This is a genomic window from Ancylobacter oerskovii, from assembly GCF_018390555.1.
Lineage (GTDB): Bacteria > Pseudomonadota > Alphaproteobacteria > Rhizobiales > Xanthobacteraceae > Ancylobacter > Ancylobacter oerskovii.
In genome coordinates, this window is record NZ_JAHBGB010000037.1 from 56,205 (window position 1) to 168,992 (window position 112,788).

General features: G+C 69.0%; 103 protein-coding genes and 1 tRNA gene (2 of these 104 running past the window's edge). 46 read left to right on the top strand and 58 right to left on the bottom strand.

Annotated features, from left to right (window positions below):
• Positions 1–42, bottom strand: the start of a protein-coding gene (locus KHC19_RS16835) for a LysR substrate-binding domain-containing protein (RefSeq protein WP_213353540.1). 915 nt of this gene lie to the left of the window's left edge; 42 of the gene's 957 nt are visible here — the first part of the coding sequence; the start codon lies at positions 40–42; its stop codon lies off the left edge, out of view.
• 207 nt (positions 43–249) lie between these two features.
• Positions 250–1,149, bottom strand: coding sequence for a LysR family transcriptional regulator ArgP (locus KHC19_RS16840; protein ID WP_213353541.1), 900 nt, complete (start codon positions 1,147–1,149; stop codon positions 250–252).
• Between the two features lie 99 nt (positions 1,150–1,248).
• Between KHC19_RS16840 and KHC19_RS16845 the strand changes: the two genes are divergently transcribed.
• Positions 1,249–1,857 carry a LysE/ArgO family amino acid transporter gene (locus tag KHC19_RS16845; protein ID WP_213353542.1) on the top strand — a complete coding sequence of 203 codons (609 nt, stop codon included), beginning with the start codon at positions 1,249–1,251 and terminating at the stop codon, positions 1,855–1,857.
• 18 nt (positions 1,858–1,875) lie between these two features.
• Here the strand turns inward: KHC19_RS16845 and KHC19_RS16850 are convergent, their stop codons facing one another.
• Positions 1,876–2,787 (bottom strand): LysR family transcriptional regulator, encoded by a 912-nt coding sequence (locus KHC19_RS16850; protein WP_213353543.1) that lies wholly within the window; start codon positions 2,785–2,787, stop codon positions 1,876–1,878.
• Between the two features lie 235 nt (positions 2,788–3,022).
• Between KHC19_RS16850 and KHC19_RS16855 the strand changes: the two genes are divergently transcribed.
• The 7 genes from KHC19_RS16855 to KHC19_RS16885 all read left to right on the top strand — a co-directional run bounded on the left by KHC19_RS16855 (position 3,023) and on the right by KHC19_RS16885 (position 11,926).
• Entirely contained in the window at positions 3,023–4,438 is a 1,416-nt protein-coding gene (locus KHC19_RS16855) for an NAD(P)H-dependent oxidoreductase (protein WP_213353545.1), read from the top strand.
• Between the two features lie 58 nt (positions 4,439–4,496).
• Positions 4,497–5,879 (top strand): CitMHS family transporter, encoded by a 1,383-nt coding sequence (locus KHC19_RS16860; RefSeq protein WP_213353547.1) that lies wholly within the window; start codon positions 4,497–4,499, stop codon positions 5,877–5,879.
• 98 nt (positions 5,880–5,977) lie between these two features.
• Positions 5,978–6,649, top strand: coding sequence for an aspartate/glutamate racemase family protein (locus KHC19_RS16865; RefSeq protein WP_213353549.1), 672 nt, complete (start codon positions 5,978–5,980; stop codon positions 6,647–6,649).
• Positions 6,650–6,652: 3 nt separating this feature from the next.
• Entirely contained in the window at positions 6,653–7,921 is a 1,269-nt protein-coding gene (gene otnK, locus KHC19_RS16870) for a 3-oxo-tetronate kinase (protein WP_213353551.1), read from the top strand.
• 22 nt (positions 7,922–7,943) lie between these two features.
• Positions 7,944–8,597: a 3-oxo-tetronate 4-phosphate decarboxylase gene (otnC, locus tag KHC19_RS16875; protein ID WP_213353552.1), complete on the top strand. Its 654-nt coding sequence runs from the start codon at positions 7,944–7,946 to the stop codon at positions 8,595–8,597.
• A gap of 738 nt (positions 8,598–9,335) precedes the next feature.
• Positions 9,336–11,636: an FdhF/YdeP family oxidoreductase gene (locus KHC19_RS16880; RefSeq protein ID WP_213353554.1), complete on the top strand. Its 2,301-nt coding sequence runs from the start codon at positions 9,336–9,338 to the stop codon at positions 11,634–11,636.
• Positions 11,633–11,926: a hypothetical protein gene (locus tag KHC19_RS16885; RefSeq protein WP_246549050.1), complete on the top strand. Its 294-nt coding sequence runs from the start codon at positions 11,633–11,635 to the stop codon at positions 11,924–11,926. The genes KHC19_RS16880 and KHC19_RS16885 overlap by 4 nt, the downstream gene beginning before the upstream one ends.
• 113 nt (positions 11,927–12,039) lie before the next feature.
• Here the strand turns inward: KHC19_RS16885 and KHC19_RS16890 are convergent, their stop codons facing one another.
• From KHC19_RS16890 to KHC19_RS16920, 7 genes are all read right to left on the bottom strand, one after another.
• On the bottom strand, positions 12,040–13,035 hold the full coding sequence (locus KHC19_RS16890; protein WP_213353556.1) for a Gfo/Idh/MocA family protein: 996 nt from the start codon (positions 13,033–13,035) through the stop codon (positions 12,040–12,042).
• Positions 13,032–13,913, bottom strand: a complete 882-nt coding sequence (locus KHC19_RS16895) for a sugar phosphate isomerase/epimerase family protein (RefSeq protein ID WP_213353558.1) — start codon at positions 13,911–13,913, stop codon at positions 13,032–13,034. Before KHC19_RS16895 ends, KHC19_RS16890 begins: the two co-directional genes overlap by 4 nt.
• A 56-nt stretch (positions 13,914–13,969) precedes the next feature.
• A complete protein-coding gene (locus KHC19_RS16900) occupies positions 13,970–14,803 on the bottom strand; it encodes a carbohydrate ABC transporter permease (RefSeq protein WP_213353560.1) in 834 nt (277 codons plus the stop codon).
• Positions 14,800–15,723 carry a carbohydrate ABC transporter permease gene (locus KHC19_RS16905; RefSeq protein ID WP_213353562.1) on the bottom strand — a complete coding sequence of 308 codons (924 nt, stop codon included), beginning with the start codon at positions 15,721–15,723 and terminating at the stop codon, positions 14,800–14,802. The genes KHC19_RS16900 and KHC19_RS16905 overlap by 4 nt, the downstream gene beginning before the upstream one ends.
• Before the next feature lie 96 nt (positions 15,724–15,819).
• Entirely contained in the window at positions 15,820–17,031 is a 1,212-nt protein-coding gene (locus KHC19_RS16910) for an ABC transporter substrate-binding protein (protein WP_213353564.1), read from the bottom strand.
• A gap of 20 nt (positions 17,032–17,051) precedes the next feature.
• The gene (locus tag KHC19_RS16915; RefSeq protein WP_213353566.1) at positions 17,052–18,026 is read right to left on the bottom strand and encodes an alpha/beta hydrolase; all 975 of its coding nucleotides are present in this window, start codon (positions 18,024–18,026) and stop codon (positions 17,052–17,054) included.
• On the bottom strand, positions 18,023–18,736 hold the full coding sequence (locus tag KHC19_RS16920) for a GntR family transcriptional regulator (protein ID WP_246549051.1): 714 nt from the start codon (positions 18,734–18,736) through the stop codon (positions 18,023–18,025). The genes KHC19_RS16915 and KHC19_RS16920 overlap by 4 nt, the downstream gene beginning before the upstream one ends.
• A gap of 74 nt (positions 18,737–18,810) precedes the next feature.
• Here KHC19_RS16920 and KHC19_RS16925 point away from each other — a divergent pair, with 74 nt between their 5' ends.
• Positions 18,811–19,887, top strand: a complete 1,077-nt coding sequence (locus tag KHC19_RS16925) for an ABC transporter ATP-binding protein (protein ID WP_213353568.1) — start codon at positions 18,811–18,813, stop codon at positions 19,885–19,887.
• A gap of 134 nt (positions 19,888–20,021) precedes the next feature.
• Here the strand turns inward: KHC19_RS16925 and rpmG are convergent, their stop codons facing one another.
• The 5 genes from rpmG to rnr all read right to left on the bottom strand — a co-directional run bounded on the left by rpmG (position 20,022) and on the right by rnr (position 25,126).
• Positions 20,022–20,189 carry a 50S ribosomal protein L33 gene (gene rpmG, locus KHC19_RS16930; protein ID WP_013166321.1) on the bottom strand — a complete coding sequence of 56 codons (168 nt, stop codon included), beginning with the start codon at positions 20,187–20,189 and terminating at the stop codon, positions 20,022–20,024.
• 123 nt (positions 20,190–20,312) lie between these two features.
• Complete coding sequence (locus KHC19_RS16935; RefSeq protein WP_213353570.1) at positions 20,313–21,500, bottom strand: MFS transporter; 1,188 nt, start codon at positions 21,498–21,500, stop codon at positions 20,313–20,315.
• 99 nt (positions 21,501–21,599) lie between these two features.
• Complete coding sequence (locus KHC19_RS16940; RefSeq protein ID WP_213353572.1) at positions 21,600–22,340, bottom strand: NUDIX hydrolase; 741 nt, start codon at positions 22,338–22,340, stop codon at positions 21,600–21,602.
• Positions 22,337–22,771, bottom strand: a complete 435-nt coding sequence (locus tag KHC19_RS16945; RefSeq protein ID WP_213353573.1) for a DUF983 domain-containing protein — start codon at positions 22,769–22,771, stop codon at positions 22,337–22,339. The genes KHC19_RS16940 and KHC19_RS16945 overlap by 4 nt, the downstream gene beginning before the upstream one ends.
• 18 nt (positions 22,772–22,789) lie before the next feature.
• Positions 22,790–25,126: a ribonuclease R gene (gene rnr / locus KHC19_RS16950; protein WP_213353575.1), complete on the bottom strand. Its 2,337-nt coding sequence runs from the start codon at positions 25,124–25,126 to the stop codon at positions 22,790–22,792.
• Between the two features lie 202 nt (positions 25,127–25,328).
• Between rnr and KHC19_RS16955 the strand changes: the two genes are divergently transcribed.
• Entirely contained in the window at positions 25,329–26,804 is a 1,476-nt protein-coding gene (locus KHC19_RS16955) for an MDR family MFS transporter (protein ID WP_213353577.1), read from the top strand.
• 21 nt (positions 26,805–26,825) lie between these two features.
• Here the strand turns inward: KHC19_RS16955 and topA are convergent, their stop codons facing one another.
• Positions 26,826–29,495 (bottom strand): type I DNA topoisomerase, encoded by a 2,670-nt coding sequence (topA, locus tag KHC19_RS16960; RefSeq protein WP_213353578.1) that lies wholly within the window; start codon positions 29,493–29,495, stop codon positions 26,826–26,828.
• 235 nt (positions 29,496–29,730) lie between these two features.
• Here topA and KHC19_RS16965 point away from each other — a divergent pair, with 235 nt between their 5' ends.
• The gene (locus tag KHC19_RS16965) at positions 29,731–29,925 is read left to right on the top strand and encodes a hypothetical protein (RefSeq protein ID WP_213353580.1); all 195 of its coding nucleotides are present in this window, start codon (positions 29,731–29,733) and stop codon (positions 29,923–29,925) included.
• On the opposite strand, the gene dprA is transcribed toward KHC19_RS16965, so the two are convergent.
• The 6 genes from dprA to ruvX all read right to left on the bottom strand — a co-directional run bounded on the left by dprA (position 29,918) and on the right by ruvX (position 35,574).
• Entirely contained in the window at positions 29,918–31,042 is a 1,125-nt protein-coding gene (gene dprA, locus KHC19_RS16970) for a DNA-processing protein DprA (RefSeq protein WP_246549052.1), read from the bottom strand. The genes KHC19_RS16965 and dprA overlap by 8 nt on opposite strands.
• Before the next feature lie 3 nt (positions 31,043–31,045).
• On the bottom strand, positions 31,046–31,651 hold the full coding sequence (plsY, locus tag KHC19_RS16975; protein WP_213353582.1) for a glycerol-3-phosphate 1-O-acyltransferase PlsY: 606 nt from the start codon (positions 31,649–31,651) through the stop codon (positions 31,046–31,048).
• Positions 31,652–31,715: 64 nt separating this feature from the next.
• Entirely contained in the window at positions 31,716–33,014 is a 1,299-nt protein-coding gene (locus KHC19_RS16980; protein ID WP_213353584.1) for a dihydroorotase, read from the bottom strand.
• Complete coding sequence (locus tag KHC19_RS16985; RefSeq protein ID WP_213353586.1) at positions 33,007–33,960, bottom strand: aspartate carbamoyltransferase catalytic subunit; 954 nt, start codon at positions 33,958–33,960, stop codon at positions 33,007–33,009. The genes KHC19_RS16980 and KHC19_RS16985 overlap by 8 nt, the downstream gene beginning before the upstream one ends.
• Before the next feature lie 193 nt (positions 33,961–34,153).
• Positions 34,154–35,092: an AEC family transporter gene (locus tag KHC19_RS16990; RefSeq protein ID WP_213353588.1), complete on the bottom strand. Its 939-nt coding sequence runs from the start codon at positions 35,090–35,092 to the stop codon at positions 34,154–34,156.
• 2 nt (positions 35,093–35,094) lie between these two features.
• Positions 35,095–35,574, bottom strand: coding sequence for a Holliday junction resolvase RuvX (ruvX, locus tag KHC19_RS16995; RefSeq protein WP_213353590.1), 480 nt, complete (start codon positions 35,572–35,574; stop codon positions 35,095–35,097).
• 174 nt (positions 35,575–35,748) lie between these two features.
• On the opposite strand from ruvX, the gene KHC19_RS17000 reads away from it, so the two are divergent.
• Positions 35,749–36,453: a metal-dependent hydrolase gene (locus KHC19_RS17000; RefSeq protein WP_213353591.1), complete on the top strand. Its 705-nt coding sequence runs from the start codon at positions 35,749–35,751 to the stop codon at positions 36,451–36,453.
• A 54-nt stretch (positions 36,454–36,507) separates the two neighbouring features.
• Here KHC19_RS17000 and KHC19_RS17005 read toward each other — a convergent pair whose 3' ends face one another.
• Positions 36,508–37,356 (bottom strand): hypothetical protein, encoded by an 849-nt coding sequence (locus KHC19_RS17005; protein ID WP_213353593.1) that lies wholly within the window; start codon positions 37,354–37,356, stop codon positions 36,508–36,510.
• 265 nt (positions 37,357–37,621) lie between these two features.
• On the opposite strand from KHC19_RS17005, the gene KHC19_RS17010 reads away from it, so the two are divergent.
• The 7 genes from KHC19_RS17010 to KHC19_RS17040 all read left to right on the top strand — a co-directional run bounded on the left by KHC19_RS17010 (position 37,622) and on the right by KHC19_RS17040 (position 42,877).
• Positions 37,622–37,873, top strand: a complete 252-nt coding sequence (locus KHC19_RS17010) for a hypothetical protein (protein ID WP_246549100.1) — start codon at positions 37,622–37,624, stop codon at positions 37,871–37,873.
• Between the two features lie 31 nt (positions 37,874–37,904).
• The gene (locus KHC19_RS17015; protein ID WP_246549053.1) at positions 37,905–38,225 is read left to right on the top strand and encodes a hypothetical protein; all 321 of its coding nucleotides are present in this window, start codon (positions 37,905–37,907) and stop codon (positions 38,223–38,225) included.
• A gap of 328 nt (positions 38,226–38,553) precedes the next feature.
• Positions 38,554–38,841 (top strand): Asp-tRNA(Asn)/Glu-tRNA(Gln) amidotransferase subunit GatC, encoded by a 288-nt coding sequence (gene gatC / locus KHC19_RS17020; protein ID WP_213353597.1) that lies wholly within the window; start codon positions 38,554–38,556, stop codon positions 38,839–38,841.
• Between the two features lie 5 nt (positions 38,842–38,846).
• Positions 38,847–40,328: an Asp-tRNA(Asn)/Glu-tRNA(Gln) amidotransferase subunit GatA gene (gatA, locus tag KHC19_RS17025; RefSeq protein ID WP_213353599.1), complete on the top strand. Its 1,482-nt coding sequence runs from the start codon at positions 38,847–38,849 to the stop codon at positions 40,326–40,328.
• Positions 40,328–40,624, top strand: coding sequence for a chorismate mutase (locus tag KHC19_RS17030; protein ID WP_213353601.1), 297 nt, complete (start codon positions 40,328–40,330; stop codon positions 40,622–40,624). The genes gatA and KHC19_RS17030 overlap by 1 nt, the downstream gene beginning before the upstream one ends.
• A 639-nt stretch (positions 40,625–41,263) precedes the next feature.
• Positions 41,264–42,184, top strand: a complete 921-nt coding sequence (locus tag KHC19_RS17035; RefSeq protein ID WP_213353603.1) for a DMT family transporter — start codon at positions 41,264–41,266, stop codon at positions 42,182–42,184.
• 126 nt (positions 42,185–42,310) lie between these two features.
• Positions 42,311–42,877 carry a cytochrome b family protein gene (locus KHC19_RS17040; protein ID WP_213353605.1) on the top strand — a complete coding sequence of 189 codons (567 nt, stop codon included), beginning with the start codon at positions 42,311–42,313 and terminating at the stop codon, positions 42,875–42,877.
• A 51-nt stretch (positions 42,878–42,928) separates the two neighbouring features.
• Here KHC19_RS17040 and KHC19_RS17045 read toward each other — a convergent pair whose 3' ends face one another.
• The 3 genes from KHC19_RS17045 to KHC19_RS17055 form a co-directional block, all read right to left on the bottom strand.
• Positions 42,929–43,501, bottom strand: coding sequence for a glyoxalase superfamily protein (locus tag KHC19_RS17045; protein WP_246549055.1), 573 nt, complete (start codon positions 43,499–43,501; stop codon positions 42,929–42,931).
• Between the two features lie 213 nt (positions 43,502–43,714).
• On the bottom strand, positions 43,715–44,122 hold the full coding sequence (locus KHC19_RS17050; RefSeq protein ID WP_246549057.1) for a GFA family protein: 408 nt from the start codon (positions 44,120–44,122) through the stop codon (positions 43,715–43,717).
• A 154-nt stretch (positions 44,123–44,276) separates the two neighbouring features.
• A complete protein-coding gene (locus KHC19_RS17055; protein WP_213353607.1) occupies positions 44,277–44,834 on the bottom strand; it encodes a Uma2 family endonuclease in 558 nt (185 codons plus the stop codon).
• A 105-nt stretch (positions 44,835–44,939) separates the two neighbouring features.
• Here KHC19_RS17055 and gatB point away from each other — a divergent pair, with 105 nt between their 5' ends.
• The 5 genes from gatB to ppk2 all read left to right on the top strand — a co-directional run bounded on the left by gatB (position 44,940) and on the right by ppk2 (position 50,041).
• Positions 44,940–46,433 (top strand): Asp-tRNA(Asn)/Glu-tRNA(Gln) amidotransferase subunit GatB, encoded by a 1,494-nt coding sequence (gene gatB / locus KHC19_RS17060; protein ID WP_213353608.1) that lies wholly within the window; start codon positions 44,940–44,942, stop codon positions 46,431–46,433.
• Positions 46,434–46,704: 271 nt separating this feature from the next.
• Positions 46,705–47,415 carry a glutathione S-transferase family protein gene (locus KHC19_RS17065; protein WP_213353610.1) on the top strand — a complete coding sequence of 237 codons (711 nt, stop codon included), beginning with the start codon at positions 46,705–46,707 and terminating at the stop codon, positions 47,413–47,415.
• A 101-nt stretch (positions 47,416–47,516) separates the two neighbouring features.
• The gene (locus KHC19_RS17070; protein WP_213353612.1) at positions 47,517–48,224 is read left to right on the top strand and encodes a hypothetical protein; all 708 of its coding nucleotides are present in this window, start codon (positions 47,517–47,519) and stop codon (positions 48,222–48,224) included.
• 254 nt (positions 48,225–48,478) lie between these two features.
• Positions 48,479–48,570 (top strand) — tRNA-Ser (locus KHC19_RS17075).
• Positions 48,571–49,126: 556 nt separating this feature from the next.
• Positions 49,127–50,041, top strand: a complete 915-nt coding sequence (gene ppk2 / locus KHC19_RS17080; protein ID WP_213353614.1) for a polyphosphate kinase 2 — start codon at positions 49,127–49,129, stop codon at positions 50,039–50,041.
• A gap of 147 nt (positions 50,042–50,188) precedes the next feature.
• Here the strand turns inward: ppk2 and KHC19_RS17085 are convergent, their stop codons facing one another.
• The 6 genes from KHC19_RS17085 to KHC19_RS17110 all read right to left on the bottom strand — a co-directional run bounded on the left by KHC19_RS17085 (position 50,189) and on the right by KHC19_RS17110 (position 58,839).
• Positions 50,189–51,112: an SRPBCC family protein gene (locus KHC19_RS17085; RefSeq protein WP_213353616.1), complete on the bottom strand. Its 924-nt coding sequence runs from the start codon at positions 51,110–51,112 to the stop codon at positions 50,189–50,191.
• Positions 51,109–51,450 (bottom strand): ArsR/SmtB family transcription factor, encoded by a 342-nt coding sequence (locus KHC19_RS17090; RefSeq protein WP_213353618.1) that lies wholly within the window; start codon positions 51,448–51,450, stop codon positions 51,109–51,111. Before KHC19_RS17090 ends, KHC19_RS17085 begins: the two co-directional genes overlap by 4 nt.
• 185 nt (positions 51,451–51,635) lie before the next feature.
• Positions 51,636–53,288 carry an OFA family MFS transporter gene (locus KHC19_RS17095; RefSeq protein WP_213353620.1) on the bottom strand — a complete coding sequence of 551 codons (1,653 nt, stop codon included), beginning with the start codon at positions 53,286–53,288 and terminating at the stop codon, positions 51,636–51,638.
• 252 nt (positions 53,289–53,540) lie between these two features.
• Positions 53,541–55,577, bottom strand: coding sequence for a sensor histidine kinase (locus KHC19_RS17100; RefSeq protein WP_213353622.1), 2,037 nt, complete (start codon positions 55,575–55,577; stop codon positions 53,541–53,543).
• Complete coding sequence (locus tag KHC19_RS17105) at positions 55,561–56,949, bottom strand: sigma-54-dependent transcriptional regulator (protein WP_343207745.1); 1,389 nt, start codon at positions 56,947–56,949, stop codon at positions 55,561–55,563. The genes KHC19_RS17100 and KHC19_RS17105 overlap by 17 nt, the downstream gene beginning before the upstream one ends.
• A gap of 102 nt (positions 56,950–57,051) precedes the next feature.
• Complete coding sequence (locus KHC19_RS17110; RefSeq protein ID WP_246549059.1) at positions 57,052–58,839, bottom strand: chloride channel protein; 1,788 nt, start codon at positions 58,837–58,839, stop codon at positions 57,052–57,054.
• An 88-nt stretch (positions 58,840–58,927) separates the two neighbouring features.
• On the opposite strand from KHC19_RS17110, the gene KHC19_RS17115 reads away from it, so the two are divergent.
• From KHC19_RS17115 to KHC19_RS17125, 3 genes are all read left to right on the top strand, one after another.
• Entirely contained in the window at positions 58,928–59,386 is a 459-nt protein-coding gene (locus KHC19_RS17115) for a MarR family winged helix-turn-helix transcriptional regulator (protein ID WP_213353623.1), read from the top strand.
• Positions 59,387–59,517: 131 nt separating this feature from the next.
• Positions 59,518–59,871, top strand: a complete 354-nt coding sequence (locus KHC19_RS17120; RefSeq protein ID WP_213353625.1) for a PepSY domain-containing protein — start codon at positions 59,518–59,520, stop codon at positions 59,869–59,871.
• Positions 59,872–59,899: 28 nt separating this feature from the next.
• A complete protein-coding gene (locus KHC19_RS17125; protein ID WP_213353627.1) occupies positions 59,900–60,511 on the top strand; it encodes a hypothetical protein in 612 nt (203 codons plus the stop codon).
• A 73-nt stretch (positions 60,512–60,584) separates the two neighbouring features.
• On the opposite strand, the gene KHC19_RS17130 is transcribed toward KHC19_RS17125, so the two are convergent.
• From KHC19_RS17130 to KHC19_RS17140, 3 genes are read right to left on the bottom strand one after another with little or no spacing between them, the layout of a single operon-like run.
• Positions 60,585–61,697, bottom strand: a complete 1,113-nt coding sequence (locus tag KHC19_RS17130) for an ABC transporter permease (RefSeq protein WP_213353634.1) — start codon at positions 61,695–61,697, stop codon at positions 60,585–60,587.
• A gap of 3 nt (positions 61,698–61,700) precedes the next feature.
• A complete protein-coding gene (gene rbbA, locus KHC19_RS17135; RefSeq protein ID WP_213353636.1) occupies positions 61,701–64,529 on the bottom strand; it encodes a ribosome-associated ATPase/putative transporter RbbA in 2,829 nt (942 codons plus the stop codon).
• On the bottom strand, positions 64,526–65,593 hold the full coding sequence (locus KHC19_RS17140; RefSeq protein WP_213353638.1) for an HlyD family secretion protein: 1,068 nt from the start codon (positions 65,591–65,593) through the stop codon (positions 64,526–64,528). The genes rbbA and KHC19_RS17140 overlap by 4 nt, the downstream gene beginning before the upstream one ends.
• 485 nt (positions 65,594–66,078) lie before the next feature.
• Here KHC19_RS17140 and rnk point away from each other — a divergent pair, with 485 nt between their 5' ends.
• Positions 66,079–66,480 (top strand): nucleoside diphosphate kinase regulator, encoded by a 402-nt coding sequence (rnk, locus tag KHC19_RS17145; RefSeq protein ID WP_213353640.1) that lies wholly within the window; start codon positions 66,079–66,081, stop codon positions 66,478–66,480.
• A gap of 128 nt (positions 66,481–66,608) precedes the next feature.
• Here rnk and KHC19_RS17150 read toward each other — a convergent pair whose 3' ends face one another.
• The 4 genes from KHC19_RS17150 to KHC19_RS17165 all read right to left on the bottom strand — a co-directional run bounded on the left by KHC19_RS17150 (position 66,609) and on the right by KHC19_RS17165 (position 70,536).
• Positions 66,609–67,214, bottom strand: a complete 606-nt coding sequence (locus KHC19_RS17150; protein WP_378297129.1) for a UbiX family flavin prenyltransferase — start codon at positions 67,212–67,214, stop codon at positions 66,609–66,611.
• A gap of 22 nt (positions 67,215–67,236) precedes the next feature.
• Positions 67,237–68,874 carry a UbiD family decarboxylase gene (locus KHC19_RS17155; protein ID WP_213353644.1) on the bottom strand — a complete coding sequence of 546 codons (1,638 nt, stop codon included), beginning with the start codon at positions 68,872–68,874 and terminating at the stop codon, positions 67,237–67,239.
• Positions 68,875–68,911: 37 nt separating this feature from the next.
• Positions 68,912–69,340 carry an SRPBCC family protein gene (locus KHC19_RS17160; RefSeq protein WP_213353646.1) on the bottom strand — a complete coding sequence of 143 codons (429 nt, stop codon included), beginning with the start codon at positions 69,338–69,340 and terminating at the stop codon, positions 68,912–68,914.
• Between the two features lie 155 nt (positions 69,341–69,495).
• Positions 69,496–70,536: an FUSC family protein gene (locus tag KHC19_RS17165; RefSeq protein ID WP_213353647.1), complete on the bottom strand. Its 1,041-nt coding sequence runs from the start codon at positions 70,534–70,536 to the stop codon at positions 69,496–69,498.
• 36 nt (positions 70,537–70,572) lie between these two features.
• On the opposite strand from KHC19_RS17165, the gene KHC19_RS17170 reads away from it, so the two are divergent.
• The 3 genes from KHC19_RS17170 to KHC19_RS17180 all read left to right on the top strand — a co-directional run bounded on the left by KHC19_RS17170 (position 70,573) and on the right by KHC19_RS17180 (position 72,837).
• Positions 70,573–71,928, top strand: a complete 1,356-nt coding sequence (locus KHC19_RS17170; protein WP_213353649.1) for a UbiD family decarboxylase — start codon at positions 70,573–70,575, stop codon at positions 71,926–71,928.
• Positions 71,929–71,969: 41 nt separating this feature from the next.
• A complete protein-coding gene (locus KHC19_RS17175) occupies positions 71,970–72,344 on the top strand; it encodes a hypothetical protein (RefSeq protein WP_246549060.1) in 375 nt (124 codons plus the stop codon).
• A gap of 100 nt (positions 72,345–72,444) precedes the next feature.
• Positions 72,445–72,837, top strand: coding sequence for a GFA family protein (locus KHC19_RS17180; protein WP_213353651.1), 393 nt, complete (start codon positions 72,445–72,447; stop codon positions 72,835–72,837).
• Between the two features lie 61 nt (positions 72,838–72,898).
• On the opposite strand, the gene KHC19_RS17185 is transcribed toward KHC19_RS17180, so the two are convergent.
• The 5 genes from KHC19_RS17185 to KHC19_RS17205 form a co-directional block, all read right to left on the bottom strand.
• Positions 72,899–73,948 carry an aldo/keto reductase gene (locus KHC19_RS17185; protein WP_213354213.1) on the bottom strand — a complete coding sequence of 350 codons (1,050 nt, stop codon included), beginning with the start codon at positions 73,946–73,948 and terminating at the stop codon, positions 72,899–72,901.
• Between the two features lie 117 nt (positions 73,949–74,065).
• The gene (locus KHC19_RS17190) at positions 74,066–75,292 is read right to left on the bottom strand and encodes an acyl-CoA dehydrogenase family protein (RefSeq protein ID WP_213353653.1); all 1,227 of its coding nucleotides are present in this window, start codon (positions 75,290–75,292) and stop codon (positions 74,066–74,068) included.
• A 196-nt stretch (positions 75,293–75,488) separates the two neighbouring features.
• On the bottom strand, positions 75,489–77,357 hold the full coding sequence (locus KHC19_RS17195; protein WP_213353656.1) for a CopD family protein: 1,869 nt from the start codon (positions 77,355–77,357) through the stop codon (positions 75,489–75,491).
• Positions 77,358–77,366: 9 nt separating this feature from the next.
• A complete protein-coding gene (locus KHC19_RS17200; protein WP_213353658.1) occupies positions 77,367–77,801 on the bottom strand; it encodes a copper resistance protein CopC in 435 nt (144 codons plus the stop codon).
• Entirely contained in the window at positions 77,795–78,760 is a 966-nt protein-coding gene (locus tag KHC19_RS17205; RefSeq protein ID WP_213354215.1) for an ABC transporter permease, read from the bottom strand. The genes KHC19_RS17200 and KHC19_RS17205 overlap by 7 nt, the downstream gene beginning before the upstream one ends.
• A 361-nt stretch (positions 78,761–79,121) precedes the next feature.
• On the opposite strand from KHC19_RS17205, the gene KHC19_RS17210 reads away from it, so the two are divergent.
• The 6 genes from KHC19_RS17210 (at position 79,122) to KHC19_RS17235 (ending at position 86,485) form a co-directional block, all read left to right on the top strand.
• Positions 79,122–80,468 (top strand): LLM class flavin-dependent oxidoreductase, encoded by a 1,347-nt coding sequence (locus KHC19_RS17210; RefSeq protein WP_213353660.1) that lies wholly within the window; start codon positions 79,122–79,124, stop codon positions 80,466–80,468.
• A 2-nt stretch (positions 80,469–80,470) separates the two neighbouring features.
• Complete coding sequence (locus KHC19_RS17215) at positions 80,471–81,499, top strand: ABC transporter permease (protein ID WP_213353662.1); 1,029 nt, start codon at positions 80,471–80,473, stop codon at positions 81,497–81,499.
• On the top strand, positions 81,493–82,290 hold the full coding sequence (locus tag KHC19_RS17220; protein WP_213353664.1) for an ABC transporter ATP-binding protein: 798 nt from the start codon (positions 81,493–81,495) through the stop codon (positions 82,288–82,290). The genes KHC19_RS17215 and KHC19_RS17220 overlap by 7 nt, the downstream gene beginning before the upstream one ends.
• A 46-nt stretch (positions 82,291–82,336) precedes the next feature.
• Positions 82,337–83,362 carry an ABC transporter substrate-binding protein gene (locus KHC19_RS17225; RefSeq protein WP_213353666.1) on the top strand — a complete coding sequence of 342 codons (1,026 nt, stop codon included), beginning with the start codon at positions 82,337–82,339 and terminating at the stop codon, positions 83,360–83,362.
• Between the two features lie 28 nt (positions 83,363–83,390).
• On the top strand, positions 83,391–84,830 hold the full coding sequence (locus KHC19_RS17230) for an NAD(P)-binding domain-containing protein (RefSeq protein WP_213353668.1): 1,440 nt from the start codon (positions 83,391–83,393) through the stop codon (positions 84,828–84,830).
• An 80-nt stretch (positions 84,831–84,910) separates the two neighbouring features.
• A complete protein-coding gene (locus tag KHC19_RS17235; RefSeq protein WP_213353670.1) occupies positions 84,911–86,485 on the top strand; it encodes an ABC transporter substrate-binding protein in 1,575 nt (524 codons plus the stop codon).
• 114 nt (positions 86,486–86,599) lie between these two features.
• On the opposite strand, the gene KHC19_RS17240 is transcribed toward KHC19_RS17235, so the two are convergent.
• Positions 86,600–87,784 carry an LLM class flavin-dependent oxidoreductase gene (locus KHC19_RS17240; protein WP_213353672.1) on the bottom strand — a complete coding sequence of 395 codons (1,185 nt, stop codon included), beginning with the start codon at positions 87,782–87,784 and terminating at the stop codon, positions 86,600–86,602.
• 27 nt (positions 87,785–87,811) lie between these two features.
• Entirely contained in the window at positions 87,812–89,401 is a 1,590-nt protein-coding gene (locus KHC19_RS17245) for an ABC transporter substrate-binding protein (RefSeq protein ID WP_213353674.1), read from the bottom strand.
• A gap of 459 nt (positions 89,402–89,860) precedes the next feature.
• Here KHC19_RS17245 and KHC19_RS17250 point away from each other — a divergent pair, with 459 nt between their 5' ends.
• The gene (locus tag KHC19_RS17250; RefSeq protein WP_213353676.1) at positions 89,861–90,886 is read left to right on the top strand and encodes an aldo/keto reductase; all 1,026 of its coding nucleotides are present in this window, start codon (positions 89,861–89,863) and stop codon (positions 90,884–90,886) included.
• Between the two features lie 1,207 nt (positions 90,887–92,093).
• Here KHC19_RS17250 and KHC19_RS17255 read toward each other — a convergent pair.
• The 10 genes from KHC19_RS17255 to KHC19_RS17300 form a co-directional block, all read right to left on the bottom strand.
• On the bottom strand, positions 92,094–93,173 hold the full coding sequence (locus KHC19_RS17255; protein WP_213353678.1) for an aldo/keto reductase: 1,080 nt from the start codon (positions 93,171–93,173) through the stop codon (positions 92,094–92,096).
• Positions 93,174–93,207: 34 nt separating this feature from the next.
• Positions 93,208–94,146, bottom strand: a complete 939-nt coding sequence (locus KHC19_RS17260; protein ID WP_213353680.1) for an ABC transporter ATP-binding protein — start codon at positions 94,144–94,146, stop codon at positions 93,208–93,210.
• Positions 94,124–95,122: an ABC transporter ATP-binding protein gene (locus tag KHC19_RS17265; RefSeq protein ID WP_213353682.1), complete on the bottom strand. Its 999-nt coding sequence runs from the start codon at positions 95,120–95,122 to the stop codon at positions 94,124–94,126. Before KHC19_RS17265 ends, KHC19_RS17260 begins: the two co-directional genes overlap by 23 nt.
• Before the next feature lie 3 nt (positions 95,123–95,125).
• Positions 95,126–96,160, bottom strand: a complete 1,035-nt coding sequence (locus KHC19_RS17270) for an ABC transporter permease (protein ID WP_213353684.1) — start codon at positions 96,158–96,160, stop codon at positions 95,126–95,128.
• Positions 96,157–97,146 (bottom strand): ABC transporter permease, encoded by a 990-nt coding sequence (locus tag KHC19_RS17275; protein WP_213353686.1) that lies wholly within the window; start codon positions 97,144–97,146, stop codon positions 96,157–96,159. The genes KHC19_RS17270 and KHC19_RS17275 overlap by 4 nt, the downstream gene beginning before the upstream one ends.
• Positions 97,147–97,656: 510 nt before the next feature.
• Positions 97,657–98,994: an LLM class flavin-dependent oxidoreductase gene (locus KHC19_RS17280; protein WP_213353688.1), complete on the bottom strand. Its 1,338-nt coding sequence runs from the start codon at positions 98,992–98,994 to the stop codon at positions 97,657–97,659.
• A 210-nt stretch (positions 98,995–99,204) separates the two neighbouring features.
• A complete protein-coding gene (locus KHC19_RS17285; RefSeq protein WP_213353690.1) occupies positions 99,205–100,161 on the bottom strand; it encodes a sulfonate ABC transporter substrate-binding protein in 957 nt (318 codons plus the stop codon).
• Between the two features lie 26 nt (positions 100,162–100,187).
• Complete coding sequence (locus KHC19_RS17290; protein ID WP_213353692.1) at positions 100,188–100,961, bottom strand: ATP-binding cassette domain-containing protein; 774 nt, start codon at positions 100,959–100,961, stop codon at positions 100,188–100,190.
• Positions 100,962–100,965: 4 nt separating this feature from the next.
• Positions 100,966–101,820, bottom strand: coding sequence for an ABC transporter permease subunit (locus KHC19_RS17295; RefSeq protein WP_213353694.1), 855 nt, complete (start codon positions 101,818–101,820; stop codon positions 100,966–100,968).
• 1 nt (position 101,821) lies between these two features.
• Positions 101,822–102,403, bottom strand: coding sequence for an NAD(P)H-dependent oxidoreductase (locus KHC19_RS17300; protein ID WP_213353696.1), 582 nt, complete (start codon positions 102,401–102,403; stop codon positions 101,822–101,824).
• A gap of 142 nt (positions 102,404–102,545) precedes the next feature.
• Here KHC19_RS17300 and KHC19_RS17305 point away from each other — a divergent pair, with 142 nt between their 5' ends.
• The 4 genes from KHC19_RS17305 to KHC19_RS17320 all read left to right on the top strand — a co-directional run bounded on the left by KHC19_RS17305 (position 102,546) and on the right by KHC19_RS17320 (position 106,655).
• Complete coding sequence (locus KHC19_RS17305; RefSeq protein ID WP_213353698.1) at positions 102,546–103,520, top strand: aliphatic sulfonate ABC transporter substrate-binding protein; 975 nt, start codon at positions 102,546–102,548, stop codon at positions 103,518–103,520.
• 1 nt (position 103,521) lies between these two features.
• Positions 103,522–104,385 carry an ABC transporter permease gene (locus tag KHC19_RS17310; RefSeq protein ID WP_213353700.1) on the top strand — a complete coding sequence of 288 codons (864 nt, stop codon included), beginning with the start codon at positions 103,522–103,524 and terminating at the stop codon, positions 104,383–104,385.
• A gap of 3 nt (positions 104,386–104,388) precedes the next feature.
• Positions 104,389–105,141: an ABC transporter ATP-binding protein gene (locus KHC19_RS17315; RefSeq protein WP_213353702.1), complete on the top strand. Its 753-nt coding sequence runs from the start codon at positions 104,389–104,391 to the stop codon at positions 105,139–105,141.
• A gap of 74 nt (positions 105,142–105,215) precedes the next feature.
• Positions 105,216–106,655: an FAD/NAD(P)-binding protein gene (locus KHC19_RS17320; protein ID WP_213353704.1), complete on the top strand. Its 1,440-nt coding sequence runs from the start codon at positions 105,216–105,218 to the stop codon at positions 106,653–106,655.
• Positions 106,656–106,674: 19 nt separating this feature from the next.
• Here the strand turns inward: KHC19_RS17320 and KHC19_RS17325 are convergent, their stop codons facing one another.
• Entirely contained in the window at positions 106,675–107,745 is a 1,071-nt protein-coding gene (locus KHC19_RS17325) for an LLM class flavin-dependent oxidoreductase (protein WP_213353706.1), read from the bottom strand.
• A gap of 87 nt (positions 107,746–107,832) precedes the next feature.
• Entirely contained in the window at positions 107,833–109,227 is a 1,395-nt protein-coding gene (locus tag KHC19_RS17330; protein ID WP_213353707.1) for an LLM class flavin-dependent oxidoreductase, read from the bottom strand.
• Between the two features lie 75 nt (positions 109,228–109,302).
• Between KHC19_RS17330 and KHC19_RS17335 the strand changes: the two genes are divergently transcribed.
• The 4 genes in view from KHC19_RS17335 to KHC19_RS17350 are tightly spaced (at most 36 nt apart) and all read left to right on the top strand, a layout consistent with a single transcriptional unit that may run on beyond the window.
• Complete coding sequence (locus KHC19_RS17335; protein ID WP_213353709.1) at positions 109,303–110,199, top strand: ABC transporter ATP-binding protein; 897 nt, start codon at positions 109,303–109,305, stop codon at positions 110,197–110,199.
• An 11-nt stretch (positions 110,200–110,210) separates the two neighbouring features.
• Entirely contained in the window at positions 110,211–111,254 is a 1,044-nt protein-coding gene (locus KHC19_RS17340) for an ABC transporter substrate-binding protein (RefSeq protein ID WP_213353711.1), read from the top strand.
• A 36-nt stretch (positions 111,255–111,290) separates the two neighbouring features.
• On the top strand, positions 111,291–112,133 hold the full coding sequence (locus KHC19_RS17345) for an ABC transporter permease (RefSeq protein ID WP_213353713.1): 843 nt from the start codon (positions 111,291–111,293) through the stop codon (positions 112,131–112,133).
• Positions 112,134–112,168: 35 nt separating this feature from the next.
• On the top strand, positions 112,169–112,788 hold the start of the coding sequence (locus tag KHC19_RS17350) for an LLM class flavin-dependent oxidoreductase (RefSeq protein ID WP_213353715.1). 721 nt of this gene lie beyond the right edge of the window; only the first 620 of its 1,341 coding nucleotides appear in the window; it begins with the start codon at positions 112,169–112,171; the stop codon falls past the right edge of the window.

Consider the following 112,788-nt stretch of genomic DNA (forward strand, 5'->3'; position numbering starts at 1 on the left):
GACGGTGCGGAACACGAAGATGGCGCGGATCGGCAGCTGCATCGCTTCCTCGCTTTCGGTCGCGGGCCGGGCGGGCGTCCGGGAGAGGGGACCCAACCACCCGGCGGGGCGGGGAGGCCGCCGGCCACGCCTGCCCAACGCCTGCCCAACGCCGGCCCCGTCCCGCCCATTCATATCGCCGGGCGGCGGCGATGGCGAGGCCGCGACGAGCGGGAGCGCGCCACAGGTCGGTGCGCGGCCCGCCCCGCCTCAGCGCCGCAGGTGCCGGCGGGCCGCCTGCATCACGTCGCGCGTCAGTTCGGCGATCCGGTCGGCGGCGAGGCGGTTCACCTGCCAGTACAGCGGTACGTCGAGCGGCGTGTCCGGGATCAGCTCCACGAGCCGCCCCGCCTCGATATGCGGCCGGACCAGCAGGGCAGGGTTCATGCCCCAGCCCATGCCGGCGATGCAGGCCTCCACGAAGCCGTGCGTCGAGGGCAGCCAGTGGGTGGGATGAACCACCTCCTGCCCGATCGCCTGGCGCAGCCAGCGGTCCTGCAGCCGGTCCTTCTGGCTGAAGGTCAGCGCCGGCGCCGCGGCGAGGGCGTCCGGGGTGACGCCGGCCGGGAAGTGGCGGTCCATGAAATCCGGGCTTGCCGTCGCGTGGTAGCGCAGCGCGCCGAGCGACAGCCGGCGGCACCCCGCGACGGGCTTTTCGGTGCTGGTGACGGCGGCGATCACCCGTCCCTGCCGCAGCCAGTCCGCGGTGTGCTCCTCGTCGTCGACGGCGATGTTCAGGAGATGCGGGGAGCGGCGGGCGAACGCCGATATCCCGGCCATGAACCAGGTGCCGAGGCTGTCGGCATTCGCCGCGACATGCAGCGTCACCTTCTGCGCCGGCCCGGCGGGCGCCGCGAGCGCGGGCAGGTGCTCCAGCAGGTCGCCTTCGAGCATGCTGACATTTTCCATGTGCCGGCACAGCCATTCGCCGGTCAGCGTCGCCGTGCAAGGGGCGCCGCGCGCGATCAGCACCGTGCCGAGGCGCTCCTCCAACTGCTTCACCCGTTGCGAGACGGCGGAGGGCGTCACATGCAGCAGGCGGGCGGCCTTCTCGAAGCTGCCGGTCTGAACCACCGTGGAAACCGCGCGCAAGGCAGCGTAGTCGAGCATGGATTTAGTTTTGCTTCATCGAGATTAGCTTCATTAACTAGCCTAAATCCGGCCGCCGCGGTAGCGCAGGCCATCCTTCCCGGCGGCGTGGCATCTGCAATGGATCTTCCGGTTTTCGCGACGGGCCTGACCATGGGCCTCAGCCTCATCGTGGCGATCGGCGCCCAGAATGCCTTCGTGCTGCGGCAGGGCCTGCGCAACGAGCACATCTTCGCCGTCTGCCTCACCTGCGCCGTGTCCGATGCGCTGCTCATCATGCTCGGCGTCACCGCCTTCCGGCAGATCGCCACGCTGCTACCCTGGCTGGATCCGGCGATGCGCTATGGCGGCGCCGCCTTCCTGTTCTGGTATGGCGCGAGGAACATGCGTTCCGCCCTGGCCGGCTCGGGCGCGCTGGCGGCGGCGGAAGCCGGGCGGGCGAGCCTGTGGCAATGCCTCGCCCTGTGCCTGGCGCTCACCTGGCTCAATCCGCACGTCTATCTCGATACGGTGGTGCTGCTCGGCACCATCTCCACCCGCTTCCCGGGCCGCGAGATGTCCTTCGCCGCCGGCGCCATGACCGGCTCCTTCCTGTTCTTCTTCTCGCTGGGCTATGGCGCGACGCGGTTGCGCCCGATCTTCGCGAACCCGATGGCCTGGCGCCTCATGGAAGCGCTCATCGCCCTCACCATGTGGCTGATCGCCTTCCGGCTGGCGAGCGGGGCGTGATCGCCCGCCATTGCCGCGTCAGTGACCGTCGAAAACGTCGAGGTTGTTTCTGACGAAGTCGATGAAGCGGCCGATGAGCGCGATCTGAGTGAATTCGCTGCGCCAGACCATCCAGGCATTGCGGGCGAAGGGGGAGCCGTTGGCATAGTCGAGCGGCGTCGAATACAGCCGGTGCGACCGGCCGGTGAATTTCGGCGACAGGAAGATGCCGTAGCCGAGCCCGTTGGCGATCATCTCCAGGCAGGTGTCGCCATGGTTGGCGCGCATGCCGATCAGCATCGGCGCGGTGAAGTGGCTGTGCCACCAGTCGTTGAGCAGCCGCTTGGCGAACGGGTCGCTGAGATAGGAGATCTGCGGCGTCGTCGGCAGCTCGGCGAGGTCGAGCGGCTCGCGATTGACGAGGCAGGCCTGCTCCTGGCCGATCAGCATGCGCTCGAACGGGCCGTCGAAGTCGCCATAGATGAAGCCGACATGCACCCGGCCATCCTCGATCAGCTTCACGATCTCCGAGCTGACGCCGGTGGAGATGTCGAAGGAAACGTCGGGGCAGTCCGCCTGATAGCGCTTCAGCCCGGCGGGCAGCGTGTAGCGGGCGAAGGAATTGGTCACGCCCAGCCGCAGGGTGCCCGAGCGGTCGCCGAAGCTCATGAGCTGGGTGCGGATCTCGCCGAAATGCGCCAGCACCTTCCCGGCCTCGCGGGCGAGGTATTCACCTTCCGGCGTAAAGGCGACGCCCTTGGGCGTGCGCACCACCAGCCGCACCCCGAAGTCGCGCTCGATCGCCTGCAGGCGCTTGGAAAGCGCCGGCTGGGTCATGGCGAGCCGGTCGGCCGCGCGGGTGATGTTCGCGGTGCGGTGCAGCTCCAGGATGATCTTGCAGGTGCTCTCGTCCATGTCGCGAAGGCGGCGCCGTTGGGTCAGGCATTCCATTTTGGAATGGCAATCCATGAGAGATCGCAATTTTACAGGCGCGTCAACCTCGCTTAGGACTGATCAGAATAACAAGAGGCATCGGCGCCGCGCGCGACCGGCCCAGGGAATGCCGCTCAGGCATTCGCCGACGGGAGAAGGCAAGCTCGCCAGTATCCGTTCTGTGTGTGGAGAGACACGCCGCGCCCGCAAGGCGCGGATGGATCCCTATTGTTTGGAAAGAGCCGGCGTCGTCATGATCTATCATCATCTCTATTCCAAGTTCGCCAAGAAGGACGAGGTGCGCGTCGGCGTGATCGGTGCCGGAAACTACGGCACAGCCATCGTCACCCAGGATCCCTACACGCCGCGCATGACCGTCGTCGCGGTGGCGGACCTTTCGGTGGAAGCCGCCCGCGGGGCCTATGAGAAGGCCGGGTTCGCGGCCGAGACGCTGGTCTATTGCGCCACCGCGGCCGAGGCCGAGGCGGCCATTGCCGCCGGCAAGCGCGTCTATACCGACCAGCCGGCGCTGGTGGGCGACATTCCGGCGGTGGACATCGTCTGCGAGAGCACCGGCGTGCCGGAAGCCAGCGCCACCTATGCGCTGCAGGCCATCGGCAACGGCAAGCACGTCGCCATGATCACCAAGGATTGCGACGTCACCGTCGGGCCGATGCTGAAGAAGCTGGCGACCGAGGCGGGCGTCGTCTACACGCCGGTCGACGGCGACCAGCACGGCCTGCTCATCCAGTTCTACGAATGGGCGAAGTCGATCGGCCTCACCGTGCTCAGCGGCGGCAAGGCCACCGATGGCGAGTTCGTCTATGACGATGTCGCCGACACGGTGACGATCAAGACTGACAAGAAGATCCACGCACCCTATGTCGAGACCATCGAGGTCGCGCCCGAGGACCGCAAATATCTCGGCATGATCCCGGCCGGAAAGGCGGCGGAATATATCGAGAAGCGCGTCGAGATCCTGTCGAAGCTGCCGCAGCCGGGCGCCTATGATTTGTGCGAGACCACGGTGGCGGCGAACTATACCGGCCTCGCCCCGGCGGTGGACACGCTCTATCATGCCCCGCTGCGCATCACCGAGATCCCCGTCGCCTATTGCGAGCGCGAGAATGGCGGCATCTTCGAGGGCGCCGGCGTCATCGATCTCGCCACCTGCCTGCGCGATCCCGTCGAATCCGGCCTCGGCGGCGGCGTGTTCCTGGTCGTGCGCTGCGACAACGCCTATTCCAACCATGTGCTGACCACCAAGGGCCAGATCGCCAATGCCGACAACAGCGCGGCGGTGATCTACCGGCCCTATCACCTGTGCGGGGTGGAGACCTCCAGCACCATCCTGGTCGCCGGCCTGCTTGGCCTCGACACCGGCTCGGACGACTACCGGCCGCGCTTCGACCTGATCAAGGTCGCCAATCGCGACATTGCGGTCGGCGAGGTCTTCGGCAACGACCACAGCCCGCAGCTCACCGCCCGCATCGTGCCCGCTTTGCCGGTTGCGCCCGGCAATGCCGCCGCGGCGCATCTGATCACCGGCAACCGCGCCAGGGTCGATATCGCGAAGGGCACCACCATCACCTACGACATGGTCGAGGAGCCGGCCGGCTCGCTATTGTGGCAGCTGCGCCGGCAGCAGGACGCCGCCTTCCTGGCCTGACCCGACAAATCAACCTCATCGATCACCTGACTGCACAAGAAAAGACGGGAGGAAGAGCATGCTGCTGACCCTGCTTGCCTGGGGAACGGTCATCGTCTTCATGACGCTGATCCTCACCAAGAAGATGCACCCCTTCACCGCTATCGTATTGATTCCAGTGCTGTTTGCCCTTGTCGGCGCGCTGTTCGGGCTGTACGAGGCGCCTACCGCCAAGACCCTGAAGATCCCCGTCGAGAGCGTCACGATGTGGGATCAGGTCTTCGTGCTCGGCGACTGGGTCAAACAGGGGCTGACCAAGACGTCGGGAACGGCGTTCATGCTGTTCTTCGCGATATTCTTCTTCTCTCTGATGTTGAATGTCGGCCTGTTCGACCCTCTTACCAAGAAGGTCGTGCAGCTCGCCAAGGGAGATCCTCTGAAAGTACTTGTGGCGACCAGCGTACTGGCCACCGTCGTCTCGCTTTCCGGCGACGGAACGACCACGACGCTGATCTGCTGCACGGCGCTGATCCCGGTCTACCAGAAGCTCAACCTCAAGATGATGCATCTGGGCGTGCTGCTGATCCTGCAGAACACCATTCTCAACCTCCTGCCGTGGAGCGGCCCCACCGCCCGAGTCATTGCAGTTATTGAGGGAATCGACGTGCAGGCGCTGTTGATGGCGCTGCTGCCGGGCATGGTGCTGGGCAGCCTGTTCGTCACCGCCGGCGCCTATTGGCTCGGTTTGCAGGAGCGGCGGCGCCTCGGCGTGCAGCATCTCAGCGACGCCGACATCGAGGCGATCTTCGCGATACACACCAGCGACGAGGATGCGCTGAAGCGCCCGCAATTCGCGCTGGTGAACGGCATCCTGACCGTCGCGGTGCTGGCCTCACTGATCTCCGGCGTGTTCGATCCCGTCTTCACCTTCCTCGTCGGCACGGTGGTGGCGCTCGTCATCAACTACGAGACGCTGACGCAGCAGAAGGACCGCATCTACGCCAATTCCGGCGAGGTGTTGCAGACGGTGATCATGGTCATCGGCGCCGGCGTGTTCATGGGCCTGTTCACCAATTCGGGCATGTCCGATGCGCTGGCCTCCAGCCTCGTCCACATCGTGCCGCCGGCACTGGGCGATTTCTGGGGCCTGATCGTGGTGCTGATCTCGGCGCCGGGTGGCTTCTTCCTCTCGAACGATGCCTTCTTCTACGGCGTGCTGCCGCCGCTGGTGGAAGCCGGCAAGGTCTATGGCTTCACGCCTTTCCAGATCGGCTTCGCTTCGTTGCTCGGTCAGGCCTTCCACATGCTGAGCCCGCTCACCGCCTTCATCTACCTGCTGCTCAGCATGACCGGGCTGGACATGGGCGAATGGCAGAAGGCCTGCTTCCCCTGGTGTCTGGCGCTGTTCGGCATCTTCATCGCCTGCGCCGTGCTGCTTGGGGTGGTGCCGCTCTATCGCTGACGCGGCGATGCTGACACGCCTGATCACCGATGCCGGCGGCATGTCCGCCGGCATCGCCTTCTTCGGATCCAATTCCGCATCGAACCGCCGAGGTTTTCATGACGGCACGCCCTCGTATCGTCCTCCTCCACGCCACTCCTGTGGCGATGGAGCCGGTGCAGCAGGCTTTTTCGGCCGGCTGGCCGGAGGCGGAGACTGTGAACCTGCTCGACGACGCGCTGAGCGCCGATCGTGCCCGGACCGCTGACATCACCGAGGAGATGACCCAGCGCTTCCTCGCCCTCGGCCGCTATGCCGCCCGCATCGGCGCCGATGGCGTGCTCGTCACCTGCTCGGCGTTCGGCCCGGCGATCGAGCGCCTTGCGGAGGAAATGCCGGTGCCGGTTCTGAAGCCGAACGAGGCGATGTTCCGTGCCGCCATTGCCAGCGGCCGGCGCATCGGCATGCTCGCCACCTTCGCCCCCGCCGTCGCGACCATGACCGCGGAGTTCGAGACCTTCGTCGCCGAGACCGACGCCACTGCGCGCCTCGACACCCTCGTCGTTGCCGACGCCATCGACCGGCTGCGCGCCGGCGATGCGGCGGCCCATAATGCGCTGGTGGCCGCCCGCGCTCCCGAACTGGCCGGCCATGACGCAATCATGCTGGCGCATTTTTCCACCTCGCGTGCCGCCGAGGCGGTGCGCCGGGCGGTCGACGTACCGGTGTTCACCGCGCCCGATGCCGCGGTCGAATGCCTGCGTCAGCTGATCGAACACGCGGGGAACTGAACGATGTTGCTCGGGGTCATTGCCGACGATTTCACCGGTGCCGGCGACATCGCCAACACGCTGGCCAAGGGGCTGCCCCCTCAGGGCGGGCTTGCGGTGACGCAATATCTCGGCGTGCCAACGCGTCCGGCCGCGCCGGAGGTGGAGGCGGGCGTCATCTCGCTGAAGACCCGCTCCATTCCCGCTGCCGACGCGGTTGCGCAGTCGCTGGCCGCCCTTGCCTGGCTGAGGGAGCAGGGCTGCCGCCAGATCGTCTTCAAATATTGCTCGACCTTCGATTCGACGCCGGAGGGCAATATCGGCCCGGTCGGCGAGGCGCTGGCCGACGCGTTCGGCGCCAGCGGCGTCATCGCCTGTCCGGCCTTCCCGACCGTCGGGCGCAGCGTGCATCAGGGCCATCTGTTCGTGCATGACCGGCTGCTCAGCGAGAGCGGCATGCAGAACCATCCGCTCACGCCGATGACCGATCCCGACATCCGCCGCTGGCTGCGCCGGCAGACGCGCGACGCCGTAGGCCTCGTCGCCTCCCCGACGGTGCGCGCGGGCGCCGCTGCGGTTCGACAGGCGCTCGCGGCCTGTGCCGCACGCGGCGAGACGCTGGTGATCTGCGATGCGGCGACCGACGCAGATCTCGTGACGTTGGGCGAAGCGGCCGCCGAGGCACTGCTCGTCACCGGCGGCTCGGGTATCGCCATCGGCCTGCCGGCCAATTTCATCACGCGCGGGCAGGCCAAGGGCGTGGCGACCGCCTTTGCCGGGGTGGACGGTCCCGAGGCCATTCTCGCCGGCAGTTGTTCCGGTGCCACGCGCGGGCAGATCGCGATCCATGCCGCGGCGCATCCGGCGATGGCGCTCGATGTCGATGCCGTCATGGCCGGCAAGATCGGCGTCGGCGATCTCGCCGAGTTCATTGCCGCGCATCGCGGGCAGGCGCCGCTGATCTATTCTTCCGACGACCCGGCCGAGGTTGCCGCACTGCAGAAGCGCTATGGGCGCGAAGCGGTGGCCGGCAGACTGGAGGCGCTGTTCGCCGACACGGCCCGCGCGCTGATCGCGGGAGGCGTGCGCCGCCTCGTCGTCGCCGGCGGCGAAACCTCCGGCGCGGTGGCGCAGGCCCTGGGGCTGGAGGCGCTGGAGATCGGGCCGGAGATCGATCCCGGCGTGCCGATCCTCGCCGCGCCCGATGGTCGGGTCGCGCTGGCGCTCAAGTCGGGTAATTTCGGTGCGCCGGATTTCTTCGCCAAGGCACTGGCGGCGCTTGCCGGCAAATGAACCGTACGCGCAGGGGGCACGCATGAGCAGGACTGGCGACATCAACGAGGCCGCGTTGCGCGCTGAAATCGTGCGCACCGGCGCCCTGCTCTATGCGCGCGGCCTCGCCCATGGCAGCGCCGGCAACCTCTCGGTGCGGCTGGACGACGGCAGCATCCTGGTGACGCCGACAAACTCGTCGCTCGGTTCCCTGACCCCGGAGCGGCTTTCCCGTGTGTCCGTCGACGGCCGGCATCTGGACGGCGATCCGCCCTCCAAGGAGGCGTTCTTCCACCTCGCCGTCTATGAGGAGCGGCCGGCGGCCCGGGCGGTGGTGCATCTGCATTCCACCCATGCGGTGGCGGTGTCCTGTCTCTGCCACGCCGACAGCTCCAACGTGCTGCCGCCGCTGACCGCCTATCACGTCATGCGGGTGGGCAGGTTGCCGCTGGTGCCGTATTTCCGGCCGGGCGACCGGGCGTTGGCCGAGGCGGTGCGTGGCTTCGCGCGCGGGCACAAGGCCATGCTGCTTGCCAATCACGGGCCCATCGTCGCCGGCGCCACGCTGCAGGAGGCCGTGCAGGCCTATGAGGAACTGGAGGAAACCGCCAAGCTGTTCTTCCTCATCGGTAATCGCCCCGCTGCCCCGCTGACCTGCGAGGCGGTCGAGGATCTGCAACGGCATTTTCCCAGCTGATCCGGGTTCGATCCTGCAGTTTCCGTTCCCCGCCCGAACGCGGGCGGGCGGGCCATGTCGTTCACTCCTCCGACATGTGATCGCGGCCTCGGCCAGGTGCCGGGATGATCCCCTCGCGGTTTGGGCCGCGATCTCGGTAAAATCGCGTTGTTCGGGCTGCGACCGACGTCGGCGGCAACGCCAAGAACGCCTCGTCGCTGGCAGCAGGCCGTCAGCCTCTCTGTGACGGCGGGACGGTTTGTCGGCCGCAGGGCGCCGTCCCCATCATGATCTTTGATAAAGGCCCCAGCGATCCTCGGTGGGGGCGCCGCGGCTCTGTGTCGTACGGCAGCTTCGAGCACGGATTTCCGCCGGTCGTCGCATCGCGGTGCCGAGCGCCGGGCCGCCGACCCCCATCCACGTATTTCGCAAGAACGGACTTCGCCCCTCGAAGGGGAGGGTGCCAAGCGGTGGCTCTGGTGATCGATATGTTGCGTCGCAATAATTCGGCGCGGTGGTACGAAAGTCTCCCGAAAGTTTGCAAAATTCATGATTGATAAAATCTATCATACGAGTGAGGCGGCTTGTCGCAGCCCCGCCGCTTGTCCCAATGGTGTTGTCGGGAATGATTCCATTTTCAAACTGCGGCAGATCAAAAAATTCCCATTGAAAAATATGGGATTCGTGCCTAGTTCTATCAGCGATCGCCGCAGATCGTCGGCGTCTTGGCTGTTCTGGCATTTTGTATAATGATTGAAAATGTCGATTAACGATACGTCATCCACGCTCAAGAAGTCGCATGCGGCCGGCGGATGGGGTGCCCTTCGCAGCTGCGGAAAGCATTTGCTGGCCAGCGGTTCGGCGCTGACCGGCGCGAAGACCATGCTGAAGGCAAATCAGCCGGACGGCTTCGATTGTCCGGGCTGTGCCTGGGGCGATCCCGAGCATGGTTCGTCCTTCGAATTCTGCGAGAACGGCGTGAAGGCCGTGGCGTGGGAGGCGACCGAGCGGCGGGCGACGCCGGCTTTCTTCGCCGCCCATACGGTGAGCGAGCTGCGGGGCTGGAGCGACTACGAGCTGGAAAACCAGGGCCGCCTCACAGAGCCCATGGTTTATGACCGCGCTACCGACCGCTACCGGCCGGTGTCGTGGGAGGAAGCGTTCGCCGGCATCGCCGCCGAGCTGAACGCGCTCGCCGATCCCAATGAGGCGGAGTTCTACACCTCCGGCCGCGCCAGCAACGAGGCGGCGTTCCTCTATCAGCTGTTCGTGCGCATGTTCGGCACCAACAACTTCCCGGACTGCTCCAACATGTGCCACGAGGCCAGCGGCCTCGGCCTGATGCAGTCGCTCGGCGTCGGCAAGGGCACCGTGCTGCTCGAGGATTTCGAGCACGCCGACGCCATCATCGTCATCGGCCAGAACCCCGGCACCAACCACCCGCGCATGCTGGGCGACCTGCGCCGTGCCGCCATGCGCGGCGCGCGTGTCGCGGTGCTCAATCCGGTGCGCGAGCGCGGCTTGGAACGCTTCGCCGACCCGCAGGACAAGATAGAGATGCTGCGCGGCGGCTCGACCTCGATCGCCAGCCATTACTTCCAACCCAAGCTCGGCGGTGACATGGCGGCGATCCGCGGCGTCGCCAAGGTGGTGTTCGCCCGTGATGCCGAGCGCCTGGCCGGCGGGCATGCCAGCCTGCTCGACCTCGACTTCATCGCCCACCACACCACCGGCATCGAGGCGTGGCGGGCCGAGGTCGAGGCGACCTCCTGGGATGCGATAGAGGACCAGTCGGGTCTCGTCCGCGCGGATATGGAAAGCCTGGCCGACGTCTATCTCGGCGCCGAGCGGGTGATTGCCACCTGGGCGATGGGCGTCACCCAGCATCTTCATTCGGTGGCGACGGTGCGCGAGATCGCCAACCTTCTGCTGCTGCGCGGCCATGTGGGGCGGCCGGGCGCCGGCCTGTGCCCGGTGCGCGGCCATTCCAACGTGCAGGGCGACCGCACCGTCGGCATCAACGAGAACGCGCCGGAGTGGTTCATCGCCGCCCTGGAGCGCGAGTTCGACCTCGCCCTGCCGCGCGCGCCCGGCCACAATGTGCTGCACGCCATCCACGCCATGGTGGAAGGGCGTTCCAAGGCGTTCATCGGGCTCGGCGGCAATTTCGTGCGGGCGACGCCGGACACCGACATCGTCCACGCGGCGCTGTCGCGGTGCCGGCTCACGGTGCAGATCGCCACCAAGCCGAACCACAGCCATCTCGCGCCCGGTGAGGTCGCCTATCTGCTGCCCTGTCTCGGCCGCACCGAGATCGACCGCAATTCCAGGAAGCGGCCGCAGATCGTCACCGTCGAGGATTCGATGAGCATGGTGCACGGCTCCGGCGGCATCAATCGCCCGGCGGCGCCGACCCTGCGCTCGGAGATTCAGATCATCGCCGGCATCGCCGCGGCGACGGTAGGGTCGGACAAGGTGCGCTGGCTGGCGATGGCGGATGACTACGATCTCATCCGCGACCACATCTCCCGCGTGATCCCCGGCTTCGAGGATTTCAACATCCGCGTGCGCAAGCCGCGCGGCTTCCATCTGCGCAACGCCGCGGCCGAGCGCGAGTGGAACACCGCTTCCGGCCGGGCGGAGTTTTCCGCCGCGCCGCTGCCGCGTGAGGTGGAGCACCAGCAGGCACGTCGCCAGCCCGGCACCTATGTGCTGCAGACCTTCCGCAGCCACGACCAGTACAACACCACGGTGTACGGCCTCGACGACCGCTATCGCGGCGTCTATGGCGAGCGCCGGGTGGTGTTCGCCAACCCCGAAGACATCGCCGCGCTCGGCGCGGTGCCCAATGCGCGGGTCGATGTCATCGGTTCCGACGAGGACGGGCGCACGCGGGTGGCGGAGGATTTCCGCCTCGTCGCCTACGACCTGCCGCGCGGCTGCGTCGCCGGCTATTATCCCGAGCTCAATGCCGTGGTGCCGTCCACCAAGGCCGGCGAGGGCAGCGACACGCCGCTGTCCAAATCGGTGATGGTGACCTTCCGCGCGAGGGCGGCATGAGCGCGGTGTCCGCCGATCACTTCATGCAGGACGTGACCGCCCTGATGGCCGGCCAGCCCGAGCTGTCGCCGCTCGATGCCGGGGTGCTGGTCGCACTGGAGCAGGGGGTGGCCAGCGATACGCGCAGTTTCGCCCGGCTGTTCGGCATCGCCCACGCGCTGGTCTTGCGCGCTGCGAGCGAGTTGGAGGATCGTTTCGGGCTGGTTGCTGCCGAGGAGCATCGCTCGCGGTCGCAGCGGCGGCGCCTTGTGCTGACCGAGGCCGGGCAATTGGCGGTCGCGGCCAAATAGGAGCGCATTTCCGGCTCCGCCGCGGCTTCTCGCCGGCACAACGCCTCGGAAAACGGACGATAGGCTCGGCCGGGCCGGATCCGAGGCGGTGTGCGGGCCGCCTCGAATCAGTCTCAGAGCGTGAGTTCGCGGCGCAGCGTCTCCAGTCGCTCCATCGCGATCACGCCGTCGGCGATGGTCGGCGCGGGCGTCTCGGCCCCGGCCAGCGCGGGAACCACGTCGGCGAGCAATGAATGGTACCCCTTCGGGTCCTCGTTCGCCGCGGCCGTGAAGTTCGGCTTCCAGGTCAGCGAATCCACGTCGTCGGCAAGGGTGGCGGCGGGATCGGCGATCTTGAAGGGCGGGTTGCGGTGCCAGCGGATTTCGATGACGTCCTCGACCTCGATGCGCTGATGGTCGCCCATCAGCTCGATCCGCTCTACCGGCGTGCCGCGCGACTGGATGGTGCCCATGGCGATGTTGCCGATGGCGCCGCATTCGAATTCGAAGCCGACATGGAACAGCACCCGGCCCGGGGTCTTCTCCACCTTGCGCGCCGAGATGGTCTTCACCGGCGAGACCAGGAACGACACCAGGTCCATGTAGTGCACGCAGTGGTGCAGGAAGAAGCCGGTGTAATCGACATTGCCGACGAAATAGCCGGGTGCCGTCATATAGTAGCCGGTGAGGCCGAGCACGTCGCCGAAACGGCCGGAGCGCACGATATTGGCGGCCATCTTGTTGCCGACCGAGTAGCGCTTCATGAAGCCGACCAGCAGCGGCTTCTTCGCCTTCTCCGAAGCGGCGAGCAACTCGCGCGCACCGGCGGCGGTGCCTGACGGCGGCTTCTCCATGAATACGCCGAGCCCGCGCTCCAGCGCCTTCTTGCCGAAGGCGAGGTGCTGGTCAGGGCCGACCGCCATGCCGACGGCATCGAGGCCGGGGGTGGCGAGCAGCGTCTCCACATCGCTGGTGAGGTTCGAGACGCCGAACTGCCGCCCGGCATCGGCGAGGCGAGCCCCGTCGATGTCGCACAATGCGGTGAGCTTCACGTCGTGGCGGACGAGTTGCGGCAGCAGCATCTGGGTTGCGTGGACGCCGCAGCCGATCCAACCGATATTGAGGGTCATCGACGGTATTCCGTAAGGGTGATGTGGGACTTCATGAAGGCGACGCTGGCCGAGAGGCGGTCGCTCTCGTCCTCATGCGGCGCCCGCCACTGGGCGAAGGGCACGCCGAAGCGGTCGTCGCGGCGGCGGAACGGCTCCAGCGAGATCGGGCCGGCATAGCCGATCTCGTGCAGCGCGCGGCACACCGCTACCCAGTCGGTGGCGCCGGTGCCGGGGAAGCCGCGATGGTTCTCGTTGGCCTGGAAATGCACGACGCGGCCGGCGGCGAGGCGGATCGCCTCCGGGATAGAGCTCTCCTCCATGTGCATGTGGAAGGTGTCGAGCATCAGCTGGATGGCGGGATGATCGACGGCGTCCAGCAGTTCGATCGCCTGCTGGGTGGTGCACAGCACGTCGCTCTCGAAGCGGTTCAGCGGCTCGACAGCGAGCAGGATGCCGTGCTTGGCCGCATAGTCGCCGGCCTCGCGCAGGCCATCGACGCAACGCTGCTTGCGGGCGAGACGCTCCTCTTCGGCCACCGGCTGCGGCGGCCGGCCGGCGAATACCAGCGGATTGCCGGTGAGGGGGCCGCCGACGATCTTCGCTCCGAGTGCCACCGCCTGATCGACCGTGTACTTCAGATAGTCGATGCCAGCGCGATGGGCGTCCGCTTCGGCAGAGGAAAGGTTGCGCTGGAGATTGACGCGGGCGGCCAGCACCACATCGAGCCCGGCTTCGTCCAGTGCCTTGCGCGCGGCTTTGGCGTCGATCTCGCCGACTTCCGGCACCAGAAGCTCGACGAAATCATAGCCGTGCCCGCGCATACGCGCGAAGAGCGGGAAATGCTCGGCCGTGAAGGGCCGGGCATATTGCATGGAGATCAACCCTATCGGGTTCATGGACACGTCCTCGGTGGAGGCCCGCGCCGCGTGATTGCGGCGGCGGGCATGTTGGTTCAGCCCTTCACGGCGCCTTGGGTGAGGCCACCGATGAGGCGACGCTGGACGAACAGGAAGAGCAAGGTGGCGGGGAGGGCGCCGACCACCGCGCCGGCGGCGAGCAGGCCCCATTCGATCTGGTATTCGCCGACCAGCGTCTGGATCGCGACCGTGACGGGGCGCACGTTCCGCCCACCCAGCGTCAGCGCGTAGAGATATTCGTTCCAGGCGGTGATGAAGATGTAGATGCCGGTGGAGATGATGCCCGGCACCATGAGCGGCAGCACGATCCGCCGCAGCGTGGTGAGCCGCGAGCAGCCATCGGTCATCGCCGCTTCGTCGAGGCTCTTGGGGATGGCCCCGACATAGCTGGTGAGCATCCACACCGCGAAGGGGATCGCCACGGTCGAATTGGCGAGGATCAGCGCGAAATGGGTGTCGAGCAGGCCGAAGCGGCGCATCAGCACGAAGAGCGGCAGGATGAGCAGCACCACCGGGAACATGTTGATGAGCAGGAACTGCAGCATCAGCAGCCGCCGGCCGGGGAAACGGAAGCGCGAGAAGGCATAGGCCGCCGTCACCGCCACCACGAGGCCGAGTATCATGGTGCCGGTGGCGATGATGAGGCTGTGGACCATGTTCATCAGGAACGAGGTCTGCTGGATCAGCCGCCAGTAATTGTCGAGGCTCCAGCCGGCCGGCGACAGCGAGACGCCGCTGGAGGTGATCTGCGCCGAAGGGGTCAGCGAGGTCAGGATCATCCAGGCGAAGGGCGCCATGGTGAACAGCACGATCAGCGCTACCGGCAGGTCGGTGGTCAGGATGCGGCGCAGCGTCGAGGGCTTGTTCATTTCTCCACCTCGCGCATGGTGCGGACGAGATACACGGCGACGAAGCTGCCGAGCAGGATGGTGAAGGTCACGGCGATGGCGGTGCCGTAGCCGAAGTCGAGGTTCTGCCGCGCCTTGATGAAGGCGTAGAGCGGCAGGGTATGGGTGGCGTAGCCGGGCCCGCCGCCGGTCATCACGAAGATGACGTCCATCGAGTTCGCCACCCAGATCACCCGGAGCAGGCCGGCGGTGGCGAGCACCGGCATGATGCCGGGCAGGGTGATGTGCCGGAACTGCCGCCAGGGCGAGGCGCCGTCGAGTGCTGCGGCTTCATACTGGCTTTTCGGAATGCCCTGCAGGCCGGCGAGGATCATCACCGCGAAGAAGGGAAAACCCTGCCAGGTGAGCGTGGCGATCACCGCGTAGAGCGCGAGATGCGGATCGGCCAGCCACGGCACGGCGCCCTGCACCACCGAGAGATAGATCAGCAGGTCGTTGAGCACGCCGGTATTGGGATCGTAGATCCAGCGCCACATCAGCGCGATCACCACGCTGGGCAGCGCCCAGGGAATGATGATCAGCGCGCGGGCGAGGCCGCGCCAGGGGAATTCGCGGTTGAGCAGGATGGCGGTGACGAGGCCGAGCCCCATCTGCAGCGGGACGGTGAGGCCGATCCAGATGATGGTGTTCCACAGCGCGGTCCAGAACACCGGATCGTTGAACAGCTTGATGTAGTTGCCGAAACCCACGAAACGGCTGGCGTTCGGCCGGAACAGGATCAGGTCGTAGAAGCTGGTGACGACGGCCTGTGCCATCGGCAGGAAGACGATGACGGCAGTCACCACCACGGCCGGCGCCAGCAGCCAATAGGGGGTGAGATGCGCCCGGCGCCAGAAGGGGCCGGGGCTTTCGGCGGCGCGTGTGGGGGTGACGATCGACATGCTGCATTCCGTGGCTGTCGCGCAGGGGGAGGGGTTCCGGCCGCGGCCGGAACCCGATGGCGTCGCGGGCGGCCGGCGCGAGGCCGGCCGAGGCGGTCACTGCGCGACGAGCGCGTTCAGTTCGTCCATCATCTGCTGAGAGGTGATCTGACCGGTCAGCGCCCGCTGCATCGCGGTCTGCCAGGCGGTGTTCACGAACTCCGAGGTGGCGGCGTTCTGCGGCAGCACATGGGCGAAGGGCAGGGATTCGACGGTGGCGTCGACGAAGCGGCGCTCGTGCAGTTTCCAGTCCTTGGCGCCGCTCTTGGTGACGGTCATCTGGCCGGTGGCGCTGTTGAAGGCGACGTTGTTCTGCCCTTCCGCGAGGAAGGAGATCCACTTCCACGCCGCGTCCTTGTTCGGGGACGAGGAGAAAATCGCAAGGGATTCATCGCCATAGGAGGTCCAGCGACCATCGCCGCACTTCGGCACCGGCACTGCCGACACCTTGTCGCCGAGCGCCGCCACCAGGTCCTTGGACGAGCCGATGTGGTGTATGGTCATTGCAGTCTTGCCGGCCTTGAAGGCGCCGATGATCTCCTGGAAGCCGTCATTGGGCGCCGAGGGCGGGATCACCTTGTCCTTGCGGAACAGGTCGATCACCCACTGGTTGGCGGCGACTGCCTGCGGGTTGGTGAGCCCGCCCGGCTTCAGCGCGCCGCCCTGGGAGAAGACGAAGGCGCCCCACTGGTCCCAGCCGCCCTTGCCGCCGCGCAGGCCGAAGCCATAGGTCTCCGGCGCCTTGGTCAGCTTGATCGCCGCGTCGCGGAACTCCTCGCAGGTCGTCGGCGGCTTGAGGCCGGCGGCGGCGAAGAGGTCGGGGCGGTAATAGAGATAGAGCACGACGTACTGGATCGGCAGGTAATACTGCTTGCCGTCCGGCCCCTTGTTGAGCTCGAGCAGGTTGTCGAGCAGGTCCGCCTTGCCGGACCAGGCGTCGATGCGCTCGCCGAGCGGCTCCAGCGCGCCCATCTCCACGAGGCGCGGCTGCGCGAACAGCTTCACCATCGCCGCATCCGGCGCGTTGCCGCCGATGAGCGAGGTGTAGAGATTGTCGTAATAGCTGTTCCAGGGGACGTTTTCGGCCTCGATCTTGATCCCGGGATTGGCCTTCTCGAACTTCGCCACCAGCTCCGACATCGGGTTGGCCGGATTGTCGAAGTGGTACCAGAAGCGGACCGTCTCAGCGTGTGCCGAGCCGGCCGCCATCGAGGCGGCGAAGGTGGCGGCGACGGCGAGGCCGGCCGCAAATTTCCTGAAAAGTCCCATGACGCGCTTCCTCCATTGGTTCAGGCTTTTGTTTGGCTCTTGATGGTTCTTGCGACCGCACCCGCCGTCTTCAGCGCGTCGCGCGCCGCGGCGAGTTCGTTCGTGTTCTGCAGAAATCCGTGGGTGACGCCCGGCACCACGTCGAAGCAGTCAGCACGGCCCAGCGCCTTCAGCCGGCCCGCCAGCGTCACCGTGTCGGAGAACAGCGGGTCGACGCCCGCCGCCATCAGATAGAGCGGCGGCAGCGCGGCCAGCGCGGCGTCGGAGGCGGCGAGCGGGCAGGCGAGGGGATCGCCCACGAGCTCGCGCCCCGCGACATACCAGGCCCAGTAGCGGCCCATGCGCGCGGTGGTGAGCCCCGGCCCGTTCTCGAAGCGCCGATAGGACGGGCCGGTGAGATCGGTGGTGTAATTGCCGTAGAACAGCAGGGCGCCATCCGGCAGCCACCGGCCGAGCGCCTGCTCGTGCAGCATGGCGGCAAGGGCGAGGTTCGCGCCGGCGGAATCGCCGGAGACCAGGACCGGGCCTTCCAGCCCCTCCACCATGCCGGCGAGCACCGCCCGCAGTGCCGCCACGGTGTCGAGGAGGCCAGCGGGATAAGGGTCTTCCGGCGCGAGGCGATAATCGGGCAGCGCGACGCGCATGCGGGCCTCGTTCGCCAGCACCCGCGCGCAGCGCTCATGCGTCTCCGGCGAGCAGAAGGCGAAGCCGCCGCCATGCACGAACAGGATGGTGCCGCTCTCGGCCGCGTGGGGAGTGAGGATGCGCAGGCGGACATCGGCGGAGCCGAGCGCCGCGTCGGCCGGGATGGTCACTTGCCGATCATCCGCCATGTCCGGCAAATCGACGTTCCAGCGCCGGTTGTTCTGCGCGGCGAGGGCGCGGCCCTCGGCGGGCGGCAGCAGCGTCGCATCGGGCTGCGGCCCGGTCTCGGCGGCGACCTTTTCGAGCAGCGCCCGCATATCGGCGGAGAGGATGCCGGGATCGACGGTCATTGCGGCGTCTCCGGGAAGACGTCGGGCCCGAAATCCACGATGGTCGCGATGTGGCGGCGCATGGCGGCGGAGGCGCGGGCGATGTCGCCGCTGGCAATGGCGTCGATCAGGCTGCGATGGCGCTGGGCCGTCGCCTGCAGGTCGCGCACGCCGCGGCTGCGGGAAATCTTGAAGCGATGATTGTGCACGAGGCAGCGGTGCAGGATCGGATCGAGCGCCGGCAGCCGGGCGTCCTGAAGGATGCGGCGGTGGAAGTCGCGGTCGATGGAGGCCAGCAGCAGCTCGTCATCGGCATCGGCCGCCTGCTGCATCTGCGCCATCATGGCGTTGAGATCGTCGATCAGCGACGCGCTCGGCGCGCGCATGACGCGCGGCAGGCCGGCGCATTCGATGTGGTCGCGCAGCCGGAACATCTCGACCGCCTCGTCCTCGGTGCAATCCGAGACCTGGGTGCCGCGATGCCCCTGGCGACGCACCAACCCCTCCTCCTGCAATTGCAGGAGAGCCTCGCGCACCGTTCCCTGGCTGCACTGGAAGTGCGCGGCGAGTTCCAGCTCGGTCAGGCCGGTGCCGGCCGGCAGCGTGCCGAGCATGATGTCGCGCTTCAGCGCGTTGAAGGCGGTGCTCGCCTTGGGCGGCTTGCCGGTGGTTCGGCTCGGGGTCTTGGCGGAAAAATACACCATCGGCGTGCCGGTTCCGTGTTGCCTCATTGGCAGATTATCATTATCGATAATGATAACGATAATTCAGTCAAGCCCGAAACGGCAAGTCGAGGAGGAAAACGATGTCGGCGATAGCCCTGAAGGGTGTGCGCAAGTCCTATGGCGACGTGCAGGTGATCCGCAGCATCGACATCGAGATCGAGAGCGGCGAGTTCCTGGTGCTGGTGGGGCCGTCCGGCTGCGGCAAGTCCACCCTGCTGCGCATGATCGCCGGGCTGGAAGAGATCACCGGCGGCGATCTCGTGATCGCCGGCACGCGGGTGAACGCGCTGCCGCCGGCCCAGCGGGACATCGCCATGGTGTTTCAGGACTATGCGCTCTATCCGCACATGAGCGTGGAGGACAACATGTCCTTCGGCCTCAAGATGCGCGGCGCCAACGCGAACGAGGTCGGACGTCGCGTCGAGCAGGCGGCCGACATACTGAAGCTGAAGGACTATCTCACGCGGCGTCCGTCACAGCTTTCCGGCGGCCAGCGCCAGCGCGTCGCCATGGGCCGCGCCATCGTGCGCGAGCCGGCCGCCTTCCTGTTCGACGAGCCGCTCTCCAATCTAGATGCCGCCCTGCGCGTGGAGATGCGGCTGGAGATCGCCAAGCTGCACAGCCGCATGAAGGCGACCACCGTCTATGTCACCCACGACCAGGTGGAGGCGATGACGCTCGCCGACCGCATCGTGGTGATGAATGCCGGCCATGTGGAGCAGATCGGCGCGCCGCTCGAACTCTATCACCGGCCGGCGACGCTGTTCGTCGCCCGCTTCATCGGCAGCCCGACGATGAACACGCTGCCGGGCGCGGCGGCGGTCTCGGCGGGCGGCACGGCGCTGAAGGTGCTGCAGGGCACGATCCCGCTGCAGCAGGAGGCATCGATTCGCGACGGGCAGGCGATCGTGCTCGGCGTGCGGCCGGAAGACCTTTCCCTGTGCGGGGAGGGCGAGGCCTGGTTCGCCGGCGAGATCGCCGTCGCCGAGCGGCTGGGCAGCCAGACCTATGCCTATGTCGATATCGGCCACACCCGCATGCTGACCATCGAATGCCCGCGCGACGCCGAGATCCATGTCGGCGACAAGGTACATGTGCGCGGCAATCCCGCCAAGCTGCACATCTTCGACGAGGCGAGCGGCCAGCGACTCAACTGAACCGCGGATCCGGCTCGCCACACAGGCGGGTCGGGTCTTCGTTCCCCATGCGAGGAAATGGGGGCAACATTCTGGACTGAAAAAGAAAAGGGCGCCTCGCGGCGCCCTTTGTCATTTCCGCCGAAGCGGCAGGATCACTTGATCTTGCCTTCGCGGAACTCGACATGCTTCTTCGCGACCGGATCGTACTTCTTCACGACCAGCTTGTCGGTCATCGTGCGGGAATTCTTCTTCGTCACATAGAAGAAGCCGGTGTCGGCGCTCGACACGAGCTTGATCTTGATGGTCGTCGCCTTGGCCATGACCGGTCTCCTGGAAAGTGGCTCGCGACCCTTTTCTGCAGGATCGCGTCGAAATCATCGGGTTCGCGCGGCAGCGATGCCGCCGCTCGTTGGGCGTCCGTATCCTTGATCGGCGCCCGATTGTCAAGGAATGCTTGCGGCGGAGCGGTCGCGGACGAGCTGGATGGCGACCACCAGCACGTAGAAGGCCAGCATCGCCGCGAGGGTGAAGGCGAAGCCGTCCGGCCCCATGACCCCCATGCCGGCACCGACGGTAACGGGGCCGGCGATGAGGCCTATGGAATAGAGCATGACGAAGGCCGCATTGGCGGTGGCCAGGGCGGCGCCGTGGAAACGGGCGCCCAGCAGAGCGAGGCCGACCGTGTACATGCCGCAGACGATGCCGGTCATGGTGAACATCGTCGCCGCCATGGCGAAGCTGTCGATGGCGAGGAAGGGAATCAGCGCGGCACCGCCGAATCCCACCAGTGCGCAGACGAGCAGCAGCTTGCGCCGGTCCACACGGTCGCTGACGAGGCCGAGCGGGATCTGGAAGGCGACATTGCCGAGCTCGGCGATGGTGAGCAGCAACGCCGCCTCGCCGTCGCCAAGGCCGCGCCGCAGCCCGTAGAGGGGGAGGAAGTTGACGAGGCCGGTCTCCACCGCGCCGAACACGAAGGCCGCCAGCGTGGCGGCGGGGGCGAGGCGCATCAGGCTCACTATGCCGCGCGAGCCTTCCTTCTCGATCACCGGCGCCTGCGAGGCGCCGATCATCACCGGGATCGAGGCGAGGCCGAAAAAGGCGGCGCCGATGAGGTAGGGCGCCCAGCCGCTGGTGCCGACCAGCGAGAGCACCGCCGGGCCGCCGGCGAAGCCGAGCGACAGGGTGGTCGCGTAGACGCCGATGACGAGGCCGCGCCGGCCGGCCGGCGCCGCGGCGTTGATCCAGAACTCGCTGACCACGAACAGCACGCAGAGCGCGGCGCCGAACAGGAAGCGCAGCGGGAACCACAGGATGAAGGCGTCGGTCACCTTGAAGGCGAGCAGGCTGGCGGCGCCGAGCACCACCGCGCCCATCATCATCGGCCCGGCGCCGAAGCGGCGGACCAGATCCGGCAGGAACGGCGCGCACAGGATGGTGGCGATGCCGCCGACGGCGGTGTTCAGGCCGATCCAACTGCTGGAGATGCCGCGCGTATCCAGCTCGAAGGCGAGCAGCGGGATCGACAGGGCAAGGCCGAGGCCCACCACCGAGATGGCGGCGATCGCCGCCGCCAGCGAGGCGACGTTGAGGCGCGGGGCAGGCAGGGCGGCGGACGGATCGGCGGTCATGGACGCGACGGCTCACGGAAGGGACGGGCCGTCGGCTTTAGAACATGTCCGGCGAAAACTGAATGACCATGTGATCACATTTGCGGCCGGGGCGGGGGATCACTCCAGTGTCTCGCGCATCATGCGACCGTGGCGGGAGGCGTAGAGCGGCACCGGCAGCCAGGGTTTGTTGCCGGCGGCGAGGCGCGCCTCCACCTCCTCGAGGATAGCGAGGGTGATGGCCGGCACCTCCGCCTTCTTCGCCTCGGCGAAGCTCAGCCAGGCGAGCTCGACGAACTCCGAATCCGGTCCCACCACCTCGGCCGCGCGATGGGCGACGCGCGAGGTGTCGGCCATGAAAAAGCGGGTGTCGAAGCGGCGCGACAGCCGCGGCGGCGTGATGGCGCGGGCGACGAAGGAGAGCGCTTCCAGATCGGGAAACACGCCGGCCTGCGCGAAGGCCTCCCAGCCGGTGGGCATCGCCTCGGGCGGGCCCGCCTCGCGGGTGCCGATGACGAGGCCGGTTTCCTCGCAGGTCTCGCGGATGGCCGCCAGCGCCAGTGCCCGGGCGCGGGCGAGGCTCGGGCGTACCATGCGCGCCTGCAGCCGGCGTTCGGACAGCGCGTCGAGCGTGCCGTAGACCGGCACGCCGCGGTCCTGCGGATCGACGCGCCCGCCGGGGAACACCAGCCGGCCCGGCATGAACTTCAGCGCCGGGTTGCGCCGGCCCAGCAGCACGCGCGGGGTGCGGCCCGCGCGATCGACGAGGATCAGCGTGGCGGCATCGACGGGGCGGCGGTTGGGATGGAGGATGTCGGGGCGGGCGGCGGCGAAGCGGGCGGAAACGTCGGTGGCGGTCATGTCGGGCGCGCAAGTCCTGGGGGGCGGCGGCTGGGGGGCACGGGGTCGTGCTCTTCGCTGGTGGGATCGAAACCGTGCATGCGCAACGCCCACTGGTAGCCGACCAGCGCTCCCTTCACCGGCGGCAGCAGGACAAGGCTGAGAATGAGCGTGAGCGGCAGCCATACCGCCATGTGTACCCATTGCGAGGGGTGCCAGGCGATCTCGACCGCCAGCACCGCCGGCACGATGATATGGCCGACGATGGTGATGACCATGTAGGGTGGGGCGTCGTCGGCACGGTGGTGCCAAAGCTCCTCGCCGCAGGCGGCGCAGTGCTCGTTGACCTTCAGATAGCCGCTGAACAGCGGGCCTTCCCCGCATTTCGGGCAGCGCAGGCGGAAGCCGTTCTTCATCGCCGGGCCGACCGGCCGGTGAGGCTGAAGGTTCATGCGATCGACGCTCCTCGACTAGCGGCGCTTGCCGCCCTTGGGCGGGCCGCGCCGCGCCCGGCCGGCCTCGCGCCGGATGCCGCGCGGTCCCTTGCGCGGCGGCGCGCCCTTGCCGGCCTTTACATAGTCGCCCTCGCTCAGAAGCTCAAACCGCAGGGCGCCGGCGACCGGTGCCGCCTCGACCAGCTTCACCTCCACCCGGTCGCCGAGGCGGTGCATCTCGCCGGTGCGCTCGCCGATCAAGGCGTGGCGGCTCTCGTCGTACCAGTAATAATCCTGGCCGAGCGTTGCCGCCGGGATGAAACCGTCGGCGCCGGTATCGTCGAGCGCGACGAAAAGCCCCGCCTTGGTGACGCCGGCGATGCGCCCCTTGAAGGTGGCGCCGATCTGCTCGGCCATGTGATGGGCGATCAGCCGGTCGATGGTCTCGCGCTCGGCGGTCATGGCGCGGCGCTCGCTGGCCGAGATGCGGGCGGCGATCTCGGCCAGCTGTTCCGGCGTCACGCTTTCCGGCAGCCCGTCCGCCCCGAGGCCGAGGGCGCGGATCAGCGCCCGGTGGACGATGAGGTCGGCATAGCGGCGGATCGGCGAGGTGAAATGCGCGTAACGGCGCAGGTGCAGGCCGAAATGGCCGTAATTCTCGTTGGCATATTCCGCCTGCGCCTGGCTGCGCAGGATCACCTGGTTGACCAGCGGCGCCAGCTCGGTGCCATCCACGCGGGCGAGGATGTCGTTGAAATGCGCCGGGCGTACCGTCTCGGTCTTGGGCAACGCGATGTCGAGTGTCTTCAGGAACTCGCGCAGCGCCGACACCTTCTCCAGCGAGGGCTGGTCGTGCACCCGGTAGACGAGGGGGATGCGCTTCTCCTCCAGCGTCTCGGCGGCGGCGACGTTGGCGAGGATCATGAATTCCTCGATCAGCCGGTGCGCGTCGAGCCGTTCCGGCACCACCACCTTGTCGACGGTGCCGTCGGGCTTCAGCAGGATCTTGCGCTCGGGCAGGTCGAGCTCGAGCGGATTGCGGGCGTCGCGCGCCTTCTTCACCAGCGCATAGGCGGCATAGAGCGGCTTGAGGATGGGCTCGACGATCGGATCGGTGAGGTTGTCGGTGCGGCCCTCGATCGCCGCCTGCGCCTGCGCATAGGCGAGCTTGGCTGCCGAGCGCATCATCACCCGATGGAAGCTGTGGGTCTTCTTGCGGCCATTGGCGGCGATGACCAGCCGCACCGCTATGGCCGGCCGGTCTTCCAGCGGCCGCAGCGAGCACAAATCGTTGGAGATGCGCTCGGGCAGCATCGGCACCACGCGGTCGGGGAAATACACCGAATTGCCGCGCGCCAGCGCTTCCTTGTCGAGCCCGCTGCCGGGATGGACGTAATGCGCGACGTCGGCGATGGCGACGGTGACGATGTAGCCGCCTTCATTGGCCGGGTCCTCGTCCGGCGCGGCGTGGACGGCGTCGTCATGGTCCTTGGCGTCGGGCGGGTCGATGGTGACGAGCGGCAGCTCGCGCCAATCCTCGCGGCCGCGCAGGGTCGCCGGGCGCGCCTTTTCCGCCTCGGCCAGCGCCTCGCGGCGGAACACGTTGGGAATGCCATGCGCGTGGATGGCGATGAGGCTGATCGCCTTCTCGGTCGAGATCGAGCCGAGCCGCTCCCTCACCTTGGCGGTCGGCAGGCCATAGGCGTGGTGGCGGGTGATGTCCACCGCGACGAGATCGCCGTCCTCCGCCTCGCCCTCGGCGCCGGGCGGTACCGCGAGCTCGCGGCCCATGTTGCGCTTGTCGACCGGGATGATGCGCCCGCCGGCGTCCGGCCGGCTCTTGTCGGCGCGGTAGATGCCGAGCACCTGCGCGCGGGCCTTCTCGATGAGCTTCAGCACCCGGCCGGTGTGGCGGATGCGCCCGTCCGCCTCGGGGATCTCCTCGGTCTTGAGCAGCACCCGGTCGCCGATGGCGGGAGCCGGGCCGGCGAGGCGGCCGCGCCGGGCGAGCTTCACGAGGATGCGCGGGGCCTCGCCATGCTCCTCCGCATCCCAGTCGATCGGTTCGGCGATGAGCTCGCCGTCCTCGTCGCGCTCCACCACCTCGGCCATCACCACCGCGGGCAGGGCGCCGGCCAGATGCAGCTTGTTGCGCTTGCGGCCGACGAGCCCCTCATCGGCGAGCTCGCGCAGCATCGCCTTCAGCGCGATGCGATCGCTGCCGTCCAGCCCGAAGGCACGGGAAATCTCCCGCTTGCCGACCTCGCCGCCATGGGAGGCGATGAAGGCGGTGAGGTCCTCCTTGCTCGGCAGGCCCCGCGGCAGGCGGGGGGCGGCAGGCTTGCGGACTTTCGGCTTGATGGGCTTGCGCACGATTCTCGCATTCCTCGAACAGGTGCGCCGACGCTAAACGTTACGCACCGCCGCGTCGACCTTTGCGCAGGATGCGCTATTTATCGCTCGACCGCTTTTTCCGCTTCGTGATCGCGCCGAAGGCGGCCGAACCCTTGCCAAGCGACGGCGGGGGAGCCAATTTGCGCCGCCATCACCGGGGGGCCGGGAAGGAACTTTTGAAATGGATGCCCGCTCGACCGCTTCGGAGCCGGGTCAGCTCTCCCATGCCGAAATAAGGAGTATCCTGATCGGCGTGATGCTGGCCATGTTCCTCAGCGCGTTGGAACAGACCATCGTCGCCTCGGCCCTGCCGACCATCGGCCTTGCCTTTGGCGACATGGAAAACGTGCCCTGGATCGTCACCTCCTATCTGCTGACCGGCACCGCGGTGACCCCGCTGGTGGGCAAGCTGGCCGACATTCACGGGCCGCGGCCGATCCTGCTCGGCAGCATCGGCCTCTTCGTCGGCGGCTCGATCCTGTGCGCGCTGGCGCCGAGCATGCTCTGGCTGGTGCTCGGCCGCGCGGCCCAGGGCTTCGGTGGCGGCGGGCTGATCGCGCTCGCCCAGACCATCATCGGCCTGATCGTGGCGCCCAAGGAGCGCGGCCGCTACCAGGCCTTCTTCGCCGTCGTGTTCATCACCTCCAGCGTCGCCGGCCCGGTGCTTGGCGGCTTCTTCGCCGAGCACCTGCACTGGTCGCTGATCTTCTGGATCAACGTGCCGCTCGGCCTTGCCGCCGCCTATATGAGCGACAGCGTGCTGCACCGGCTGCCGGCGCACCACCATCCGCACCGCCTCGACCTCATCGGCGCCCTGCTGCTCTGCGCGGCCGCGATGGCGCTGATGCTGGCGCTGAGCTGGGGCGGCCAGGTCTATGCCTGGAACTCCCGGCAGGTGCTGGGGCTGCTGGCCGGCTCGGTACTGCTGTGGTGCCTGCTCGGCCTCAGGCTCGCCACGGCGCGCGAGCCGCTGATTCCGCTCTCCATCCTGTTCAATCGCGTGGTCGGGCCGGGCGTGCTGGCGGCGGCGATGGCGATCGGCACCATGATCGGGCTGTCGGTCGAGCTGCCCTTCTATTTCGAGGGCGTGCTGGGCTTCACCGCCAGCCAGTCGGGCTCGGCGCTCATTCCGCTGCTGGCCGGCGTGGTGGTGGGGGCGACCGGCACCGGGCGGATGATGGGCCGCGTCCAGCACTACAAGCGGGTGCCGGTGGCGGGCGTGGCGAGCTCGGTTGCCGCGCTGGCGATCCTCGCCCTGTTTCCGCGCGACGTGAGCTTCGCCGGCCTCGCCATGCTGATGGCCGTCACCGGGATCGGGCTCGGCACGGTGCTGCCGGTGGTGACGGTCAGCGTGCAGAACGCCGTGCCGCTGCCGCAGATCGGCACCGCCACCGGGGTGCAGAACTTCTTCCGTTCGCTCGGCGGCGTGGTGCTCGCCGCGGTGTTCGGGGCGATCGTGCTCGGCGCCTCCGGGCTGACGGGGCATCAGCTGCTGGAGGGATTCCGGCAGGGGACGGTCGATGCCGGCGCGCTGACGGACGCCTTCCGCTTCGTCTTCGCGGCGGCGGCGCTGGCGCTGGCCACCGGCCTGGTCGGCCTGATCTTCATGGAAGAGCGGCCGCTGCGCAGCCATAGCGGCCCGGCGCCGATCGAGTGACCGGCGCCGCAGGCAGTGGCGTCAATCGGCCTTGGCGGCGGCCTTGCGCTTGGCTGGGGCCTTCGAGGCGGCCTTCGCCTTGGCCGGCGCCTTGCGCGCGGTGGCCTTCTTGGGGGCGGTCTCCGTGCCGGCTGCCGATTTGGCCGCGGTGCGCCGCGCCGGCTTGGCCGGGGTCGCCTCCGCCTTGGCGGCGATGAGCTCGACGGCCTGCTCCATCGTCACGGCGGCGGGATCGAGGCTCTTCGGCAGGGTGGCATTGACCTTGCCGTGGTTCACGTAAGGCCCGAAGCGGCCCGGGCGCACCGTCACCGGCCCGCCGAGGGTGGGATGCTCGCCGAGCTCGCGCCCGCCCGCCGCCGCGCCACCGCGCCGAGGGCCCTTGTTCTGCTTGTCGGCGATCAGCGCCACCGCCCGGTTGAGGCCGATGGCGAGCACGTCGTCGCCGGCATCGAGATTGGCGTAGGTCTTGCCGTGCTGCACATAGGGACCGAAGCGGCCGATGCCGGCGAGGATCGGCTGGCCGTCATCGGGATGCACGCCGATCTCCCGCGGCAGCGACAGCAGGCCGAGCGCGGTCTCGAGGTCGACATCGGCCGGGGCGAGGCCCTTGGGCAGGCTGGAGCGCTTGGGCTTCTCGCCGTCCTTGCCCTCGCCGAGCTGCAGATAGACGCCGAAGCGGCCGTCGCGGATCGTCACCTCCAGCCCGGTCACCGGGTCGGTGCCCAGCGTGCGGGTGCCGTTGGCCTCGGCCTCGCCATTCTCGCCATTCTGGGCGGCGAGGGGGCGGGTATACTTGCATTCGGGATAGTTCGAGCAGCCGATGAAGGCGCCGAACTTGCCCATCTTCAGCGACAGCCGCCCGGTGCCGCAGGTGGGGCAGACGCGCGGGTCGCTGCCGTCCTCCTTGGGCGGGAAGACGTGGGCGGTCAGCATCTCGTCGAGGGCGGAGAGCACCTCGGAAACCCGCAGATCCTTGATCTCGCCCACCGCGGCGGCGAAATCGCGCCAGAAATCGCGCAGCACCTGCTTCCAGTCGAGGTCGCCGGCGGAGATCTGGTCCAGCTTCTCCTCGAGGTCGGCGGTGAAGTCGTACTCGACATAGCGGTCGAAGAAGCTCTCCAGGAACGCCGTGACCAGACGGCCCTTGTCCTCCGGCACCAGCCGGCGCTTGTCGAGCTTCACATATTCGCGGTCGCGCAGCACGGCGAGCACCGAGGCATAGGTGGACGGCCGGCCGATGCCGAGCTCTTCCATGCGCTTGACCAGCGAGGCTTCCGAATAGCGCGGCGGCGGCTCGGTGAAGTGCTGGTCGGTGGCGATGCCCTTGTTGGCGAGCTTCTCATGCGCCGACATGGCGGGGAGGCGACGGTTCTCGTCGTCCTCCTCCTCGTCGTCGCGGCCCTCGCGATAGAGGGTGAGGAAGCCGTCGAACTTCACCACCTGGCCGGTGGCGCGCATCTCGATGTTGCGGCCGGCGGCGGTCGCGTCGATGTCGACGGTGGTGCGCTCCAGCTCGGCCGATTCCATCTGGCTGGCGATGGTGCGCAGCCAGATCAGCTCATAGAGCTTCGCCTGATCGCCCTCGAGATAGCGGATGACGTCCTTGGGCCGACGGGAGAGGTCGGTGGGACGCACGGCCTCGTGCGCCTCCTGGGCGTTCTTGGCCTTGGCGGTGTATTTGCGCGGCGCGGACGGCACGTAGCGGTCGCCATAGTCCTGGCCGATCACCGAGCGGGCGGCGGAGACCGCTTCGGGCGCCATGTCGACGCCGTCGGTACGCATATAGGTGATGAGACCGACGGTCTCGCCGCCGATGTCGACGCCTTCATACAACCGTTGCGCGATGCGCATGGTGATGGCCGGGGCCAGGCCCAGCTTGCGGCTCGCCTCCTGCTGCAGCGTCGAGGTGGTGAAGGGCGGGTAGGGGTGGCGGCGGGCGGGCTTCGCCTCGACCGAGCGCACCACGAAATCGGCTTTCTCCAGCGCTGAGCGGAAGGCGGCGGCCTCCTCGGCGGTGCCGACGTCGAGCCGGCCGATCTTCTTGCCGTCGGCGCCGACGAGGCGCGCGTCGAACACCTCGTTGCGCGGCGTCGCCAGCTTGGCGGCGATCGACCAGTACTCGCGCTTGACGAAGGTCTCGATCTCGCGCTCGCGGTCGCAGACGAGGCGCAGCGCCACCGACTGGACGCGGCCGGCCGAGCGGGCGCCGGGCAGCTTGCGCCACAGCACCGGCGACAGGGTGAAGCCGACCAGATAGTCCAGGGCACGGCGGGCGAGATAGGCGTCGACCAGGGCGGCGTCGATCATGCGCGGGTTGCGCATGGCGTCGAGCACCGCCTGCTTGGTGATGGCGTTGAAGACCACGCGCGAGATCGGCTGGTCCTTGAGCGCCCGCTTTTCCTTGAGGATTTCAAGGACGTGCCAGGAAATCGCCTCGCCTTCGCGATCCGGGTCGGTGGCGAGGATCAGGCCGTCGGACCCCTTCACCGCCCGGGCGATGTCGGACAGGCGCTTCTGCGCCTTGGGGTCGACGTCCCACAGCATGCGGAAATCGTGTTCCGGGTCGACCGAGCCATCCTTGGCGGGCAGATCGCGGACATGGCCGTAGGAGGCGATCACCTCATATCCCGGTCCGAGATATTTGTTGATCGTCTTCGCCTTGGCAGGGGATTCGACGATGACGACCTGCATGCGTCCGTAACGTCCTTCGGTTCGGTTCCAGCCCAGAAAACGGCCGGGAAAATGGGGGAGGCACACCACGCTGTCAAATGGGTGATGCACAAAACCGCCGAGTCCGGTGCGCATGACCTTCCGGCGATGTGACGTATGTGCATCCTTAGATTGTATTATATCGATAAATCAATCGGGGATGGAAATACCTCCGCTATCGATGTTAGGCTGTCGTCTCACAGCGCATGAGAAGACCGTGACCGACAAAGATCGCAACGAAACCGACGGGTCGACCGAGGCGGCCGTCTATATCGAAGCACTTGCCGCCGAACTGGCCAGGATCGCCGCGGCAAACCGGCTGTACACGCTGCAGCATATCCTCGACATGGCCCGCGAGGAGGCGGCTTCCATCGCCCGGCCGGATAGGGGCGGCGATCCTTCGTTCAGATGAGCGAGACCGCATTGCCGGCATGGCGTTCCAGCCGTCCGGCGAGTTCGAGTTCGAGCAGCACCACCTGCACCTCGCCCGCCGGGCGGCCCGACAGCACCACCAGATCATCTATGCCGACGGGCGAGGGGCCGAGCAGCGTAAGGATCCGGCCGCGTGCATCGTCCGCCGGCTCGGCATAATCCGATCCCTCGCTCCCTTCCTGCGGGCCGGCAGGCGGTTCCAGCCGTCCGATCAGCGGGCGCAGCACGTCGATGATGTCAGCCACGTCCGTGACCAGCGCCGCGCCCTGCTTGATGAGCGCATTGGTACCGCCCGCCCGCGGATCGAGCGGCGAGCCCGGCACGGCGAACACCTCGCGCCCCTGCTCGCCGGCGAGGCGGGCGGTGATGAGCGAGCCGGAGCGCTCCGCCGCCTCCACCACCACCACGCCGAGCGAGAGACCCGAGACCAGCCGGTTGCGGCGCGGGAAATCGCGGGCACGCGCCTCCCAGCCCATCGGCATTTCCGACAGCACCGCGCCCTGCTCGGCGATGCGCGCCTGCAGCGCCTCGTTCTCCCGCGGATAGGGGCGGTCATGCGCGCCGGCGATGACGGCGATGGTGCCGGTGGACAGGCTCGCCTCATGCGCGGTGGTGTCGATGCCGCGGGCGAGGCCGGAGGCGACCACCCAGCCGGCGTCGCCGAGGCCGCGGACGAGCCGCGCCGTCATGGTACGTCCGGCGCCGGAGGCGTTGCGCGAGCCCACCACGGCCACCGTCGGCTCGGTCAGCAGTTCCGCCCGGCCGCGGAGCGCGATGAGGGGCGGGGGATCGTCGATGGCACGCAGCGGCGGTGGGTAATCCGGCTCGCCAATGGCGATGAAGCGCCCGTTCAGGCGGGCGAGGGCGGCGATCTCGTCCTCCGCTTCGGCCGGCGAGGGGATGCGCGGGGGGATCAGGCTGCCGCCGCGCCGGGCGAGGCCCGGCAGGGCCTCAAGGGCCGCGCGGGCGCCGCCGAAGCGGTTCACGAGGTTGCGGAAGGCGCGGGGGCCGACATTCTCGGTGCGAATGAGGCGAAGCCAGTCGCGACGCTGCTCGTCGTCGAGGCGCATGCCGGAGCCCGCCTTCTGCCCGGCCATGGATCAGCCTTTCGCGCCGATGCGGCTTTCCGTACCGGCCAGCAACCGGCGGATGTTCTCGCGGTGCATGAACCACAGCATCACCGTCAGCAGCGCCAGCAGCAGGGCGAGGGCGGAACTGGCCAGCACCAGCGCGGCGAGGACGGTGGCGGCGGTGGCGCAGAGCGCGGCGAGCGAGGAGTAGCGGAACAGCCGGGCGACGCCGAGCCAGACGATCGCGAACACCACCGCCAGCGGCCAGTAGAGGCCCAGCGTCACGCCGAGAAAGGTGGCGACGCCCTTGCCGCCCCGGAAGCCCAGCCACACCGGGAACAGATGGCCGAGAAAGGCTCCGAGCGCCGCCACGAGCGAAGCCTCGAAGCCGAACAGCCGCGCGGCGAGCAGCACCGCCACCGTGCCTTTCAGCGCGTCGCCCAGCAGGGTGGCGGCGGCCAGGCCCTTGCGCCCGGTGCGCAGCACATTGGTGGCGCCGATATTGCCGGAGCCGATGGAGCGGATGTCCTGGGTGCCGGCGAGACGGGTGAGGACGAGGCCGAACGGGATCGAACCCAGCAGATAGCCGAGCGCCAGGGCGAGCAGGCCGGCAAGGGGAGGCAGCGACCACGTCATGGGTTGACCTTAAAGGCGGGCGAGCGTCATGGCGATGAGGGGCGCGGCGTCCACCATCGGCAATTCACACGTATTCGTAGACGGTGCGGCCGCCGACCAGCGTGCGCACCACCCGTCCCTCGAAGCGCGATTCGTCGAAGGGGGTGTTGAGGCAGCGCGACTTCAGTGCCGCCGCCTCCAGGATCCACGCCTCGTCGGGAGCGATGACGGCGATATCGGCAGGGCGGCCCGGGCGCAGCGTGCCGGCCTCGAGGCCGAGCAGTTCCGCCGGGCGCGTGGACAGGGAGCGGATGAGCGCCGCCAGCCCCACAGTGCCGTCATTCACCAGCCTGAGGCCGGCGGCGAGCATGGTCTCCAGCCCGATGGCGCCGAAGGCGGCCTCGGAGAAGGGCAGGCGCTTGACCTCGACGTCCTGCGGGTTGTGGTCGGAGACCACGACGTCGATCAGCCCCTCGTCCAGCGCGGCCGCCAGCGCGAGGCGATCCTCTTCCGAGCGCAGCGGTGGCGCCAGCTTGAAGAAGGTCCGGTAGCCGACGACGTCGCGCTCGTTGAGCGTCAGATGGTTGATCGAGGCCGAGGCGGTGACGTTCAGGCCGGCGTCCTTGGCCCGGCGCAGCACGTCCAGCGATTCGACGCAGGTGAGTGAGGCGGCGTGGTAGCGCCCGCCGGTCATGTCGGCGAGGCGCACGTCGCGCTCCAGCACGATCGCCTCCGCCGCCTTGGGGGTGCCGGCGAGGCCGAGGCGAGCGGCGAGCTCGCCCTCGTTCATCACCCCTTCGCCGGTCAGGTCGGCGTCCTCGGTGTGGTGGACGATCAGCGCGTCGAACATGCGGGCATAGGTGAGGGCGCGGCGCAGCACCTGGGCCGAGCGCACCGAGCGGGCGCCATCGGTGAAGGCGACGGCGCCGGCGGCCTGCAACAGGCCGATCTCGGTCATCTCGCGGCCTTCGAGGCCCTTGGTGAGCGCCGCCATCGGGTGCACGCGCACGATGGCGGTGTCGCGGGCGCGGCGCTGCAGGAAGTCGACGATGGCCGGCTCGTCGATGGCGGGGTCGGTATCGGGCTGACAGATGATGGTGGTGACACCGCCCGCCGCCGCCGCCTGGCTCGCCGAGGCCAGAGTCTCGCGGTGTTCGGCGCCCGGCTCGCCGATGAAGGCGCGCATGTCGACCAGGCCGGGAACGACGAGCCTGCCGCGGCAATCCACCACCTCGGTGCCGTCGGGCAGGCCGGTCGCGGCGAGGCCCGGCGCGAGGTCCTTGACGAGGCCGTCGGCGACGAGGAGGTCGCCGACGATGTCGAGATCGCGCGAGGGGTCGAGGATGCGGGCTCCCGCCAGGAGGACCGGACGGATATCAGGCATTTGGCAGGTTCCGCGACAATGCATCGAGGACGGCCATGCGGACCGCCACGCCCATTTCCACCTGCTCGCGGATCAGCGACTGCGCGCCGTCCGCGACCGCCGAATCGATCTCGACGCCGCGATTCATCGGGCCGGGATGCATCACCAGCGCATCGGGCTTGGCGTAGCGGAGCTTGGCCTCGTCGAGGCCCCAGAAGTGGAAATATTCCTTCACCGACGGCACGAAGGAGCCGTTCATCCGCTCGCGCTGCAGGCGCAGCATCATGACGATGTCGACCTCGTCGAGGCCGGTGCGCATGTCGTGATGCACCTCGACGCCGAAGCGCTCGACGTCGCGCGGCAGCAGGGTGCGCGGCGCCACCACCCGCACCGTCGCGCCAAGTGCCTGGAGCAACAGGATATTCGAGCGGGCGACCCGCGAATGGGTGATGTCGCCGCAAATGGCGACCGTCAGTCCTTCGATGCGGCCCTTGTTGCGGCGGATGGTCAGCGCGTCGAGCAGCGCCTGGGTGGGGTGTTCATGGGCGCCGTCGCCCGCATTCACCACCGCGCAATCGACCTTGCGCGCGAGCAGTTCCACCGCGCCTGACGCGCTGTGGCGGACGATCAGCACGTCCGGGTGCATGGCGTTGAGCGTGGCGGCGGTGTCGATCAGCGTCTCGCCCTTCTTGAGCGAGGAATTGGCGACCGCCATGTTCATCACATCCGCCCCGAGCCGCTTGCCGGCGAGCTCGAAGGAGGACTGGGTGCGGGTGGAAGCCTCGAAGAACAGGTTGATCTGCGTGCGGCCACGCAGGGTCGCGCGCTTCTTCTCGACCTGCCGGTTGAGGGTCACGAATTCCTCGGCGAGGTCGAGCAATCCGGTGATCTCGTCGGGGGCGAGGCCCTCGATCCCGAGAAGGTGCCGGCGTGCAAGCGTGAAATTGGCAGTCGGGTTCGATGTCATATCGAAGTCGGCTGGATAGACGCAGCCGCCGTGCCCCGCAAGCCTTTATCGGCCCTCGGCGCCGATATTCCCCGCAGGAATGGCTTCGCCGCCGCCGATCCGGTGGCGGACCAGGGGCTGGAACCGAAGACGGGCGGGGAACTCGCCGAGAAATTTCTTATAAACGAGATTAGAAATATGAAATAAGTACCTGTTATATAATGTATGCGGCGATATAGACGACCAGCGGCATGGTGATGGCGGCGAGCAGGCTCTGGATCGTCAGCATTTCGGCCAGCAAGGGCACGTCCCCGCCCATCTGCCGCGCCAGCACATAGCCGTTCGGCGCGGTGGGCACAGAGGACACGATGGCGATGACCAAGAGGTTTTCCTCGCGCAGCCCGAGCGCATAGCCGAGCGACACCGCGATCGCCGGCAGCACGGCGAGCTTGAAGATGCAGGAAACCAGCGTCGCGGCGCGCGGCCGGTGCAGGCTTTCAATGCGCAGTCCGGCACCGACGACCAGCAGCCCGAGCGCGAGGGAGGAGCGGCCGAGGATGTCGACGAAGCTGATCAGGACCGGTGGGATCAGCGAATAGACCTCGTGGAGCAGGCCGCCGGCGGCGCAGGACCAGACATAGGGATTGCGCAGGACCTGATCGAACACGGTCAGGGAGCGGTTTTCCTCGGAGCGGGCGCCGTGCCGGGCGAGGACCGCGACCGACATGATGTTGAGCAGCGGGATCATCACCGCCAGTCCCACCGAGGACACGGCGAGGCCCTTGGGGCCGGCCATCCCGCCGGACACCGCCAGCGCGACATAGGAGTTCCAGCGCACGGAGGCCTGGAAAAGCGAGGTGAAGGAAGGACTTGCGAGCGCCAGCCGGCGGCTGAGCGGCAGGCGCAGCAGGATCAGCGCCAGGCCCAGCCCGGCAATGGAGATGAACAGCGTGGTGCTGACGCCGATCACCGCCACGCCGCCGAGATCGGCGCGGGCGATGGAGATCACGATCAGCGAGGGAAACAATATGTAGTAGGTGAGCTTCTCCATGCCCACCCAATGCATGTTGTCGGTCAGCAGCGTCCGCCTCAGCACGGCGCCGAGGGCGATGATCAGGAACACCGGGATGAGCGCGCCGAGAACGCCGGCCATGCTTAGCCGTCCGCCAGGAAGCGCAGGCGATCGAGGGCGCCCTGAAGGATGAAGGCGGCGGCGTGCTGGTCCACCACCGCCGCGCGCTTGGCCCGGCTGACATCGGCCCCGATGAGGTCGCGCTGCACGGCCGCGGTGCTAAGCCTTTCATCCCACAGGATAATCGGCAACTCGGTGAGTTTGGCGAAATTGCGGGCGAAGGCGCGGGTGGACTGGGCGCGCGGGCCTTCGCTGCCGTCCATGTTCACCGGCAGGCCGAGCACGAAGCCGACCGCGCCGCGCTCGCCGGCGAGCTTGAGGACGCGGGCGGCATCGGGGGTAAACTGTTTGCGCGCAACGGTTTCCACCGCCGCGGCGAGGCGCCGCTCGGGATCGCAGCTGGCGATGCCGATGGTCTTGGTGCCGAGGTCGAGGCCGAGCAGCCCGCCGCGTGGGGGGAGCTGGCCGGCGGCTTCCTCGATGCGGAGAATGGGGGCGGTCATGGCATCTGCGCTACCATGCCGGGCGGGGGTGCGCCAGAGCGTCCGCCGGTCCGGTGGGGTGTACGATGCGGCCGATTCCGCCGTGGAATGGCCGATGCGGCCGAAAACTCCGGCTTGAGCCCGTCGCAGGGCGCCCTATGTTGCGCTCATCCTCGGCAGCCAGAGAGATATTCCATGAAGATTACGTGGTTCGGGCACTCCGCCTTCCGCCTCGACATCGCCGGCAAGGTGGTGCTGATCGACCCCTTCCTGTCCGGCAATCCGGGCTTCGGCTCGAGCCGCGACGTGGCGGTGCTGGGCACCACCCATGTGCTGCTGACCCACGGCCATGGCGACCATGTCGGCGACACGGTGTCGATCGCCGAGGCGACGGGGGCGACGGTGGTGGCCAATGCCGACCTCGCCGCCTGGCTGGGGCTGCAGGGGGTGAAGACGCTGGAGATGATGAACACCGGCGGCACCATCGGCCTCGACGGCTTCTCGGTGACCATGGTGCGCGCCGACCACTCCTCCGGCGCGCTGGTGGACGGCACCTCCGCCTATCTCGGCAATGCCAACGGGTTGATCGTGCATGCTCCCGGCGAGCCGACCGTCTGGCACATGGGCGACACCGACATCTTCTCCGACATGGAGCTGATCGCCGAGATCCACCGGCCGGAAATCGTCATCGTGCCGATCGGCAACCGCTTCACCATGGGCCCGGAGACGGCGGCGCTGGCGGTGAAGCGCTTCCTGCCGGGGCTGACGGTGATTCCCTGCCATTACGGCTCCTTCCCGATGCTGGAGCCCAATGCCGACCGCTTCGTCGGCTTCGTCGGCGGCGAGGCGAGCGTGCATGTGCTGAAGAGCGGCGAGCCGAAGGAGTTCGCCAAGGGCTGAGGCGGGACGGCGGGAAGAGTCCCGCCGTCCCGCCTCCACGGGAGGCGCGGGCGCTCAGCCCCGCGCCATGCCGGCCCGGCGCACCGCCTGCGCCTGCATCAGGAAGGCGCAGGCGATGAAATCCCGCAGCGCCTCCTCCAGCGCCGGCGCGGCGACGGCGCCGCCGCGCGGATCGGGGCGATGCAGCAGCCCGGCTTCCTCGCCGGCCCGCAGCATGCCGAGCACATGCGAGCGGGAGACGCCGAACTGCCGGGCGAGATGAGCGATCGGCGGCGGCGTGCCGTCCTCGGCGGTGCCCATCAGCGACAGGGCGATGACGATGCCGGCATCCCTGTCGGCGAAGGGCGCCAGCACCGGCACCTCGTCCAGCAGCCGCCAGCCGGCGCGGAACGGGCTGAGCAGCGCCTCGACGTAAAGCGGCAGGAAGGCGGGATCATCGAGCCCCGCGAGGCCGGCCGCGCCCTCCGGCATGAAGGCCGCCATCGGCTCCAGCAAGGCGCGCCAGCGGCGGCGATGCATGTCGACGAAGCGCGGCGTGGCGGCGAGCCGCTTCAGCCGCCGGTCCGGCATCGGCACCGCCTCCACCAGCCCGAGCAGCCGGAAAGCCGCCAGCACCGCCCCGGCGCGGCCGGGGCTGCAAATGCCGAGCGCCGCGGCCTCCGCCTTCAGCCGCCCGGCGGTGAGCCCGTCGCGCCCGCCACCGGGCGGTTCCAGATGCAGGGCCAAAGCGAGCAGCGACAGCAGGAAGCGCCCGCGATCGTTGAGCAGGCGGTTCATCACCGCGCTGCCGCGATAGGTGGCGACGATGCCCGCCGCCGCCTGCCGTGCCGCGGCCGGAAAACGGGGATCGGCACGCAGCGCCGGCAGGTTCGGCCGGGCCGGCGGCGCGGTGGCGTCGAGCATGGCGGCCCTCCCTCAGGCGATGCGGCCGAGACGGAGCCCGGTACAGTTGGAGCGCGCCGGCCCCGCCTCCGGCGGACGACAGCCTCCACTGCCGCGAATGCGACCAATAATCGCCATTGAACCGGTGCGGCGTCCACTGTTCGATCCGCGCCACCCCCGCCGCGAAGGAGGAGAGGCCGCCATGATCGCGCCCGCCCGACGCCTGCGCCGCCTGGCGCGCCCTATCCGGCCTCGGCCCGCCGCGGCGGCGGCCGCGCTCGCCGGCATGCTGCTGCTGGCCGCGGGACCGGCGCAGGCCGTGGTCTACTGCACCGGGCCCGGCTATCCGGCCGGCTGCGTGGTGCGGCCCGCGCCGGTGGCGGTCCACTGCACCCGGCCGGGCTACCCGGTCGGCTGCGTCGCCAAGCCGGCGGCCCGGCCGGCGGCGGCGGCGGCGACGCCCGGTGTCGGCGCGCCCGGCGTCGGGGTGCAGCCGCTCAATCGCGGCGGCCCGGTCAACCGCCTCGGCGTGCGGTGAGCCGGCCCGTTCCGACACCAGGAGACATCCGATGATCGACGTCGCTCGCCCGTCCCCGCGCCCACGCCTGCGCTTCGCCGGGCTCGCCGGCTTGCTCGTTCCCGCCCTGGCGCTTCTCGGCCTGCCGGCCCATGCCGACAAGGCGGCGGCCGATGCCTGCGCCGCCGGGCTGAATGCCGACGGCAAGGCGATCTATGCCGCCAGCATCTCCGCCGTCGCGGCGGGCGGGGACGTGCGCTCGGTGGTCGGCGACAAGGCCCGCGCGCTGGTGATGGACGGCAAGGTGAGCCGGGCCAATGCCCGCCCGGCCGCCGAGGCGGCGGGACAGTGCCTGGTGCGGGCCGGCGGGTGAGGGGGCTCCCCACCCGCGACGGCGGGCCGGGGAGATTCGGCGGACGGGCCTGATGCCGCCTGCGGGAAAAGGAGCGCGGGAGCGCCGTCGAGGCGCGAGCGGGAAGGGGCTTCCGGCGCGTCCTTCTGCTGTCGAAGCGCCCTCAGCCGGCCTTCCTGCCGCCGGGGAGCGAGACACTCCGGTGCTCTGCCCGACGGAGGAATCCCGAGGGGGATTTCCGCGGGAGGACGGGCGATGAGCCGGGGGAAGGGCCGGCGGTGCGTTGCGGGACGCGCCGCCGGCCTGCTATACGGCGCGGCAGCAGTTTCACGTCGTATCGGGAATTCGGATGTCGGTCGATCAGGCGACGGTCCGGCGGGTGGCGCATCTCGCGCGCATCGCCGTCACCGAGGAAGAAGTGGTCCATCTCCAGGGCGAGCTCAACGCCATCCTCGCCTTTGTCGACGAGCTCGCCGAGGTGAATGTCGAGGGCGTCGAGCCGATGACCAGCATCACCCCGATGACGCTGCCGTTGCGCGCCGACGTGGTGACGGACGGCTTCTACCCCGAGCGGGTGCTCGCCAACGCCCCGGCGGCCGAGGACGGCTTCTTCGCCGTGCCGAAGGTGGTGGAGTGAGCGAGATGAGCGAGCTGACCCGCCTCACCCTGACCGCCGCCCATGAGGGGCTGGCGCAGGGCCATTTCACCGCCACCGAGCTGACCCAGGCCTATCTCGACGCCATCGAGGCCGCCGGCGCGCTCAACGCCTATGTACTGGCCACCCCGGAAAAGGCGCTGGAGATGGCGAAGGCCAGCGACGCGCGGCTCGCCAGCGGCGAGGCCGGCCCCCTGGAGGGCATCCCGCTCGGCGTGAAGGACAATTATGCCGTCGAAGGCGTGCGCACCACCGCCGGCTCCAGCATCCTCAAGCATTTCGTGCCGCCCTACGAATCCACCGTCACCGCCAATCTGTGGCGCGACGGCGCGGTGCTGCTGGGCAAGCTGAACCAGGACGAGTTCGCCATGGGCTCGTCCACCGAGACCAGCGCCTTCGGCGCCACGGTGAACCCCTGGCGGCGCGAGGGCTCCTCGGCGCCGCTGGTGCCGGGCGGCTCCTCCGGCGGCTCGGCGGCGGCGGTGGCGGCGCATCTCGCCGCCGGCGCGGCCGGCACCGATACCGGCGGCTCGATCCGCCAGCCGGCGGCGTTCACCGGCACGGTCGGCATCAAGCCGACCTATGGCCGCTGCTCGCGCTGGGGCATCATCGCCTATGCCTCCTCGCTCGACCAGGCCGGGCCGATCGCCCGCTCAGTGAACGACGCGGCGCTGCTGCTGCGCTCCATGGCCGGGCACGACCCGAAGGATTCGACGAGCGCCAAGCTGCCGGTGCCGGACTACGAGGCGGCGGTGGGCGGCTCGGTGAAGGGCATGCGCATCGGCATCCCCCGGGAATACCGCGTCGACGGCATGTCCGGCGAGATCGCCAGCCTGTGGGACGAGGGCGCGCAATGGCTGCGCGACGCCGGCGCCGAGGTGGTGGAGATCAGCCTGCCGCACAGCAAATACGCGCTGCCGGCCTATTACATCGTGGCGCTGGCCGAGGCGTCGTCGAACCTCGCGCGCTATGACGGCGTGCGCTATGGCGAGCGGGTGCCGGGCCGCGACATCGTCGAGATGTACGAGAAGACCCGCGCGGACGGCTTCGGCGCGGAAGTGCGCCGGCGCATCATGATCGGCACCTATGTGCTCTCCGCCGGCTATTACGACGCCTATTACGTGCGGGCGCAGAAGGTGCGCACGCTGATCAAGCGCGACTTCGAGACGGTGTTCGCCGCAGGCATCGACGCGGTGCTGGCGCCGGCCACCCCGTCGCCGGCCTTCGGCATCGGCGAGAAGTCCGGCGCCGATCCGGTGGAGATGTACCTGCAGGACGTGTTCACGGTGACGCTGAACATGGCCGGCCTGCCGGGCATCGCGGTGCCGGCCGGGCTGTCTGGCGAGGGGCTGCCGCTCGGGCTGCAGCTGATCGGCCGGCCGTTCGGCGAGGAGGCGCTGTTCTCGCTCGGCCAGGTGATCGAGGAGGCCGCCGGCCGCTTCACCTGCCCGGACGAATGGTGGCGGTGATGGCGCGCCTGCTGCCCGAGAACGAGCGCGCGCTGGCGCCCTTCCGGGCGGAGATCGACGCGCTCGACGCGCAGATGGTGGAGCTGCTCGCCCGCCGCTTCGAGGTGGTGAAGCACGTCATCGCGGTGAAGAAGGCCGAGGGGCTGGCCGCGCTGCTGCCGGAGCGGGTCGAGGACGTGGTGGAGAAGGTATCCGCCGCCGCCGAGACCAAGGGCGTGCCGCCCGAGCTCGCCGAGAAGCTGTGGCGGGTGCTGATCCAGTGGGTGGTCGACTACGAGAACGAGCGGCTGGGATAGGCGGGGCGCCGGCGGACGCCGGGTGTCTCGCGTGCTTTCCTTCTCGGGCCCTCTCTTCGCTCCGTCTTTCCTCAATCTCCATGGGAGATGACGCCTGCCGCCCGGGCGCCTGGGCCGAAGGCCGGCTCGGTGGGGCCGTGTGACGCACACGTCGTCATGGCCGGGCTCGACCCGGCCATCCACGTCCTGGGCCGCTCAAGGGAAGGCGTGGATGCCCGGCACAAGGCCGGGCATGACGGTGCTCCGCGTTCGAGTGGCCGGATGCGGTCTGGTGTCTCTCCCTCTCCCCCATGGGAGGAAGGTGCTCATTTGGTGGCTCCCGTTCTTTCCTTCCCTCTCCCCGGTGGGGAGAAGGTGGCCCGCGTAAGCGGGGCGGTGAGGGGGACGACATGGGCAGGCCAACACGGGTAGGCCAACATGGGGAGGCCAAGAAGGCCCCTCACCCCAGCCCTCTCCCCGACGGGGAGAGAGGGCTTCGTTGCTCCTTGGTTTGGCGGTCGGGGTGGATGGCCGGGACAGGCGCGGGGCGGGGAACTGCTGCGAAGATCCTATGGCGCGGGGCGGCGGCGTGCTTTGAGCGGGGCGTCCGGCACCCGGCCGGCGCGTGAAGCGGCGGCGTTCCCGCCGGGGACGTGATCCGTGTTCCTCTCCGAACTCATGGCGGTCGGTGCCGCCAGCTGCATCGCGCTGAGCGCCATGTTCGTCAGCGAGCTGAACGGGCGCGTCGGGCTGTTCCGCCTGACCCGCTGGCAGATGAGCGCCGCCTTCGCGATGAACGCCGCGATCGCCACCGCGCTCGGGGGCTGGGGCAGCCTCGGCGCGCCGCAGCTGGGATTGCTGGCGGCCTCCGGCCTGTTCGGCATCGTCATCGCCAGCACCACCTATTTCGCCGCCATCTACACCGCCGGGCCGCGCATCACCGCGCTGCTGTTCTCGCTGACCTCGCCCTTCGCGCTGGCGCTCGGCTATCTCGTCTTCGGCGAGACCATCAGCGGGCGGCAGGGGCTGGGCGTCGCGCTGGTGCTGGCCGGGGTGGCGCTGGCGGTCGGCGTGCCGCGGCGCCGCGCCGAACGGCCGGTGGTGCCGGCGCCGGAAGGCGCGCCCCGGCCGAGAGGGCGCGGCTTCGCTACCGGCTGGGCCGGCATCGCGCTCGGCGTGGTGACGGCGCTGGGGCAGGCGCTCGGCAATCTGTTCGCCCGGCCGGCCATGGCCGCGGGGGTGGAGCCCTTCGCGGCGATGGCGGTGCGCTCGGGCCTGGCGGCGGCCTTCTTCGTGGCGCTGGCGGTGTTTCCCTTCGCGCGCACCGACACCGCGCCGGCGACGCTGCGCAATGTCGGTACCGCGGTGGCCTCCTCCTTCTTCGGCACGGTGATGGGCATGGCGCTGCTGATGGCGGCGCTGGCCGGCGGCGATGTCGGGGTGGTCTCGACGCTGTCCTCCATCGCGCCGGTGGCGATCCTGCCGATGGTGTGGCTGCGCTCCGGCGTGGCGCCGGCGGCTTCCGCCTGGATCGGCGCGGCGGTGGCCATTCTCGGCACCGGGCTGATCAGCATCGGCTGAGCCCGGCCCGACGGGGCCGAGAGCTGTCGAAACCGTTGCGTATCGGCGATTTCGGGCGCACTCTTCCGGCGAAAACCCAGGCGCGCGGGGGGCGCGCCGTGCCGTGCCGACCGGGGGAGGCGTGGCATGGAGTGGTTGAACGCGCTGTTCCAGAACGGCCCGGCGATCATCCGGGCCGCCAGCGAGACCGGGCTCGGCATCGTCGCGCTGGTGTGCATCGTCATCGGCTGCGGCGGGGTGATCTATCTCGCCCGCACCCAGAGCAGCCATCCCTGGATCGGCTTCCTCACCTTCGTGCTGTTCATGCTGGGCACGATGAGCCTCGCCGTGGTGGCGCTCTATACCGGCGCCAAGCGGCCGCTGGCGCTGGCCGACGCCCGGCTGATCCAGTTCAAGACGCCCTATTACAACGAGCAGACCAAGACGATGCGCCTGCTCGACGCCAGCGTGATCAATCTCGGCGACAAGGTGTGGCGCGAGTTCCAGGAACGCCCGGACGGCAATGCCGAGTATTACCACCTCGTGCGGACCATCGAGCCGGACCGCATGCTGTTCGTGCGCCGGCCCGGCTCAAATGGCGAGGAGGATCCGACCCAGCTGATCGTCGACCTCAGCCACAACGTGGTGTGCTGGCGCGACGGCCCGGATTCCCCGACCCTGCAATGCCCCTATGCGCTGATCTCGGTGCAGTGAGGCGAGGAAGGGTAGGGTCCGGGACGCCGCCGGGGGCACGTCGTTGCGGCATCAGCCGCCGCCGCGCTGCTCGCAGAAACGGATGCGGTTGCCGAACGGGTCGATGACCTCCATGTGCCGTCCCCATGGCAGGGTCTCCACGCCGGGCCGCATGTTGGGATTCTGCTTCGCCAGCAATTCGGCATTGTAGGCGTCGATGCCCTCCATCGCCACGAAGACGGCGGTGCCGGGCGTGCCGTCGCCATGATGGCCGGAGAGATGCAGCACGAGGCCGGCGCGCGAGACCTGCGCATAGAGCGGCAGGCCGGGTTCGAAGCGGTGCTCCCAATCCAGCGTGAAGCCGAGGAAGCCGACATAGAAATCGAGCGCCTTGCCCTCGTCGAAGATGCGGAGCACCGGCGCGGTGGTGCGGAAGGAGATCGGCCCGGCGGGGCGCTCCTCCGGCACCTGCGCGGCGAGCACGTTCCAGTCGCGGGCGCCGAACTGGGCGGCGACGAGATCGAGCGCGTGGCCGTGGGGAATGTCGATGCCGCGCGCGGCGAGGCCGGTGCGCAGCGCCTTCGCCAGGAACTTGGCATCCGCGAGGGATTCCAGGCGGGTGTGGAGAACGGAACGGTTGGACATGGACGATCCTGCGTCTGCGGCGATGCGTGGTGTCAGGGCTCGCCTTGCTGACGGCACCGCCGGGGGACGGAGGATGTCGGCAGATCATGCATCGGTGCGTTCACCATGCCCCGGAGGGACGCGAGCGGCCGGCCGCACCAGCCGTGTCACGCACCGTAATGGCCGCGCGCGGCAGGGGCAAGGGAGCCGATGCCCCGGACGCGACGCCTCGCCTCATCGTCCGGGCTGCCACTCCTCATAATGCGGCGCCTCGTCCTCCCGGGCGAGCCAGGGGACATCGTGCGAGGTCCAGATATGGAAGGACGGGCGCGCCGCCGGGTCGTCGTCCAGCGTGGCGACCCGCAGGATGAGCCGGGACTGGCCGGCACGCTCGGCGACGAGGTGGGTGCCGCAGGCGGGGCAGAAATGGCGCTGCTTGCCGGGTGAGGATTCGTAGCTGCGCACCCGGTCCTCGCCGGCGGTCCAGCGGAAATGGTGGCGCTCGACCCCCGCCGTGGTGGCGAAGGCGCTGGCATGCGCCTTGCGGCAGGTGTGGCAGTGGCAATGGGAGATCGGGCCGTCCAGCCCGTCGACCTCGTATCTTATGCCGCCGCACAGGCAGCTGCCTTTCAACGCCATCATCCGGTCCTTCCGTCCGTTACCCGTGCCGCTACCTACACTGCTACCTATACCGCTACCCATGCCGCTACCCATGCCGCGCGGCGTGACCCTCGGCCGAGGCGGGCCGCTTGGGCGCGGGTCGGCGGCGGGTGCCGGCCGGCGGGGGCGGCGGCGCTCAGCCCACGCCCTCGTAAATGGCGGCGAGCGGCAGGCTGACGCCGAGCGCGGGGAGCGGCAATGTGGCGTCGGCGCCTTCGATCATCTCGGGGGCATGCGGGAAGGCGCCATCCTCGCCGCGCTGCCACAGCCAGAGGCGCGGCTCGTCCTGCGCCAGGACGACATAGGCGCTGAGCGAGGGAAGGGCGGTGTATTCCTCGACCTTCTGCCGCAGGTCGGTCTCCAGCGAGGAGGGCGAGAGGATCTCGGCGAGCAGGATGGGAGCGGTCGAGACATAGGCATGGCGATCGACGCCGGTGGCCTGTACGAAGACATCCGGATAGCGAAGGCCGCGGGCCGTTTCCACGGCGAAATCCGACTGACCTACGGCAAAGCGCGAGCGGTCGAGTCCGGACCGCAGCAGGGTCTGGAGGTTGCCGGCAATCTCCACATGGCCCCAGGAGGCACCCGTCATCATCATGATCTTGCCCTCGACGAACTCATAGCGCCCTTCCTGCGTTTCGTTCCAGCGCAGAAAGGCATCCTTCGTCAGAGGTATATCGGTACGGATGTTCATGTCCATCTCCGCGCCGCGCCGTCGGGCGAGCCGTTGCGGTTGCCTGCACACTATCATGGGAGTAGTCAGGCTCGACACAAGACTGCCGTTGCGACGAGGCCATCCATGAACATGCATACCCGCCCCGCCGACCCGAAGAAGCTGATCAAGGGCGCGACCGGCGATTGGGAGATCGTCATCGGCATGGAGATCCATGCGCAGGTGACGTCCAACTCCAAGCTGTTCTCCGGCGCCTCCACCGAATTCGGCGGCGAGCCCAACTCGCATGTCTCGCTGGTCGACGCGGCGATGCCCGGCATGCTGCCGGTGATCAACGAGGAATGCGTGAAGCAGGCGGTGCGCACCGGGCTCGGCCTGAAGGCGCAGATCCACCTGAAATCGGTGTTCGACCGCAAGAACTATTTCTATCCCGACCTGCCGCAGGGCTACCAGATCAGCCAGTACAAGAGCCCGATCGTCGGGGAGGGCGTGGTGCTGGTCGACACCGCCGACGGGCCGATCGAGGTGGGCATCGAGCGCCTGCACCTCGAGCAGGACGCCGGCAAGTCGATCCACGATCTCTCGCCCACCCAGTCGCTGGTCGACCTCAACCGCTCGGGCGTGGCGCTGATGGAGATCGTGTCGCGGCCGGATCTGCGCTCCTCCGAGGAGGCCAAGGCCTATGTGACCAAGCTGCGCACCATCCTGCGCTATCTCGGCACCTGCGACGGCGACATGGAGAAGGGCAACCTGCGCGCCGACGTCAACGTCTCCGTGCGCAAGCCCGGCGAGGATTTCGGCACGCGCTGCGAGATCAAGAACGTCAACTCCATCCGCTTCATCGGCCAGGCCATCGAGACCGAGGCGCGCCGGCAGATCGGCATCCTCGAGGATGGCGGCGCCATCGAGCAGGAGACGCGGCTGTTCGACCCGAACCGGGGCGAGACCCGCTCCATGCGCTCCAAGGAGGAGGCGCACGACTACCGCTATTTCCCCGACCCGGACCTCTTGCCGCTGGAGTTCAGCCAGGGCTTCGTCGACGAGCTCGCGGCGCATCTGCCGGAGCTGCCGGACGAGAAGAAGGCGCGCTTCGTCGCCGAATACGGCCTCTCGGCCTATGACGCCGACGTGCTGGTGGCCGAGAAGGCGACCGCCGACTATTACGAGGCGGCCGTCGCGCATGGCGGCGCCAGGCGCGACGCCAAGGCGGTGGCCAACTGGATCATGGGCGACGTCTCGGCCTTCGCGAACTCGGCCGGGCTGTCGGTGGCGGAGACCCACATCACCCCGGCGCAGATCGCCGGCCTCGTCGACCTGATCGCCGACCAGACCATCTCCGGCAAGATCGCCAAGGACGTGCTGGTGATCATCATCGGCGAGGAGAAGGACGGCGATCCGCGCGCCATCGTCGAGGCGCGCGGCATGAAGCAGGTGACGGATACCGGCGCCATCGAGGCGGCGGTCGACGCCATCATCGCCGCCAACCCCGACAAGGTGGAGCAGGTGAAGGCGAAGCCCACCATGCTCGGCTGGTTCGTCGGCCAGGTGATGAAGCAGACCGGCGGCAAGGCCAACCCGCAGGCGGTGAACGACCTGCTCAAGGGCAAGCTGGGCATCTGAGGCCTTCGCGCGGCCTATGGCGGGAGCGGCGGCACGCCGTTTCCCTGCCACGGGCGCCCACTGCGCGCCCGCCACGCGCTCGTGCCGTCGCGAATGTGGCGCCGGAATGCCGCGCGGGGGGGGGGGGCCGCCACGCGAACGCCGGCTTTTCCGAGATGGCGGGGCGGCGAGGGGCGGCGCGCGTCGTGCCGCTTGCAAGCCGCTGCCGGCGGTCCTAGTTCTGTTGGCGAGACGCCCAAAAGGGGGCGGGACTGTGGAGGGCCGCGCGCCCATGGCCGAGCTTCAGACGAACCCGATCCAGCTCTATTACTGGCCGACGCCGAATGGCTGGAAGATCAGCATCATGCTGGAAGAGTGCGGGTTGCCCTATGAGGTCGTCCCGGTGAACATCGCCAAGGGCGACCAGTTCAAGCCGGAGTTCCTGGCCATCTCGCCCAACAACAAGATCCCGGCCATCATCGACCCGCAGGGGCCGGACGGCGCCCCGATCTCGGTGTTCGAATCGGGGGCGATCCTGCAATATCTCGGCCGCAAGACTGGCCTGTTCTACCCCGCCGACGAGCGCGGCCGGGTCGAGGTCGACCAGTGGCTGTTCTGGCAGATGGCGGGGCTCGGGCCGATGGCCGGGCAGACCCACCATTTCCGCATCTACGCGCCGGAGAAGCTCGCCTACGCCATCGACCGCTACACCAACGAGACGCACCGGCTCTACGGGGTGATGAACCGCCGTCTCGCCGACCGCGACTATCTCGCCGGCGACTATTCCATCGCCGACATGGCCTGCATCGGCTGGGCCAAGCTGTGGGAGCGGCAGGGCCAGAATGTCGAGGAATTCCCCAACCTCAAGGCCTGGCTGGCGCGCATGCTGGCCCGCCCGGCGGTGAAGCGGGGCCTGTCGGTGAATGCCGAGGACAAGGGCAAGATCGATCTCGCCACCGACAAGGACGCGCAGAAGATCCTGTTCGGGCAGCGCGCCCGCTGAGGCGCCATCGCCGACCCCGCCGGGCCGCAGGCGTTCCGTTCTCGCCCGGGATGCTCTAACGTCAGGATCCGTGAACGTGCCGTGACCCGAGGGGCGGGACGATGACGGACATGGACCCGGTCGGCGGCGGGCACGCCGCGATCTCCGACGACTATGCCGAGGGAATCGTCGACTCGATCGCCGCCGAGGCGGTGCGGCGCGCGGTGACGGTCGCCTGGATGGCGGTGCTGCTCGGCCTCGCCGTGCAATTGCTGATGATCGCGCTCAATCTCGGGCTCGGCGCCGGCTGGCCGGGCGTCGCCCTGCTCGGCGACGTGGCGCAGGGGGTGAGCTGGGCGATACTGGTGTGCATCGGCCTGGCGGTCGGGACGGTGGCCAGCCGCGACCGGGCGCTGGTGATGGGTCTGCTGGGGCTGGTTTCGGGGCCGGTGGCCTGGGGGCTGGCCAAGGGCGCGCAGCGCACCGTGCAGGCGGCGATGGATCTCGCGCCCGCCGGGGTCGACCTGTTCTTCCTCGCCGTGTGCGCCGCCAAGGGCGTGGAATATGCCGTGCTCGGCGCGCTGCTCGGCCATCTGTCGCAGCACGAGGTGACGCGGATACGCAGCTATCTGGTGCTCGGCACGCTGGTGGGCATTGCCGCCGCCGCCACATTGACGGGCCTGAACCTGTGGCGCGCGGCGCAGGCCGGCACCGCCCTTCCCGCCGCGCGGCTGATCGGCCTGGCGGTGAACGAGTTCGTGTTCCCGATCGGCTGCGCGCTGGTGATCTGCATGGCGTTGCGGATGAAGCGCCTGGTGGGCCTGCGCTAGGCCCCCGCCCATATGCCGGCGGCCTCGCGGACGGCCGTGCGGGCGCGCCGATCGACGCGGCGGGATGACCTCCGCCGGCGGCTTCCCGCGAGGCGAGGAGGGGCGGCCCGGCTGTCCGCGGTGCTTTCGCCGCTGGGGAAGCATGGGACGGGCCCGGCGAAAACGCGGTTTGGCCTTGACCAGACCCGCGGCGATACCTAGACAGGTCGCCGTCGCGGGCCTGCTTCGCTGTTGAAGCGCAGGCCCGTCCGGCAGGAGACGTGGCCGAGAGGCTGAAGGCACTCGTTTGCTAAATGAGCAGACCCCTACAAGGGTCTCGAGGGTTCGAATCCCTCCGTCTCCGCCAATTTCTCTTTCACATCAATCGTTTGTGTTAGTTTATTAAGACGTTGCGGCAAGCGCCGCGCTTCGCAGCACGCGCTTGCGTCGCTTTGTTTCCGGGAATCATCCGGGCTTAGGCGAGCCTCTCGCCGTCGGCCCGCCGAGCTGGACCGGCTTCGGCATCACCGCCTCCACACCCCCGACATGTCATAATCGCCGCATCCGAGGCGGCGGGCGGGTGTTCCGGGTTGTTGTGAAGCCGACACATGAAGGTGCCAGTGTGCGGTGCGTTGTCATCCCCGCGTGCCAGCGCGCGTCACGCCTGGTGGAAACGGCCTCATGGCATCACTGGATCCGGCAAAGCGCTTGCCCACGGCCCGGCGAGCGGCATCCTGCGTTCGGTCGTCGCGGCCGGCGAGGGAGGGCTGCCGGCCTTGTGGAGCGGGCCGCCTCGGGGACGGCGCCGGCCGCGTGCGGCCCATGGTCCGCCCGTGGGCTCCGCCGCGGCCGTTCCAGCGTGGCGCCGCGGTTCGCTAGCCGCATGTTTCCTGCCCTTTACACGACAGACCGAGAGGCCCCCCATGACACATGACCCCAAGGACCAGTTCAATCGCATCCGCGAGGAGATCACCGACAGCTTCGACGAGGAGCTGGAGACGCAGCTCGACGAAGACTATCTCGACGAACTGGTCGCCGAGGGCATGGGCGAGGGCGGCACGCCGACGCTCGACCGCAAGGTGTATTTCCGCGAGCTGTTCCGCCTCCAGCACGAGCTGATCCGCCTGCAGGACTGGGTGCAGCACAAGAAGCTCAAGGTCGCCGTGCTGTTCGAGGGGCGCGATTCCGCCGGCAAGGGCGGCGCGATCAAGCGGGTGACGCAGCGGCTCAACCCGCGCGTCTGCCGCGTCGTGGCGCTGCCGGCGCCGACCGAGCGCGAACGCAGCCAGTGGTACTTCCAGCGCTACGTGCCGCATCTGCCGGCCGGCGGCGAGATCGTGCTGTTCGACCGCTCCTGGTACAACCGCGCCGGCGTCGAGCGGGTCATGGGCTTCTGCACGCCGGACGAGCTGGAGGAGTTCTTCCGCTCGGTGCCGGATTTCGAGCGGATGCTGGTGCGCTCGGGCATCATCCTGATCAAGTACTGGTTCTCGATCACCGACGAGGAACAGGAATTCCGTTTCCAGATGCGCATCCAGGATCCGCTGAAGCAGTGGAAACTGTCGCCGATGGACCTGCAGAGCCGGGTCCACTGGGAAGACTACACCCGCGCCAAGGAGGACATGCTCCAGCGCACCCACACTTCCGATGCGCCCTGGTGGGTGGTGCAGGCGGTGGACAAGAAGAAGGCGCGGCTGAACCTCATCGCGCATCTTCTGAACCAGATCCCCTATGAGACCGTGCCGCGGCCGGAGATCGTGCTGCCGGCGCGGGTGCGCCACGCCGATTACGAGCGTCACCCGGTGCCGCCGGACATGTATGTGCCGGAGGTCTACTGATCCTCTTCAGGGGAGGTGGCGCGCAGAAGGGGCGTCACCTCCCCTAAGTTCGGGGTGCGCGTGATGGCGGGAGGCGGCGTGCATGCCATCGCCCGCGCTCGGTCCTTGCAGCCGGTCGCCACGGCAACGGCTTCATCGACACCGGCCTCATCGGGACGCGATGAAGCGTTCCAGCTTGCCCAGCGTCTGCAGGCCGAGCTCGATCGCGCCGAAGCCCTTCGCCTCCTGAAACTCGGCTTCCGTGCTGAACACCATGCCCAGCGTGACCTTGGTCGCGCCGTCCTGATCCTCGAAGGAGGCCCAGGCATCGGCGTGCTTGGGGCCGTTCTCGCCCCAGAGCAGCGTATAGGCGATCCGCTCCTCGGGCCGGACCTCGGCATAGCGATGGTGGTTCGGGAACACCGTGCCGTCCGGCGCGATCATGTCGAACACCCATTCGCCGCCCGCCCGCAGGTCGATCCTCGTGGTGCGGCAGGAGAAGCCGTCCGGCCCCCACCATTGCGGCAGCGTCTCGGGGTTCATCCAGCTGTTCCAGACGATGGCCCGCGGTGCGCGTATCACCCGCTGCAGCACCATGGTCCGCCCGGCGGTGGCGGCGAGATTGTCCAACCCCGCGGCGAAGCCCTGCCGGTAGCCGGCCTCCATCTCCCCGGTGGGGGAGGAGAGCTGCACCGTCACCACCAGCCGGCTGCGCGCGTCCGTGCCGGAGACATCCGCCGTCACCAGGGCCACCGACCGCGTCGCGCCGCCGGAGGAGACCCGTTCGTAGTTCACGCTGCGCCGCGCCGGTTGCAGCTCCAGCCAGCCGCATTCGCAGCGAATATCCGGCCGGCCCGCGACCTTGCAGAGCGAGACCTCGCGCCCGCCCACCCGGGTATCGGCCTCCAGGAATTCCACCACGACCGAAGGGTCGGGAGCCGACCACACCGCCCGCGCGGCCGGGGCCGTCCAGACCTGCCACAGCACCGGCAACGGCACCGGCATGTCGCGCTCGAAGGTCAGCGTCGCAAAGCGGCTGCCCGCCTGATCGCCGGCCGCGGGCTTTCCGTCTCGATCGGGGGTCGAGGTCATTCCGTGCGCTCCTTCATCGCCTTCATCGCAAATGCTTCCAGCCGGTCGAGGCGGGCCTCCCATCTGGCCCGCTGCTCGTCGAGCCAGGTCCGAACCGGTTCGAGGGATTGGGGCACGATGGCGCAGGTGCGTACCCGCCCGTCCTTGGCGGTGGCGATCAGCCCCGCTTCCTCGAGAACCGAGATGTGGCGCATCACCGTGGGGAGGCGCAGGCCGGTGGGTTCCGACAGGTCGGTGACCCGCGCGGGCCCTTCCGCGAGCCGGGAGAGGATCGCCCGGCGGGTCGGGTCGGCTAGGGCATGGAAGAGCAGCGAGAGTTCGGGATGATGCTTAGCCATGATGCTAACTATCACCCGGCGCGCCGGCCGCGCAAGGAAAACTTCGTCGATTAGCTAAGTGTTGTCGCGGCGCTTTGCCGGCGGCTTGCGGCCGAGGGCGAAAGCGGCGCCTTGCGGCGCCGGCCGCGCTGTCTGCGGCGATCATGCGTGTGCGGTGGCGCCGGGTGCGCCACCGCCGCAAGGGCTCAGAACAGGACGGCGGTATTGCGCAGCGTGATCCAGACGCCGAACAGCAGCGGGATGCCGACGGCGGCCCAGGCCAGCGCCGCGGTGGCCTCGAAGCCGCCGCGCCCGATGCCGAAGGAGCCGCCGGCCGCATCCGCCGCCAAGGCGGACTTCGCCTTCAGCGCCGACAATTCCGCCTCGCTCATGTACCAGCGGGCGGCAACCGGGCGCACCAGCGCATTGCAGACGAGGCCCAGCACCAGCATGCCGGCCAGTATGTACATGGTGAAGTCGTACACCTGATCGCGCGGCACGCCGGCATTGATCTGGAACTCGCGGATGTAGTTGACCACCACCGGCCCGACGATGCCGGCCGTCGCCCAGGCGGTCAGGAGCCGCCCGTGGATGGCGCCGACGAACTGGGTGCCGAAGATGTCGGCGAGATAGGCGGGCACGGTGGCGAAGCCGCCGCCATACATGGAGATGATGACGCAGAGCAGCGTCACGAACAGCGCCTGGCTGCCGTGGCGGGCGACCGAGGGCACGCAGGCATAGAGCACGATGCCCAGCAGGAAGAAGATGTAGAAGGTGGTCTTGCGCCCGAGCCGGTCGGAGGCGGAGGCCCAGAAGAAGCGGCCGCCGATGTTGAACAGCGACAGCAGGCCGGCGAAGCCGGCGGCGATCGCGGCGATGGAGGCCTTCTGCGCCGTGTCGAGATCGGCGAAGGCCAGCTCGGGATGGCCGATGAGGCGGCCGCCGAAAATCTCCTGCAGCATCGGCGAGGCCATGCCGATGACGCCGATGCCGGCGGAGACGTTGAGGCAGAGCACCAGCCAGATCAGCCAGAATTGCGGCGTCCGGTGCGCGTCGCGCAGGTGCACGCTGTGCACGGCGATCATCTTCGAGCGGGTGGCGGGCGGCGTCCAGCCGTCCGGGCGCCAGCCGTCCGGCGGCACGCGATAGCCGAAGGCGCCCGCCATCATGAACACGAAGTAGATGCCCGCCATGACCAGGAAGGTCTGCCAGACGCCGACCGACTGCGGACCCTTGAATAGGTTCATCAGCGCGTCGGCGATCGGGGCGCCCACCATGGCGCCGCCGCCGAAGCCCATGATCGCCATGCCGGTGGCCATGCCGCGGCGGTCCGGGAACCATTTGATCAGCGTCGACACCGGCGAGATGTAGCCGAGCCCGAGGCCGACGCCGCCGATGACGCCGGCACCGAGCCACATCAGCCAGAGCTGGTGCACGGCGACGCCGAGCGCGGCGATGGCGAGGCCGCCGCACCAGCAGCAGGCCGCCACCACGCCGGCCTTGCGCGGCCCGGCCTTTTCCAGCCAGCCGCCCCACAGCGCCGCCGAGGAGCCGAGCAGCACGAAGAACAGCGTGAAGATCCAGCCGAGATCGGCCACCCGCCAGTCGCAGCTGGTGGTGAACAGCGCGCCCGCCAGCGTCATGCCGGGGCAGGAGACCGAGCTGTCGATGCCGATGGCGCGGGTCAGCGGCAGCCAGAACACGCTGAAGCCATAGGCCATGCCGATGCACAGATGGATCGCCAGCGCCGCGGGCGGCAGCAGCCAGCGGTTGAAGCCCGCGCGTGCGACGATCCGCTCGCGGTCGAGCACGCCGGCGCCGCCGGACGGGCGGTTGATGTCGTCGAAGGCCGTCGTCATAGGCGTTTCCCAGGTTTTGCCGCCACGCTTGTTTGCCTGGAAGCTCGACCGGGTGGTCCGCCTGCCGCGCGGCTTTGGCGTTCGCCGCGCATGAGCTTCCGCCCGCAGGGGGCGACAAAAGTTCAGCAACGGCCGTGCCAGCGCGTAAACGCCTTGTTTTTCAATGAATTCGTCGATCCGTACGGGTGGTTTCCGGGACAAAATGTCCGTGGTTTCGGACAAAATGTCCGTCCTGGCCGCCGCCTCCGGCGGTCAATCGGCTTCCGGCAGGAACACCGTGAAGGTCGATCCCTCGCCCGGCGTGCTGCGCACCGTGATGTCGCCGCCCTGCCGCGTCACCAGCTTGCGGGTGATCGACAGGCCGAGCCCGTTGCCCTGCGCCGCCTTGGTGCTGAAGAAGGGGTCGAAGATGCGCGCCATGATCGCCGGCGTCATGCCGCTGCCGGTATCGGCGACCTCGATGCCGATGCCGCGCCGGCCGTTCCATTCCGTGTCGTAGCAGCGCAGCGTCAGCCGGCCGCCCTCCGTCATGGCGTGGATGGCGTTGACGATCAGGTTGATGAGTACCTGCTGCAGCTCGGTGCGGTTCATCAGCACCAGGCGGGTGGCGCGGTCCTCGCGCTCGACGAGAACGCCCGATCGATCGAGCAGGTGGCGGACCAGGGGCAGGCAATCGGCGATCACCTCGCCCGGGACGTGCCACTCGCTGGAGCCGGCATACTCCTCCGGCCGGGCAAATTGCAGAAGGCGGCCGACGATCTCGCTGATCCGGGCGATCTGCTCGTCGATGAGGCGGAATTCGGTGCGTCCCTCGCCGGAGCGCCCGACCAGCTCGCGCAGCACGTCGAGATTGCCCTGGATCACCGCCACCGGATTGTTGATCTCATGGGCGACGCCGGCGGTGATCTCGCCGACGGCGGCGAGCTTCTCCGACATGATGAGCTGGCGCGTGGTGGCCTCGATCTCGCGATTGGCGAGCTCGAGGTCCCGCGTGCGCTCCTCGACCCGGCGGTTGAGCGTGTCGTTCCAGCCCACCAGCTCGCGCTCGCGCTCGGCGAGCTGGTCGAGCAGCCGGTCGAGATTGCGCGCCACCCGCCCGAGCTCGTCATCGGTATAGGCGAGGGCGGTTCGCGCGTCGCGCGCGCCGGCCTCGACGCGGGTGATGGTCTCGTCCATGCGCTCCAGCGGCTTGAACACCGAGCGGGCCCAGCGCAGGAAGATCGGCACGCTCGCCCCCGCCACCGCGAGGAAGGCGGCGATGACGGCGATCAGGGTGATCAGCTTCGAGCGGGTGAAGGGGCGCTCCAGGAAGCCGACATAGAGCATGCCGATGCGCCGGCCCTCGCTGTCGGCGATCGGCTCATAGGCGGACATGTACCAGTCGTCGACCACGAAGGCGCTGCCGAGCCAGACCTTGCCCTGTTCCAGCACCGCCTCGCGCACGGCCCTGGAGACGCGGGTGCCGAGCGCCCGCTTCCCTTCGAACAGCCGCACATTGGTGCTGATGCGCACATCGTCGAGGAACAGCGTCGCGGTGCCGACGCTGCCGTCCGGCAGGCTGTTCTCGCGATAGACGAGGTCGTTGATCGTATCGATGAAGACGAGGTTCTGGTTGAGCAGGATGCCGGCGACCAGCGCGCCGGTGCCCCCGCCGGGCAGCGGCACCGCGGCGGCGGCGTGCACCACCATGCCGCTGGTCTCGATGGTCTCGTCCGACGGCGCGGCATTGAGCGTCGGCACGATCTCGATGCGCGCCCGGGCGGCCATCTCCGGGGAGAAGGCCGCCAGCTGGTCCTGCGTGAACACGTCCACCGCCGTGCGGGTGTCGCCGCCGAGCGCGGCCTCGATCACCGGGCCGTCGCCGGGCGCGCGGCCGGCGGCGATGGGCCGGGCCGAGGCGACGAGACGGCGTTCGGCATCGATGAGATAGAGGAAGTCGAGCCCGAGCGCCTGGCGCCGTTCCTCCAGCTGCCCCGCCAGCGCGCCGTCGGCGGGGTCGCCCAGCGCGCCCTGGAAGCGCGCGGACAGGCCGAGCGCCTGGATCCGGTCGCCGGTCGTCTCGAGGATACGCGCGAAATACTGGTGGGCGATGGTGAGGTCGCCATGCACCTTGGACTGCAGCAGGGCATCGAACTTGTCGTTCCAGCGCACCATGGTCACGGCGAGCAGCAGCGGCACCATGACGAGGGTGGGCAGCAGGGCGATGGCGAGGAGGCGGATCCTGACGGGGATGGCGCGCTGCGGCCGGTCCGCCGGATCGGGCCGCGCGGCCTCAGCCTGTTCCGACATTCCACTGCGCGCATTTGCGGTCGATGGTCTTGCGGGACACGCCGAGCCGCCGCGCGGTCTCGGCCCGGTCGAAGCCGGTCTGCTCGAGCATGGCGAGGATGTGCCGGCGCTCGACCCCTTCGAGCCGCTCCTCCTCGCCGGAGGCGGCCTCGGCCTGCGGCAGGTCGTTGGCGAAGCGCCCGAGGATGAGCGAGCGCTCGATGACGTTGCGCAGCTCGCGGATGTTTCCCGGCCAGCGATAGCTGCGCAGCGCCTCGCGTGCCGCCGCGTCGAACAGGATCGCCGGCACGCCGAGCTGGCGCGACAGTGTCTTGACGAATTGCAGGGCGAGTTCCTCGATGTCCTCGCGCCGCTCGCGCAGGGGCGGCAGCCGGATCTGCATCACGTTGATCCGGTAATAGAGATCGGCGCGGAAACGGCCCGCCCGGACATCGAGCTCGAGGTCGCGATTTGTGGCGAAGACCAGGCGCACATCGACGGGGATCTCCCGCTCGGCGCCGATGGGGCGGACACGCCGCTCCTCCAGCACCCGCAGGAGCTTGCCCTGCATCGCCGCCGGCAGCTCGCCGATCTCGTCGAGGAACAGGGTGCCGCCGCCGGCATGGACGAACAGGCCGTCCCGCGCGGCGGCCGCGCCGGTGAACGAGCCCTTCAGGTGGCCGAACAGCTCGCTCTCGATCATTTCCGGCGGCATCGCCGCGCAATTGACCGGGACGAAGGACTTGTCGGCCCGCTCGGACATGTCGTGGAGGACCCGGGCCGCCACTTCCTTGCCGGTCCCGGATTCGCCGGTGAGCAGTACCGAGGAGGGCAGGGGCGCCACCCGGGCGATCGCCTCGCGCACCGCGCTGATGGCGGCCGATTGCCCGATCAGCTTGCGTCGCGCCGTGCCGTCGCCATTCGCCCGCAATTCCTGCCGCAGCACGAAGTTCTCGCGGCGCAGATGCTGCCGGTCCAGGCAGCGCGCGACGGCGTTCAGGATCTGATTGGAGCGGAACGGCTTGAGCACGAAGTCCGAGGCGCCGACGCGCAGCGCCTCGATGGCTGTCTCCAGGTCGGCATAGGCGGTGATCAATATGGCATCGGAATAGAAGCCGAGCGCGCGCTGCTCCGCCAGCCACTGGATGCCGGTCTTGCCGGGCATCACATTGTCGACGATCACGACGTCGTAATGCTGCCGGTCCATCTTGCGGGAGGCTTCGTCGGCATTGCCGGCCTCCTCGACGAGACGGCTGCGCGGGCCGAGCGTGCGCATCAGGAAGTTGCGGATGCCCGGCTCGTCGTCGACGACGAGGATCGAGGCCTGCCGCAACGCCGACCCGAATTCCGGGTTCGTCGACGCCGGCTCCCGCGGCCGCTCAGCCGGTTCCACCGCTCTGCCTCCCCCATCGATCCTGTTCTGTTGGCCCGAACCTAGGGTCAGTGGAGGTCCCGTGGCAAGACGCTTCGGCCGCCGCTGCGGTTGCAGGGGCCTTCACGCCGGGGTGTTCGCCTGGTTGCCGGTGCGGAAGAAGGCGACGCGGACATTCTCCACCTCGCGCGCGGTCCGGCGGATCCGCATCAGGTCCTTGCGGGCGACCAGGCCGACGAGGCGGGTCGTGCCCGGCTCGACGATCGGCAGCCGCCCGTGATCCTCGGCGGTCATGCGATCGACGAGCTGTCCCAGCGTCTCGTCGGGGTGGCCGACCACCAGCGCATTGCTGGAGATGCGGTCGAACAGCGTGCCCGCGAGCGGCTCGTCCTCCGTCCCCCAGCGCAGGATGTCGGCGCGGCTCACCATGCCGACCAGACGCCCGTCCGCCTCGACCAGCGGGTAGGATTTGTGCTGGGCCTCGGCGGCGGCGAAGAAGGCGACGGCCGCCTCCACCGGCATCTCCGCCGGCAGCGTGTCGACCTCGCGCACCATGACGTCGGCGGCGCGCATCAGCTCGAAGGGATCGACGCCATATTCACCGACGATGTGCCGGCCCCGCCGGGCGATCTTCTCGGTGAGGATGGAGCGCTTCAGCAGGAGAACGGTGACAGCATAGGCGGCGCCGGTCGCCACCAGCACCGGTACCAGCAGGCCGATATTGCCGGTCAGCTCGATGGCGAACAGCACGCCGGTCAGCGGCGCGCGCATGGTGCCGCCCATCATCGCCGCCATGCCGATCAGCGCCCAGGCGCCGGCATCGCCGGGCAGGAGCTGCCCTTCGAGCCAGCCGATGCAGCCGCCGAAGATCAACAGCGGCGCCAGGACGCCGCCCGAGGTGCCGGAGGCCAGCGCCACGATCCAGATCGCCGCCTTGACGGCGACCAGCAGCGCCACTTCCTGTCCGCCGAGCCGATTGGCCAGCAGATCGCCGATGATGTCATAGCCGACGCCGAGCGCGCGCGGTTCGATGAGGCCGCCGAGCCCGACCACGACGCCGCCGAGCATCGGCCACCACATCCAGTGGAAGGGCAGGCGGCCGAACAGGTCCTCGGTGCGGTAGAGCAACTGCGTGAGCCCGGCGGACACCAGCCCGATGACCAGCCCGGCCACGACGGCGAGCCCGGTGCTCCAGCCGGGCGCGCCGATGGTGCCGCTGAACGGAAACAGCGGCCCGGCCTCGAGGATGAGGGGACGCAGCGCCGCCGCCAGTGCCGCGGCGGTGATGACGGGAATGAGGCTGCGCGGCTTCCATTCGAACAGCAGCAGTTCCACCGCCAGCAGCACGGCGGCGACCGGCGTGCCGAAGATCGCGGTCATGCCGGCGGCGGCGCCGGCCACCAGCAGGGTCTTGCGCTCGGCGGCGGTGAGGTGGAAGCATTGCGCGAACAGCGAGCCGATGGCGCCGCCGGTCATGATGATCGGGCCTTCCGCGCCGAAGGGCCCGCCGGTGCCGATGGAGATGGCGGAGGAGAGCGGCTTGAGCACCGCCACCTTGGGCGACATGCGGCTCTGGCCGATCAGGATCGCCTCGATGGCCTCGGGAATGCCGTGGCCGCGGATGCGCTCGGAGCCGAAGCGCGCCATGAGACCGATGACGAGGCCGCCCAGTGCCGGCGTTGCCACCATCCACGGGCCGGGGGCAATGCCGGCCAGCGAAACCATGCGGGTATCGAAGGTGCCGAACCAGACCAGATTGGTCACCAGCCCGATGGCGGACAGCAGCAGCCAGGCCGCCGCGACGCCGCCGCAGCCGACGCATAGGGCCATGGCCACCAGCACGAGCACGCGCCGGTCGGTGGTGAAGTCTCCCAATCCGGGACGGCGGTCGGCGGCATGCGGAAGCGACAAGGCGGCGGCTCCATCCTGGGGCTTGCGGTGATTGGCTGCGGCGTCGCGGCCAGATATATCGTATTACGATGTAATTCAATGGACCGATATGACCGACCGACCTCACGCCGCCGATGACTCTCCTGAGTTGGAGGATCGTGACTATGTCGCGCTGGCTTCCTTCCGCCACGCGCTGCGCCATTTCCTCGCCTTCAGCGAGGAGGCCGCGCGCGCCGTCGGCATGACGCCGCAGCAGCATCAGGCGATCCTGGCCATTCGCGGCCTGTCGCCGCGCGAAGGCATGACCATCAACGATTTTGCCGAGCGGATGCTGTTGAAGCAGCACACCGCGGTGGAGCTGGTCGACCGGCTGGAAGCGGCGGGGCTGGTCCGCCGCGCGCGCGACGCGGGCGACCGGCGGCGGGCGCTGCTGACGCTCACCGACCGGGCCGGCGAGCTGTTGGAGGCGCTGTCGCGCGCGCATCTGGCGCAGATAGGTCGCGACGCGCCTCAGCTGATCGAGATCCTGCAGCGCATGAGCCGGAAGGATGGGCCGGCGCGCTCCTGACGGACCGGGGGCGGGGCGGCCACCGCGAATGCCGCCTCGCCGATCTCGTGCGGCGGAGGCCTGACGCCCCGGAACCATCCCGCCCGGCTGGCGTTCATTCCGTACAACCCCTTGAGCAAATGGTGACTATCATGAAGCGCGTTTTCGTCGCCACGATCGCTGTTGCCTTGTCGGCGGGTCTTGCCGTGCCGGTGAGTCTTGCCGTGTCGGGTCCAGCGCTCGCACAGACTGCCAATCCCGCCGCCAATCCCGATCCCGCCACCCCGGCGGTGACGACCCCGGAAGCGCCGCGCCCGGCCGAGCCGGCAAAGGGAGCGAACAGCTTTACCGAAGCACAGGCGACGTCGCGGATCGAGGCAAAAGGGTTCTCGAACGTAACCGGTCTCGCCAAGGACAAGGACGGTGTGTGGCGCGGAAAGGCCATGAGGGCCGGCGCCTCCCATGACGTCGCCCTCGACTATCAGGGCAACGTCTTTCCGAATTGAGACCATTCGACATCCATGGGAGGAAAGCATGGCTACCGTTTCTGGACTGTTCGACAACTATGACGATGCCCTGACCGCCGTGAACAAGCTCGAGGGGCTCGGCATCGACCGCGCCAATATCAGCATCGTCGCCAATAATTCCGGCGACTGGTACGGCCAGCGTGTCGATCGCCCGGACGACAGCAATGCCGGCGAGGGCGCGGCTTCCGGTGCCGGCATCGGTGCCGTCATCGGAGGTGCCGGCGGGTTGCTGGCCGGCCTTGGCGTGATGGCGATCCCCGGGATCGGTCCGGTGGTCGCCGCCGGCTGGCTGGTCGCCACCGGGGTGGGCGCCGTGGCCGGTGCCGCCGCCGGCGGTGCGGTCGGCGGGATGGTGGGCGCCATGACCTCGGAGGGCGTGCCGGAGCGCGACGCGCATCTCTATGCGGAAGGGGTGCGCCGCGGCGGCACCGTGGTGTCCGCGAAGGTCGACGAGGACCGCGTCGCGGAAGCCCAGGACATTCTCAACGACGAGGCGGCCGTCGATCTGGCGACCCGCGAGCGGGTCTATCGCGAGGAGGGCTGGTCGCGCTTCGATCCCGACGCGCCGGTCTACACCACAGAAGAAGTGATCCGCGAGCGCGAGCGCCATCGCCTGTAGCTCGATCCCGCCCGATCGGGGCCCGCCCGTCCTCCGAAGCCGGATGGCGGGCGGGTTCTGCGCCGGCCGGTGGCTACCGGAGGAATTTCCTGAACCGGCGCAGGGCGAAGAAGAACAGCACGCCGCCAATGGCGACGAGGGCCGCGAATTGCGGCCAGACCACATCGAGGCCGGCACCGCGGAACAGCACCGACTGCGCCAGCATCACGAAATGCGTGTTGGGCGCCGCCAGCATGATGTCCTGGATGATCTGCGGCATGCTCTCGCGCGGCGTGGACCCACCGGACAGCACCTGGAGCGGCAGCAGCACCAGCATCAGCAGCAGTCCGAATTGCGGCATGGTACCGGCCATGGTGGCCAGGAAGATGCCCATCGAGGTGGTGGCGAAGAGCTGCAGGGCGGTGCCGACGAGGAACAGGCTCAGCGAGCCGTTGATCGGCACCTTCAGCGCCCACTGGACGACGAAGACCAGCGAGGCGCTCGCCGCGATCAGCACCACCAGCCCCATCGACCAGATCTTGCTCAGCATGATCTCGGTCGGCGTCACCGGCATCACCAGCAGATGCTCGATGGTGCCGTGCTCGCGCTCGCGGATGAGCGCCGCCCCCGTCAGGATGATCGACAGCATGGTGATCGACGAGATGACGTTGGTGATCGAGCCGAACCAGCCCTTGCTGAGCTGCTGGTTGAAACGGGCCCGCAGTGCCAGATCGACCGGCACCGTACCGCCGCCGCGATGGCGGTTGAGGAACTCGCTCACCTCGTCGGAAACGATCGACTGGACGTAGCCGCCGCCGGAGAAGGCCTGCGACATGCGGGTGGCGTCGATGTTGAGCTGGATGGTGGGCGAGCGGCCGGCGAGGAGATCGCGCTGGAAGTTCGGCGGGATGTTGAGCGCGAAGGTGTCGAGCCCGGCATCCATCCGGCGATCCATCTCATAGGGCGAGATCAGCTTGGGCACGGAGAAATAGGGTGGATAGAACGCGGTGATGAGCCGGGTGGAGACCGGCGACTGGTCCTCGTCGACGATGGCGATCGCCGCCCGGTTCAGCGTCTCCGGCGTGGCGCTCGAGGCGGTGTAGATCGACACGGTGAAGGAATAGACGATCAGCACCAGCAGCATGGGATCGCGTGCCAGCCCGCGCAGTTCCTTGATGCCCAGCTGGAAGATGTTGGCGGCGCGCATGGGTCAGCTCGCCTGCTTCTTGAGGAGCGCGATGCCGAGCCCGAGGAGGACCGGGCCGGCGATGAGCAGCGGCAGGAAGGAGCCGGCGAGATCGGCGAAGCCCAGCCCCTTGGAGAAGGTGCCGCGGGCGATGGTCATGAAGTAGGTCGCCGGGTAGATTTGGCCAACGAAGGCGCCGGCGCCCTGCAGCGAGGTGACGGGATCGATCATGCCGGAATAGTTCACCGCGGGGATGAGGGTGAGCAATGCGGTGCCGAAGATGGCGGCGATCTGGCTGCTCATGAAGGTGGACAGCAGCAGGCCCAGCGCGGTGGCGGCAAAGACATAGAGCAGCGCCGCCAGGCTGAGGGCGAGAAGGCTGCCGGTGAACGGCACCCGGAAGATGAACACCGCGAAGGCCACCAGCATGGCGAAGTTCAGCATGGCGAGGGCGACATAGGGCAGCTGCTTGCCCACCAGGAACTCGAAGCGGGTGACTGGCGTGACGTAGAAGTTGGTGATCGAGCCGAGTTCCTTTTCCCTGACCACGCTGAGCACCGCCAGCATGGCGGGGATCATCATCAGAAGCAGGGGAAGCATGGCCGGCACGATGGCCACGAGGCTCTGGACGCCGGGATTGTAGCGGTAGCGGATCTCGATGCGAAAATCGCCGACGGTGGCGGCATCGCCATAGCGCTGGCGGGCCTTCTGCGTCAGCCAGGCGGCGTGCATGCCCTGCACATAGCCGCGCACGGTCTCCGCCCGCGAGGGCATGGCGCCGTCGATCCAGGCGCCGATCTCCACCGTCTTGTTGCCGCGCGCGACGTCGCGGGCGAAGCCCGGCGGAATCTCGATGGCGAGGCTGATCTCGCCGTCCCGCATCCGCCGGTCCATGTCGGCATAATCGGTGATCGGCGGCTTCTCGATGAAATAGCGCGAGCCGGCGATCTGCTGCACATAGTCCTGGCTCAGCGCGGTGTCGTCGCGATCCAGCACCGCGAAGGACAGGTTGTCGACGTCCATGTTGATGCCGTAGCCGACCACGAACATCAGGATGACGGTGCCGAGCAGGGCCAGCGTGGCGCGGATGGGGTCGCGGCGCAGCTCCAGCGCCTCGCGGCGCGTATAGGCGAACATGCGGCGCGGGTCGAAGCGGCGGGGCGAGGCGGCATGCGCCGCTGCGGCCGGCGGGGATGCCGGCCGGGGAGGGACGGGGCCAGCCGGGACGGGCGGTTTTTCCGGGACGGCCGGGGTTGCCGGGGCGGGCGCGCTTGTCCCTCCGGCTGCCGGCGGAGCGGTCTTCGCCCGTGCGTCGATCGCTTCCTCCAGATAGGCGATGAACGCCTCCTCGAGCGACCCCGCCCCGCGCTTCCGCACGATGGCCGCCGGCGTGTCGCTGACCAGCACCCGCCCCGCATGCATGAGGGAGATGCGGTCGCAGAGCTCGGCCTCGTTCATGAAATGGGTGGAGACGAAGATGGTCACGCTGTCCTTGCGCGACAGATCGGACAGGATCTGCCAGAAGCCGTCGCGCGCCACCGGGTCGACGCCGGATGTCGGCTCGTCGAGGATCAGGATGTCGGGCGCGTGGATCATCGCCACCGCGAGCGACAGCCGCTGGCGGATGCCGAGCGGCAGCGCATCCGGCAGGTCGTCCATGATGTCCTGCAGGTCGAACCTCGCCGCCATCTCCTCGATGCGGCCGGGAATGGTCTCCGGCGCCAGCCGGAACAGCCGCGCGTGCAGATCGAGATTCTGCCGCACGGTCAATTCCGTGTAGAGCGAGAAGGCCTGGCTCATATAGCCGACGTGTCGGCGCACCTCGATGTCGTTGGGATCCACCTCGCGCCCGAACAGCCGCGCCGTGCCCTCGCTGGCCGGCAGAAGGCCGGTCAGCATCTTCATCGTCGTGGTCTTGCCGCAGCCATTGGAGCCGAGGAAGCCGAAGATCTCCCCGCGCGGGATGCGGAAGGAGACGTCGTCGACGGCGACGAAATCGCCGAAGCGCATGGTGAGATGCTCGGCCTCGATGGCGATGTCGGCCTCGGCGGCGTCCGCGCGCGGCGGGATGACCACCTCCCGATGGCCGCGCCGCTTCTCCTCCGGCAGCAGGGCGATGAAGGCGGCGTCGAGATTGGGCGTGCCGGTGCGCGCCGTCAGCTCCGCCGGCGTGCCGGTGGCGAGGAGGCGCCCGTCCTCCATGGCGACCAGCCAGTCGAAATCCTGCGCCTCCTCCATATAGGCGGTGGCCACCATCACGCTCATGCCGGGGCGATCGCGCCTTATGGTGTCGATCAGCTGCCAGAACTGCCGGCGCGACAGGGGATCGACGCCGGTGGTCGGCTCGTCGAGGATGAGCAGGTCCGGGTCATGGATCAGGGCGCAGCACAGGCCGACCTTCTGCTTCATGCCGCCGGACAGTTTGCCGGCCGGCCGATCCGGGAACGGGTCGAGCCCGGTCGCCTTGAGCAGCCCGGCGATCCGCCGGTGCCGCTCGGCCTGATCCTGGCCGAACAGGCGGCCGAAGAAATCGATGTTCTCGAACACCGACAGCGTCGGATAGAGGTTCTTGCCCAATCCCTGCGGCATGTAGGCGATGCGCGGACAGGTCAGCCGCCGGTGCTCGGCATCCGCCATGTCGCCGCCCAGCACCTCCACGCGGCCGCTCTGCACCACATGGGCGCCGGCGATCAGCGACAGCAGGCTCGACTTGCCGACCCCGTCCGGCCCGATCAGCCCGATCATCCGGCCGGCGGGAATGTCGAGCGTCACGTCGTCGAGCGCGCGCGTCGCGCCATAGGACAGGCCGACATGCTCGAGCCGCGCCACCGGCGGCACGGCGCCCGGGCTCATTGCACGAGGTTCCTGGTCAGGCTGGCTGGCCAGGCGGCGCTGGAATCCACCCGGACATAGGCCATGCCGGGCAGGCCGGTCTTCACGTACTGGATGTATTTGCGCAGCAATTCCTGCGGGATCTTCGCCTTGACCCGGAACATCAGCTTCTGGCGTTCTTCCTCGGTCTCGACGGTCTTCGGCGTGAACTGGGCGACGTCGGCCACGAAGCTCACCGACGCCGGGATCACATGCTGCGGCGCCGCGTCGAGCACCAGGCGCACTTCCGTGCCGATCGCCACCCGCCCGGCCTCGGCGGTCGGGAGAAAGAAGGTCATGTAGACATCCTCGAGATCGACGAGGTTCAGCACCCGCCCGCCCGCCGACAGCACCTCTCCGGGCTGGGCGACGCGGTACTGGACCCGCCCGTCGCGCGGGGAGGTCAGCGTGGCATCGTCGATATCGGCCTCGATGCTCTCGATCGCCGCCCGGGCGGCATCCACCGCCGCCTCGGCGTCGATGACGGTCGCCCGCGCCGAACCTATCGCCGCTTCCGCCGCGGCGAGCTGCGCCTTGGCGGCGGCCACCGCCGCCTTCGCGCTCTGCTCGTTGGCGCGGTCGTCGTCGACCGTCTGCTGCGAGACCGAATTGGTGACGACGAGCTGCGAGGAGCGCGCCAGACGCTTCTCCGCCGCATCGAGCTCGGCCTCGCGCTGGGTGATCACCGCGGCGGCGGCGGTATGCTCCGCCTCGCGCTGCTCGACGAGGCTCCTGGCGGTATCCACCGAGATCAGGGCGCGCTTGAGCTGCGCCTCCGCCTGCCGGCGCTGGGCCTCGAGCTGAACCGTGTCCATCCGGGCCAGCACCTGGCCGGCGGTGACGAAATCGCCTTCATTGACGAGGATGTCGCGAATGCGGCCGGCCGCCTTGGTCGAGATGTCGATCTCGGTCGCCTCAATGCGGCCATTGCCGCTGGCGATGCCGGCGGGCAAACCCGCGCCGGAATAATAGCGCCACCCGTAATAGGCGCCGGCGACCAGCGCGATGCAGATGACGGCCAGGAGCCAGTTCTTCGGCAGCTTCATCTCTTCCCCAACCCGTTGCGAGGAGCGACCCGCCCCTCGATGCACTCAGCTCCGCCGACCGCCTGCTCGCGATGCCGCGCCGCCGGCCCAAACCGCCCCCTGTTCCCCTGGCAGGCTAGACAACATTCGCGCCGACGCAACGGGCTTCCAGAGAACGTGTACGGGCCGATCGCCGCGCTCGGAGGAGTGCTTCCCCCTCCGGCGCGCGGGAGGTGGCGGAGCCGGGCGCCCGGCTTGACATTCCGGTGGGGAATAGCCAGTTTCCAGCCATCATGACCGATCCTGTCCAGACTTTCTTCGCTCAGGCGTGTCCCATCGCGGGACACTGACCCCCGGCTCGGTCGCGTCGCGCCCCGGCTGAGGGGTGCCCAGGCAGCTTGCCGCCCGTTCGGCGGACCTACGCTGCATCTCGCGACAGCCGATCCATCCAAACCACCATCTTCGGAGCGCGCCGCCTGATCGCCGCTCCCCTATGAGAGGCCGCCATGGCTCCCGCACGGCGCAAGCCCGCCATCGCCATCACACGTCCCGACCACGAGACGCTGACCCGTCTCGCCGACTCCTATGCGAGCCGCAATTCCGGCCTCGCCGAGGAGCTCTATACCGAACTCGACCGCGCCCGGATCGTGGCCGCCGGGCCGGCGGGGCGGAACATCGTCCGCATCGGCTCGTCGCTGCGCTTCACGACCGATGCCGGGGAGGACCGGACCGTGACGCTCGTCCTGCCGGGGGAGGCCGACATCGCCGCCGGCAAGGTCTCGGTGATGACGCCGATCGGCATCGCGCTCATCGGCCTTTCATCCGGCCAGTCGATGGACTGGACCGCCCGGGACGGCCGCAGCCACAAGCTCACCGTGATCAGCGTGGAAGCCGGCGAGGGGGCCTAGAGCCTTTCCGGTGAACCGGAGTTCACGGAAAGGCTCCGGGTTCCTGTTCGGGCGCGTTTTCTTCGAACCGGATCCCGCTTCGCTCGAAAACGCTCCCGCGGCCCGCCCCGGGACGGGCCGGGCCCGCATCAGGGGCCCGGCGGCTCCGAAGCCGGCTGATCGTCCTCCCCCCAGCGGGGGAAGGCGTTCAGGTCCAGATCGAACAGGTCGAGCACCCGGCCGATCGTGTGCGTGACCATGTCGTCCAGCGATTGCGGGCGCGCATAGAAGGCCGGGACCGGCGGCGCGATAATGCCGCCCATCTCGGTGACCGCCAGCATGCTCTTCAGATGGCCGGCATGCAGCGGGGTCTCGCGCAGCATCAGCACCAGCCGGCGGCGCTCCTTCAGGCAGACATCCGCCGCCCGGCTGATGAGGCCGGACGTCACGCCATGGGCGATGTCGCTCATCGAGCGCACCGAGCAGGGCGCGACGATCATCCCCATGGTGCGGAACGAGCCCGAGGAGATCGGCGCGGCGATGTCGTTCGGCGAATAGACGACGTCCGCGAGGCCGCGCAGTTCTTCCGACGACATCTCGGTCTCATAGGCGCGCGTCATCTCGCCCGCCTTGGAGACGACGAGATGGCTTTCGATCCGCAGCTCCCGAAGCGCCTTCAGGAGCCGCACGCCATAGACGATGCCGGTGGCGCCGGTGATGCCGACCACCATGCGCCGGGGTGTGGTCCCCATTATCGAATTCCTTGCGTCATCATGCTCATGCCGGGTGCGAGCCGACATGCCGAGGGTCGAAGTTCGACGGGGCGGCCGGCTTCGCCTCGAAGGCGAAGGGGCGGTCCGACAGGGTGTAGCGGTACCACGGCGCGTCGTTCATGCGGCCCAGCTTGTGGCGCAGGCTGCCGAAGGCCCCGTAGATGAACCTGTAGGGCTGGCCGTGGAAATGCTTGAGGATGTCGAGCCAGGCGCGCGGCTCGGCGCCGATGAAGGCCTCCATCTCGCGGGCGATCTCCTCCTCGGTCATCGGCTTCAGATCGGCCGGCGGATCGCCGAGATCGGTGACGGCGCTCTTGATGAACTCGTCCGGGTTCCAGCCGGCGCCCATCGGCTTGGTGCAGTCCATGCCGATCTTCGAGGCGACGCCGGGCTCGGCGCATTTCGGATCGACCGTCATCGTGTTGCAGTCCTTGATGATGACGGTGTCGCGGTCGGGCATGTAGCGGAACGCCATGGCGGCGAGCACCGCCTGGTCGTCCCAGATGTCGACGTCGTCGTTGAACACCATCGCCACCTTGGGCAGGCCCTGCTTGGAGCAGGTGAGCATCAGCCCCAGCGCCTGCTTGGCATCGCCCGCGCCCAGCGGCCGGATCTTGGCATAGGCGATGTTCGACAGGCCGCCGGCCGGGCTGCGCACCTCCAGCACATCGATGCCGGCGAGGCGCAGCGCGCCGTAGAGATCGGCCTCGATGGCGGGCAGCTGCAGCATGTTGTCGGTGTACCAGGGATGCATGCCGCCAATGGTGCAGTGCTGGTAGATCGGGTTCCTGCGGTAGGTCATCGCCTTCACCTTGAGGCGATAATTGTGCTTCATCCCGCCGCCATACATGCCGGTATATTCGCCATAGGGGCCTTCGTCGAAGGTCATCCCCTCGCTCGCCATCAACTCGCATTCGAGCACCAGCTCGGCATTGGCGGGCACCATCACGTCGATGGTCTCGCACTTCACCATCCTGGCCGGCGCGCCGTAGAAGCCGCCCAGCACCTCGAAATCGTCGGTGTCGCCGGGCACGCCGACCAGCGCCGAGATCTTGTCGAGGATCGGCCCGCCAATGACCATGGCGACCTCGAGATTCTGCCCCTTCGCCGCCGCCGCCATCGCATGGATGCGCTGGCGGTGGGAGGTGCAGGTCATGTCGACCGACTTCTCGTTCTTCGAGCGGAACATGGAGCGGTAGATGCCCCAGTCATAGACGCCGGTGTCGGGATGCTTCGAGATGAACAGATTGTCGTTGGTATAGGCGTGGCCGTCGCGATCATGGTGCAGGAACAAGGGTAGACGCGTCAGGTCGACCTCGTCGCCCTTCAGGATGACCTCCTTGCACGGAGCGGTATCCACCACTTCCCATTTGCGGCGCGACTTCGCCGTCTCGACCATCTTGCGGCCGGTCTGGGTCCGGTCGCACTCCATGGCCCAGGCATACATGTCCTGGTTGGAATAGGCGTTGGCGAGGACCGAGAACTCGCAATCCTTGATCTTCTCGATCAGGACGGCCTTGGTCGGGTTGGCCTCGAGCGTCTTGGGGATCTGGTCGACGCGGATCTCGTCGGTGATGCGGACGAGAAATCCGGCGGCGTCCATGGCCTGCACGAATTCGGGAAGCGACTGCTGCGACGGCATGGGGAATGCTCCAATCCGGTTTCGGAAATGGCCGGATTCAGGAAAAGGCCGGGTCCGAGGCACCGGATTCGACGTAATCGCGCAGATGATGCACCAGCGCACCCCAGATGGTGTTGCACTTGACGAAATTGGCTTCGTCATGCGGCCAGCCGCCATGGACGACACTCAGGCGGGTGCGGCCATCCGGCGCGGAGGCGAAGGAGAACGCCGCCGTGGTGCCAACGGCGTCGCCGGGGCCGCGGGTGCAGGTCCAGAGGATTTCCTCCGGGTCGTCCTGATCGATGCGCCACGAAAATTCGGGGCGGCCGGTATATTTCAGATTCCACTGCGTCCCGAGGGCGCCGGTCCCTTCGACATGCGGAGTATTCCAGCCCCGGAGACCTTCAGCCGTACTTAGAGCCGTTCTGACTTTTTCTACGCTCGCGGAGATGAAAATCTCGTGCTTCAGTGAATGTGCCCCAGCCATTTGGGTCCTCCCTCGATGTGGTAAGATAGTGGTACGAATAACGTGCACAAGGCAAGCAACCCGGCCGTGTCGCGAACCGCGCGCCGCCGGGCCGAATCCTGGCCGGCACGGGGTTCGCCACCCTTCGGATCGTCGGGGACGGGATGGCGCACGCTCTAGGCCTCGCGGTCGATGCGCGGCGCGGCGGGGCCGGCCAGGATCGCGCTGCCGATGACGATGGCCGCGAGGGCGACGACGGCGCCCAGCCCGGCCTCCAGCAGCCGCTCCATCAGCAAGGGCGACCAGGGAAGGTTGCGTCCGAGATTGCTCATGCCGATCGCCAGCGGCGTGATGAAGAGCAGGGCCACCGCATAGTTGCGGGCCATGAAGAGCTCCGCGATCGCCTGGCACAGGGCGATGATCAGTATGAGCGCGAGGGGGCCGGGCTCGCGGGCGAACAGCACCGCGCCGATGCAGACGCCGCCGAAGGTGCCCAGCAGCAGGTAGACCGCCCGGCGCAGCGCGTCGGCCGGGGTGAGGGCGGGCATCAGCGCGGCGACGGCGATGGGCGCCCAGAACGGATGGCCGATGTCGAACGCCCGCGCCAGCGACCAGGCGCCGGTCACCGCCAGCGCCGCGATGGTGATGACGATCACATGGCGGGTTCTGTCGAGCGAGGCCGAGCCGGCCTGCGCCCGGCTGCGCACGCCGCGCGCCACGGCCGCCGGGTCCATCCAGCCGGACGGTTCCAGCGCGGTCAGCAGGATGGAGAAGGCGGCTCCGCCCACGCCGGCAGCGATGCCGGGCAGCAGCTCTTCCGCGGTCAGCGGAATGCCGGCGATGACCAGCAGGACCAGGATGAAGAAGATCTCGCCGCGCGGCACCCAGCCCATGACGGTTCCGAGCGTGCCCGCTCCCACGACCACCGCTGCGAGCATGATCGACAGCAGCCATTCCGGCCCCTGGGCCGCCGAATAGATCGCCGCCGCGGCGAGGGTGACGACGAGCGCGGCGCCCGCCGCCGCCTGCGTCTCGACCCGGCGCTGGACGGTCTCGCTATGGCCATAGAGCGAGGTCAGGGCGCCGAAGGCTGCATAGACGGCAAAGTGAATATGACCCGACAGATACATGGCCAGGATCGGCACGCCGACGGAGGCGCCCACGCGCAGCGCGGCCCGCACATCCTGTGTCTTTACCTTGAAAGGAAAGCTGCGCATTAATCACGCACCTGCGAGCGGCGAGAACGGTGGATCATGCCTTATAAAGACCTGCGAGCTTTCCTTTCGACATTAAAGGAGGCCGGCGAACTCGTCGATATTACTCGGCCTATTGCGTTGCAGTATGACGTCGCCAAAGCTCTCGCCAAGACCAGCGCCGCCGACGGCCCGGCGCTGCTGTTCAAGGATACCGGCACCGCGTTTCCGCTGGTCGGCGGCGTTTACGGCAATCGCCGGCGCGCCCTGATTGCCTTCGAAGCCACCGACGAGACCATTCACGAACGAGTGACCAGGGCGATCGACAATCCCGTCGCCCCCGTCGATCTCGTGGGGCCCGCTCCCTGCCAGGAGATCGTGCTGACCGGGGTCGACATCGACCTCACCAAGCTTCCGGTGCCGACTTACAGTCCGAAGGACGGCGGCCCCTACATCACCGCCGGCATCGTGGTGTCCGAGGATCCCGACACCGGAATCCCGGACATCGGCAATTATCGTTTCCAGCTCCACGATGCGACGACGCTGGGAGTGTTCTCCGCCAGCAATCACCGTTTCGGGAAGAACATGGCGAAGGCCATCCAGCGGAAGGTGCCGCTGCACGGGGCGATCGTCATCGGCGTCGACCCGATGACGATGTTCGCCTGCCAGGTCCAGTCCGGCGACAGGTCGAACGACTGGTTCGTCGCCGGCGGATTGCGCGGCGCGCCGGTCGAACTGGTGCAGGCGACGACCAGCACGCTCAAGGTGCCGGCGCATGCGGAATTCATCATCGAGTTCGTGGTCGACACCGACGATCAGCGTGTGGAAGGCCCGCTGGGCGAATATACCGGCTACTATACGCCCGCCTCGATGAAGCCCACCGCCAAGGTGACGGCGATCACCCATCGCCGGGACGCGATCTTCCAGGGGCTGCTGACCGGCAAGCCGATCACCGAGAACCACGTCCTGAAGCAGATCCCGTTCGAAGCCTCGATGCTGCGCCAGCTTCAAGCGCAGTTCCCCAGCATTTCCGACATGTCGATCACCAGCTCGGGCGGCGTCCAGACCTATATCGTGATCGCCATGACGCCCCGCTACGAGGGCGAGGCCCGGCATGCGATCCTGGCGACCATGGCGTCGAATCTCCATCCGAAATGGGTGGTGGTGGTCGACCCGGACATCGACATCCGCAAGTCGTCGGAAGTGGAATGGGCGATGTCGTTCCGGGTGAAGCCGCGCGAGGACGTGTTCGTGGTCGATCGCACGGCGACGGCGCCGCTGGATCCCTACACGGATGGCGGCTACTCATCCACCGTCGGGATCGACGCCACGCGGCCGTTCGGCGTCGAGTTCCCCGATGTATCGGAAGTGCCGGACTGGCGGACATTCGACCTGCCCGAGATCGACAAGGGCTGATCCATGTCGCCTGATCGTGGATGTGTGCGGAAGACTAGGGGATGAAGACGATGAAGATGAGGTCGTGGGGTTTGCCGGTCGCCCGGGGTGTTGCCGCCGTCGCGCTGCTGGCGTCCGGCGCGGGCGCGGCGTCCGCGCAGAACTGGGAGGCCTGCGTCGAGGCCATTGCCAAGACGCAGCAGGAATTGAAGAGCGTGCTGCCGCCGTCGAGCAAGCCACGCTCGCAGCAACAGTCCATCGCCGCGCAGGATTCCCACGATCCCACCCCCGGCGACCTGGCCGCCGCAGGGCTGGAGGAGCCGGCTTCCGGCCCCGCGGGTGCCCTGAACGAGGCCATGAACCTGCAGGCGGCGGGCGACGAGGCAGGCTGCATGAAGGCGGTGGCCAAGGCCCGTTCGCTGGCCGGGCTGAAATAGCGGTCTCTTCCTGGGGACTCTGGATCGGGCGCGTCGGCGCGTCCGATCTTCCCGGGAGGCCGAGCGTCGCCGTCCGGGAGCGCGAGCAGGGAGGTGCGGCATGGAGCGATTCACGGGCGGCTGCCTGTGCGGCAATGTCCGGCTGGTGGCATCGGGGAGGCCGTATCGGGTCGGCCTGTGCCATTGCCTCGATTGCCGCAAGCATCACGGGGCGCTTTTCCATGCCTCGGCGATATTCCCGCAGGACGCGGTGACGATCGAGGGCGACACGCGCGACTATGCCGGGCGCTTTTTCTGCCCCCGTTGCGGCTCGTCGGTCTTCGGGCGCAGCGCGGACGAGATCGAGGTGAATCTGGGGGCGCTCGATGCGCCCGACCAGTTGCAGCCGACCTACGAGCTCTGGACCCTGCGCCGCGAATCCTGGCTGCCGCCCTTTCCGCTGGCGAGACGCTACGAGCGCGACCGCGACTCCGCCGGCCGCTTCGAGGAATAGGCGTACCGTGCGTCGGTAGATCCGCGGCCGGCCGGGGGCAGCCCCCGGCCGGCCGGGTTCCTCAGGGGGCCGGGCTGCCGTGCAGCTGATGCGCCGCGTCGATCCGCGCCTCGATCTCCGGGGTGATCGCGACATCGAGCGAGCCGAGATCGGAACGCAGCTGGTCGAGGCTGGTGGCGCCGATGATGTTCGAAGTCACGAAATGCCGGCTGGTGACATAGGCGATGGCGAGCTGCGCCGGATCGAGGCCGACATCGCGGGCGATGGCGAGATAGGCGTCGATGGCGGCCTCGGTGCCCGGCTTCTGGTAGCGCTGGCCGCGCTCGAATAGCGTGGTGCGCGCGCCCGGCGGACGGGCGCCGCGCTGATATTTGCCGGTAAGGAAGCCCTGGGCCAGCGGCGAATAGGCGAGCAGCCCGACCTGCTCGCGGGCGTGGAACTCGGCGAGGCCGACCTCATAGGTGCGGTTCAGCAGGTTGTAGGCATTCTGCACGCTGGCGACGCGCGGCCGGCCGGTGGTCTCGGCGAGGTGCAGGAAGCGCGACAGGCCCCAGGCGGTTTCGTTGGACAGCCCGATATGGCGGACCTTGCCGGCCTTCACCAGCGCGTCCAGCGCATCGAGCGTTTCCTCGATGGACACTTCGGTGCCGTCGCCGCCGCGCGCCGGCGAGTGGCTGCCGCCGCCGAACAGCGGCAGCGGCCGGTTGGGCCAGTGCAACTGGTAGAGATCGACATAGTCGGTCTGCAGCCGGGCGAGCGAATTGTCGATGGCCTCGTTGATGTTCCTGGCGTCGAGCCGGGGCAGCGAGCCGTCGCGGCGCAGATAGGGACGGTCGGAAGGCCCGGAGACCTTGGTTGCCAGGACGATCCCGTCGCGTCCGCCGCGTGATTTCAGCCAGCTGCCGATGATGCGCTCGGTGGAGCCCTGCGTCTCCGCGCGGGGCGGGACGGAGTAGTTCTCGGCGGTGTCGATGAAGTTGATGCCGCGATCGCGTGCGTAGTCGAGCTGCGCGTGGCCTTCGGCCTCGGTGTTCTGCTGGCCCCAGGTCATGGAGCCGAGCGCGATGGAGGAGACGCGAAGGTCGGTACGTCCGAGCGGACGGTAGTCCAGCATAGGGAGATCCTTGGGGTCTTTGCGGAGATGGCCGGCACGGCGGACACGCGGGCACGGTGCCGCCGCGAAGGCGACACCGTGCCGGGCCGGGCGTGGGGGACGGCTGAGCGGACGTCAGAAGAAACCGAGCGAGGGCAGGCGGGTGCCGGCGATCTCATAGCCACCGATGGCCTGTGCCTTGTAGCTCGCCGGGTTGTGCGAGGAGAGGGTGCGGGCGTTGCGCCAGTGACGGTCGAGGTTCTTGCGCCGGGTCGCCGCCGAGGCGCCGCCGACATCGAACAGCGCGTTGGCGGAACGCAGCGCCAGCTCGTCGACGATCACCTTGGCCTTGGCGGCGGTGAGGGCGGCCTCATGGGCGAGGTCGTCGAGCCCCAGGCCGCCGAGCCGGGCCTGCGCCACCTTGTCCAGCGCATCGGCGGCGGCGAGCACCACCAGCTCGGCGGCGAAGGCGTCGCTGGCGATGCGCCCGATGGTCTGCAGCAGCAGCGGGTCGTCGACCGTCCGGTCGGCGGCGGCAAAGTAGAAGGTGCGGCTGCGGCTCTTGAGCAGCGCCTTGGCGTCGCGCAGCACGGCACGGATGATGCCGGCATTGACCGCGGTGACGAAGATCTGGGCGATGGTCGAGGTATAGGGCAGCAGGAAGCTCGGATTCTCCTTGTCGAAGATGACCTCGCCGGCTTCCACGCGGACATTGTGGAAATTGGTGGTGCCGGTGCCGGTGACGCGCTGGCCGATGCCGTCCCAATCGTCGACCCGCTCGATGCCTTCCCGGCTGGTGGGAATGACGATGGACACCGGCCGGCTGCCGGCCGCAGTGGCGCGCACCAGCAGCCATTCGGCATAGAGCGTGCCGGTGCTGTAATATTTCGTCCCGTTCAGCCGGTAGCCGTCGCCATCCTCGACGAGGGCGGTGTTGAAATCGGAGGCGCCGCCGGTCTGCTTGCGGTCGAGCTCGGTGCTGGCGAGGCCGAACACCGCCCCGTTCAGCACGGCGTCGCGCCAGACCTTGCGGCGCGGGTCGTCGCTGCCGATCAGGAAGCGTTCCACGAAGGTGAAGTGGTTGCGGTAGATGTGGGCGACATTGGTGTCGGCCTCGCCGAGGCGGACCGCGAGGCCGATGACGTCGCGCAGCGTGCCGCTGCCGCCGCCTTCCTCCGCCGGCAGGCGCAGCGCGCCGAGACGGGCGCGGCCCAGCAGCTCCACCACGTCATGGGGATGGATCCGCTCCTGGTCACGCCGGGAAGCGTCGGCGGCGATCAGCTCGAAGAGCTTCTCGAGCTCGGGGGAGCCCGGACGGACCGGAGCCGGATTGCCGGAGGCGGCGGATACTGTCTGGTTCATGGGAAGCCTCGGTCGTTGCCATGGACGCACGCGCTGGCGTCGGAGCGGTGGGAAGAGACGTCGCGCACAGGCGGTCGGGAATGGCCGTCTCGGCGCCGGATGGGCGCAATGATAAAAATATAATGTCTATAGAAAATATGTACAGAAGCATTTACGCCGGGCTGGGGATGATCGGCGATGCCGGCGGCGCGCGGTCTCAATGGCCATGCCCTCCGACATCGCCGGCGGCGAAGGGCTGCGTCGCGACCGTGGCCGCCGCCTGGTCCCAGCTTGCAAGACCCGGGGCGGCGGTCTCCGGCGCGGCAGCGATGCCGCCGCCCGGAAGACGGCGCAGGCGCAGCCAGCCATTGGCATCGACGAGCAGGTCGGCGCCGTCGAGCCCTTCCTCGTCGAGGCCGCTCGCGGCCGCATAGGCCGTCCAGACGTCGGGCAGCGAGACGAGGCAGGAAGTTTCCGCCGACGGCGGCGGCCCCTCGGTGCGGGAGACGACGACGATGACGTAGTCGAGGCCGGCGGGAAGCGGCGGCAGCCGGCCGGGCGCGGCGCCGGCTCGAAAGGCGATATGGACGGGCCGTCCTCGCAGGGCGTCGAGATCGAGCCGGCGTTCGCCGCAGCGCAACGGCATGTCGGGGGCGAGGACAGGGAAGGGCCAGGCGCCGGCCTCGGCGACCGCGGTGCCGGCGGCGCGGGCACGGAAATAATCGATCAGCTGCCAGCGCTGACGGGGCTCGAGCTCCGCGATGGTGCCATAGGCGAAGGGGCTGTGGCCGATGCGATCGAACACCTCGGCCAGCCACCAGTAGAGATCGCCGTCCCCGCGCTGCCAGAGCCCGTAGGGGGTGAGGTCGGTGGGGTCGTCCTTCGGGCGGAAGCACGCGTCGGTGCAGTGGCGCTTCACGAGATCGAGCCCGCGCGCGATGGAGGAGGCGGTGTAGCCGGTCTGCGAATGCTGGTAGCTGGTCGGGTGGGCGGGCATGGCGAGCAGCCGCAGATTGGGCAGCGGCAGCAGCCAGAGCGTTGCCACGGCCAGCGCCGGGCCGAGAAGGCGGGTGCGCCGCCAGAGCAGCGAGGCGATGCCGGCGAGCAGCACGGCGGCGAAGGCGGCGATGCGCCAGACATGCCGGCCGATATAGGGATCGTCGAGGCGGGAGAGATCCGGCCGCTCGGCGAAGGGCCAGAGCGGGACCTCGTGCACCGCCGGCGGCGAGGTGGCCAGCGCCACCGCGACGGCGACGACCGCGAGGCCGACAAGCGTTTCGATGGCGATGCTGACGACCAGCGCCCGTCGCCCGTTGCGCGAACCGATGCGCGGCGTCAGGAGGAGGCGGTTGAGCGCCGCGATCGCCAGCAGCAGCGTGAGGCCGCCGATCTTGGCGAGGGCCAGCCCGCCATAGCGCGTGCCGAACCAGCCGCCGAGATCGCCGATCAACTCCCGGGATTGCAGCACCGCCGAGCCGGCCAGCACCAGGATCGCGCCGCCGCCGACAAGGGAGAAGCGTCGCAGCAGGCGGGCGGCGAGGGGAATGGGCAGGGCTCGCAGCGCCAGTCCCAGCGGTGCCAGCCCGCCGAGCCAGGCGCCGGCGGCGAGGACATGCAGGGCGACGGCGGCGGGCAGCAGGGCGCCATCGGCCGCTGCGGCATGGCCGAGCCGGGCTTGCAGGGCAAGGCCGATGCCGGCGAGGAGCGTCGCCACGGCGAGGCGGCGACGGGATTCGAGCCGGCCCGCCATCGCCACGGCGGCGAGCAGCAGGGCGCTGCGCGCCGCAAGGCCGGTCCCGAAATGAGTGGAGGTCGCGACCAGCCCGCTCTGCGCGACAAGATCGGCAAAGGTGGCGGCGCCGGTTATCGCCACGGCCTGCAGCGGCAACCACAGCGCGGCACCGGCGAGGCTGGCGGCGAGGCTTGCCCGCAGCAGCCGCACCAGCTGTCGTCGCAGGGCAGGCCCCGCGGCGCCGGGCGGCACGACGACGAGCGCACCGACCAGGGTGCCGAAGAGGCTGAGCGCGGCGGCGAGCTCGAGCCCGCGCGCAAGGGGCAGCAGCATCGCGCTGCCGGGATCAGGCACGCGCCACTCTCACGGCCTGACCACGAAGCTGAAGCTGCCGGTGGTCTTGTGGGTGTCGACCGAAGCGGCGCCCCACTGCACCGTATAGGTGCCGGGCGAGAGGGGCGACACCGATACCGCCAGCGTGCGGCCGTCGCTGCCGGGCGGGAGGCGGACGTCGCCGGTGCTCACCGCGCGGCCGGCGCTGTCCTTGACCACCAGGCTGGAGAGCTTCGCCTCCAGCTGTTCGGTGAAGGTCGCCGTTACCTCGGCGGGCGCGGCGGCGACCACGCCATCCACCGGCGGCGAGGCGCTCCTGAGATGGGCATGGGCGCCGGCGGCGCCGGCGGTGCCGAGCAGCAATCCGGCGACGAGGACCGGCAGCCAGTGCCGCGCCGGCCGGCACGGGGCCTGTCGGTGCCGAATGCCCGGCAAGGGGAGCAGAGCACGTTCGCCGATCACCATTTGACGGTTCCCTTCTGCCAGGAAAGCAGCCGGTCGCGGGTGCGGAAAAGCAGGGTGGTGACGGCGGAGAACAGCAGCGCCATCAGCAGCAGCCCGGCATAGAGATGGCCATAGGCGCCCCAGCCCTGCGCCCAGGACAAATAGTAGCCGAGCCCGTCCTTCACCCCGAGCATCTCGGCCACCACCAGCACCGATATGCCGTTGCCGAGCCCCATGAACAGGCCGACGAAGACATGCGGCAGCGAGGCCGGCACCGCTACCTTGAGCAGCAGGAAGCGCCGGTCGGCGCCGAGCGTGCGGGCGACGTCGTAATAGGCGCTGTCGACGCTCGCGACGCCCGACCATGTGAGCACCGTCACCGGAAACCAGGTCGCCAGCGCGATGAGGAAGATGCCGGCGCTGAAGGTGCCGGGAAAGGCGAACAACACCAGCGGGATCAGCGCGGTGGTCGGCACCGGGCCGATGAAGCGCAGCACCGGGTGCACCCAATAGCCGACGCCGCGCGACCAGCCGGTGGCCACGCCGGTGAGGAAGCCGATCAGCGCGCCGATGCCGGTACCCAGGGCGAGCAGCAGCAGCGAGTGCCGAAGGCTGCTCCACAGCCGCGCATAATCGGTGGCGTAGACGTCGACGAGGTCCTGCGGCGGCGGGAAATAGGGCTGCGGCCACCAGCCGGTCTTGGCCGAGGCGATCTGCCAGATTGCGAGCAGCACCGGCAGGGCGCTGAGCCTGGGAGCGTTGCGTCGCAGCCATACGCCGAAGCGGCCGAGGCGCGGTCCCGCTATCGCCGAGGCCAGGAGCAGGCCGGCGAACAGGGCCTGCGCCGCCGCGAAATCCGCCGTGAGACGATGCGCCTGCCGGTCTGGCCACAGGCCGGTGACGGCGGCTGCCAGCAGCCACAGCCCCGCGGCGACGGCCAGGCCGGCAAAGGAGGGGCGGGCGGACAGGAAGGCCCGGATGAACGCGCCGCCGCCGGCGGCGGAATCGCGAGCGCTCGGGCCGAGGACGGCGTCGGTCACCTCTGCACCTCATATCTGGGGCATCCGCGCATCGGATGCAGAAACCGTATGGAAATCATGCCGGCTTCGGCAGTCGACAAATCGCGTCGTTGCCAAGATGGACGTTGTCGAGATCAAAAATACGGTGAAGGTACTGAATTCTGTCAATGACCGACGGCAAATGAAAAATATATACTCGCAAGCGGCGCGATCAGAGAGATTTATGCTTCCCTTCGTGCCGACAAAATGAGGATTTTCCGGCGACGCTCTCTACGCTTTGCACTGGACCAGCCGGTTTCCGGCATTTCGGGAGAGTGCGCGAATGGCAAAGCGGGAAGGGCAACTGCGACTGGGCGCCTTCTATCACGAGGGAGGCCACCATGTGGCGGCGTGGCGCCATGCGGGCGCGGCGTCGGAGGGACTGCAGGACCTGATCGACTTCGCGCGCAAGGCGGAAGCCGCCAAGTTCGACGCGGTGTTCTTCGCCGACGGGCCGGGCGTGCGGCTGCGCAACCTCGCCGTCGCCAGCGCCAAGGCGCATAGCGGCGTACGCGCCTTCGAGCCGGTCACGTTGCTCGCCGCCCTCGCGCTGGCGACCGACCGGATCGGCCTCGTCGCCACCGCCTCGTCGAGCTTCAACGAGCCCTACAACCTCGCTCGGCAATTCGCCTCGCTCGACCATATCTCCGGGGGGCGGGCGGGATGGAACCTCGTCACCACCAACGACCAGGATGCGGCGTTCAACTTCAATCACGGCGCCCAGCTGCCGCATGCGCAGCGCTACCAGCGGGCGGCCGAGTTCGCCGACGTGGTGCTGGGGCTATGGGACAGCTGGGAGGACGACGCCTTCCCGCGCGACCGCGAGGCCGGGCGCTATTTCGACCCCGCCAAGCTGCATGTGCTCGACCACAAGGGGCCGCATTTCCAGGTGCTCGGGCCGCTCAACATTCCCCGCACGCCGCAAGGCCATCCGGTGGTGGTGCAGGCCGGTTCCTCCGAGCCCGGCAAGGAGCTGGCGGCCCGCACCGCCGAGGTGATCTTCACCGCGCAGCAGACGCTGGAAGAGGCGATCGATTTCTACGCCGACGTGAAGGCGCGGCTCGCCCGCTACGGCCGCGCGCGCGACGACCTGAAGATCCTGCCCGGGGTCTCGCCGGTGGTCGGGCGGACCCGGGCCGAGGCGCGGGCGAAGTTCGAGGCGCTTCAGGAACTCATCACGCCCGAGGTCGGGCTGGGGCTTTTGTCGGACCATCTCGGCGCCGATCTCTCCGGCTACCCGCTGGACGGGCCGATACCCGACCTGCCGCCGACCAATGGCGGCAAGAGCCGGCAGACGCTGGTGGTCGACCTGGCGCTGCGGGAGAAACTGACGGTTCGCGAGCTCTATCTCCGCATCGCCGGCGCGCGGGGTCACTGGCAGCTGGTCGGGACGCCCGCCGATATCGCCGACCAGCTGGAGGAGCGCTTCGTCCATTACGGTGCCGACGGCTTCAACGTGATGCCGCCGCTGCTGCCGGGCAGCCTCGACGACTTCATCGAGCTGGTGGTGCCGGAATTGCGCCGGCGCGGCCTGTTCCGCTCCGAATATGAAGGCGACACGCTGCGCGATCATCTGGGCCTGCGGCGGCCGGAAAACCGCTTCGCCCGGCGGATCGCGGCGGCGGAATGACCATGAGCGACATCTCCTCGCGCTCCGAAGGCCGTCCCGCCGCGCCCCGCCTCACGCTGGCGGATGTCGTGCCGGCGGTGCCGCGGCCGCTGGTCGACGTGGTCGGGCTCGTCGCCGGCATCGCCTGGTTCGCCGTCGCGGCGTCGGCGCTGGCCCTGGAGGATGTCGGCGACTGGCCGCGCACCCCGACCTTCGCCGCCGCCGCAGGCCTCCTCGCCGCCGGCTTCATCGCCGTCGCCCTCGCCAGTCGCTGGCTGGGCGCGCCCTCGCGCTGGCTCGACCGGGCCGGACTCTGGCTCATCGTGCTCGGCCTGTTTTTCACGCTCTGGCAGCTCGCCTCGGCCAAGCTCGGCTGGGTGCCGCTGCCGTTCTTCCCACCGCCGCAGGCGCTGCTCGAGGTCTATCTCGACGATTTCCCGCGGCTTGGCGAGAGCATCCTCGCCTCGGTGAAGCTGCAGCTCTGGGGCTATTCCATCGGCGCGGTGGCGGGCTTCCTCACCGGCGTCTCGATCGGCTGGTCGCAGCGCGCCGCCTATTGGGTGCATCCGGTGCTGCGCTTCATCGGCCCGTTGCCGGCCGGCGCCTGGCTGCCCATCGCCTTCTTCGCCTTCCCCTCCAGCTGGAGCGCCGGCATCTTCCTGATCGCGCTGGCTACCGGCTTCCCGGTCACCGTGCTGACCTGGTCGGGCATATTGAGCGTCAACCCGGCCTATTACGACGTCGCCCGCACGCTCGGCGCGCGCTCCCGCTTCCTGGTGCTGAAGGTGGCGATCCCCGCCGCGCTGCCGCACGTCTTCGTCGGCCTGTTCATGGCGCTCGGCACCTCCTTCTCGGTGCTGGTGGTGGCCGAGCTGCTCGGCGTGAAGGCCGGGCTCGGCTTCTACATGCAGGCGGCGCAAGGCTGGGGCGACTACGCCAATCTCTACGCGGCGCTGCTCGTGCTGGCGCTGATCTGCTCGGGCGCGGTGTCGCTGCTGTTCGCCGCCCGCGACCGCTTCCTCTCCTGGCAGAAGGACCTCGTGACATGGTGACGGCCACCATCCAGACGCCGGAGGCGCCCCGCGTCGCCGGCGCGTCGCTCGACATCGAGGATGTCAGCCACGGCTTCGAGCTCGACGGCACGGTGCTGGAGGTGCTCGACGATGTGAGCCTGCACGTCGCGCCCGGCGAGTTCGTCGCGCTGCTCGGCCCGTCCGGTTGCGGGAAGTCGACGCTGCTGCGCCTCATCGCCGGACTGGAGCCGCCGACCCGAGGCAGGCTGGCCGAAGCCGGGCGGCCGATCGCCGGACCCAACCCTTCGCGGGTGGTGGTGTTCCAGGACCCGACGCTGTTCCCCTGGCGCACCGTCCGGCGCAACGTCGCCGTCGGGCCGGAAGCGCAGGGCACGCTGAAGCAATCGCAGCAGCGCATCGACGAGGCGCTCGCGCTGGTGGGCCTCTCCAAATTCGCCAAGGCCTATCCGCACCAGCTGTCCGGCGGCATGGCGCAGCGCGTGGCGCTGGCCCGCGCGCTGGTGAACGACCCCGACGTGCTGATCCTCGACGAGCCGCTCGGCAAGCTGGACTCGCTGACCCGCATCACCATGCAGGCCGAACTGGTGTCGCTGTGGCGGCGCGAGGGGTTCACCGCGATCCTGGTCACCCACGATGTCGAGGAGGCGCTGTTCCTCGCCAACCGCGTCATCGTGTTCAGCGACCGGCCGGCGCATGTGAAGGCCGACATCCCGGTCGATCTTCCCTATCCGCGCCACCGCGGCGATCCGCGGCTCGCCGAGCTGCGCCGGCAGGTGCTCGGCCTGCTCGGCCTCGACGCCGACTGGTAGCGCGCCTCATCCGCCATTCCCCCATTTCCTTCGAAAGGTTCTCCCGATGGCCGATTTCCCGCAGTCCCTCATTTCGCGCCGGCATCTGATCGGTGCCGCCGGTGCGCTCGCGGTGGGCGCGCCCTTCGCCGCCGGCCTGCTCGACGTGCCGGCACTGGCGCAGACGGCCGCGCCGCTCAAGGTGAAGCTCGGCTGGAGCGGCACCGGCATCTGCCTCATCTCGGTGCCCGCCGCGGTGGAGAAGGGCTTCTTCGTGAAGCATGGCCTCGACGTGGAGATCGTCAAGTTCGGCTCGGCCTTCGACCAGAGCCTCGAGGCGGTCGCCTCCGGCAAGATCGACGCCACGGTGAACTTCATCCTGCGCTTCCTGAAGCCGCTGGAGCAGGGCATCAACATCAAGTTCACCGGTGCGCTGCATGGCGGCTGCATCCGCGTGCTGACCCCCACCGAGGCGGGGATCACCGACTACACGCAGCTGAAGGGCAAGACCATCGGCGTGGTCGACCTCGCCAGCGCCGCCAAGAACTTCACCTCGGTGCAGCTCTACAAGGCCGGCCTCGACCCCTACAAGGATGTCGAGTGGCGGGTCTATCCGGTCGACCTGCTCGGCGAGGCGGTGCGCAAGGGCGAGATCTTCGCCGCCGCCGACGCCGATCCCGGCATCTATCTGGTGCTGAAGAACAGTCAGGGCCGTCTCACCGAGCTCGGTGGCCTGGCGCACGGCATCTACAAGGATCTCAGCTGCTGCGGCGTCGCCGTCCGCAACGAGTTCATCACCGAGAACAAGCCGGCGGCGGCGGCGCTCACCCGCGCGCTGCTGGAATCGGCGGACTGGGTGCACAACAACCCCGACGAGGCGGCGCAGATCTTCACCGCCTATTCGCCGATCGCCAAGCCGGTCCTCGCCGAGATCATCCGCAGCCACACCCACCAGCATCATTTCGGCGGCGGCCCGGACCTGCAGAAGGAGGTCGCCATCTATGCCGACGACCTCAAGACGGTGGGCATCCTCAAGCCGCGCACCGATCCCGCCAAGCTCTCCGACCGCATCGTCGTCGACGTGCTGAGCTGACCCGAACCCGACGAGGAATGCACCGCCCATGACCAGTCCCGCCTCTCCCGACGCCGTCGCCCGCGAAGCCCTGCGTCTCATCGGTCCCGATCCCGAGAACTGGGTGCCGCCGCGCGCGGGCGTCGACCACAATGTCGCGATCATCGGCGGCGGCCAGAGCGGGACCACCTTCGCCTTCGCGTTGCGGCGCGCAGGCATCGGCGGGGTGACCGTGATCGAGGCGGCGCCGGACGAACGCTCGGCCGGCGTCTGGCTCACCCGGGCCCGGATGGAGCGGCTGCGCACACCGAAGAACCTGCCGGGACCGGAGCTCGGCATCGCCGGGCTGTCGTTCCAATCCTGGTACGAGGCGCGGCACGGGCGCGAGGCCTATGCCGCGCTCTCCACCATCCCGCGCCGCGACTGGGCGGATTATCTCATCTGGTACAAGGATTTCCTCGGCATTCCCGTACGCTACGGCGTGTGGCTCGCGCGCATCGAGCCGGCGGACGGGGTGTTCCGCCTGCATCTGGAGGCGGAGGGGCGCTCCTTCGTGGAGACGGCGCGCAAGGTGCTGCTCGCCAACGGCGTGGCGGGCAATGGTGGGCCGTTCGTGCCGCCGGTACTGGCCGACAACCTGCCGCGCACGCTCTATGCGCATACGGCGGACCTTATCGATTTCACGGCGCTGAAGGGCCGCTCGGTGGCGGTGATCGGCGCGGCGGCTTCCGCCTTCGATGCGGCGGCGACGGCGCTGGAGGCCGGGGCCGCCGAGGTGCATCTCTTCGCCCGGCGGGCGCAGATAGCTTCGGTGCCGATCAACCGGGTGCGCGGCTATCCCGGCGCCTATGACAACTACCCGGCGCTGCCGGATCGGGTGCGCTGGCTGCAGGCGCTGCGCTTCCTGCGCATCGGCTCGACGCCGCCGCCGGATGCGGTGCGGCGGGCGGTGCGCTTCGAGAACTTCCACCTGCATCTCGCGGCGCCCTGGACGGGCGCGCGGGAGGTGGGCGGGCGCATCGTCGCCACCGCCGCCGGCGAGAGCTTCGCCTTCGACTTCGCCATCGCCGGCACCGGCTATTTCGTCGATCCGGCGGCGCGGCCGGAACTGGCCGATGTCGCCGGCCACATCCTGCGCTGGCGCGACCGCTACACGCCGCCGGCCGATGAGCGGCATGAAGGGCTCGGCGCGCATCCCTATCTCGGGAGCGGTCACGAATATCTCGAGAAGGAGCCGGGCGCGGCGCCCTATCTCAAGGATATCCATGTCTACAACCCGGCCGGCTTCGTGAGCTTCGGCCTGCCGATCGGCGACGTGCCGAGCTTCCGGCGCGACATTCCCGGCGTGGTGGCGCGCATCAGCCGCGACCTGTTCCTCGCCGATCTCGACGCCCATGAGCGGCGCATCACCGGCACCATCGCCGCCGAGTTCGACGAGAGCCTCTATGCCTCCGCCATCTGGCGCGGCGCCAGGGCGGCGGCGGAATAGCCGGCCTCTCCCGAGGCAGGGCGGGGGCGGATGCATCCCGCCCTGTCGGTCCCCTCCCTGTCATCCGAGCGAGAAATCCCATGATCCGCCTCATCTGCGGCGCGCTCGCCCTGCTGCTTGGAGTTTCGCCGGCGCTCGCCGACGGAACGCCGAAGCGCGGCGGCACGCTCAACATGCTTGTCGAACCCGAGCCGCCGACGCTGGTCGGCATCGCCAACACCGCCGGGCCGACCGGCAAGGTGTCGCCCAAGGTCACCGAGGGATTGCTGAGCTACGGTTTCGACCTGAAGCCGCAGCCGCAATTGGCCACCTCCTGGGAGGTCTCGCCGGACGGGCTGCGCTATACCTTCAAGCTGCGGCCGGGGGTGAAGTGGCATGACGGCGCCGACTTCACCTCGGCCGACGTCGCCAACTCGATCCGGCTCCTGAAGCAGTATCATCCGCGCGGCCGGGCGACCTTCTCCAGCGTCGTCGACATCGAGACGCCGGATCCGCTCACCGCGATCCTCGTGCTGTCGAAGCCGGCGCCGTTCCTGCTCACCGCCTTCGCCGCCTCCGAGACGCCGATCGTGCCGAAGCACATCTATGGCGAGGGCGATCCCGCCGCCAATCCGGCCAACCGCGCGCCGATCGGCACCGGGCCCTACATCTTCAAGGAATGGGTGCGCGGCAGCCATGTCGTCTATGAGCGCAACCCGACCTATTGGGACGCGCCCAAGCCGTATATCGACCGGCTGGTGGTGAAATTCATCCCGGATGCGGCGGCGCGGGCGGTGGCGTTCGAGACCGGCGCCGTCGATATCGGCGGCGAGAGCCCGGTGCCGCTCAGCGAGATCGAGCGGCTGAAGGCCGACCCGAAGCTCGGCATCGAGACGCATGGCTATGAATACAGCGCCTCGGTGACCCGCATCGAATTCAACCTCTCCAACCCCTATCTCAAGGACATAAGGGTGCGGCGCGCCATCGCGCATGCCATCGACCGCAAGGTGATCCTCAACACCGTCTGGTACGGCTATGGCCTGATCTCGCCGACGCCGATCAGCCCGGTGTTGGCCCGCTATGCCGACCCCGACGCCAAGATCTATGTCTATGACCCGAAGCAGGCGGAGCAACTGCTCGACGAGGCCGGCTTCAAGCGCGGGCCGGACGGCGTGCGCTTCCGGCTGACGCATGATTTCCTGCCCTATGGCGACGGCTTCAAGCGCACCGCCGACTACATCGCCCAGGCGCTGCGCCGGGTCGGCATCGAGGTGACGATCCGTTCGCAGGACTTCGCGACCTACATCAAGCGCGTCTATACCGACCGCGACTTCGACTTCACCAATAATTCGATGGGCAACACCTTCGACCCGACCATCGGCGTGCAGCGGCTCTACTGGTCGAAGAATTTCAAGAAGGGCGTGCCGTTCTCCAACGGCTCCGGCTGGAACAACCCGGAGGCCGACGCGGCGCTGGAAGCCGCGGCGGTGGAGACCGACGAGGAGAAGCGCGTCGCCGATTTCCGCGCCTTTCAGCGGCTGGTGGTGGAGGAGGTGCCGGACATCACCCTGCTCAGCCTGTCGCAGGTGACGATCTACAACCGCAAGGTCAAGGACCACACGGTGGGCGCCGGCGGCCTCAACGACAATCTCGCCGGCGTGTGGATCGATCCGTGAAAGGGCCGGCGGCGGGAGCCCCATTCCCGCCGCCGGCGGCCTTCGCTTCAGGATGCGGGAGCAGCATTCCGGCGAAGGCATTGGTAGATCAGGATTTCAGATGCTCCGGGTCGATCACAGGCGCAGGCCGGCCTGCTTCAGCAAGGGCAGGATCCGCGCACCGAAGAAGGCGAGATCGGGCTCGAAGTCGTAGAAGGCGAGCTGGAAGCCGTCGACGCCGGCCGCGTGCAGCCGCACCAGCTGGTCGGCGATCTGCTCCGGCGAGCCGATGAGCTGCACATTGCCGCCAATGGCGCCGCCGACCCCGAAGCGCAGGTCGCCTCCCTTGTGGCCACGCCAGGCATGGGCGTCGCTGTCGAGCCGGGCGCGGCCGGCGATGGAGGCGAGGTCGACATTGTCGACGATGGCCTGCGCGTAAGCCTCTGCTTCCGCTTGCGTTTCCCGCGCGACGATCAGCGGGTTGAGGATGGTGCGGATGTCGCGGCCATGGGCGCGGGCCGCCTGCTTGAGCCGGGCGGTGTGGGCGGGCAGCGAGGCGAGGGCGCTGTCGATATCGCCGCCGCCGGGGCTGGCGACGAAGACGAGATCGGAGTGCCGCGCGGCGAAATCGATGCCGGCATCGGAGCCGGTGGCGTTCACCAGCACCGGCCGGCCGAAGAGCGGACGCGGGCTGATATAGGCGTCCTTGAACTGCCACGCGGCCTGGCCGCGATAAGAAAAAGGTTCTTCTTCCGTCCACAATCGCTTGAGAACACTAACGAATTCATCGGCGAGCTCATAGCGCCGGTCGTGCTCGATGCGGCTCCAGCCGAACAGCTCGTGCTCATAGGCGCGGTGGCCCGTGACGACGTTGATGCCCCAGCGGCCCTTGGAAATATGGTCGAGCGTGGCACCGAATTTGGCGAGGTGGATGGGGTGCCAGGGGCCGTAGAGGACGTGAAGCGTCGAGACCAGCAGGATGCGGCTGGTGATGGAGGCCAGCGAGGCGGTGGCGATGAAGGAATCCAGCCCCGCCTCGGTGCGGGTCGGGCCCTGTCCGCCCTTCGGCATCCATTGGGCGACGCCGAAAACGAGATCGAAGCCAAGTGCTTCTGCCGTCAGCGTTAATTTCGCGTTGTAGTCGAAGGACCAGTCGGTGCCGCGCGGCAAAGTGGAGTTGCTCCACCCGCCGTGATGGATCGGCAGGAACAGCCCGAGCAGCGCCGGCTGCCTCAGCGCCTGCGACAGCGGGCTGTCGGGAAAGTCGGCCGGCGCGGTGTGCAGTGAGGTGTACGATGAGGCCGAGGGGACCACGTTCATCGCGCTATCTCCGTTGAAGGCCGGGTGTCACCGGTCGAGCCACACATCGGCGAAGTTGGCGGCGAGGCCGTCGGCGGTCAGCGTGTGGTTCTTCACCGCCTTGTTGAACACGGTGAAGCTCTGGAAGGAGACCAGATTCACCGCCGGCAAGTCGGCATCCACCTGGCGCTGGAAGGCGAAGAAGAGCTCGCGGCGCTTGGCTGGGTCGATCTCCACCGCCGCGGCCTCCAGGAGGCGGTCGACTTCCGGATTGGCGTAGTGGCTGGCATTGGAGAAGCCGAGGCCGATCTTGAAGTTCTTCGACCAGTAGCCGCGCTGGGCGCCGATGGTGGGATCGAAGGTGTTGCCGAGCTGCTCGACCTCGATGTCGAAGGCGCGGTCGGTATAGACCTTGCGGACATAGGCGGCGAACTCGTAGTTCTCGATCACCGCGTTGATGCCGACCTTGGCGAGCGCGCTGCGGATATATTCCGCCGAACGCCGGTTGCCGTCATTATAGGGGTTGTAGAGCAGGCGCAGGGTGAAGCGCTTGCCGTCCGGCCCGCGCGGTCGGCCGGCCTCGTCGAGCAGCTTTTCCGCCAGCGCGACATTGAAGGCATGCGGCTTGACGCTTGGATCGTGGAACGCCTTCAGCACCGGGGCGATCGGGGTGGGCGAGACGACGCCGTAGCCATACCATGCCACTGCGAGGTTCGCCTTGAGGTCGATGGCGTGGGCGATGGCCTGGCGGACCTTGAGGTCCTGCAGCACCGGCGTGTCGAGGTTGAAGAAGAGCTGGCCCTGATTGCCGGCATATTCGTAGCCCTTCGTCTCGATGCCGAGATCGGGCAGCGACTGGAAGCGCTCGCGGTCGGCGAGCGGGATCGGGTTGTCGCCGGCGAGCAGCACTTCGCCGGTCTCCAGCGCCGCCGCGCGGGCGGAGGCATCGGGGATGAACTTCACCACGACGCGGTTGAGCCAGGGCTTCGGCTTGTCCCAATAGTCGGGATTGCGCTCCAGCACGAGGTGGCTGCCGCGCACCCATTCCTTGAACACGAACGGGCCGGTGCCGATGGGGCGGCTGCCGTTCGGATTGGCGGAGATGTCGGTGCCGTCATAGACGTGCTTCGGCACGATCGGCGCCTCGCCGGCGGAGAGCGCGGTGAGCAGATAGGGCGCGGGCTTCGACAGCACCAGCACCGCGGTCAGCGGGTCGGGCGTTCTCACCTCGGCGACATTGGCGAAGGTGCCGCGCCCGCGCGGATGGGTGCGCTTCAGCGTCAGGATCGAGAAGGCGACGTCTTCGGCGGTGAAGGGCTTGCCGTCATGCCACTTCACGCCGTCGCGCAAATGGAAGGTGTATTCGAGGCCGTTCTCGGCCACCTCCCAGGAGGTGGCGAGCTGGGGATGCGGCTTCAGCTCGAAATCATAGGTGAGCAGCCCCTCCGTGACCTTCGGCCCGATACGCTGGGTGGCGCCGAAGCTGTTGTCGATGCCGACGATGGTGGTCGGCTCGGGCACGGCGATCATGGTGAGCGTGCCGCCGCGCTTCGGCTCCTCGGCAGGGGCGGAGGTGGCCGCGATGGCGAGGATCACGGCGGCGGCGAGCGGGCGGAAGGGGGCGGGAAGCGACAGCATCAGGAAGGTTCCGGGAAAAGGGACCCCAGCCTAGCGCGGTGTCGTCGTTTCGGAGTAGAAAAATCTACTGAATTAATATACTAAAAGGGATGCTCATTCCGCCCCATCTTGGCGAGGATGCGCCGCCTCGCCGGGGCGCATGGGCAGGCCATTTACGTCCAACCCATGAAGCGGTCTCATCCTGAGGGGCGAGCGTAAGCGAGCCTTGAAGGAGGCTCGGTAAAGCGCGCCCGGACGAGCCTCCTTCGAGGCCCGCCTGACGGCGGGCACCTCAGGATGAGGTGGCTTTGGATGGAGCGGGAATTCGCGGCGGGGCCTGACCAGGATTGGGCGGCTTCACCTTTTTTCCCCTGGGCCCCGGAGCGGCACCGTGCTGCGCACGGCTTGTCGGGCGACCGGGAGCGGGAATAGCCGGGCGAAAGCCCAAGACAGCAGACAAGACAGCAGACAGGAGCCTTCATGGAATATCGTCGCCTCGGCCGCAGCGGTCTCAAGGTTTCGGAGATCGCGCTCGGCACCATGACGTTCGGCAAGGGCACGGACGAGGCGGAGGCCGGCCGCATCCTCGACGCGGCGCTGGATGCCGGCGTCAACTTCATCGACACCGCCGACACCTATGCCGAGGGAGCCTCCGAGGCCTATCTCGGCCGGCTGCTCGGCGGCATCCGTCACGAGCTGGTGCTGGCCACCAAGTTCAACAACCCGACCGGCGGCGGGCCGAACGATTCCGGCTCCTCGCGGGCGCATGTCGTGCGGGCGCTGGAAGACAGCCTCACCCGGCTGCGCACCGACCATATCGACCTCTACTACATCCATCATGTCGACGTGCAGACGCCGCTCGACGAGACCCTGCGGGCGCTCGACGACCTCGTGCGCGCCGGCAAGGTGCGGTACATCGCGGCGAGCAATTACGAGGCCTGGCGGCTGCTGGAGGGGCTGTGGCTGAGCGACAGCAATGGCTGGAGCCGCTTCGTCGCCTATCAGCCGCAATACAACCTGCTGGTGCGCGACATCGAGGACGAGATCGTGCCGGTGTGCGAGCTGAAGGGCGTCGGCATCGTCGCCTGGGGGCCGCTGGCCGGCGGGCTGCTGACTGGCAAGTACCAGGGCGGCACGACGGCGATTCCCGGCTCGCGCTCGCAAGAGGGCTGGGGCTTTCGCGACCGGCAGGTGTTCTACCATGCCGACCGCGAGGCGGTGGTGGCGACGCTGATCGAGCTCGCCGGCGAACTCGGCCGCCGGCCGGCCGCCATCGCCATTCGCTGGCTGCTGGAGCGGGCGGCGGTCTCGAGCGTCATTGCCGGCGCGCGCGACGCGGCGCAGTTCGCCGACAATGCCGCGGCGGCGGGATGGACGCTGCCGCCGGAGGCGAAGGCGCGGCTCGACGCGGTCTCGGCGCCGCCGCCGCGCTACCCCAAGGCGTTCGAGGCGCGGATGCAGGAACGGCGCGACGCGGCGGTGCGGTTTTCCGTGCGGCGGGGGTGAGGGGCCGGGAGGGACGCTGGGGGGCGTCCTGCACCGGCGGATACGTGGCAATGGGAAGCGCTCTCCCGGTGGGTGAGGGGGCGGGTCTCTCCCGGCTTCCCGATCGCCAGAGCCCCTCACCGACCCGCTGCGCGGGCCACCTCTCCCCGACGGGGAGAGGGAGGGAAGGAGATGCAATGGGGGATGTCCTCTCACCCGGCGCGCCGTCATGGCCGGGCTTGACCCGGCCATCCACGCGGTCCCGCCGGGCCCACCGTTTCAGGGCGTTGCACCCGGCCGAAGGCGTGGATCCCCGGGCCAAGCCCGGGGATGACGCGGTGGGGGTGGGAGTATGGGCCGGGACGATGTGTCCCGCGGCCGGGACATTGCGGAGCGTTGCACCCGGCCGAAGGCGTGGATCCCCGGGCCGAGCCCGGGGATGACGCGGTGAGGGTGGGAGTGTGGGCCGGGATGTCCTTTCATCCGGCACGCCGTCATGGCCGGGCTTGACCCGGCCATCCACGCGGTCCCGCCGGGCCCACCGTTTCAGGGCGTTGCACCCGGCCGAAGGCGTGGATCCCCGGGCCGAGCCCGGGGATGACGTGGTGAGGGTAGGAGTGTGGTCCGGGATGTCCTCCCATCCGGCACGCCGTCATGGCCGGGCTTGACCCGGCCATCCACGCGGTCCCGCCGGGCCCACCGTTTCAGGGCGTTGCACCCGGCCGAAGGCGTGGATCCCCGGGCCGAGCCCGGGGACGACGTGGTGGGGGTGGGAGTGTGGGCCGGGATGGCGTCGTGCAGGGCGGAAGGGCCGTCCGGGATGACGTCGCCGCAAGTCTGCGGGACGCCGGCCTGTCCCGCGTGCCAACCCGTGTGTCCGCTTGCCAGAAAGCAACCTCATCCTGAGGTGCGAGCGATAGCGAGCCTCGAAGGAGGCTCGCGAGCGCGCCCGGACGACCATCCTTCGAGGCCCGGCCTGCGGCCGGGCGCCTCGGGATGAGGGGGCACTCAGCATCGGCGCTTCGGGATGCAGGCAACATCGGCACTTGAGGACGTACCCAACATCGGCGCTTCGGAATGCGGGCAACATCGGCGCTTCGGGATGTACCCAACATCGGCATCGCGGGATGTCGGCAAATCTCTCCATCGCGGGGTGAACGCCACATCGCGTCACCTCGGGATGGAGAGGCGTGGAGCATCGGCATGAAGGGCGGAGCGTCCCGCCCCCTCAGGCCGCCCCGGCCTTCAGCAGCACCGGCGTGCGGGCGAGGCGCTCCGGGCGGGGGGCCTCGCCGACCGCCGGCACCCGACCTTCGATCGGGTAGGCGGGGTCGTTATAGCCGGGCGTCGAGGCGTGGCCGGGCGCCACCAGCCGCTCCACCAGCGCCTCGTCCTCGGCGGTGAAGGCATAGTCGAGCGCCTTCACATAGCCGTCCCACTGTTCTTCCGTGCGCGGGCCGGCGATGGCGGAGGTGACCAGCCGGTTGTTCAGCACCCAGCCAATGGCGAAGTCCACCGGCGCGATGCCGCGCGAGGCGAGGTGGCGCTTGATCTCCTGCGCGATGGCGAGCGATTCCGGCCGCCACTCGGTCTCCTGAATGCGGCGGTCGTTGCGCCCGGCGCGGCTGTCGGGGGCCGGCGGCTGGTTCGGGTCGTATTTGGCGGTGAGGATGCCGCGCGCCAGCGGGCTGTAGGGCACCACGCCGAGGCCGTAGAACTGCGCCGCCGGCAGCTGCTCCACCTCGGCGGTGCGGCTGACGAGGTTGTAGAGCGGCTGGCTGGCGATGGGCCGGTCGATGTTGAACCCATCGGCGAGTTGCGCCACCTCGGCGATGCGCCAGCCGCGGAAGTTGGACAGGCCGAAATAGCGCAGCTTGCCGGCGCGGATGAGATCCGCCACCGCGCGGACCGCCTCGCCGAGCGGCTCGTCGACCACCGCCTTATGGAAGTAGAGGAGGTCGATATAGTCGGTGCTGAGGCGCTTCAGGCTGTTGTCGACCGCCTCGAAGATCCATTTGCGCGAGGAGCCGCTCTGGTTGACGCCGTCGGCGCCGCCGACCGGATTGGTAAACTTGGTGGCGATGGTGAAGCGGTTGCGATTGGCCTTCACCGCCGTGCCGATGATCTCCTCCGAGCGACCGCCGGTATAGACGTCGGCGGTGTCGAGGAAGTTGAAGCCGGCGTCGAAGGCCTTGTGGATGATGCGGTGCGCGGTCGCCTCGTCGGTGGGGCCGCCGAACATCATGGTGCCGAGGCTGAGCGGGGGAACCTTGAGGCCGGAGCGGCCGAGATAGCGATAATCGGGCATGGGGATCTCCATGGGTGGGGCGGGCGGGGCCGCGTCAGTTGTCGGCGTGATGGCAGGCGACGCTGCGCCCCGGCGCCAGATCGCGCAAGGCCGGGTCCTCGCGGCGGCAGCGATCGGTGGCGAGCGGGCAGCGCGGGTGGAAGCGGCAGCCGGTGGGCAGGTTGCTGGCGCCCGGCAATTCGCCGGGCAGGCTGGCGGCCTGCCGCCCGCGCGCGGCATCCGGCACCGCGGCGAGCAAGGCGCGGGTGTAGGGGTGCAGCGGGCGCTCATAGAGGGCGCGGTGGTCGCCGGTCTCGACGATGCGGCCGAGATACATCACCAGCACGCGGTCGGCGAAATAGCGCACCACCGACAGGTCGTGCGAGATGAACAGGTAGGAGAGGCCGAGCTCGCGCTTCATCCCGACCAGCAGGTTGAGGATCTGCGCCTGGATGGAGAGGTCGAGGGCGGAGACCGGCTCGTCGCAGATGATCAGTTCCGGCTCGAGGATCAGCGCGCGGGCGATGCCGAGCCGCTGGCGCTGGCCGCCGGAGAATTCGTGCGGGTAGCGCCCGAGCGCGTCCGGCGGCAGGCCGACCCGGTGCACGATGTCGCGCAGCTTGTCGCGCCGCTCGCGCCTTGTCCCGATGCCGTGCACGGCGAGCGGGCCGGCGAGGATCTCCTCCACCGTGTGGCGCGGGTTGAGCGAGCCGAACGGATCCTGGAACACCATCTGCAGCCGCCGGCGCAGCGGGCGCAACTGGCCGGCGGACAGGCCGGTGAGCTCGGTGCCGTCGAAGCGGACGCTGCCGGCCTTCGGCTCGACAAGACGGATGATCGACTTGCCGAGGGTGGACTTGCCGCAGCCGGATTCGCCGACCAGGCCGACCGTCTCGCCCCTGGCGATCTCGAAGGACACGCCGTCGACGGCGCGCAGCGTGGCGCCGCCTTGCGTGTAGTGACTGCACAGGTCAGAGACCGACAGGATGGCCATGCGGCGCCTCCCTCAGCGTGGTGACGGGGCAGGCGACGAAATGGCCGTCGCCCTGCGGCAGCAGCGGCGGCATCGCCGCGCGGCAGGCGTCCCGCGCGACCGGGCAGCGCGGCGCGAAGGGGCAGCCTTCCTCGCCCGCCGCCGAGACGATGCTGCCGGGAATCTCGATCAGCGGGCCGTCGCTGTAGTGGTAGTCGGCGCGCAGGCGCGGCGAGGCGGCGAGCAGGCCCTGCGTATAGGGATGCGCCGGGGTGCCGAAGATCAGCTGCGGGCGCGCCTCCTCCACCTTGCGGCCGGCATAGAGGGCGATCACCCGGTCCGCCCATTGCGCGACGACGCCGAGGTCGTGGGTGATGAGCAGCAGCGCCATGGAGAGCTCGCGGCGCAATTCGTCGAGCAGTTCGAGGATCTGTGCCTGGATGGTGACGTCGAGCGCGGTGGTCGGCTCGTCGGCGATCAAGAGGCGCGGATGCGCGGCGATGGCCACCGCGATCATCACCCGCTGGCGCTGGCCGCCGGAGAATTCGTGCGGATAGGCGTCGAGCCGGCGATGCGCCTGCGGGATGCGCACGAGATCGAGGAGTTCGGCCGCTCGCTTGCGCGCCGCGCGGCGGGAGAGGCCCTCATGCAGCTCCAGCACCTCGGCGACCTGCCGGCCGACCGTCATGACCGGGTTGAGCGAGGTCATCGGCTCCTGGAAGATCATCGCCATGTCGCGCCCGCGCAGCCGCCGCATCTCCGGCTCGGGCAGCTGGGCGATGTTGCGGCCGGCAAACAGGATGCGGCTCGCCGGGCCGAGCCGGGCATTGCGCGGCAGGAGGCGCATCAAGGCGAGGGCGGTGAGCGACTTGCCGGAGCCGGATTCGCCGACCAGGGCCAGCGTCTCGCCCTCGTCGATGGTGAAGGAGAGGTCCGGCACCGGCACGGCGCGGGGGAAGGCGATGGACAAATGGCGGACGTCGAGCACGGCGGCCATGGGTCAGCGCTCCGCCGCGAGGCGCGGGTTGAGCGCGTCGTTGAGGCCGTCGCCGATCAGGTTCAGCGCCAGCACGGTGAAGACGATGACGAGGCCGGGCAGGGCGGTGAGAAACCAGGCGGTGCGCAGCAATTCGCGCCCGGCGCCGATCATCGAGCCCCAGCTGACAACGTTGGGATCGCCCATGCCCATGAAGGAGAGCGCACTCTCGTTGAGGATCGCCATCGCCACCATGACGGAGGCGGTGACGATGAGCGGCGGCAGCGCGTTGGGCAGGATCTCGCGCAGGATGATGCGGGTGTGGCCGTAGCCGAGGCTCTTCGCCGCGGCGACGAACTCCTTGGCGCGGATGGCGCGGAACTCGGCACGCGCCAGCCGGGCGATGGTCGGCCAGGTGACGAGGCCGATGGCGACGGTGATGGTGGCGATGGTCGGCTGGGCGATCGCCACCAGCACGATGAGCAGGATGAAGCTCGGGATGGACTGGAAGATCTCGATCAGCCGCACCAGCAGCGCATCGAGCCGGCCGCCGAAATAGCCGGCCAGCGCGCCGACCGAGGTGCCGAGCAGCAGGCCGATGGCGGTGGCGGCGAGCCCGACCATCAGCGACACCCGCGCGCCGTGGAACAGGCCGGCGGCGACGTCGCGCCCGAGCGAATCCGTGCCGAGCGGGAAATCCGGGTCCTGTCCCGGCCAGAGGAGCGGGCGGGCCACCATGGCGAGCGGGTCGTCCGGGTAGAGGATCGGGGCGGCGAGCGCGGCGGCGACCACCAGGGCGAGGAAGACGAGGCCGGTCATCGCCGTCGGGTTCTTGACGAAGGCCTTGAGCGCCCGGCGCGAATCCGGCGGGGCCAGCTGCGCCTGCGCGCTCGACGCCCGTATCGCGTCGGCAGCGTGGACGTTGCTCCACGCCGAGAGCGGCGCCGGCCGTGCCGGACTGGCCGTCGCGGCGATTTCCGCCGGCGCCTCGGGCTCGGCCTCGTGCGCGACGGGCAGCGGCAGGCCGTCGCTGACCAAAGTGAGGTGCGGGCGGCTCATGGCGCGGCCTCGATGCGCGGATCGAGCCAGGCCTGGAGGAGATCGACCAGTATGTTGGCGAGGATGACCAGGAAGGAGGAGAGCAGCAGCACGCCGAGCAGCACGGTGAAATCGCGGCTCATCACCGCCTCATAGGCGAGGCGGCCGAGACCCGGCCAGGAATAGACCGTCTCCACCACCACGGCGCCGCCCATCAGGCCGCCGAGATGCACGCCGGCAATGGTGGTGACCGGCAGCAGCGCGTTGCGCAGCGCATGGCGCAGGGTGACGGCCATCGGCGACAGGCCCTTGGCGCGGGCGGTGCGGATGAAGTCCTGCGAGCGGACCTCCAGCATCGCCGCGCGGGTGAGGCGGGCATAGATCGCGACGTAGAACAGCGAGAGGGCGAGCGCCGGCAGCAGCATGTAGCGCGCCTTGTCGAGCAGGGCGGCAAGGCCGGTGGCTTCGGTGCCGATGCTGCCGGCGCCGCCGCTGGGCAGCCAGCCGAGATGCACCGAGAACAGCACGATGAGCATCAGCCCGATCCAGAAGCTCGGCACCGAATAGAACAGCAGCGCCAGCACCGAGAGCACCCGGTCCGGCCAGCGGCCGACCTGGGTCGCCATGACCACCCCGAGCCCGACGCCGATGACGAGGGCGAGGCCGAGCGCGATGCCCATCAGCGCCAGGCTGCTCGGCAGCCGCTGCAGGATGAGGTCGGCGACCGGCATGTTGTAGCGCGGCGAATAGCCGAGGCTGAAATGCGCGAGGTTCGACAGATAGGCAAGGAGCTGGTCGAGCACCGGCAGGTCGAGGCCGAAGCGGGAGCGCAGCGCCGCCATGGTCTCCTCGGTGGCGGCCCCGGATTCGCCGGCCATCACGTCGGCGGCGTCGCCCGGCGCGAGGCGTAGCAGGAAGAAATCGAGGATGACGATGCCGATCACGGTGGGCACCGCATGGACCAGCGTGCGGGCGAGCACGCGGGAGAGGCGCAGGAACTGGTGCATGCGGTGTCCTGTTCTGGGTGCCGGGGGCCGGCTCTGAATTCTCCGTCTCACCGAAACAGCCCTCATCCTGAGGGGGGCGGCGTGAGCCGGGCCTCGAAGGATGGTCGTCCTGGTGCGCCCGGATGAGCCTCCTTCGAGGCCCGCTATCGCACGCACCTCAGGATGAGGCGCGCGCGAGGGGTGGTCTCATCCAGTATAGGGAGCGCCGTGGGGCGGCTCTCATGCGGCATCTGACCTCTCATTATCCAAGAGCGGCCAAGCTCCCTCTCCCCGTCGGGGAGAGGGGTGGGGTGAGGGGGCTCGAGGCTTCCCAATCGCTAGAGCCCCTCACCGACCCGCTTCGCGGGCCACCTCTCCCCAACGGGGAGAGGGAAGGGAAGGAGCCGGCTCTCGCAGAGAGGGAGGGGAAGAGGCCGGCTCTCGGAGAGAGGGAAGGACAGAAGTCGGCTCCCAGGGAGGCCACTGGGAGTGCTTTCCGGATCGCGACGTTCCATGGATGGCGTCCACGGTTCACGCGCTCGCCCGCTCGTCGGCCGGCGTGGCGTAGCGGTTCGGCGGGCGGGGCAGGCCGAAGCGTTCGCGCAGGGTCTTCTCCGCATAGTGGCTGCGGAACAGGCCGCGCTGGCGCAGGATCGGCACCACATGGTCGACGAAGACCTCCAGCCCGGTCGGCAGCACGTCCGGCATCAGGTTGAAGCCGTCGGCGGCGCCGGCGACGAACCACGCCTCGATGTCGTCGGCGATGGCTTCCGGCGTGCCGACGATCACCCGGTGGCCGATGCCGCCGCCGAGCTTGTAGAGCAGCTGGCGGAAGGTGAGGTTGCCCTGGCGGGCGAAGTTCAGCGTGGCGCGGGCGAAGGTGGTGCTACCATTGACCGGGATCGGCAGGTCCGGCACCGGGGCGTCCAGTTCCAGATGGCTCAGGTCCTGGCCGAAGGTCTGGCCGAGCCGGGCGATGGCGTAGTCGAGCGGGATGAGGGCGCCGAGCTCCTCCTGCCGGCGTTTCGCCTCCGCCTCGGTGGAGCCGATGACGGTGGCGAGGCCGGGCAGCACCACGATGGAGCGCGGGTCGCGGCCATAGGCGGCGGCGCGGGTGCGCAGGTCGTCGGCATAGGCGCGGGCGCGCTCGATATCCTCGCCGACGCTGAACACGACGTCGGCGTGAAGGGCGGCGAGATCGCGCCCGTCGCCGGAGCCGCCGGCCTGCACCAGGATCGGCCGGCCCTGCGGCGAGCGCGGCAGGTTCAAGGGGCCGGCCACCTCGAAGAACGGGCCCTTGTGGTTGATGCGGTGCACCTTGGCGGGATCGAGGAAGCGCGCGGCGGCCTTGTCGCCGACGAAGGCGTCGTCCTCCCAGCTGTCCCAGAGCTCGCTCACCACCTCGGTGAACTCCTTGGCGCGAGCGTAGCGGGTGGCGTGCTCAGGCAGCGACTGGCCGAAATTGGCCGAGGCGTTGGGATCGGCGGTGGTGACGACGTTCCAGCCGGCGCGCCCGCCGCTGACGAGATCGAGCGTCGCGAAGCGGCGGGCGATGTTGTAGGGCTCGTTGTAGCTGGTCGAGGCGGTGGCGATGAGGCCGATATGCTCGGTGGCCGCGGCGATGGCGGTGAGCACCACGGTCGGCTCCAGCGACAGGAAGGGGCGCAAGTCCGGCTTGTCCTCCAGCGCCGGGCGGTCGGCGAGGAACACGGCGTCGAGCGTGCCGCGCTCGGCGATCTCAGCGCTGCGGACATAGTGGCCGATATCGAAGGTAGCGTGCGGGTCCGCCTCGGGGCTGCGCCAGGCCGAGGCATAGAAGCCGGCATGCAGGATGTTGATATTCAGATGAAGTTGACGGCGTCGGGTCATCGCTTGTCCCCCTGGGCCGACCATCATTGCGGCTGCGATTTAGAAGTCAATTAAATATACAGAATTTATATTCTATTGAAGCGCGGGCCGGGAACAGATTTTTCTTCCCCGCGCAGGCCAACGCTCCGCGATGCCGCTCGCAGCCATCGCAGCCATCGCGGCGGGCGCAGGCGGGAGGCCGGACCGCTCGCCCGGCCTCCCGACGGGTGGTCAGAGGCCGCTGCGCAGCACGGCGTCGGCGACCACGATCTTCTTCGGCAGCAGGCCGAGCTGGAAGAAGGTGTCGGCGACGGCCTGCTGGTCGGCGATCACCTTGTCGGTGAGCGGAGCGACGCCGAAGCTCTGCCGGGCGACGGCGATGGCGAGCACCGGGGCGGGGATGCCGGTGGAAGGAGCGAGTTCGGCGACTGCCGCCGCCGGGTCCTTCTGGATCCAGTCATTGGTCTCGCCGATGGCGGCGATCAGCGCCGTCACCACCTTGGGATTGGCATCGGCGAATTTCCGCGAGCCGAGATAGAACTGGTAGTTGGGCACGATGCCTTCGGCGGTGGTGAGGGTGCGCGCCTTGACGGCGACCTCGGCGGCCGCCTGGAAGGGATCCCAGATCGCCCAGGCGTCGATGGCGCCCTTCTCGAAGGCGGCGCGGGCATCGGCCGGCGGCAGGAACTTGGTGGTGATGTCGGAATAGGCGAGGCCGTTCTTCTCCAGCGCCTTCACCAGCAGGAAATGCACGTTGGAGCCCTTGTTGAGCCCGACGATCTTGCCCTTCAGCTCCTTCACCGACTGGATCGGGCTGTCCTTCGGCACCAGGATCGCCTCGCCCTTCGGCGCCGGCGGCTCGTTGGCGATATAGGCGAGATTGTCGCTGGCGGCCTGGGCGAAGATCGGCGGCGCCTCGCCGGTCTGGCCGATGTCGATGGCGCCAGCGTTCAGCGCCTCCAGCATTTGCGGGCCGGCGGCGAACTCGGCCCATTTCACGGTGATGCCGAGCGGCTCCAGCTTCTTCTCCAGGATGCCGCGGCCCTTCAGCAGCACCAGCGTGCCGTATTTCTGGAAGCCGACGCGCACCTCGCCAGCGGCGAGGGCCGGGCGCAGCGCCGGGGCGGCAAGGGTGGAGGCGAGGCCGGCGGCGCCGGCGAGCAGGGTGCGGCGGGTGAGGGTGGTCATCGTCGGGTCCCGGTGTTGGCTGGGCGTCAGGAGGAGAACAGCGTGTCGAGGATGCGGCCTTCCAGCGCGGCGAGCTCGGCGGAACCGCGCCGGCGCGGGCGCGGCAGGTCGACCGCGAGGTCGAGCGCGACATGGCCACCGGTCTGGCCGGCATCGATGAGGATCACCCGGTCGGCGAGCGCCAGCGCCTCCGACACGTCATGGGTGACGAACAGCGCGGTGAAGCGCTGCTCCTGCCAGATGCGCTCGACCAGGCCCTGCATCTCGATGCGGGTCAGCGCGTCGAGCGCGCCGAGCGGCTCGTCGAAGGCGAGCAGGCGCGGGCCGGAGGCGAGGGCGCGGGCGAGCGCCACGCGCTGGCGCTGGCCGCCGGAAAGCACGGCGGGCCACTCCCCGGCGCGCTCGGCGAGGCCGACCTCGGCGAGGATGGCGCGGGCGCGGGAATGGCGCTCCTCGCCCTTCACCGAGGCGGGCAGCCCGACCTCGACATTGGCGAGCACCCGCTCCCACGGGAGCAGCCGCGGCTCTTGGAACATGATGCGGATGGCGGCGTCGTCGCGTGGCCCGTCAAAGGCGATGTGGCCGGCGGTGGGGGTGTCGAGCCCGGCGACGAGGCGCAGCAGCGTGCTCTTGCCGCAGCCGCTCTTGCCGACGATGGCGACGAACTGGCCGGCGGGGATGTCGAGATCGATGCGGTCCAGTACCCGCTTGGCGCCGAAGCCGTGGCCGAGCCGGCCGAGATGCAGGCCGAGGCCGCGGGCGGGTGCCGGCGGGACGGGAAGGGGAGCGTGCGCGTTCATGGCGTCAGTCCCGCTTCGCCTGGAAGGCGGGGTGCCATTGCAGGCACAGCCCTTCCAGCCAGCGCGTCAGCACGTCGGCGAGCTTGCCGAGCAGCGCGTAGATGAGGATGGCCAGCACCACCACGTCGACCAGCAGGAACTCGCGCGCCTGCATCGCCATGTAGCCGAGGCCGGAGGAGGCGGCGATGGTCTCGGCGACGATCAGCGTCAGCCACATGATGCCGAGCGCGAAGCGCAGCCCGACGAAGATCGAGGGCAGCGCGCCGGGCAGCACCACCCGCCGGAACAGGGTGAGCGGCGACATGCCGTAGACGCGGCCCATCTCGATGAGCTGCGGGTCGACGGTACGCACGCCGTGCAGCGTGTTGATGTAGATGGGGAAGAACACGCCGAGCGCGACGAGGAAGAGCTTGGCCTCCTCCTCGATGCCGAACCACAGGATCACCAGCGGGATCAGCGCCAGATGCGGCACGTTGCGGATCATCTGCAGCGTGGTGTCGGTGTAGCGGTGCGACAGTTCCGACAGGCCGTTGGCGATGCCGAAGGCGAGGCCGATGACGCCGCCGACGAACAGGCCGGCGAAGGCCCGCAGCGTGCTCACCCCCATGTTGCGGACGAGCTCGCCCGACTTCAGCGCCGCCCAGCCGGCCTCGGCGATGGCCGAGGGGGCGGGGAGCACGTTGGAGGCGATGATGCCGAGGCGGGCGAGATATTCCCACAATGCAACCAGCAGGATCGGCAGCACCCAGCCGGCGAGGCTCGTCTCGAGGGCGGCCAGGCGCCCCTTGCCGGCCGGCCGCGTTTTTTCGGCGCCCTGCGACGCGGCGTTCAGCCTGGTGCTGCGATCGACCAGCGACATGTCAGGCCGCGCTCGCCTTGGCGGCCCGATCGCCGCGCCGTGCGCCGGCCAGCGCACGGACGGCTTCGTCCACCAGCTGCTCGAAACGCTGCTGCGACGCGCCGGGCGTGACCTCGCCGTTCCCGAAATCGCGCTCGGTGAAGAAGATGCCGGTGCCGAGCGGCTGCGCCTGGAAGAAGGCGAAGAGCGGGCGCAACTGGTGCTCGATGGCCAGCGCGTGACGGTCGCTGCCGCCGGTGGCGACCAGGGCCACCGGCAGGTCGATGAGGCCGCGATAGTCCAGGAAGTCCACGAAATGCTTGAACAGGCCGGAATAGGAGCCCTTGTAGACCGGCGAGCCGGCGACGAGGAGATCCGCCTTCTCGACGGCTTCGAGGGCGGCTTCCACCGGGTCGCTGCCGGGGCGGCTGCGCAGGGCGCCGATATCGTCCAGCGCCGCGATGTCGACGACCTGAGTCGCGGTGGCGATTCCGGCCGCAGAGGCCGCCGCGCCGATGCGGGCGACGGTGAGCTCCACCAGCGACAGCGTGCGGGACGGCGAGGAAAGGCCTCCGCTGAGGCCGACAATGTTCAATGTGCTCACGGGAAACTCCGACTTCCGACGAGGAGTGGCCGGGGCCGGCCGGGCGGCGGGCAGGCACCGCGCGGCAGCCTCTCCACTATTCTCTTGCATAGGTTTGCCAATTTATCTATCGAATTTATAGAACATTTAGACGGATTGCGCCATGCCCTTGCTCATCAATCGTCGCCTTACCCTCGGTGCGCTCGTCGCCGGCTCGCTGCTGGCCGGCCTCGGCACCGCCCTGGCGGCCCCCGCCGAGATCCGTGTCGACTGGGCGACCTACAACCCGGTCTCCATCGTCCTGAAGGACAAGAAGTTCCTCGAGGAGGAATTCGCCAAGGACGGCATCGCGGTGCGCTGGGTGCAGTCGGCCGGTTCCAACAAGGCGCTGGAATTCCTCAATGCCGGCTCGCTCGACTTCGGCTCCACCGCCGGGGCGGCGGCGCTGATCGGCCGCATCAACGGCAACCCGATCAAGTCCATCTATGTCTATTCGCGGCCGGAATGGACGGCGCTGGTGACGCGCAAGGACAGCGGCATCGCCAAGGTCGCCGACCTGAAGGGCAAGAGCGTCGCGGTGACGCGCGGCACCGATCCGCACATCTTCCTCATCCGCGCGCTGGCGGCGGAAGGCCTGACCGACAAGGACGTGCGCTTCGTGCTCCTGCAGCACGCCGATGGCCGGCTCGCGCTCACCCGCGGCGATGTCGACGCCTGGGCGGGGCTGGACCCGATCATGGCCTCGGCCGAGATCGAGGACGGCGCCGTGCTGTTCTATCGCAACGCGGCCGCCAATAGCTGGGGCGTGCTGAATGTGCGCGAGGCCTTCGCGCAGGAGAACCCGGAGATCGTCCGCCGCGTGCTCGCCGCCTATGAGAAGGCGCGCCTGTGGTCCATCGAGCATCCCAAGGAACTCGCCGCGCTGCTGGAAGGCGCCGCCAGGCTGCCGGCGCCGGTGATCGCCCGCCAGCTGGAGCGCACCGAGCTGACCCACGGCCCGATCGGCGCGGCGCAGAAGGCGACGCTGGTGGAGGCCGGCAAGGCGCTGCAGCAGGCCGGCGTGGTGGCGAAGGAGGTCGATGTGCCCGGCACCGTCGAGGTGCTGATCGACCCGGGCTATCTCAAGCCGGGCCTGTGAGATGAGCGCCCTGGAGGGCCTGATCGCACCGGCGCAGGAGGGCGCGGAAAAGCGGGCCTTGCCGGCGCGCGCCCGGCGCTTCGGCACGCTGCGGCTTTTCGTGCTCGGGGCGGTGCTGCCGCTCGGCGCCGCGCTGCTGTGGGAGCTGGCGGTGCGGGCGGGCCTCGCCTCCGGCCGGCTGATGCCGCCGCCGAGCACCATCCTCGCCACCCTCGTCGAACTCGCCCGCAGCGGCGATCTCGCGCTGCATGTGAAGGCGACGCTGGCGCGCGTCGCCGCCGGCTTCGCGCTCGGCGTCGCCGCCGGTACGCTGCTGGGCATGCTGGCCGGCGCCTCGGGACTGGCGCGGGCGCTGATCGATCCCTCGCTGCAGGGGTTGCGCGCCATCCCCTCCATCGCCTGGGTGCCGCTGTTCATCCTCTGGCTCGGCATCTTCGAGGCCTCGAAGGTGACGCTGATCGCGGTGGGCGTGGCCTTCCCGATCTATCTCGGCACGCTCGGCGCCATCCTCTCGGTGGACCGCAAGATCGTCGAGGTGGGCCGCAGCTTCCGCCTGACGCGGCTGCAGCTCGCCACCCGCATCCTGCTGCCGGCGGTGCTGCCGCATTACGTGGTGGCGCTGCGCGCCGGGCTGGGGCTCGGCTGGATGTTCGTGGTGGCCGCCGAATTCATGGGCGCCTCCGAAGGGCTCGGCTATCTGCTGGTGGACGGCCAGCAGCTGGGCAAGCCGGCGCAGATCGTCGCCGCCATCGTGGTGTTCGCGGTGCTCGGCAAGCTCACCGACGCGCTGCTGGTCGCCGCCTCGGCGCCGCTGCTGCGCTGGGAGGACACCGATTCGCATGCCGCCGCGGCGCGGGAGGGTTGAGCCATGCTGCGTCTCGAAGGCCTCGCCAAGACCTATCCGACCGGCACCAAGGCGCTCGCCGGCCTCACGCTCGACGTGGAGGCGGCGGAGATCGTCGCGGTGGTGGGAGGCTCGGGCTGCGGCAAGAGCACCCTGCTGCGCCTCGTCGCCGGGCTGGGCCGGCCGAGCGCCGGCCGGGTGCTGATCGACGGCGAGCCGATAGCGGCGCCGCATCCTGCGGTCGGCATCGTGTTCCAGGAACCGCGGCTGCTGCCCTGGCGCAGCGTCGCGCGCAACATCGGCTTCGGCCTCGCCCACCTGCCGCGCGAGGAGCGGGAGGCGCGCGTCGCGGCGGCGCTGGCCCGCATCGGCCTCGCCGACCATGCCCGCCGCTGGCCGCGCGAGCTCTCCGGCGGGCAGGCGCAGCGTGTGGCGCTGGCGCGGGCGCTGGTGGCGCAGCCGCGGGTGCTGCTGCTCGACGAGCCGTTCTCGGCGCTCGACGCCTTCACCCGCGCCGATCTGCAGGAGCACCTGCTGGCGCTGTGGGCGGATACGCGCCCGACGCTGGTGCTGGTGACGCACGATATCGAGGAGGCGCTGGTGCTCGCCGACCGGGTGGTGGTGATGCAGCCGCATCCCGGGCGCGTCGCCGCCGTCCTGCCGGTCGACCTGCCGCGCCCCCGCGCGCCGGGTACCGCAGCCTTCGATGCACTGAAAGGCGATATACTGGCGATCCTCGGCCCGATCCGGCGCACGGTTGCAGCGGTCGCGGCATGAGCGGGGAGGCTGGATTCTATGGCGGCTGAATGCATGGCGGGCGCGACCCATCCGACCGTTCGGGCCGGCCGATCATGAGCGGGGCGGAGATCGCGGTGCCGGTCGCCATCCTCGGCGGCGGCTTTTCCGGCGCGGCGGTGGCGTGGCACCTGCTGCGGCTGCGCCCGGAGCTCGACCGGGTGGCGGTGGTGGAGCCGCGCGCCGAGATCGGCCGCGGCCTCGCCTACAGCGCCGCCGATCCCGCGCATCGCATCAACGTGCCGGCGAGCCGCATGTCGCTGAACCCGGAGGCGCCGGACCAGTTCAACGACTGGCTGGAAGCCTCGGCGCGGCTGGCGGCCGATCCCGCCGCCCGGATGCCGGACGGCCGCAACTTCCCGGCGCGCGCGGTGTTCGGCGCCTATGTGGCGGAGGCGATGGCGGCGCTGGGTCCGCGCCTTCTGCATGTGCGGGCGCACGCCGAGCGGGTGGAGCCGCTGCCGGCGGGCGGCTACCGGGTGATCGCCTCGGACGGCCGCCGCCTGCGCGCGGATGTCGTGGTGCTGGCGGTGACGCATGTGCCGCCGAGCCCGCCTGCCTTGCTGCAGGCGGCGCTGGCCGGGCATCCCGGCTTCATCGCCGATCCCTGGGCGAGCGAGGCGCTGGCGCGGCTGGTGCCCGACAGCCGGGTGCTGATCGTCGGCACCGGGCTTTCCATGGCCGACATCGTCGCCAGCCTCGACCGCCTCGGCCATCGCGGAAAGGTGGTGGCGGTGTCGCGGCGCGGCCTGCGCTCGCGCGGCCACCCCGCCGCCGCCCATGATCCCTATGGCGACTTCGCGAGCGATCCGGCGCGCACCACCCGCGAGTTGGTACGGCGGGTGCGCGCCGCCGTCCGCGCGGCGGAGGCGGAGGGGAAGAGTTGGCATTGCGTGCTCGACCAGGTGCGCCTGCAGGGCTCGGCGATCTGGCAGGCGCTGCCGCTTGCCGAGCGGGCGCGGCTGCTGCGCCATCTGCGCCCGTTCTGGGACGTGCACCGCTTCCGCATCGCCCCGCAGGTGGAGGCGGGGCTCGACCGGCGGATCGCCGAGGGCACGCTGGCGATCCGCACCGCCTCGCTGACGACGGCGGAAGTGGGGGCAAGAGCGGGGACGGAAGCGGGCGACGGCGGCATCCGCATCGGCCTGCGCGACCGGCGCAGCGGCGCGGTGGAGGTGCAGGAATTCGACGCCGTGGCGGTGGCGACGGGCCCCGCGCATGGGCAGGTATTCGCCAGCAATCCGCTTCTGAGCGCGCTGGCGCAAGCCGGGCTGGCGCGGCCGGATCCGCTGCGGCTGGGGATCGATGTCGACCGGCAGGGGCGCGCGCTCGGCACCGACGGGCAGGCGCGTGCCGACCTGTTCGTCGCCGGGCCGCTGGCGCGGGGCACGTTCGGCGAGCTGATGGGGCTGCCGGACGTGACCAACCACGCCATCCGCATCGCCGGCGAGGTCGCCGCGCGGCTGGAGCGCGGCGACGCGGGCAAGGCGGCCTAGCGCCTCGCCCGCGCCGGCCTCAGTCGCGCAGCAGGGGCAGCAGCTGCTCGCCCTGGCGCTTGATCTCGGACAGATAGGGCGTATCGGACAGCACGAACTGGGTGATGCCGAGATCGCGGTACTTCTTCAGCGAGCGGGCGACATCCGCCGCCGAGCCGACCAGCCAGGTGGTGCCTGCGCCGCCGCCGCCGAACTTGCCCGGCGCGGTGTAGAGATTGTCGTCGAGCACGTCGCCGCGCGCCTGGAGATCGAGCAGCCGCTGCTGGCCGACCGCCACCGCCCGGCGATGATCCTGCCAGCCGGCGCCGTGGGTCTTCGCCATTTCGGCAACCTTCGCCTCGGCATCGGCCCAGGCCTGTTCGGTGGTGTCGCGAACCAGCGTGGTGATGCGCAAGCCGAATTCCAGCGGCGGCAAATCGCGGTCGAGATCGCGGCTCAGCGCCTTCAGCCGGGCGATGCGCTCGCCTATGTCCGCCAGCGGCTCGCCCCAGAACAGCTGGACGTCGGCTTCGGTGGCGGCGACCCGCTCGGCGGTTTCCGAGGCGCCGCCGAAATACAGCCGGGGATGCCGGCGCTCGCCGCGGGCGACGAGGCGCGGCACCACGGTGGAATCGGCGACGCGGAAATGCTCGCCGGCAAAGATGACGTTCTCCTCGGTCCAGAGCCGGCGGACGAGGCGCATGAACTCCCGGGTGCGGGCATAGCGATGGGCCTGGTCGCCCTCGCTGTCGCCATAGGCGGCGAGATTGTCCTTGCCGGACACGATGTTGATCCGCACCCGGCCGCCGGTGAGATGATCCAGCGTGGCGATGGCGGAGGCGAAATGCGCCGGCCGCCAGTAGCCCGGCCGGATGGCGATCAGCGGCTCGAAGCGGGTGGTCCGCGCGGCGAGCGCGGTCGCCAGCGTGAAGGTGTCGGGCCGGCCCCAGCCGGTGCCGATCAGCGCGCCTTTCCAGCCATGCTCCTCCAGCGCCCGGGCGTGGCCGGTCAGGGTCTCCAGGCTGTTGTGGTTCTCGACCGTGGAATCGCCGCGATGGCCGGCTTCGACGACATTGGGGATGTACCAGAGAAATTCGCTGCGGCTGCTCATGCGACGGGTCTGCACTTTCGGTTGCCGGGATGCCGGCGGTCCCGACGAGGACCGCGGCCAGGGGTGGAGGAGCGTCGGCGCGTCATTCTAACCGTTCGCGGCGATCGGCCGGGCTTGACCGCCGACCTCGCAGCCGGGGGGCGCCGACGGCTTCGCCGCGGGGTGGTGCGGGTAGGGCAGGCCGAGATTCTCGCGCAGCGTACGCCCTTCATATTCTTCCCGGAACAGCTTGCGGCGCCGCAGCTCGGGCACGACGAGATCGACGAAATCGTCGAGGCCGCCGGGCAGGGTGGGCGGCATGACGTTGAAGCCGTCGGCGGCATGGCCCTCGAACCAGGCTTCCAGCTGGTCGGCGATGTCCTTCGCCGTGCCGCGAATGGCCCAGTGCCCGCGCGCGCCGGCGATCCACTGATAGAGCTGGCGGATGCTGAAGCCTTCGCGCCGGGCGAGGTCGACCAGCAGCTTCTGCCGGCTCTTGGCGGCATTGGTCTCCGGCAGCTCGGGCAAGGGGCCGTCCAGCGGATGGCCGCTGAGATCGACGCCGCCCAGCATCTGCGACAGCAGCGACAGGCCGACCGCGGGGTGGATGAGCTCCTGCAGCTCGGCGAATTTCGCCTCCGCTTCGTCGCGGGTGCGGCCGACGATCGGCGAGACGCCGGGCAGGATCTTCAGCGTGTCGGCATGCCGGCCATAGCGGGAGAGCCGCCCCTTCACGTCGGTATAGAAGGCCTGCGCCTCCTCCAGCGTCTGCGCGGCGGTGAAGATGACCTCGGCCGTCTCCGCCGCCAGTTCCTTGCCGGCCTCGGACGAGCCGGCCTGCACCAGCACCGGTCGCCCCTGCGGCGCGCGGGCGACGTTCAAGGGCCCGCGTACCGCGAAATGCGGGCCGCTATGGTTGAGGACGTGCTGCTTCGACGGCTCGAAATAGAGCCCGCTTTCCTTGTCGCGCAGGAAGGCGTCGTCCTCCCAGCTGTCCCACAGGCCGGTGACGACCTGCGCGAATTCGCGGGCGCGGTCATAGCGGTCGGCATGGGCGGGATGCGCGGTGCGGCTGAAATTGAAGGCCTCGACCTCGCCGGCGGAGGTGGCGAGGTTCCAGCCGGCGCGGCCCTTGCTGATGTGGTCGAGCGAGGCGAATTTCCGGGCGATGTGGAAGGGCTCGTTATAGGTGGTCGTCGCGGTGGCGATGAGGCCGATGTGCCTTGTGGCGGCGGCGATGCCCGACAGCAGGGTGATCGGCTCGAAATGCACGACGTAGCGGGCCACCCGGCTGGCGGATTCGATGTTCTGGTCCCGCACCGCCGCTGAATCGGCGAGGAAGATGGCATCGAACTTCGCGCGTTCGGCGGTGCGGGCGAGCTCGACATAGTGATCGAAGTTCACGCCGGCATCGGCCTGCGCCCGCGGATGGCGCCAGGCGGCGACGTGATGGCCGGTGGGATGGAGAAAGGCGTTCAGCTTCGATTGTCCGTGCCGCGCCATTGCGTGCGTACCTTCCTGCGAACCATCCGTGACAGTATATTGACTCTATAGTCTATAGATTTTATATATTGATTTATGTCAACGGTTTTCCCCTCTTCCGCCGTGCCGGCGCCGGCACCCAAGATCGCCCTGCGGGTCGATCGCCACAGCTTCCGCCTTCGCGATGCCGGGGGAGAGGAGTTCGTCGCCATCAGCGGCGTCGCCATCGACGTGCCGGCCGGCGAGTTCCTGACCATCGTCGGGCCCAGCGGCTGCGGAAAGACCACGCTGCTGGAGATCCTCGCCGGGCTCGCGAGCCCGACCAGCGGGTCGCTGCGCATCGACGGGCAGGAGGTGACGGGTCCCGGCCTGTCGCGCGGCATCGTCTTCCAGCAATATGCGCTGCTGCCCTGGCGCACGGCGCTGGCCAATATCGAATTCTCGCTGGAGGCGGCGGGCGGGCTCTCGCGCCACGAGCGCCGGGACAAGGCGCGGGCGGCGCTGGAACTGGTGGGCCTGAAGGGCTTCGAGGACCGCTTCCCGCACGAGCTTTCCGGCGGCATGAAGCAGCGCGTGGCCATCGCCCGCAGCCTCGTCTACGAGCCGGACATCCTGCTCATGGACGAGCCCTTCGGCGCGCTCGACGCGCAGACGCGCGAGGTGTTGCAGCAGGAATTGCTGGCGCTGTGGCAGCGCACCCGCACCACCGTGGTCTTCATCACCCATTCCATCGACGAGGCGGTCTATCTCGGCCAGCGGGTCGCGGTGATGACCTCGCGTCCCGGCCGCATCAAGGCGATGGTCGATGTCGACCTGCCGCGGGCCGATCTCGACGCGGATATCCGCGCTCATCCCGACTTCGCGCGCTACCGGCACGAGATCTGGGACCTGCTGCGCGGCGAGGTCGCCCGCGCCCGGGCCTCCGCCACCCCCACCTTCTGGTCCGATCCGACGCCTCCGCGCGAGCGTTCGCAGGCCGCCCCCTCCAACTGAAAGCACGCACGATGCGCTTCACCCCAAGCCGCCGCCTCCTTCTCGCGGCGAGCGCCGCGGCACTGCTCACGGCTTCGGCCGCCCTGTCCAGCGGCCCGGCCGCGGCGGCGGATGAACTCGAAACCAAGGTGATCCGCTATCAGTCGTCCACCGGCGCCGATGTCAGCCCGCTGGAACTGGCCGACGCGCTCGGCTACCTCGCGCCGATCACGCTGGAGCGGGTCGGCGACGTGCAGGGCGGGCCGGCCAATCTGCAGGCGGCCGCGACCGGGCAGGTCGACATCGCCTCGGCGTTCAACGGCGCGGTGCTCAACATCGTCGCCGCCGGCGCGCCGCTGACCTCGGTGGTGAGCTGGCGCGGCACCAACGAACTGACCTCGCCCGGCCTCTACGCGCTGGACGACGGCAAGACCAACACGGCCCGCGACCTGATCGGCAAGAAGATCGGCGTCAACACACTGGGTGCCAACCAGGAGGCGGTGAGCAGCATCTATCTCGCCAAGGGCGGGCTGTCGCCGGAGGAGATCAAGCAGGTCACCTTCGTGCCGCTACCCACCCCCAATGTCGAGCAGAGCCTGCGCAACGGCCAGATCAGCGCCGCCAGCCTCGGCTTCACCTTCCGCGACGCGGCGCTGGCGCGCGGCGGCATCAAGGCGCTGACGCGCAATGTCGACCTGCTGGGCAGCTACAACGACAATACCGGCGTGCTGCGCAACGACTTCATCGCGAAGAACCCGAACACCACCAAGCACCTCGTCTCCGCCATCGCCCGGGCCATCGCCTGGAGCCAGCAGAAGGAGAAGGAGGACAAGCGCGCCGAGGTCGTCGAGGTCTATTCGAAATATCTGGAGGCCAAGGGGCGCGGCACCGGCCTCGCGCCGCTGAAATACTGGCAGAGCCTCGGCATCGAGACCGAAGGCGGCTGGATCAAGAAGGAAGACTTCGCGATGTGGGTCGGCTGGCTGAATTCGCGCGGCGAGGTCGACGGCAGCGCCCTCGACCTGAGCAAGGTCTACAGCAACGACTTCAATCCCTACTGGAAGGGCCACGAGTGACGCCGGCGGCGGCGGGCTCGGCCGGAGGAGTGACCGATGTCGATCATCGCAACGGATGAGGGCCGGGCCGGCTTCGCGGCGGGAGCCTTCGCCTCGCGCCTCGCCGCCGGGCTGCGACTGGCGCGCGGGACGCTCTGGAAGTCGGCCTCGCTGCTGGCCGTCTTCGCGCTGTGGGAGTTGCTGCCGCGCCTCGGGCTGGTCGACCGCGTGTGGTTTCCCCCGCTCAGCCAGGTTCTCGGCGTGCTCGTCCAGATGGCGCGCAGCGGCGAATTGCAGAACCACATCGCCGGCAGCCTGGTGCGGTCGGTGACCGGCTTCGGCCTCGCCGTCGCGGTCGCGGTGCCGCTGGGGCTCGCCATCGGCTGGTATGCACGGCTGCGCGACTTCCTCACTTCGGCGCTGGAATTCTTCCGCAACACCTCGGCGCTGGCGCTGCTGCCGGTGTTCATCCTGTTCCTCGGCATCGGCGAGGCCTCGAAGATCGGCATCGTCACCTTCGCCTGCTTCTTCCCGATCCTGCTGAGCACCATCAGCGGCGTGAAGAGCGTCGACCCGCTGCTGATCAAGTCCGCCCGCTCGCTGGCGCTTTCCGCTCCGGCGATCTTCACCAAGATCATCCTGCCCTCGGCGGTGCCCTCGGTGTTCACCGGCTTCCGCCTCGCCGCGCAGAGCTCGATCCTGGTGCTGATCGCCGCCGAGATGGTCGGGGCCACACGCGGGCTCGGCTACCTCATCAACTATGCGCAGTTCAATTTCCTGATCCCGAAAATGTATGCCGGCATCCTCACCATCGCCCTGATCGGGCTGGCGGTGAACCAGCTGCTGGTGACCGCCGAGCGCCGGCTGTCGCGCTGGCGGGTGCCGACCTCCAACGCCTGAGCCTTCGATCCCCCGTTCCGTCCGACAGGTGAACCATGAGCGCACGTCCCCGCCAGCTGCATTTCAACGTCCATGTCTCCACCGGCGGCAACCATGAGGGCGCCTGGCGGCATCCGCGCTCCGAACCGGTGCAGCTCACCTCGCTGGACTACCAGCGCAAGGTCGCGGCCATCGCCGAGCGCGGCAAGCTCGACGCGCTGTTCTTCGGCGATGTCCCGGCGCTGTCGGACAATGTGAAGCTGCGCCCGGTCGAGCAGCTGGACCCGGTGGCGCTGCACGGCGCGCTGAGCGCGGTGACCACGCATATCGGCCTCGCGGCGACCATCTCGACCAGCTTCAACGAGCCGTTCAACGTTGCGCGCAAGATCGCCTCGCTGGACCTGCTCAGCGGCGGGCGCGTCGGCTGGAACATCGTCACCACCAGCAGCGAGAACGCCGCGCGCAATTACGGGCTCGACGGGGTGATCGCCCATCGCGACCGCTATCGCCGCGCCGAGGATTTCGTCGAGGTGGTGAAGAAGCTGTGGGGCAGCTGGGACGCCGACGCCATCGTGCATGACCGCGAGGCGGGCCTTTATGTCGATACCGACCGCATCCACCCGATCTCCCATGAGGGCGAGTTCTTCAAGGTGCGCGGGCCGCTCAACGTGCCGCC

Excerpts from the sequence above, each read along its gene's own strand:
- KHC19_RS16840 (WP_213353541.1), bottom strand. The coding sequence starts at position 1,149 with ATGCTCGACTACGCTGCCTTGCGCGCGGTTTCCACGGTGGTTCAGACC.
- KHC19_RS16845 (WP_213353542.1), top strand. The coding sequence starts at position 1,249 with ATGGATCTTCCGGTTTTCGCGACGGGCCTGACCATGGGCCTCAGCCTC.
- KHC19_RS16850 (WP_213353543.1), bottom strand. The coding sequence starts at position 2,787 with ATGGAATGCCTGACCCAACGGCGCCGCCTTCGCGACATGGACGAGAGC.
- KHC19_RS16855 (WP_213353545.1), top strand. The coding sequence starts at position 3,023 with ATGATCTATCATCATCTCTATTCCAAGTTCGCCAAGAAGGACGAGGTG.
- KHC19_RS16860 (WP_213353547.1), top strand. The coding sequence starts at position 4,497 with ATGCTGCTGACCCTGCTTGCCTGGGGAACGGTCATCGTCTTCATGACG.
- KHC19_RS16865 (WP_213353549.1), top strand. The coding sequence starts at position 5,978 with ATGACGGCACGCCCTCGTATCGTCCTCCTCCACGCCACTCCTGTGGCG.
- otnK (WP_213353551.1), top strand. The coding sequence starts at position 6,653 with ATGTTGCTCGGGGTCATTGCCGACGATTTCACCGGTGCCGGCGACATC.
- otnC (WP_213353552.1), top strand. The coding sequence starts at position 7,944 with ATGAGCAGGACTGGCGACATCAACGAGGCCGCGTTGCGCGCTGAAATC.
- KHC19_RS16880 (WP_213353554.1), top strand. The coding sequence starts at position 9,336 with ATGTCGATTAACGATACGTCATCCACGCTCAAGAAGTCGCATGCGGCC.
- KHC19_RS16885 (WP_246549050.1), top strand. The coding sequence starts at position 11,633 with ATGAGCGCGGTGTCCGCCGATCACTTCATGCAGGACGTGACCGCCCTG.
- KHC19_RS16890 (WP_213353556.1), bottom strand. The coding sequence starts at position 13,035 with ATGACCCTCAATATCGGTTGGATCGGCTGCGGCGTCCACGCAACCCAG.
- KHC19_RS16895 (WP_213353558.1), bottom strand. The coding sequence starts at position 13,913 with ATGAACCCGATAGGGTTGATCTCCATGCAATATGCCCGGCCCTTCACG.
- KHC19_RS16900 (WP_213353560.1), bottom strand. The coding sequence starts at position 14,803 with ATGAACAAGCCCTCGACGCTGCGCCGCATCCTGACCACCGACCTGCCG.
- KHC19_RS16905 (WP_213353562.1), bottom strand. The coding sequence starts at position 15,723 with ATGTCGATCGTCACCCCCACACGCGCCGCCGAAAGCCCCGGCCCCTTC.
- KHC19_RS16910 (WP_213353564.1), bottom strand. The coding sequence starts at position 17,031 with ATGGGACTTTTCAGGAAATTTGCGGCCGGCCTCGCCGTCGCCGCCACC.
- KHC19_RS16915 (WP_213353566.1), bottom strand. The coding sequence starts at position 18,026 with ATGACCGTCGATCCCGGCATCCTCTCCGCCGATATGCGGGCGCTGCTC.
- KHC19_RS16920 (WP_246549051.1), bottom strand. The coding sequence starts at position 18,736 with ATGAGGCAACACGGAACCGGCACGCCGATGGTGTATTTTTCCGCCAAG.
- KHC19_RS16925 (WP_213353568.1), top strand. The coding sequence starts at position 18,811 with ATGTCGGCGATAGCCCTGAAGGGTGTGCGCAAGTCCTATGGCGACGTG.
- rpmG (WP_013166321.1), bottom strand. The coding sequence starts at position 20,189 with ATGGCCAAGGCGACGACCATCAAGATCAAGCTCGTGTCGAGCGCCGAC.
- KHC19_RS16935 (WP_213353570.1), bottom strand. The coding sequence starts at position 21,500 with ATGACCGCCGATCCGTCCGCCGCCCTGCCTGCCCCGCGCCTCAACGTC.
- KHC19_RS16940 (WP_213353572.1), bottom strand. The coding sequence starts at position 22,340 with ATGACCGCCACCGACGTTTCCGCCCGCTTCGCCGCCGCCCGCCCCGAC.
- KHC19_RS16945 (WP_213353573.1), bottom strand. The coding sequence starts at position 22,771 with ATGAACCTTCAGCCTCACCGGCCGGTCGGCCCGGCGATGAAGAACGGC.
- KHC19_RS16955 (WP_213353577.1), top strand. The coding sequence starts at position 25,329 with ATGGATGCCCGCTCGACCGCTTCGGAGCCGGGTCAGCTCTCCCATGCC.
- topA (WP_213353578.1), bottom strand. The coding sequence starts at position 29,495 with ATGCAGGTCGTCATCGTCGAATCCCCTGCCAAGGCGAAGACGATCAAC.
- dprA (WP_246549052.1), bottom strand. The coding sequence starts at position 31,042 with ATGGCCGGGCAGAAGGCGGGCTCCGGCATGCGCCTCGACGACGAGCAG.
- plsY (WP_213353582.1), bottom strand. The coding sequence starts at position 31,651 with ATGACGTGGTCGCTGCCTCCCCTTGCCGGCCTGCTCGCCCTGGCGCTC.
- KHC19_RS16980 (WP_213353584.1), bottom strand. The coding sequence starts at position 33,014 with ATGCCTGATATCCGTCCGGTCCTCCTGGCGGGAGCCCGCATCCTCGAC.
- KHC19_RS16985 (WP_213353586.1), bottom strand. The coding sequence starts at position 33,960 with ATGACATCGAACCCGACTGCCAATTTCACGCTTGCACGCCGGCACCTT.
- KHC19_RS16990 (WP_213353588.1), bottom strand. The coding sequence starts at position 35,092 with ATGGCCGGCGTTCTCGGCGCGCTCATCCCGGTGTTCCTGATCATCGCC.
- ruvX (WP_213353590.1), bottom strand. The coding sequence starts at position 35,574 with ATGACCGCCCCCATTCTCCGCATCGAGGAAGCCGCCGGCCAGCTCCCC.
- KHC19_RS17000 (WP_213353591.1), top strand. The coding sequence starts at position 35,749 with ATGAAGATTACGTGGTTCGGGCACTCCGCCTTCCGCCTCGACATCGCC.
- KHC19_RS17005 (WP_213353593.1), bottom strand. The coding sequence starts at position 37,356 with ATGCTCGACGCCACCGCGCCGCCGGCCCGGCCGAACCTGCCGGCGCTG.
- KHC19_RS17010 (WP_246549100.1), top strand. The coding sequence starts at position 37,622 with ATGCTGCTGCTGGCCGCGGGACCGGCGCAGGCCGTGGTCTACTGCACC.
- KHC19_RS17015 (WP_246549053.1), top strand. The coding sequence starts at position 37,905 with ATGATCGACGTCGCTCGCCCGTCCCCGCGCCCACGCCTGCGCTTCGCC.
- gatC (WP_213353597.1), top strand. The coding sequence starts at position 38,554 with ATGTCGGTCGATCAGGCGACGGTCCGGCGGGTGGCGCATCTCGCGCGC.
- gatA (WP_213353599.1), top strand. The coding sequence starts at position 38,847 with ATGAGCGAGCTGACCCGCCTCACCCTGACCGCCGCCCATGAGGGGCTG.
- KHC19_RS17030 (WP_213353601.1), top strand. The coding sequence starts at position 40,328 with ATGGCGCGCCTGCTGCCCGAGAACGAGCGCGCGCTGGCGCCCTTCCGG.
- KHC19_RS17040 (WP_213353605.1), top strand. The coding sequence starts at position 42,311 with ATGGAGTGGTTGAACGCGCTGTTCCAGAACGGCCCGGCGATCATCCGG.
- KHC19_RS17045 (WP_246549055.1), bottom strand. The coding sequence starts at position 43,501 with ATGTCCAACCGTTCCGTTCTCCACACCCGCCTGGAATCCCTCGCGGAT.
- KHC19_RS17050 (WP_246549057.1), bottom strand. The coding sequence starts at position 44,122 with ATGATGGCGTTGAAAGGCAGCTGCCTGTGCGGCGGCATAAGATACGAG.
- KHC19_RS17055 (WP_213353607.1), bottom strand. The coding sequence starts at position 44,834 with ATGAACATCCGTACCGATATACCTCTGACGAAGGATGCCTTTCTGCGC.
- gatB (WP_213353608.1), top strand. The coding sequence starts at position 44,940 with ATGAACATGCATACCCGCCCCGCCGACCCGAAGAAGCTGATCAAGGGC.
- KHC19_RS17065 (WP_213353610.1), top strand. The coding sequence starts at position 46,705 with ATGGCCGAGCTTCAGACGAACCCGATCCAGCTCTATTACTGGCCGACG.
- KHC19_RS17070 (WP_213353612.1), top strand. The coding sequence starts at position 47,517 with ATGACGGACATGGACCCGGTCGGCGGCGGGCACGCCGCGATCTCCGAC.
- ppk2 (WP_213353614.1), top strand. The coding sequence starts at position 49,127 with ATGACACATGACCCCAAGGACCAGTTCAATCGCATCCGCGAGGAGATC.
- KHC19_RS17085 (WP_213353616.1), bottom strand. The coding sequence starts at position 51,112 with ATGACCTCGACCCCCGATCGAGACGGAAAGCCCGCGGCCGGCGATCAG.
- KHC19_RS17090 (WP_213353618.1), bottom strand. The coding sequence starts at position 51,450 with ATGGCTAAGCATCATCCCGAACTCTCGCTGCTCTTCCATGCCCTAGCC.
- KHC19_RS17095 (WP_213353620.1), bottom strand. The coding sequence starts at position 53,288 with ATGACGACGGCCTTCGACGACATCAACCGCCCGTCCGGCGGCGCCGGC.
- KHC19_RS17100 (WP_213353622.1), bottom strand. The coding sequence starts at position 55,577 with ATGTCGGAACAGGCTGAGGCCGCGCGGCCCGATCCGGCGGACCGGCCG.
- KHC19_RS17115 (WP_213353623.1), top strand. The coding sequence starts at position 58,928 with ATGACCGACCGACCTCACGCCGCCGATGACTCTCCTGAGTTGGAGGAT.
- KHC19_RS17120 (WP_213353625.1), top strand. The coding sequence starts at position 59,518 with ATGAAGCGCGTTTTCGTCGCCACGATCGCTGTTGCCTTGTCGGCGGGT.
- KHC19_RS17125 (WP_213353627.1), top strand. The coding sequence starts at position 59,900 with ATGGCTACCGTTTCTGGACTGTTCGACAACTATGACGATGCCCTGACC.
- KHC19_RS17130 (WP_213353634.1), bottom strand. The coding sequence starts at position 61,697 with ATGCGCGCCGCCAACATCTTCCAGCTGGGCATCAAGGAACTGCGCGGG.
- rbbA (WP_213353636.1), bottom strand. The coding sequence starts at position 64,529 with ATGAGCCCGGGCGCCGTGCCGCCGGTGGCGCGGCTCGAGCATGTCGGC.
- KHC19_RS17140 (WP_213353638.1), bottom strand. The coding sequence starts at position 65,593 with ATGAAGCTGCCGAAGAACTGGCTCCTGGCCGTCATCTGCATCGCGCTG.
- rnk (WP_213353640.1), top strand. The coding sequence starts at position 66,079 with ATGGCTCCCGCACGGCGCAAGCCCGCCATCGCCATCACACGTCCCGAC.
- KHC19_RS17155 (WP_213353644.1), bottom strand. The coding sequence starts at position 68,874 with ATGCCGTCGCAGCAGTCGCTTCCCGAATTCGTGCAGGCCATGGACGCC.
- KHC19_RS17160 (WP_213353646.1), bottom strand. The coding sequence starts at position 69,340 with ATGGCTGGGGCACATTCACTGAAGCACGAGATTTTCATCTCCGCGAGC.
- KHC19_RS17165 (WP_213353647.1), bottom strand. The coding sequence starts at position 70,536 with ATGCGCAGCTTTCCTTTCAAGGTAAAGACACAGGATGTGCGGGCCGCG.
- KHC19_RS17170 (WP_213353649.1), top strand. The coding sequence starts at position 70,573 with ATGCCTTATAAAGACCTGCGAGCTTTCCTTTCGACATTAAAGGAGGCC.
- KHC19_RS17175 (WP_246549060.1), top strand. The coding sequence starts at position 71,970 with ATGAAGACGATGAAGATGAGGTCGTGGGGTTTGCCGGTCGCCCGGGGT.
- KHC19_RS17180 (WP_213353651.1), top strand. The coding sequence starts at position 72,445 with ATGGAGCGATTCACGGGCGGCTGCCTGTGCGGCAATGTCCGGCTGGTG.
- KHC19_RS17190 (WP_213353653.1), bottom strand. The coding sequence starts at position 75,292 with ATGAACCAGACAGTATCCGCCGCCTCCGGCAATCCGGCTCCGGTCCGT.
- KHC19_RS17200 (WP_213353658.1), bottom strand. The coding sequence starts at position 77,801 with ATGGTGATCGGCGAACGTGCTCTGCTCCCCTTGCCGGGCATTCGGCAC.
- KHC19_RS17210 (WP_213353660.1), top strand. The coding sequence starts at position 79,122 with ATGGCAAAGCGGGAAGGGCAACTGCGACTGGGCGCCTTCTATCACGAG.
- KHC19_RS17215 (WP_213353662.1), top strand. The coding sequence starts at position 80,471 with ATGAGCGACATCTCCTCGCGCTCCGAAGGCCGTCCCGCCGCGCCCCGC.
- KHC19_RS17220 (WP_213353664.1), top strand. The coding sequence starts at position 81,493 with ATGGTGACGGCCACCATCCAGACGCCGGAGGCGCCCCGCGTCGCCGGC.
- KHC19_RS17225 (WP_213353666.1), top strand. The coding sequence starts at position 82,337 with ATGGCCGATTTCCCGCAGTCCCTCATTTCGCGCCGGCATCTGATCGGT.
- KHC19_RS17230 (WP_213353668.1), top strand. The coding sequence starts at position 83,391 with ATGACCAGTCCCGCCTCTCCCGACGCCGTCGCCCGCGAAGCCCTGCGT.
- KHC19_RS17235 (WP_213353670.1), top strand. The coding sequence starts at position 84,911 with ATGATCCGCCTCATCTGCGGCGCGCTCGCCCTGCTGCTTGGAGTTTCG.
- KHC19_RS17240 (WP_213353672.1), bottom strand. The coding sequence starts at position 87,784 with ATGAACGTGGTCCCCTCGGCCTCATCGTACACCTCACTGCACACCGCG.
- KHC19_RS17245 (WP_213353674.1), bottom strand. The coding sequence starts at position 89,401 with ATGCTGTCGCTTCCCGCCCCCTTCCGCCCGCTCGCCGCCGCCGTGATC.
- KHC19_RS17250 (WP_213353676.1), top strand. The coding sequence starts at position 89,861 with ATGGAATATCGTCGCCTCGGCCGCAGCGGTCTCAAGGTTTCGGAGATC.
- KHC19_RS17255 (WP_213353678.1), bottom strand. The coding sequence starts at position 93,173 with ATGCCCGATTATCGCTATCTCGGCCGCTCCGGCCTCAAGGTTCCCCCG.
- KHC19_RS17260 (WP_213353680.1), bottom strand. The coding sequence starts at position 94,146 with ATGGCCATCCTGTCGGTCTCTGACCTGTGCAGTCACTACACGCAAGGC.
- KHC19_RS17265 (WP_213353682.1), bottom strand. The coding sequence starts at position 95,122 with ATGGCCGCCGTGCTCGACGTCCGCCATTTGTCCATCGCCTTCCCCCGC.
- KHC19_RS17270 (WP_213353684.1), bottom strand. The coding sequence starts at position 96,160 with ATGAGCCGCCCGCACCTCACTTTGGTCAGCGACGGCCTGCCGCTGCCC.
- KHC19_RS17275 (WP_213353686.1), bottom strand. The coding sequence starts at position 97,146 with ATGCACCAGTTCCTGCGCCTCTCCCGCGTGCTCGCCCGCACGCTGGTC.
- KHC19_RS17280 (WP_213353688.1), bottom strand. The coding sequence starts at position 98,994 with ATGACCCGACGCCGTCAACTTCATCTGAATATCAACATCCTGCATGCC.
- KHC19_RS17285 (WP_213353690.1), bottom strand. The coding sequence starts at position 100,161 with ATGACCACCCTCACCCGCCGCACCCTGCTCGCCGGCGCCGCCGGCCTC.
- KHC19_RS17290 (WP_213353692.1), bottom strand. The coding sequence starts at position 100,961 with ATGAACGCGCACGCTCCCCTTCCCGTCCCGCCGGCACCCGCCCGCGGC.
- KHC19_RS17295 (WP_213353694.1), bottom strand. The coding sequence starts at position 101,820 with ATGTCGCTGGTCGATCGCAGCACCAGGCTGAACGCCGCGTCGCAGGGC.
- KHC19_RS17305 (WP_213353698.1), top strand. The coding sequence starts at position 102,546 with ATGCCCTTGCTCATCAATCGTCGCCTTACCCTCGGTGCGCTCGTCGCC.
- KHC19_RS17310 (WP_213353700.1), top strand. The coding sequence starts at position 103,522 with ATGAGCGCCCTGGAGGGCCTGATCGCACCGGCGCAGGAGGGCGCGGAA.
- KHC19_RS17315 (WP_213353702.1), top strand. The coding sequence starts at position 104,389 with ATGCTGCGTCTCGAAGGCCTCGCCAAGACCTATCCGACCGGCACCAAG.
- KHC19_RS17320 (WP_213353704.1), top strand. The coding sequence starts at position 105,216 with ATGAGCGGGGCGGAGATCGCGGTGCCGGTCGCCATCCTCGGCGGCGGC.
- KHC19_RS17325 (WP_213353706.1), bottom strand. The coding sequence starts at position 107,745 with ATGAGCAGCCGCAGCGAATTTCTCTGGTACATCCCCAATGTCGTCGAA.
- KHC19_RS17330 (WP_213353707.1), bottom strand. The coding sequence starts at position 109,227 with ATGGCGCGGCACGGACAATCGAAGCTGAACGCCTTTCTCCATCCCACC.
- KHC19_RS17335 (WP_213353709.1), top strand. The coding sequence starts at position 109,303 with ATGTCAACGGTTTTCCCCTCTTCCGCCGTGCCGGCGCCGGCACCCAAG.
- KHC19_RS17340 (WP_213353711.1), top strand. The coding sequence starts at position 110,211 with ATGCGCTTCACCCCAAGCCGCCGCCTCCTTCTCGCGGCGAGCGCCGCG.
- KHC19_RS17345 (WP_213353713.1), top strand. The coding sequence starts at position 111,291 with ATGTCGATCATCGCAACGGATGAGGGCCGGGCCGGCTTCGCGGCGGGA.